This is a genomic window from Shewanella sp. SM68, from assembly GCF_025653925.1.
GTDB lineage: Bacteria > Pseudomonadota > Gammaproteobacteria > Enterobacterales > Shewanellaceae > Shewanella > Shewanella oncorhynchi.
Map to the genome: position 1 here is coordinate 1 of NZ_JAKKRU010000004.1, position 115,343 is coordinate 115,343.

Below are 115,343 nucleotides of genomic sequence, written 5' to 3' on the forward strand. Positions count from 1 at the left end.
CCTAGGTTCATCCAATCGCGGAAGGCCCGAAGGTCCCCTCCTTTCCCCCGTAGGGCGTATGCGGTATTAGCAGTCGTTTCCAACTGTTATCCCCCTCGACTGGGCAGATCCCTAGGCATTACTCACCCGTCCGCCGCTCGCCGCCTCAGGAGTAAACTCCCTTGCGCTGCCGCTCGACTTGCATGTGTTAGGCCTGCCGCCAGCGTTCAATCTGAGCCATGATCAAACTCTTCAATTAAAGTTTTGTTGCTTCCGTCTTGCGACKTCAGCGGCTCAATGAATTCTGATTTTTTGTTTCTCGCTAAAAGAAACAAACTGTACATATTRCTATGAACACTCATTGTTACATTGATTTAAATTTTTGACTGCCAACCCGAAGGTTAAGCAGTTTCGATTAACTCAACACCTGTGAGTGTCCACACAGATTTCTTGTTTTATCTTGTTAAAGAGCAACTCAACCTCATAAGAGAAGGTGAGTACCACACTGAGCGTCGAACGCTTCCAGTTGGCTAGGGCTGCGTATTCTACGCATTTCCCGTTTCGCGTCAAGGAGTTTTTGCAAACTTTCTCAACACTCATCAATCAGTAAACTCATCAATGAACTGTCACACCAGGCTGCTTAACGCTGTCTGCCGTGTCAGTGGATGCGCATTATAGGCAGCAGAGGATTTTGTGCAAGGGCTTTTTTAAAAATCTCCGCCAAGCGAATAAATAACCATCAAACTGCAGAAATATACTGCAACACTAAGCAATATCGCTGTTTGGGTTGATAAGTCTGGCAGAAAAAATCGCCTATTGATGGAGTTTTAATAGATTGAATGGGCATAAACAGAAGTTGATAGCTATTTTTCGTAATATCTATCAGCAAACCTCTAAAAGCGTTATGCCAGTGTGATGTCTTACTCTTGTTTGCACCTAGCTAATGATAAGCACTGATCAAAAGCACGAGCCCTAAGATTTATACTCTTCTTGTTTCTCTTTTTCGATATTTGTAGCGCTTTGTGTTTGTGCTGCAGCTTGGGTTGAGTGATTGATCTCGACATTCGTCACCGTATCATCACCGACAATATGCGCGACTTTGAGTTTCCTTACCGTTCTGATAGTAATGATCGGGCCTGAAATCGCATATAAGTAGAAGCCGACACATAAGATCAATGCAGGTTGAACTGACACCACCACAAATACACCGACGACCAGTAAGATCACGATAAAGTTAACCTTGCCACGCCAGTCAATTTCTTTAAAGGAGTGATAGCGGAAATTGCTGACCATCAGTAAACCGGTTGCCGCAGTAACAAGGGCCGCAATCCAACTGATGTTTCTTCCATCGAGACTATATTGATTACCAAGCCAAATACTGCCGGCAATAACAGCTGCGGCTGCCGGGCTGGCGAGACCTTGAAAGTAACGCTTATCGGCGACGCCAACTTGCGTATTAAATCGAGCGAGCCTGAGTGCCGCACCTGCACAATAAATAAATGCCGCCAACCAACCAATTTTACCTAAGTCGGCTAATGCCCAATTGTAGGCGAGTAGTGCTGGTGCCATTCCGAAGGACACCATATCCGCCATACTGTCGTATTCGGCACCAAAATCACTTTGAGTATTAGTCAGTCTTGCCACTCGACCATCGAGACCATCACAGATCATGGCTATAAAAATGGCTATTGCAGCAGCTTCAAAGTTAGCATTCATGGAAGCTATCACAGCATAAAAGCCAGAAAACAATCCTGCTGTCGTAAAAAGATTAGGCAGTAAATAGATACCTTTATTCTTTACTGTTTGATTTGAAGAATTTTGCATACACTTATTACGCTAGTTCAGTGAAGAGAAGTTAGCTTTCAAGATAACATATTTTATTATCATGTCGATGAGAGACCAGTTAGGGATAATTTCGATGTTAAAAGTGAACATGTTCAGAACAATACTGTATCGATGGCTCTGGCTCAGCCTTTTCATTGGCCCCGTTTCTGCGGGCGTTATCTATACTTGGGTCGATGAAAATGGGGTGACGCATTACAGCCAACAAGCCCCGCAACAAGAAAACATCAAAGCAGAAAAGCTCTACAGTGAAGATTTAGAGCAGGCGAAAGTGGGTTTTATCGCACCGGTAAAGAAAGTTGAGCCAACTTCTAAAGCCAATGAATTAGAAAAGTCAGCGGCGCTGATTAAAGAAAAAGACGCCAAACAGGCTAACTCCATTTGTGAGAGTGCAAAACACAATTTAGAAATACTCACAACGCATACTAAGCTTATCCGCCAAACTTCCGATTCGGGTGAATCTGTCGCTATGACTGAAGAAGATCGCCAAGCCTCGATTGCCCAGCAGCAGGAAAGAATCAAACTCTTCTGTGATAAGAAGTAGCCAAATTCACTATGCCACTACATTAATGAAGAACGATTAAGCTGATGCAATAAAAAAGGAGCCGAGTTAAAAACTCGGCTCCTTTCGTTTTAGTGCTTGAAGCGGGAGCGATACTGACTAAAACAGCGCTATCTCTTATTGCAAGATAGTTTATTTCAAGCTCGTTCATTCAAGAACGCTTATTTCAGTTCGCCTATGTCAACATATTCTACTTCAAGCTTGCGATTAACGTATCGCATTCAAACAACACACTAAGTTACTAGCTACGGGTTATTGCTCGAACACTAACTCGCCACCCGCACAGCTGACCTTGATCGGTTTACCCGGTAACAAGTCACCACGCAGTAATTTCTGCGCCAGCGGGTTTTCGACTTCTTGCTGCAATGCCCGTTTCAACGGTCTTGCACCATACACAGGATCGAAACCAATTTCCGCAATCAGTGATAATGCGTCGTCGGTGATCTCCAATGTATAGTCCTTTTCAGCCAAACGTTGGCGTAAGGAAGCAATTTGTATCGAAGCAATACGTTTGATATTGGCAGCATCCAATGGATGGAACACCACAGATTCATCGATACGGTTTAAGAACTCGGGTCTGAAACTGTGAGTGACCACATTCATTACCGCCGCTTTCATCTCTGCATAGGTCACTTGACCAAATCCTTCTTGGATAATGTCGGAGCCTAAGTTCGAGGTCATGATGATCACTGTATTTCTAAAATCGACAGTACGACCTTGACCATCGGTTAAGCGTCCATCATCAAGCACTTGCAGTAAAATGTTAAACACATCGGGATGCGCTTTCTCGACTTCGTCGAGCAATATCACCGAATAAGGTTTACGACGAACGGCTTCCGTTAAGTAACCGCCCTCTTCATAACCTACGTATCCTGGAGGCGCACCCACTAAACGCGATACTGAGTGTTTCTCCATAAACTCAGACATATCAATGCGCACTAAAGCCGATTCGGTATCAAATAAGAACCTCGCCAGTGATTTACACAGCTCAGTTTTACCTACACCCGTTGGGCCTAAGAACAGGAACGAACCAATCGGGCGATTTGGATCCGCCAGACCCGCGCGGCTACGACGAATCGCATTCGCGACCGCATCAACGGCTTCGTTTTGGCCGATCACTCGTTCATGCAGCGCCACTTCCATTTGCAGTAATTTTTCGCGCTCGCCTTCAAGCATTTTCGATACGGGTATTCCCGTCGCTTTCGACAATACTTCGGCGATTTCGAACTCAGTTACCTTGTTACGCAATAACGTCATGTCCTGCATTTCGGCTTGCGATGCCAAATCGAGCTGTTTTTCAAGTTCAGGAATACGACCGTATTGCAGCTCAGACATCCGAGTTAAATCACCCGCACGACGCGCCACTTCTAAGTCCATTCGAGCCTGTTCGAGATCGGCTTTTATGTGCTGAGTGCCCGCTAATGCGGCTTTTTCTGTACGCCAGATTTCGTTCAACTCTGAAGCTTTCGCTTCAACGTCACGTAATTCCTCTTGCAGATGGTCAAGCCTGCGACGACTCGCCTCATCATTTTCTTTGGCTAACGCCTGCTCCTCCAGTTTGAGCTGGATAGCACGACGTTCGAGCCTGTCGAGTGACTCAGGTTTTGAGTCCATTTGCATGCGGATGCTCGATGCCGCTTCATCGATCAAATCGATCGCTTTATCGGGTAACTTACGGTCCGACACATAACGGTGCGACATGGTCGCTGCCGCCACAATCGCCGGATCGGTAATTTCCACATGGTGATGCAGCTCGTAACGTTCTTTCAGTCCACGCAAAATAGCAATGGTGTCTTCAACGCTTGGTTCATCCACCAACACTTTTTGGAAACGTCGTTCAAGCGCCGCATCTTTTTCAATATACTGACGATACTCATCGAGCGTTGTCGCACCCACACAGTGCAAGTCACCACGCGCTAACGCAGGTTTGAGCATGTTACCCGCATCCATTGCGCCTTCACCTTTACCGGCGCCGACCATAGTATGCAGCTCGTCGATGAAGAGGATCACTTGACCTTCTTCCTGTGACAACTCATTAAGTACCGCTTTTAAACGTTCTTCGAACTCACCGCGATATTTAGCGCCCGCAATCAATGAGCCCATATCGAGGGATAAAACGCGCTTATTTTTAATGCCCTCGGGGACTTCACCATTAACGATACGCTGGGCAAGTCCTTCAACAATCGCCGTTTTACCCACACCCGGTTCACCGATAAGGACGGGGTTATTTTTACTGCGACGTTGTAACACTTGGATCGTACGGCGAATTTCATCGTCACGGCCGATCACAGGATCTAACTTGCCTTGTTCGGCTCGCTCGGTCAGATCGATAGTAAACTTCTTCAACGCTTGGCGTTGATCTTCAGCGTTCGGATCATCCACTTTTTGGCCGCCGCGCATTTGTTCAATGGTTTGCTCCATCAACTCTTTGGTCGCGCCGGCTTTTTTCAGCGCTTGCGCAAGGGCATCGGCACCTTCTAACGCAGCTAATACAAATAATTCGCTAGAGATATATTTGTCTTTACGCTTTTGTGCCAATTTATCGCACAGATTTAATAAACGGATTAAACCTTGGGATAATTGTACATCGCCGCCAGTCCCTTCAACTTGAGGTAAGCGTTCCAGCTCTTGACTCAAGAGCGATCGCAGCGCACTCACTCGAATGCCCGCTTGGGTCAATAAGGGATGGATTGAACCTGAATCTTGGTTCAACAATGCCATCATCAAATGCAGCGGTTCAATAAACTGATGATCACGCCCAAGTGCGAGTGACTGGGCATCAGAGATGGCAAGCTGAAATTTATTGGTCATACGATCGAGTCGCATACAGCCTCCTAACACTCATATAGTAGAGATATGCCAATCCACAGGACATCTTGCCAATTTAGTGGCTTTAAAATCAGTACCGCTAATGGAGAGATCTAAATAGGATTGGTATTACATTTCGTTAGTTAAAAGATGGGGGCTATTTAGCCAAATTCAAGCGAATATCGCGCAAATAAATACAAACTGTAGGGGAATTAGCTTAAGACTTAAGCCAGATCAATGAAGCCATGCGTCCCGTCACCTTATCGCGACGATAAGAGAAGTAATCCGTGTCGCTGACTGTGCAGATATCTGCGCTATAAATATGGTTTATACCGAGTAAACTCAAGCGTAATTTAGCCAAGCCAATAATATCGGCAAGATACTTGTTACCACTTGGAATAAAACACGCTGCCGACTGCGGATGTAAAGTACAAAAGGCTTGCTGTACTTCAACACCGACTTCAAATTTTTGTGGACCAATAGCCGGGCCGAGGTAGGCAATCAACTCATCCATAGGTGAACTAAACTGCGCCGCGGTGGCCTCAATCACGCCATCACATAAACCACGCCAACCGGCATGGGCTGCAGCCACTTCGGTTCCCGCTTGATTACACAACAACACAGGTAAACAATCGGCAGTCATTATAGCGCAAACTAGGCTCGCGGTTCGGCTGTAACAGGCATCGGCAATCGGTGTATCCACAGCAGGAGCTAAGCTCAGCGCATCTAAATTAAGCACATGAGTACCATGCACTTGCTCGAGCCAGACAGGCTCAGCGGTTAACGCTAATTGTTTGCAGAGTAATTCACGATTAGCCATCACCAACTCTGGCGCATCACCGACATGCAGTCCAAGATTCAGACTGTCATAAGGATGCACGCTCACACCGCCATGACGATTTGTCATAGCGATGCTGACATTAGCGGGAACAGGCCAATCGTGATAAAACACTTACAAATACTCGATCGGATGCTCGACTGTGTCTTGACGCAGTGCTTTCGTCAAAATCACCATGTCTTCAGGAATTGGCGCGTGCCAGCTCATGATTTCACAACTCACAGGATGCGCTAATTCAAGACGCACTGCGTGCAGCGCTTGGCGCTTGAAGTTTTTCAGAATATCAAAAAACTCTGGGCTGGCCCATTTCGGCGGTTTTGGACGACCACCATACACAGGATCGCCCACTAATACGTGGCCAATGTATTCCATGTGCACACGAATTTGGTGAGTACGGCCAGATTCAAGGCGCAATCTTAGACGAGTGTGGTTACGGAATTTTTCCGCCACACGATAATGCGTCACAGCTGGTTTACCTGAGTGATGCACCGCCATATGAGTACGTTTCGTTGGATGACGACCAATCGGCTCATCAACAGTACCGCCACCTGTCATAGTCCCCATCACAATCGCTTCGTATTCACGAGTGATTTCACGGGCCTGCAAGGCGGCAACTAAATGGGTTTGCGCTTCAACGGTTTTGGCTACAACCATTAAACCTGTAGTATCCTTGTCCAGACGGTGCACAATACCAGCACGTGGTACATGCTCAATATCAGGACAATGGTGCAACAGTGCATTCATCAAAGTGCCATCGGCATTGCCAGCACCAGGGTGAACCACGAGTCCTGCTTGCTTGTTGATCACAATAATGTCGTCATCTTCATAGACGATATCCAGATCAATGGCCTGTGCCGCTGCGTGAACTTCTTCTTCAAGAGTAGCATCTATGAGTATCTGTTGCAGCTCATAAACTTTCTCTCGGGGCTTATTAACGACAACGCCGTCAACATGAACTGCATCAGATAGGATCCATTCCTTGATGCGCGTGCGCGAGTAATCTGGGAACAACTCTGCTAGGGCCTGATCTAATCTCAGTCCAGTTTGTGTTGCCGAAATCTCGCTTTTTAGATTAATCTCTTGTGTCATAGGAACCGTATCCCCATTTAGGGGTCAAAAAATGTGTGCTATCTGTTACAATCGGATGTTTTCTATTTTATAGTGAAATGGAAAAATTCTTAACTACAACTTAAAAAGAATTGAATTCAAGTATGTATAAATTTTCCAAAGGCGTTACCTTAGTCCTATTTTCACTAGCGTTATCAGCCTGTAGCAGCAGCCCTGATGATAACGATATTGCCGCCAAAACGTCACCTGATGTACTTTATACTCAGGCAAGAACCTCTATGGAGCTTGGCAATTACTCTAAAGCTGTCCGTTCTTTGGAAGCGTTAGACTCACGCTTCCCCTTCGGACCTCACAAAACTCAAGTCCAGTTAGACCTGATATATGCTTACTATAAAATGGACGATGTCGCTTCTGGTATTGCGAACATAGACAGATTTATCCGTCTTAATCCAACTCATCCAGATGTAGACTATGTGTTCTATATGCGCGGTTTAGTGAACATGCAAGCCGACAATTACATGTTCCACGACATGCTTAATATCGACCGAACCGATCGTGACCCTAAAAATGCTCAAGATGCTTTCAAAGATTTTGATCGTCTTATCAAAACCTACCCTAACAGCAAATATGCCGCCGATGCGCAAAAACGCATGTTAGCGTTGAAGAATCGCTTAGCAAAATATTCAATTCAAGTTGCCGAGTATTATCTCAAGATGAATGCATGGAGCGCCGCAGCAATCCGAGCACAATCTGTAATGGAAACATACCCTGGCACCCCTTCAAATGAACGGGCATTAGAGATAATGATAGAAGCTTATGGCGAATTAGGTCAGAGCAAGCTGAAGCAAAACGTGCTCATGGTAATGCAAGCTAACTTCCCAAACAATGAAATCTTATCAAACTAACCGAGAATGCCCCTTTAATAGGGGCATTTTTTTGCTTGGTGACCTTAGATAAGCCATAAATAGATAACGCTAAGTTCTCAATGTGGATAGTGGTTTGGCTATTTTTATATCCTCAATACCAACACAAATGACACTTTCGTGTAAATCTTATCCAACTGAGTCACTTTTTCCGTTATTTAGTAAAAATCTATTGACTCAAAACCCGAAAAGCCTTTAAATTGCGCCCGTCGCCCGAATAGCTCAGTCGGTAGAGCAGAGGATTGAAAATCCTCGTGTCCCTGGTTCGATTCCGGGTTCGGGCACCATCTTTAAATGGGTTGCGATAGCGACTTATGTTAGAGAACTGCGATAGGTACAGTGCAGGTGTGGTGGAATTGGTAGACACGCCAGCTTCAGGTGCTGGTGCTCGCAAGGGCGTGGAGGTTCAAGTCCTCTCACCTGTACCAAATTGCAGTTCAAAAGTTAAGATTCACAGTGTTAAGATTGTCAATTCGATGAAATATCGAATAGCCATGCAGATGTGGTGGAATTGGTAGACACGCCAGCTTCAGGTGCTGGTGCTCGCAAGGGCGTGGAGGTTCAAGTCCTCTCATCTGTACCAACATTTAAACCTCGCCAAGCGAGGTTTTTTTGTATCTGAAGCAAAATAAATTTTCTGTAACTCTCCCCTCTTTCCTCAGATTTGCTATACCTATTGTTACAGACTCATCATAGGGATAGATAGAGTTCTGCCTAAAGGACTCTTTAGTTCACTGAGGCTATCCATATGAACGGTTTACAAATAAAACAAAAAATGTTTATCGGCATTCTGGTTCCCCTTGTAATGCTAATGACGATTGGTTTTCTCGCCATTAATATGATGGGTAAAATTGAATCGGGTGTTGAACGTATCTATGGCGATAGAGTTGTGCCACTAGACGATTTAAAAGTGATTGCTGATAAGTACGCGGTCGATGTTATCGATGCGGTCAATAAGGCGAACGCGGGTGGTTTCACCGCCTCCCAAGCAGCTGAAGCGCTAGACAGTGCCAAATCTACCATTACCCAGCATTGGCAAAAATACTTAGCCACTGAACTTACCTCAGAAGAATCCCGACTCGTAAAACAAGCCGAAGTGCTGTTCTCACCCGCGAATCAACAGATTGACACTCTGGTCTCACGCTTAAGAGGATTAAATGGTGATGTATCAAGCCAATTATCGGCCAATATCCTGCCGCTTTACCAAGTAATAGACCCTATCAGTAACCAAATATCTGAACTGATTGCACTGCAAATTCGCGTGGCAGGCGAAGAAAAAGATCGTGTGAATGCCATTTACCAATCTTCAATCACTATTTTTGTAGCATTAGCCTGTGCCGCCATGATTATCAGTATTGTGATTGGGCTCTGGGTCAATCGCAGCGTGATGAACCCTATTAATGACATTCTCAGTAAACTTAAGCTGATCCATCAAGACTCAGATCTTACCGTCAAATTCACTACTTTTAATCACGATGAGCTAGGACAAATATCCACTAGCCTCACCCAAGTTATTGAACACTTGCGGGGCATTCTTCATTCGATTGCCGAAGCGGCAAATACCGTTAATAGTTCAGCAAATGAGTTAAGTAGCTTCACGCAGGCAACCAATAAACGTATGCAACAGCAGCAAGCCGAAACGGAGCAAACTGCAACGGCCATGAATGAGATGACGGCAACGGTCGCAGAAGTCGCCCAAAGCGCATCTGCGGCGGCAGATTCAGCCAAAGATGCCGATACCTATGCCGCCAATGGCAATAATATTGTAATGCAATCGATTAGCAGTATGTCGCAATTATCTGATCAAATTCAAAAAACGGCACAAGTCATTGGATTTCTGTCTAATGAGAGCCAAAATATCGGCCGCGTACTCGATGTGATAAAAAGCATTGCCGAGCAAACCAATCTATTGGCATTAAATGCCGCCATTGAAGCGGCCCGCGCGGGGGAACAAGGCCGCGGCTTTGCAGTCGTTGCGGATGAAGTGCGGACCCTTGCGCAGCGCACCCAAAAGTCTACCCAAGAAATTGAGGCCATGATTGCCACACTACAACAAGGCGTTAAAGAAGCAGTTAACGCTATGGAAATAGGTATAAATCAAGTAGATGATGCTAATGATAAAGCTAATCAAGCAGGCCAAGCACTGAAAGAAATCGTCTCCTCAGTAGATAGCATCACAGAACTTAATACTCATATTGCGACCGCTGCCGAAGAACAAAGTAGCGTTGCCGAAAGCATTAATCGCAGTATTATTGCCATCAGCGATATTGCCGAACATTCCACCGCATCGGCGGCTGAATTAAGTGAATCTGTGGTTAATTTAACTAAACTCGCCAACAGTATGCGCAATCAAGTGAGTGCATTTAAACTATAAGTCAAAAAACCACACTATGACTGCAATAAGCTTTGCTGTTGCAGTTAACCTCCCTTAAACCATCTGTAATGTATTGAAATAATAAATTTATTTATCATTCCCCGATCTCATACCCGCTTTGATAAAGCACTTCAAATGACCTTAATCACGCTTATCGGTAGCACGAATTGCGATAATCACTATTGATCCAAATCAAATAGATCTTTAAACTTATTTAACATTCATAATATTTGCACGTTAAGGATTTTCTATGTTGGACAGCCGTACAATCCAAGTTATCAAGAGCACTATCCCCTTACTCGAATCCGCAGGCCCTGCGCTGACGACCCATTTTTATGAACGTATGTTCAAACATAATCCTGAATTAAAAGATGTATTTAACTTGGCACACCAGCATTCTGGTGGCCAGCCTGTTGCCCTGTTCAACGCCGTCGCGGCTTATGCTAAAAATATTGAAAACTTAGCGGTGCTAAGTTCGACTGTCGAGCGCATTGCCCAAAAACATACAGGATTTCTGATCAAGCCTGAGCAATATGCGATCGTCGGCAGCCACTTATTGGCCACCCTTAAAGAGTTAGGCGGTGATGCAGTAACAGAAGAAGTATTAGAAGCTTGGGCGCAGGCCTATGGATTTTTAGCAGATATCTTTATTCAACGAGAAGCTCAAATTTATCAGGCACATGCAGAACAAGATGGCGGTTGGTTGGGTGAGCGTCAGTTTATCATTAGCGCGAAAAAGACTGAGTCCACAGTCATTACCTCCTTCATATTGACGCCCGAAGATGGTAAACCAGTTAAAGATTTCATTCCCGGTCAGTACTTAAGTTTGAAGCTAAAACATCCCAATTTAGCATATGAAGAAATCCGCCAATATTCCCTATCCGATGCACCGAATGGCAACAGCTACCGCATCAGTGTGAAACGTGAATTAGGTGGCCAAGTGTCTAATCTGCTACACGATACCATGCATATCGGTGACAAAATTGCAGTTATGCCGCCGGCGGGAGATTTTATCTTAGAAGTTGGGGCGGACATCCCCGTCGTGCTCATTTCGGCAGGTGTGGGTCAAACACCGATGAAAAGCATGTTGAATCAATTGCTCAAGTTGCAACATCCAAGTGCTATTACTTGGCTACATGCCTGTGAGCAAGGTGATGTACATGGTTTCAAACAGGCTATTCACACCAAGCGTCAGCAACATCATAATCTGAAGAGCCATGTTTGGTATCGCAAGCCGAGTTTAACCGATGTGGTAGGTACAGATTATGATTTCGAAGGACAAATGGAATTAAGCAAAGTCGCAGATCAACTGCTTCCCCATGCACGTTACTATTTCTGCGGACCTATTGGATTCATGTCAGCCATCAAGCAACAATTACTCGTTCTGGGTGTCTCAGCTGAAAACATGCACTATGAAGTATTCGGCCCCCACGCCGATCTCTAATCCCATGTCACGGGCTTGGGACACCTGACTCTCAAGTCCATTTTTATATTTAGAATACGCAGAATAATGGCTGATAAATTGAATTGCTCTATGTCTCTAAGCTACCGGTTTACAGCGGATGCAAGCCACTTCTGCGGCAGTCAGCACACGACTTTCGCCCGACGCCAGAGCTTCATCCAACACAATATCACCTATTGATAATCTATGTAGACCAACAACTGGGTTTCGAAAGCGGCCAAACATCCGCTTAATTTGATGGTACTTACCTTCCTTTAAAGTCACTTCAGCAACATGGTCAGCAAGGATCACCAATTTAGCGGGCTGAGTCATTACTTCTTCAAAGCTGAAATACATGCCTTCGGCAAATGCGGCTATATATTCTTCAGTTAATGGATTAGCTAAGGTGACGCGATACACTTTATCGACCTTATGCGTCGGTGACATTAGTGCATCAGACCAGCGGCTGTCATTGGTCAGTAATAACAAACCCGAAGAATTTAAATCTAGCCTACCCGCGATATGTAACTCATCACGGGCTTCGCAATCGAGCAAATCAATCACGGTTTTATGCTGAGTATCTTTAGTCGCGCTCACCACGCCAATCGGCTTATGCAACATCAAGTAAACTGGCGTGTTGGCCTGTAATATTTGCCCATCGAGTTGGATGTGAGAAAACTCATCCACTTGCCTATCCATGTCCTTCACTATCAATCCATCGACACGAACTCGGCCCAAGAGTAACAGTTCACGCACCACTTTACGGTGAGTGTGTAACTGGGTACAAAGATAACGATCGAGTCGGCCGCGCTTAGACTGCATAACACCACAAATGACGAAATATGAATGGGATAGCCATTCTAGCAGGATGCGAGTTCAGGTCATAGCGAGCCAATACAGTAAGCATCACAGAGGTTATTTAGAGCAAAATTAGATCAAACTAGGCAAAATTTGTTAAGCTAGGCGTTCAATTCATCTTATTGTGAGTGGTTACCGCATCAAAAACTTATCTGCAAGTCCCGTTATGATACGTTCGAACCTGCTATTTTTAGCCTTGTTTTTAGTGATACTCGCGAGCTCATTCTTCACTCAAGCGAGCGATGCAGTAAATCCCCCTGAAGCGCCTCAACCTTTCGCCATCCATGATAAACCGCTGATAGAGCGCTACGTCTTCGATGAACTCAAATCCCTCAGATACGATCAACAGGATCTTGAGCGGCGCCTCACCATAGATATCACAGATCGCGAACTGGCCGTTGCCGACAAGTCGATGAATTACGCCAATGTCACTGTCACTTACTTCTTTTATATGATCGCCGGCGTCGCCTCTTTAGTTGCCTTTATCGGCTGGCAATCCCTACGGGAAATCAAGACACATACCGCCAAACTGGCCGCGAATCAGCTGCAGAGTATTGCCGAACAATACGAAGAAAAGTTCAAATTACTCGAGCAAGAACTCAAGCATAAGAGTCGTACTATCACGGATAATAATCGTGAAATAGAAGTGATTAATGAAATTCATAATCTGTGGCTACGCGCCCAAAGTGCCCAAACACCCGAACAAAAAATTGAAGTCTACGATGAAATCCTCACGATTCGACCTGGAGACTTGGAAGCGCTGACCTACAAGGCCGATGCCGCAATGGAAATGCGCGAATTTAATTGGGCACAAAGCCTATGTAATCGTGTTTTAGAGGTTGACCCAACGAACGCCCATGCTTTTTATCAAAGAGCCTGCGCCTTTGCGTGTTTAGGTGTTGAAGATAGGGCAATTTCTGATTTGGAACGCGCCATCCATAACAGCGCATCCTTCAAAGAGCTAGCGTTGGATGAAGCTGATTTCTCACAACTTAAAGGGCATCCTCGTTTCGAAACCTTATTGGCCTATCACGAACCTGATAAGCCCTAAGCTCCTAAGTTTAAGCCCAGAACGAATGCTTAATATGTAGCGTTAGCTTTCAGTGACGTTTTATCCCACAGATAAAACGCCTCAAGCAAACAACTTAAGTGCACTACTAGGCTATCGACGCAACTTTAATTGCCGCAATTTTATATGCACAGCGGCGAGCACCTTCGATGATATGTTCTTCGCGGCTCACCACGGCAATATCAGCGAATAACTGCTGGAAAAGTTGCAACTCAGAGCGGCAAAAGTTCAAACATTTAGTCGCTGCGGCGCAGATTGGACAATGATTTTCGAGTAAAAAATACACGCCATCGATGTGTTCCATGGTCGCCATATAACCTTCGTTCGAGCGTAATTTCGCAAGTATGGCCAAACGTGTCGGAATATCCGTAGCACCTTCCATTGCCGCACGATATTGGACTAACGCACTTTGCTCCCTGTGATCGATAAGCTTATCCAAGCCTTGGTCGCCAAAAATCATTTTTACCGAGTCAATCAACTGTACCGTCAATTCCTCATGGCGATCGGCAAAGTGAGTACGGCTTTGTTCAGTCAATCCCCAGTAACGTGTTGGGCGACCGCGGCCTTCAACTCGATCCTCAATATCCACATCACCCATATCTTCCAAAGCTTGCAGATGTTGACGCACCCCCATAGTCGTTAACGCCAATTCCTCCGCTAAGGTTTTAGCGGTAAGCGGGCCATGCAACTTGAGTAATTGAATAATCTTATCAGTAGTTTTCATTGAGTCTCCCCGATTTCAGCCGAAGCATTATCTCCCAATCTCCGCAGCTTTAACAGATTAAATAAACTTTTTTATTTACTTTATCCTTTACAAGATTAAATAAAGCAATTACCTTACAAATAATTTATAAACAAATAGGTTTACTTAATGAAATTACTCATCATCAGCACCAGCCAAAGACCCGATTCACAAAGTGCTAAAGTCGGTCGTTATATCGCGGAAAGCAGTTTCTCATCTCCCCACACCATGGGTTACGACACGATACATCACTTAGAACTATGCCTGTTTAATCTGCCCTTTTGGGACGGAGAAGAAAACAACAAAGGTGAACACTGGCCCGAAATAGAGCACAGAGTCGATGAAGCCGATGCGCTAGTGCTGATCACCCCGGAATGGGGCGGCATGGCATCACCATTACTGAAGAACTTTTTATTGATGTGTACTCGCGAAGAAACCGCCCATAAACCCGCCTTATTAGTTTCAATATCGGATGGTATTAGCGGTACCTATCCTATCGTTGAAGTGAAGATGAATGCCCTTAAAAACAATAAATTAGTGCCCATACCCGATCACTTAATCATCCGCAATGTCAGCCATGTACTCAATGCAATCCCTGAGAGTGCCCGCGATATCGCGCTTAGGGAAAGAGTGCAATACAGCTTATATATGCTGCATCAATACGCCCAAGCATTAGTCCCCATTCGTGAACAACATGCCAATCAAGCGTACCCAAAGCAGCAGGAATACTGTTACGGTATGTAAGCGGCTTGAGATTTTAACCACCAGCAACAGACTAAAATCATTACAAGGAACGCATTATGATTCATTTAGAGCATATCAATTTAGTGGTAGACGACATCCCCGCAGCACTGCGCTTTTATCAAGCGGCTTTCCCCCATTGGCGTGTTCGCGGTGGCGATAAAGGCACTTGGTACGGCAAACCCCGTAATTGGATTCATTTTGGCGATGATTATCAATACATTGCTTTTAGTGACAATGGTGAAGGTGAAAACCGCGATTTGGCTGGTCATCAAATTGGACTGGCGCATTTTGCCTTTGTGACCGACAACTTAGATGCTGTGATAGCAAGACTGACCCAGGCAGGTTTCCCTATTGCCAAAGATGGTATGGAAGATCCCTATCGACGCAATATTTACTTCTTCGATGCCCATGGCTTTGAAGTGGAATTTGTGGAGTATTTAACTGATATTCCAACGGAACGAAATCGCTATTAGTGCCATTTGCTATTAGCGTAAATCGGTTATTAGCGAGAAGTTGCCAGCAGCTGCTAACCGCGCGAATTGGACTGAGTGTTAGGTGCTAGGTGCTAGACACTATTCGCTTCGCTCGGATTGTTGCTGCGCCACTATGGCCGAATCCTTATGGGCATAAAAGTGGAGTCTAAACTGAGTATCTTCGGTCAGTAGCTCCACTTTATGCCAATATTCAGGATGTGATATGGCGGTTTCACCTGCGCGAATAATAACTTCTTTATCTAATTCGCCCCTGCTACCCGTATAGCCATAAAACTTTAAGCTGCCCGTTAACACTTGGATCTGCCCATACACGCCAGCCTTAGTATTGTGCATGTGCAGCAACATTTTAGGAACGTTGTCATGGTTGAAAACCGGCGTTGATTTGTAATTTACAAAATCTTTGGGGACTAAGGCCATGATGTTTTGCACTCCTTGTGTCAAATCACGAAAATCGAGTAATGCTTACGGCAAGACTAATATAGCCGTTGCCGTATTTCTGTCCAACTCATATCTTGACCTGTATTAACGAGCGGGTTTGAACGTCGAATTTGAAAACACCAAAGTGCTCATTCATGCTTGCAATAGCAAGGTTAGTTACTTTCATCACTGTAATCGCTACACTAGCCCGCATTAAGTGCCACCTCAATTAGATGACATGATGCCAACGCCCTATTCATATTCCACAACGTATATTTTAGATAAAGCCCATTTCGATGAATGCTATACGCAATCAGTGGTACCAGATCCCACGCTCAAACCTTACTACAAAGCCATTGGATTAACCCTGATAGGTATCGCGCTTATTTTCACCGATATTAGCCTTTATTTAGCCTACTTTTTTGTTGGGTTAGGTGTTATCGAAGCGCTCAATGTGAAGTATCACAAAGCATGGTGGTTGATGCGTCAGATGATGAGTAAAGCGGCCAGCAATGAGGTCACACTCACTATTGATGAGCAAGGGATTCATACTCAATCTATGTCTGTGACCAGCCAAATTTTATGGACCGAGATTTACCGGATTAAAGAAACTGAAAAAGGCTTCTTGATTACCCACAAAGCAGGCACGAGTTATGTTTCTCTCCGTAGCTTAGATGAAGCAGCTGTGGCCTATATTAAAACTAAAATCTAGTACAGCTAACACCCATAAAAAAGGCTGATCTTCATCAGCCTTTTTTACAACTCTGCATTGCTGAATCGTTACTTTTTCAATTCACCAACCGGTAAAATCGTACGGCCATACTCATTATTAAGCACCTGCGCCATCGCAAAATAAATCGCACTCGCACCGCAAAGTATCCCTTCAAAGCCCGCAATAGTGCCAATCAAGGCGCTACCCGTAAAATCACGCGCCGCCAGCAGAAAAAATAAGATAGTTAAAGAAGCAAACACAAACTGTTTGGCTCTTGGATAACGCAAAGAACCCACAAACATAAATGCCGTGAATATGCCCCAAAGCGTTAAATACCAGCCCATAAAATACGTTGGACTCGCCGCAATGCCAGCATTAGGCATTAAAATGAGGCCCACTAGCGTTAACCAAAACAAACCGTATGAGGTAAATGCCGTCGTACCGAAAGTATCGCCGCGCATGAAACACATAATCCCCACAATCACTTGACCAATGCCACCGTAAAAAATCCCCATGGCTAAGATCATAGAATCAATAGGGAAATATCCCGCATTATGAATGTTTAACAAAATTGTTGTCATACCAAAGCCCATTAAACCTAATGGCGCTGGATTAGCCAGTTTTGTAGACACAGAGTTCCCCTAGAGAAAAATCAACAATTCAATAAAAATCAATAGCATTTGCCATTAATCTTATGCACGCGCACCTGCGAGAGCGGCGCATTCTAGAGGATAGCTATAATCTTAGCAATGTAATCATCAAAAACAAACGAACACATAAAAATAAATAATAAAAACATAAAGTTAAAATAATAAACTGTAAAATAAAATTTAAACTAAAAAACACATAAAAATTAATTCTTTTTAATTCAATATTCTAGAAAAAATGGTCTACAACATGCGTCATATCTCATTTTATATGACTTCTTATAACTACCGCATAATTCAGTTAACAGCGGCGATTAAACCTTCATTAAAAATCGACCATAAACAGTGATAATAATGCACTTTATCGCAAATAAGTCCTTAAAGTGATGTTAGCAACATTTTTGAAAGAAATCCAAGTTCTACTGTACGCACAATTAAGCACACAATTAAGCGCATAAGTTAAGCACATAAGTTTATGTGCAGGTTTCAGCAATTAATTTCAAACACAAGTTTAGAAGAGACAACTTAGCACGCATGAGTTCAGAGGGAGGGTTGTGAACCTAACTCAAGCAGCAAAAGATGCTGAGAATGAATCAAACTAGAGCAAATAAAGTACACTTAGCCAGCCCATTTACTTGAAGCGAATCAAGGGAAAATAAGGTAAAAAACCTTAATCAAAAAAGGTAAAAATTATTTATATCTAAAACAGAATAGCAGTGATAAATTGCTGATGTTGGCACAGTGGAATTAAGAGAATGCATCTTAATCTGTGGTTAACAATACATAACTAAAGGAAATAAAATGAATAAGTTATCAGCTGTTTTTACTCTATTGGCATTAGTAAGTTTCACTTCCTTTGCTGACGACTCCTCTTTACCGCCTGCACCAGCAGCCGATCTCGCTCAGCTGAAAGAAGTGTGCCAGCAGATGGCCTCTGAAGATCAAGTCGAAAATGCTGAGCTAAAACAATATGTGCTTGATTGTGTAAACGATCAATTGACAGAAATGGGCTACAAGTCAGTTACTGAGGTCAATTAATCTTCATTCTAATCTCTGTGTTATTACCGCAAAGTAGGTTATTCGGCTTCAGTCTGTGCCATTCACACTTGCGAATGGCATTATTATTTCCAAGCAACACAGCTTTTACATCATAATTAACATCATTTCAGTTACACTCGAAACTTATAAAACACAAAATTTAACATCCACAATTAACCGTACGAAAGCTGCCAAGATAAGCTTTTAGCATGACTATCAACATATTGTGCAATCCATAAATTTATTATTTAATTGATAGCTGTATCATTTTGCATCTCCGTGAATGAAACCACTGTTGAATTGAGCATAAAATGCTAATCTGTTTTCCTGTATTGTTAACCTCAGCCCTTAATCGTTAAATCATGTATCGTATTCTTTTTGTCCTCATTACAAGTTTAAGTATTTTGCCTGCAATCGGAATGGCGAAAGAAGCCTGTGCACCAGAAAATCAATGTATTGAGATGAACAACTGGGATCTAGGCATCGCCATAGGCTGGGGACAAAAAAGCAATCCACTCAGGGATTTTGACGATATTCCATTGTTCTTTATTCCAACAGTGGCCTATTACGGCGAACACTGGTTCTTCGACAATGGTAATTTAGGTTATACCTTAGCCGAGCAAGAAAGCTTTACAATTAACTTAGTAACAAGTTATAGCTTAGATAGAGCCTACTTCTATCAATGGGACCCATCAAATATCTTTTTGAATCGTGGCACTCAAGTTGAAGCCAAAGCCATAAATAGTATGTATTTATCGACTGAGCCCGAGCCTGAGTTTAATTCCTTAGAGACTCGGAACTTCACCTTACTTGGCGGTGCCGAAGCATTCATCTATACGCGGCTCGGTATTATTAGATTGGCGTACACCCATGATATGTTTAATGTGCATCAAGGTTCGGAAGCACAAATAAAATGGACCTATGGCTGGGATTACGACCGTTTCATTTTTGAGTTTGCGTTGGTATTTGATTGGAAAAGCCAAGATGTAGTGGATTATTATTACAGCGTTAGACCCAGTGAAAACGCCTATTGGAGCGAAAGATATCAAGCAAAATCAGGTTGGGATAAAGGTGCGGAAATGACGGCCCGTTACATATTAACTGACAATTGGGATCTACTGTTGGCAGTTCGTTACACTCTAATTGCCGATGAGATTGCCGCCAGTCCCTTGTTAGACCAAGACTATAGCAGCACCTACTTTATCGGCGCTGCCTATAGGTTCTAACGTTAGTGACACTGCCTCAGTTAAGCTTGCTTTGCTTTATAGGTCTAAGCCTCGGCTTGATGGGCCAAAGTTCAGCACAAGCCAAAACTCGCGACTCGGCACTCAAACTCACACCCGAAATTTGCATCACAAGTTCAGAAACTGAGGCCTGTGACGTCTATATAGAACTACAGTGGGAACTCGCTAAAGATGAGCTTATCTGTATCTTGTCCGACAACGCCGCCTATCCCAAATGGTGCAGTGATTCAGTTTCAACCCATACGTTAAGCATGAAAATCCACACTATGACGGATATTCAATTTGTCATGGTGAGTAAAGACAGTAACCAAACTTTGGCTGGTGCCAAACTTAAAATCACTTCTGCATCACAACCTCAGGTTCGCAGACGTTACCGCAACCCTTGGAGTTTATTTTAATGACAAGCCCACAATCGAACCACAGAGTATTATTGGTTGAAGACGACGTTCGCCTAGCAAACTTGATTGTAGATTACCTAAAATCCCATGGTATGCATGTTGAAGTTGAACGCCGTGGCGATACAGTGCTAACACGATTAATCAATTACAAGCCAGATATCATACTGTTAGACATTATGCTACCGGGCATGGATGGTCTCACCCTGTGTGAGAAACTGCCCGATTATTTCGCAGGTCCAATCCTATTAATGAGCGCACTTGGCTCAAGCGAAGATCAAATCAAAGGACTAGAACTCGGTGCCGATGACTACGTGGTCAAGCCCGTCGATCCTGCTCTGTTAGTTGCGCGGATCAACAACTTACTTCGCCGTCAGAATCAGCCACCACAGGCAGAATCACATTGTCTAACCTTCGGTAAATTGAGTATCGACCCGCATACCCATGCGATTCGTCTTAATGAAACTGAAATCGATCTCACCAGCCATGAATTCGAATTGCTGTGGTTACTGGCCTCGCAAGCGGGCCAAGTGCTCAGCCGTCAGTATATTTATCAGTTGTTACTCAATATTGATTTCGATGGTAAAGATCGAAAAATTGACGTGCGGATCTCTAGATTACGTAAAAAACTCAACGATAATATTGAGACACCTTTCAGAATTAAAACCGTTTGGGGACAAGGTTATCTCTTTGCTCCTGAAGCTTGGAATAACTAAGCACAAATACAGTGAAACGTCTCTTTATCAGTTTATATCTGCTACTCAGTCTCAGCGTGCTTGGGATTGGCTGGACACTCGACAGCCTGTGGCAGAAGAATGTTGATGACAATAATGCCCTCGATGCGCCGTTAGTGGCATTAGCGCAATTATTAGCGGAATTACCTCCCGATGCCCGCCAACGGTATCTGGAGGCGATCCCTGCGAACCCTGTGATGCCACTGCAATTACTCAATGCAGATCAAGTCGCACTGGCAGATAATCAAGCGTTAAGCACAAGCAAGGTGTTCACCACCACGGCCAATGATGATAGCTTGCTGCAATTTATTCGAGTAGACGATCAAGTCTTAATGGCAGGGCCGCTGGACATAGATCCCAGAGCCAACCTTCGCAGCCTGTTCACCCTGTTCTTTTATTTATCGCTCGCCCTCGTTGCGCTAATTTGGGTCGGCCCGCTTTCACGGGATTTGAGCATACTGCGTAAGGCCACCAAAGAATTTGGCGAAGCCAAATGGGACACGCGGATTACCCTGTCAAATCGCTCCCAAGTTAAGCCCTTAGCCAATACGTTTAACGAAATGGCGCGACATATCAGCGCCTTGATTGAGAACCAGAAACACTTATCTAATGCGGTATCCCATGAGATCCGCACGCCACTGGCGAGGCTCAAATTTGCTCTTGCACTTATGCCTATGTATTGTCAGCCAGATTCGGACGAACAGAAGCGACAAGACTTTCTCGATGAAATGCAGCTCGACATCAAAGAAATGGAAGACTTACTTCAAGAACTGCTGACCTACGCCAGCTTAGAGTCACAGCGAGAAGGTATCCAGTTGGATGAGTACGATTTAATTAATCTCATCAATCAAAGTATTAAGCGCCTAGAAACCTTAAGTCCAACGCCTATAACGCTCAAGGCCGAAGTCGAAAAACTGCCCTTATTCGGAGAACCCGCATTAATCGAACGGGCACTACAGAATTTACTGACCAATGCACAACGCTTTGCCCGCACTGAAATCATCATTGAAGTTAAGCAGACCCAGCACAGGGTCAATTTAAGTGTGAGTAACGACGGCGAACCTATCCCTGCGGTGGATTTACCGAAAGTGTTCGAGCCATTTTATCGCAGCCAATCGGTACAGAATGGCAATAAAGGACATGGTTTAGGCCTTGCGATCATCAAACGGATTATGCAACGACATCAAGGGAATGTGAGTGTTACAAGTGATGCACAACATACTCGATTTAGTTTAATCTGGCCGAAAAAACGTAAGCTGTAATAGGAATCGAGATGAGACTATTACAAGTCAGTCATGAATCCCACTCGCGAATACAAAAAAAGAGTTAAACAAGTCAATTCAACCTATTAGTCTAGCTCGAAGCCACCAAAATCCAGATCGGCTTCGGGCTCAGGCTCAAAATTCAACTGTGGGTTTAACGCTGCCCTTTCTTGCTCTATTTGTGCTTGCCTTGCTTTCATCATCGCTAACTGGCGACGACGTTTACGTTGAGTACACAGGCGAATGACATCATACTTTTGCGCATCTGAAAACGTTAACCAATTGAATCTTTCGTCACGGCTTCGCAGGCAACCATTACAGTAACCGCGCGCATCGGTAACACACACACCGATACAAGGACTCGGGATATCAAAAAAGGCTAACTGTTCCATAACCCGCCGCTATTCCTATCTAAAAATAAACCATACTCAAAACGACCCGCGCTAAAAAAGATACCGTTGGATTGCATTCAAAGCGATTCAAATACAACACACTTATCTAAAGTACTTGCAGAAACAACCTTAATCAAGGCACATTGAACAGAGTTTGTACAACTTGGAGCACTATCATGGGATACCGTCACTTTGCCAGTCTGCTCGTCGCTGTTGCCTTATTAAGCGCTTGCAGCAGTAAACCGAAAAACGATTATGATCTCAATTACGACTTCACCGCACTACGCAGCTTTACCCAGTTAACACCACAGCCGACGGATGACCCGTTAAGCGCCCAGCGTATTCAAGTAGAAATTAACAACCAATTGACTCAAAAAGGGTTTGTAGAAAATACAGCGTCGCCGGACTTTAACGTCGCCTACGCCTTACTCACCCAAGATAAGCCCAAAGATTCAGGGCTATCCATTGGATTAGGCACAGGCACATTCGGAAATTCGGGCGGGATTGGCATAGGCACCAGTGTTGGCGTGCCGCTGGGGAGTGATACCGCTAAAATTCAAACCATTCAGATAGATATTGTCGATCCTAAGACCAAAGCTCTTATTTGGCGTGGCAGCGACAGCTATGATTTCGATACAGGCGGTAACGAGAAAGCCCAAGATACCGCCAAAGCCGTCAACCGAATTTTGGCGCAATTCCCACCGAAAAAATGATCACGTTTTAAAGGGTAAAAATGGGCGTATCTCGCCCATTTTCACCCATCAAACATTCATATCGCTCAATATGCTTAAAGTAAAAATCTAGGACTCAGGAAAAAAGCCCTGACGAAAGGTAACGATCGCCCCTATCACAGACAATCGCCACGACCACAGAACCCGGATATTGTTTAGCAATCTCCAGCGCAGCAAACACGGCACCGCCCGAACTGACTCCTGCACAAATCCCTTCCTCTCGCGCTAAAGTTCTCGCCATGGCTTTTGCATCTTGCTCTTCAATATCCATAACTAAATCAACCCAAGAAGCATCAAAAATCCCAGGCAAATATGCCTGCGGCCAACGCCGAATCCCTGGAATAGCACTGCCATCGGCGGGTTGAAGGCCGACGATAGTGATGTCGGGATTACAACTTTTAAGGTATTTTGACACACCCATTATGGTACCTGTCGTCCCCATACTTGACACAAAGTGGGTAATTTTGCCTAGACTCTGTTGCCAGATCTCAGGGCCTGTCGTGAGGAAATGGGCATTAGCGTTATCTTGGTTATTAAATTGATCCAGCACCTTACCTTTGCCTTCGCTTTGTAACTGCAGCGCCAAATCCCGCGCAGTCTCCATGTTATCCACTAGCATGAGCTCTGCGCCATAGGCTTGCATTGCATCCTTACGCTCCTGAGTCGAATTATTCGGCATAATCAGGATCATCTTGTATCCTTTGATTGCCGCCGCCATCGCCAGCGCAATCCCAGTATTGCCACTCGTTGCCTCAATAAGCGTATCACCAGGGCTTATTTCTTGGCGAAGTTCGGCCTGAATAATCATATTGAGTGCAGGACGATCTTTTACTGAACCCGCGGGGTTATTGCCTTCCAATTTTAATAGTACAGTGGAAGTACCACAGTTAAGCCGCTGCAAGCGAACCAGCGGAGTTTGCCCGATGCAGGCTTCAATTGTCGGAAAGTCAGACACTAGGATTATCCTTTACTTGATAAAAACAACTAAGCGATAGCCTATTCTAAGTCGGTTACCACTGACAAACACGGTGAATACTGCTTATAACATAAAATAAATCGCTCATAGTTATTCAAAAAAGTTCTATTCAACTGGCTTTTTATAAACAATTAATTCTATTACTCTAGGTGCCATAACGCTGACAAAATTGCCAGATTAAGGAGTTAAAAATGTCCGTAAAATTGATAAAGGCCCTGCTAGGAACCCTAATTCTGGGAACCTCACTCAATGTGACTGCCGCAGATCAAACCCTGCTTAATTCCTCTTATGATATCGCACGGGAATTATTCAATGCCTACAACCCCGTTTTTGCCAAACATTGGGAAGAGAAAACAGGTAAAACCGTCGAAATTAAACAATCCCATGCAGGATCATCTGCACAGGCACGCTCTATTCTGCAGGGATTACCCGCAGATGTGGTGACGTTTAACCAAGTAACAGACGTTCAGGTCCTCCATGACCGCGGTAAATTGATCCCTGAAAATTGGCAACAATTACTGCCTAACGCCAGTTCACCTTACTATTCCACCATCGCATTTTTGGTACGCAAAGGTAACCCAAAGCAGATCAGCGACTGGGGCGATTTAGCGAGAGATGACATTAAACTGGTCTTTCCTAACCCAAAAACCTCCGGTAATGCTCGCTACACGTATTTAGCCGCATTAGGTTATGCTCAGAAAAACTATGGTAAGGATAATCAGGCTAAACTGGATCAATTCCTGAAAAAATTCCTCGGAAATGTCGCAGTATTTGATACAGGCGGCCGCGGTGCGACCACCTCCTTTGTTGAACGTGGGATCGGTGATGTATTAATTACCTTTGAATCGGAAGTGAACAATATCCGCCAGCAGTATGGTACGGACGATTACCAAGTGGTTGTACCAAAAACCTCGATTCTGGCAGAGTTCCCCGTCGCTATAGTTGAAAAAAATGCTAAGCGTAACGGTACACAGGAACTCGCAACTGAGTATTTGAATTATCTCTACAGTGAAGAAGCACAACGTCTACTGGCAGGATTCAGCTATCGTGTACACAACGAAAAGGTAAAAGCTGAGTTTGCTAAGCAGTTCCCTACCGTTGACCTGCTGACTGTTGAGCAAATCATCGGTGGTTGGGATAATGCCATGAAAACGCAGTTTGCTAACGGTGCAAAACTCGATGAGCTATTAAAGCGCTGATGTCGTCCTTAATGTAGTAAGATATCAACATTGAACCCGAGCAAAGTCTCGGGTTTATCGCTAATTGGCATTTATCAATCAGTGTTAGCCGTAAAGATTGCATCCAACAAATGGCTTGAGCCAACAACGAGCGAACCGTATAAATAGTATTGGTTTAACACAATTAACCTGATCGGGTGATTATTCTGTGATTTTTAATAACGGGCGTTTACGCCATAAGCGGGTTCTTCCCGGTTTTACCATCAGCTTAGGTGTGTCCCTGCTGTTTGTCAGCCTAATCCTATTATTGCCGACCACAGGACTAATCATGCAGACCAGTTCAATGAGCTGGTCCGAATACTGGGGCGTGATTGCCGATCCCAGAGTGGTTGCCAGTTACCGAGTCACCATACTATCGGCGCTCGCGGCATCATTATTTAACTGCCTTTTCGGATTATTACTCGCATGGGTACTCGTGCGTTATGAATTTCCCGGCAAACGCATTTTAGATGCCTTGGTAGATTTACCCTTTGCCTTGCCGACCGCCGTTGCCGGTATCACCTTAGCCACCCTTTATGCGGAAAACGGCCAAATCGGTAGTCTATTGGCTGAATGGGGCATAAAAGTTGCCTACACCCCGCTAGGCATAGTGGTCGCGATGATTTTCACCAGTATTCCCTTTGTGGTTCGTACAGTACAACCCGTTCTCGAAGAGTTATCCCACGAGGAAGAAGAAGCGGGAATGACGCTTGGCGCCTCGGATCGTTCGGTATTCTGGCGGGTTATTTTGCCCTCCCTTTGGCCAGCATTAATGATTGGAACGGCACTGTCTTTTACCCGCAGTCTGGGTGAGTTTGGTGCAGTGATCTTTATCGCTGGCAATATGCCTTATATCAGTGAAATCACTTCGTTAATGATCTTTGTCCGCCTACAAGAATTTGATTTTGCAGGTGCCAGCGCCATTGCCTCTGTGGTTCTGATGACCTCGTTACTGCTATTACTGCTGATAAACCTGTGGCAGGCGCGTTATCTGCGCCGCATTCATGGACGATAAGGAGCAAATATGAACTCATTTAAACCCTTAAGAGTCGGTGAAGCGCCCCTGATCAAATGGAGCCTTATTACCCTCGCCGTGCTCTTGGGCTTGCTATTGTTGCTATTGCCGTTGGTGAGTATTTTTCAGCAGGCGTTTGTCGGAGGTTGGGAGCGTTATATTGGGCACCTAACTCAACCGGATTCGCTGCATGCGATTGGTTTAACACTGATGGTGGCAGCACTCACAGTACCAATCAATTTAGTGTTCGGAATCATGCTGGCCTGGAGCGTGACTCGCTTTGAATTCCCCGGTCGCAAGTTACTGATCACGCTGATTGATATTCCATTTGCGGTCTCCCCTGTCGTCGCAGGTTTGCTCTATTTGCTGCTCTATGGCAACAGTGGTTGGCTTGGCGAATGGCTATATGAGCACGATCTGCAGATCATGTTTGCTTGGCCAGGAATACTATTAGTGACCATTTTTGTCACTTGCCCCTTTGTGGCCAGAGAACTGATCCCATTGATGCAACAACAGGGCGCATCGGAAGAAGAAGCTGCAGTGATCCTTGGAGCGTCATGGTGGCAACTCTTTCGCCGCGTGACCCTACCCAACATCAAATGGGCACTGATTTACGGTGTGATCCTCACCAATGCCAGAGCCGTAGGAGAATTTGGTGCCGTTGCTGTCGTATCTGGCAACATTCGCGGCGAAACCAATACCTTACCTTTACATGTGCAATTATTGTATGAAGATTATCAGGCCGAAGCCGCCTTCGCGAGCGCGTCATTACTGGCCCTGATCGCCCTATTTACCCTAATGTTAAAAGCCGTAGTGGAATGGCGGCAACAACGCAGTTTAACCGCCAATGACAATAAAGAGCAGAGCCAACTATGAGTATTCGTCTTACTAATATTTCCAAGAAATTTGGCCAATTTCAGGCGCTTTCCCCACTTAATCTCGATATTCAAGAAGGGGAAATGATTGGTCTGCTGGGACCATCAGGTTCAGGCAAAACCACACTGCTGCGGATTATTGCCGGTCTTGAAGGAGCCGATAGCGGCCAAATTCAATTCGGCAACCGAGATGTCACTCAAGTGCATGTGCGTGAAAGACGCGTAGGTTTTGTGTTTCAAAACTACGCGCTGTTTCGCCATATGACGGTCGCCGATAACGTCGCCTTTGGACTCGAAGTCATGCCGAAAAAACAAAGGCCTTCGGCGGCAGAAATTCATAAGCGAGTGACACAACTGCTAGAAACAGTACAACTAGGCCATCTCGCACAGCGCTATCCTGAACAACTCTCGGGTGGACAAAAACAGCGCATTGCGTTGGCCCGTGCACTCGCAACCCAACCAGAAGTCTTGCTACTGGATGAACCCTTTGGCGCCTTAGATGCTAAAGTGCGTAAAGAACTACGCCGCTGGCTACGCAGCCTGCATGATGAATTGAAATTCACCAGCGTGTTTGTGACCCACGATCAGGATGAGGCGCTTGAGCTTTCAGATAGAGTGGTAGTGATGAGCAATGGTCATATAGAGCAGATTAATACACCTGCTGAGCTATACTCGCACCCCAATAGTCGCTTTGTGTTTGATTTTCTTGGTAACGTCAATGTCTTTGAAGCCAGTTGGCAACAAAAACGTTGGGAAAACGGTCAAGCATTTTTAACACCTCCAGAACAGCAAACACTGCAGCAAGATGGTGTTCTCTATGTACGCAGTCACGAATTAGCGCTGTCAAATAAGCCCAATAGTCAGGCCAATTTGCCGTTCAATATTGTCGCCATGACCCCCATCGGCGCCGAAGTAAGACTGGAATTAGCCCCACATGGCTGGCATAGCGAAGAGCAGTGGGAAGCCAAATTCACCCACCATAATCTGCAGGAACTCGGGTTGCAAAAAGGCAGTGTAGTTTACGCTACCCCAAGAACAGCTTACTTCTTTGGTGCGCAGGGTGAGAGTTCACCGACGCGTCTAAGTTGGCCATTCCTGACTCCGGGCAGTCTCGCCTTTGATATCTAATGTCATCATGATAGGAATAAGCAGCATTAGCGGTACCACAGGGAGTGGATATCGCTAAGATTCAAACCATTTAGAGAGATATTGTCACGCCAAACACTAAAGCACTCATTAGGCATTGCCGCGACAACTTTTGGTGATAGCGACAGCTTTGATTTTTGATGCAAGCGGTAACGAGAAAGCCCAAGATACTGCCAAAAACGTCAGCTAGATCTTGGTGCTGTCCCCTCCGAAGAAGTGATTAATTATAGATGGCATATACAGCCCATCCATGTTGAATCAATAGAGCTGATAAGCAGATTTACATCTAACAATCAATACATTAGATATTTATAACAAATAATTGTTGCAGAAGTACTCATAAAATCAGCGGGTAAACGAATTAACTAACCGAGGTTAATAATTCCAATTTCAGCCTATACATTTCATCAACTGACACCACTTTCACGCTGCTTATTTCAATAGAACCTTCTTTCGCCCATAAAAATGGATAAAAGCTCAGGCATTTATCTGTAGCTATCTGTGAATAGTTTTTTTGAAAGCGATCTTTACCTAAACTCGCATAAAACTCATTGATTCTCTTTGTAGCTGACCATTGAAAAAAATCTGTGAATCCGATTTCTAATCCTTCCCAATGAATTGAGTCTGGCGACCAATAGTATATATTCCCAACATCTGCACCTAAACCGCCGCCGTTGATAGCAAAAAATCCACCAACTACGTCATTCGCCACTAAAAGATAATGTGCACTTCTATTCCAATCAGTAAGGTTTCTAGACAATCTTTCATGTCCAGAGCCGAAAAATCGAATCCATCCATTGTCGATCAAAATCCCACCGGTTTCGTAGGCAATAGCCCCTAATACCGAACGAGTCGATACCTGAAGGGATTCAAGTACTTCAACCCGATCCTTTGACGGCGGTAGTATCTCTACACAATGCTCAGCACCAGCAACCATTTCATTGACTACTTTTATGCCAGAGTCTTCGATATCAATCAGTTCATATATACTTTTCAATCTCTTATCCTTGTATCACTAATATCCAGTAAAACGACTCATCATTCATAACGGTACCTTGGGAATGTCGAAAATAACTAAGCTAATGTAACGTTTAAAAATGCTAGTTAGCACTCATGGTACCAAGCAAAAATCTTACTCATGGGCATTCACGGTTCGGCCTGCTGCCCATTGTCGTAGCGCATTGATTTTATCGCTCATGACCACAGATAAAGGCCGTGTCTTACTAAGTTCTTCAAGTAATAGCACTTGGTCGACACTGCACTCGACACTTCTTGCGGTATACATGGCAGCAATAACGGCTTGCTCGATTTCGGCGCCGGAAAATCCTTGGCTACGCGCCGATAACTGGGCGAGATCTAAGCTCGCCACATCGATTCCACGGCGCTTACAGTGGATTAAGAAGATGGCTTTGCGTATAGCTTCGTCGGGTAAATCGACAAAAAAGATTTCATCCATCCTGCCCTTTCGCATCAACTCTGGCGGCAGAACTTGAATATCATTAGCGGTAGCCACCACAAACACTTCAGATTTACGCTCCGCCATCCAGGTAAGTAAGGTGCCGAGGATCCGCGTCGAGGTGCCCTCATCGCTGCAACTCCCGCTTAAGCCTTTTTCAATTTCATCTATCCAAAGCACACAGGGCGACATCATGTCAGCCAGATCCAGTGCATTACGCAGGTTCTTCTCGGTTTCGCCTATGTATTTGTTATATAAGGCTGCCATATCGAGCCTGAGCAAAGGTCGTTGCCAGACGCCCGCAACGGCCTTAGCCGCGAGGCTCTTACCACTGCCCTGAACGCCCAGCAGTAAAATCCCCTTGGGCGCATCGAGCGCTTTGACGTGCTGAACTGGAGTCGGCTGGCCGCCTTGGTCAATGGCGCTGACAGCCACTATGGGCGAGCGCTGCTTGAGCCATTTTTTAAGATTATGTAGTCCTGCGACCTGTGAAAAATCACTGGTGTCGTATTCAAATTGCAGCACACCATTAAGATCGAGTAGCTGAAACTTGGCTTTATTGATAGCGTCGATATCTGACAAGGTAATAGCACCGTCATTGACTATGGCTTTGCGTACGAGACGACGGGCATCGTCTAAAGTCACGCCCCGCAGATTATCGGCTAATTTGACCACTGCAGCATCATCGACCTGTAGCGGCGTACCTTGGTGACGAATTTTATCAACTTCAAGATAAATCAGATTTTGCAATTGCACTGTACTTGGCAAAGTTAAGTGAAAATATGCGCAATAACGTTTGATTTCAGGCGGGATTTCAAAGGCGTGACTCACCAGCACTAAGGTGTGCTGCAGCGTCTCATACTCAAGGGCTATCTCTTTGAGTAAGCGTACGTTCTTTGGCGCGTCAACCACAAAGGGATGAAAATCGCACAGCACATAAATTCCCTGCTGCGAGGTTGATTTAATTTGCCCGAGCAGATCTGTAGGTTCGCTATTAAACTTTTGCGCCGCCAAGGGCTTATCGACCCTTGCTAGGCCTTGGGTGATGCTCCATGTAAACACAGGTTGATAGAGCACACTTGCGACCCGCTTAAGCAGCTCAACCACGCGATATTCTTCATAGGTTTCAATCACTACAATTGGCGTATTGGAGCGCAGCACTGAGGTTAAATCGTGAATATCTTGCATGCTTTCAAATTCCTTTTTATTCACCCAAAAATGTGTCACAAAAAAGTCCAGCGAACTGGACTTGATACAACAGACAAAAGTTAACCGATTAAGGGTTAATGTCCATCAAAAAACAAGTAATTCAGCCAACCTTGCATCCTCAGCAATACTTTACGCATCACAGCGACATGATGGAAATGTTCAGTATAAATTGCAACCTGCCCAGAAACACCCGCAGGAAATTGCGTACGGATAGCATCATCTTCGATATCAATCAGCACAATAACGCGACCATTTTGAAATAAACGAGCCGATGACTGCAGCGCGCCGCCCATTTGAACTTCACCTTCAGCCATAGCGGGTAATATTTTCGCCACTTTTCCCTTAAAGATTTGTCCTGGAGCGGCATCCAATATCACTTCAGCTTCATCACCTTCCTGCAAACGCATTAACGAGTTTTGCCAGAATGCCCCCGCAAAGTAGCGTTGCTCGTCGGGAATAAAGCTCATTACGGGACGTAATGGTAAAGGCACTGCCATCGCTCCCGCACGAAGTACCATTTGCGTCACCACACCATCTGCAGGTGCCCGCACGACTGTCTGTTCTAAATCGTAGAGTGCACTGGCTAAATCAGCTTGCAAGCCAGCCACTTTGGTATTAACACCATCAATATTAGATTCATAGGCCAGCCTGACACGCAGTTCTTCAGCATTCGCGACGGTCAGTTGTGCCTCTGAGGCTAAGTACAATTGACGCCTATTATCGAGTTCCAGTTCAGTAAAAGGCGAATTCGCGCCCCCTTTCTTGCGGCCTAACTCATAACGCTCGAAGGCAGATTTATTACGGTCTTTATCGGCCCTAGCGCGCTCTACATTAGCCTTAGCCGACTCCCACGCCGCGGCGAGTTGTGGCACTTGGAGCTCTGCTTCCATCAAAGCAGCGCGTTTACGTTTAACAACGGCCTCGAAGGGAATAGGATCGAGACGAAATAACACATCCCCTTGTTTAACTGGCATATTAGGCTGCACTTCCACCGAAGTCACTAAGCCTTTTACTGCGGGTGTGATAGGGATAGTGACAAAATATTCACGGGCAAAACGAGAATAAGGATGGTTGTAATTCATCACGAGCAATAAGGTACCAATAATGAACACCCCGCCCAGCACTGCGGTGGGAACAGTCCATTTATTCATCGGAATTTTAAAGACTTTAAAGATAGTAATACACACGGCCGCATAGGTGAGTATGAGTAATAAATCCATGTTATACCTCAACTTTGTCTGTTTTTATCGCATCCACAGCAGGCGCTATATTCATGGGAGTTATTTGCTCTAACTGTTCAAGCCGAGTCTGAAGCCCTCTGACCGTCTCGCGCAATGAATTCACATCCTCCTCTAAAACTAATTCTCGCTTCATTACAGTATTGAACCCCCAACCGCGATCTTCACGGTATAAAGTCGCCCAGATCCATAAAAATGGCCAAATTGCATGTAGGGTGAATAGACTCACCCACCCAGCGATATGCAATGCATCTTGCTGGGGATGATTACGCTTTTTGGCTATTTCATAGGGGATATCATGAATGGCAATGACACCATAAAACATGATAATGATGACGAAAAACAAAATACCTAACGCAAAGTAATCTAAGAACATCCGCATCTCCTTGTATTAATAATATGTATTCCATCCCAAAGATTAGTGGATGGTCCCCAAACATGCTAGAAACATAAAATTAACATTTGAATTTACTCTCAACCTCAGCTCCAATATTAACCAAAGATATGCTGTTTCGTTTTTGCCCCCAGTGATCCGGGACACACTTGTCGATTTACTCCATGATCCTAAAGCCTGTTCAGGCTAAACTAGCCACATCATTGCGGCATAGAACGCAAGCATAAAACCCATCATCCCTACAATCTCAAAGGTACCCACACATGATAGGCACTCCCTACACTGAGGGCGCACGACGCGCCATGTTGCTCGGCTGCGGTGAACTTGGCAAAGAAGTGGCCATTGAACTGCAACGCTTAAGCGTTGAAGTGATTGGCGTTGACCGTTACGCCAACGCCCCCGCCATGCAAGTCGCGCATCGCTCCCATGTGATCAATATGCTCGATGCCAACGCCCTGCGTGCCGTTATCGAGTTAGAAAAACCGCACTTAGTCATCCCAGAAATTGAAGCCATCGCCACCCAAACCTTAGTGGACATGGAAGCCGAAGGGGTGAATATTATCCCAACAGCTCGGGCAACGAAGCTCACTATGGACAGGGAAGGTATTCGTCGTCTCGCCGCTGAAACCTTAGGTTTACCGACTTCTCCGTATTTTTTCTGTGATACCGAAACCAAATTTAATCAAGCGATTAGTGAAATTGGCGTGCCTTGTGTGGTGAAGCCAGTCATGAGTTCCTCGGGCAAAGGCCAAAGCGTTATTCGCGATATCGCCCTCAGCCATAAAGCGTGGCAATACGCCCAAGAAGGCGGACGCGCTGGCGGCGGTCGCGTGATAATCGAAGGCTTTATTCCCTTCGATTATGAAATCACCCTGTTAACCATCAGCGCAGTCAACGGCATTCATTTTTGTGCTCCCATTGGCCACAGGCAAGAAGATGGCGATTATCGCGAGTCATGGCAGCCACAAGTCATGTCCGATGAAGTGCTAGCAAAATCCCAAGCGATTGCGAGCAAAGTCGTCGAAGCCCTTGGCGGTTATGGACTATTTGGCGTAGAACTGTTTGTTAAAGGTAATGAAGTGTATTTCTCTGAAGTCTCGCCAAGACCCCACGACACAGGCTTAGTCACACTCATCAGCCAAGATTTATCGGAATTTGCCCTGCATGTTAGAGCTATTCTCGGCCTGCCTATTCCCAATATCCATCAGCATGGTCCAAGTGCCTCGGCGGTGATTTTGGCCGAAGGTACCTCAACCAATATCCGCTATCAAGGGATTGGTGCGGCATTAGAAGCGGTCAACACTCAGCTTAGATTATTCGCCAAACCCGATATTGATGGTCGCCGCCGTTTAGGTGTCGCACTTGCCCGTGATATCAATATCGACAGCGCAATCAGCAAAGCACTCGATAGCGCCAGTAAAGTGAACGTCATCTTTTAAGCGGGTTGAACCGTTTAAAATTGGCTTTAAGCACAAGCGACACATCAAAGGGAAATGCGCTTTAATGCCATTTCCCTTTTTCAACACAGAGCCGTATCTAAAATCCGTACCAATAAAAAGTGACAGCCCAAAATCGACAGTCCCAAATCGACAGAGTAAACTAACGCCCTTTCTTGCTTGCCCTCATCCTAAGTAGTGGCTTAACCCAGATAATTAACCCAGATAATTAACTCCGATAATTAACCCAGATAAGTAAAACCAACAGTAGACCCCAATATGCATCTTCAGCCTTCTTGCTTTACCTCTTTCACACAAGCCATTGATGCCTATGCCCTGCCGCAACGTTTTACCTTTCCTTTCTATTACGAACCGCATCCATTATGCGTGATCGCAGCCAACGAATTACAACGCCACCTTGAGACTCAAAACGATTGGCAACATAACTTTGGCCTCACGGGCGAGTTAACGGGTGCCATTGGTAAAATGTTTGGTGTGCTTTTAGTGCAAGATCCGCAGGGAAAAGTGGGCTATTTGTCGGCATTTTCGGGCAAGTTAGCTGAGCAGAACCATTGGCCAGGCTTCGTTCCACCTGTGTTTGATATGCTGGCTAAGGACAATTTTTTCCACGCCGAAAATCTGCAAATCAACCAAATTAACGAGCAGCTACTTGCAGTAGAAAATCACCCCGATATTCCTCGGCTATCGAACGAACTCAACGCTGAGCAAGCTCAAGCACAAGCCAAGCTTGCCGCCCACAGGCAAGTGATGATCGACGGCCGTCAATCCCGCAAGACGCAGCGCAATCAACTCGCAGTGCAATGGGCTGCCAATCCAACTGATGATACTTTACGTGAAAATACTGCAATCGAAGCTAAACTCAGCCAAGAAAGCATTAACGAAAAGAATCAGTTAAGAGATATTAAACGCTATTGGGATGAACGTATCCATGCCATCAGCCAAGCGTTAACTCTGCTCACTGATAAGCGTGACGCGTTAAGACTACAGCGTAAACAGCTCTCGGCGGCGCTGCAGCAAAAGCTGTTTGAGCAGTATCGTTTTTTGAATATTCGCGGCGCAGAAAAAAGCCTTAACGGCATATTTAACGGGACGGTTGAGTTAACACCGCCCGCAGGCTCAGGGGAATGTGCCGCCCCTAAGTTGCTACATTACGCCTTTAAACACTGTCTTAAACCATTGGCGATTGCCGAATTTTGGTGGGGGGCGCCGCCAAAATCAGAAATTCGCCAACATAAGCAGTTTTATCCTGCCTGTCTGCGTAAATGCCAACCTATCTTGGGGCATATGCTCGAAGGACTTGTTGTCGATGATAATCCGCTGCTGACGAACCCCGCCGAAGGCAAAACCTTAAGCATCCTCTACCAAGACGAGGCGATGGCGATTGTGAACAAACCCGCCGAGTTTTTATCAGTGCCCGGCAAAGAGATTGAAGACTCAGTGTATTCGCGCATGCGTCAAACGTTTCCCAATGCCACAGGACCACTTATCGTCCACAGGCTCGATATGTCGACCTCGGGATTAATGGTGATCGCATTGACAAAAGACGCCCATAAACAGCTGCAAAAACAGTTTATCCAGCGCACTGTAACTAAGCGTTATGTGGCACTTTTAGCAGGGATCCCTACAGCAATGGCAGATAAGCCGGCAGCGGGAAAAATCTCTTTACCCCTACGTGGCGATTTAGACGATAGACCGAGACAACTCGTTTGCTATGAATTTGGCAAAGCGGCCCAAACCTATTGGGAATTAAGCCATATCGATGAAATGGCACGTACAGCCCGCGTATATCTATCCCCAAAAACGGGCCGAACCCATCAGCTCAGAGTTCACTGCGCCCACTCAGAAGGGCTAAATACGCACATTGTGGGTGACGATCTGTACGGCACTCGCGCCAATCGCCTGCATCTGCATGCCGATTTATTGATGCTTCAACATCCCGTCACCCGTGAACAGATGCGCTTTCAAGTCGATCCTGATTTTTGAGATCTGAGTTCTGATATTGATTAACAAGGCACCAAAAGGAAAACCAAGCTTAGTGGGCATTATCAGAAGTTTGACCGCGATGTATAAGTGGCATTTTTCGGGCATAGTAATGCCTCACTCAAAACGGAATCGATAGCAGTAGTATGGGCATAGGCAATCTGGTTAAAAACATAAGCCGAAATCAATGGTTCTTATTTGCTTTGTTGAGCGCAGCCGTATTTATGAGCGCCTGCCAGCCAGCATCAAATCCCAACGAAACCACGGCTAGCCCAAATACCAGTGTCGCAGTAAAAGCCGCTACAGAAGCAACAACGCTTCGAGCGCCACTCGCGCAGGAAGTCTATATCTGGCAGCGCCAATGGCGCCCCGCCAATCAAACGGCATTAGTGCAAAGCCAAGGTGCATTCCAAGGATTACGTATTTTAGCACTGCAAGCGCATCCAAAACCCAATGGCGCAGACATTTGGTTTGAAGTTGCGGTCAATCATGCTTGGTTGCAGGCGGATCCTAGGCCAAAAATTGCCGTGATTCGCTTAGATGGTCAGTTCGCGCATTTAAATGATGAACAAGTGATCAATAAAATCAACCAAGTACTAGCAACTTGGCAGGCAAAAGGCACGCACATCGCGGGGGTTGAAATCGACCACGACAGTGCCAACAGTAAACTGCCAGCCTATCGGGATTTTCTTAAAAAGCTTAAAGCGCAGTTACCCGCAGAACTCAAACTCAGCATTACTGCACTGCCCGCTTGGCTCAGTAGTGCCGATTTTCCCGTGTTACTCACCAGTATTGATGAACTGGTGCTACAAATTCACAGCGTAAGCGATCCACGCCTCGGACTATTCGATGCGACTCAAGGTTGGCAGTGGGTGCAGCAACTCTCAAATATCAGCACTGTGCCTTACCTTATTGCGCTCCCCGCCTATGGTTCGGCGGTCATCAGTACAGCTTCAGGTTATCAAGTTGAAAGTGAAACACCGCTGCGCGATCAACTCAAATCAGTCAATGTAGTACAGGAACTGATGGCCGATCCTCTAGTATTACAAGCCTTTGTGCAAAAACTACACACTCAAAAAGATGCCAAACTCAGAGGCATTATCTGGTTTCGGCTGCCGCTGGAAGGGGATAAAAGGGTTTGGCCACTCAACACCTTAATCGCCGTTGCACAGCAAGGTGAACTTGCCGCTAAGATTGAATTAGTGATCTCAAGCGATAACAAGGCCACAACTCAAACGATATTAGCCGCTGAAAATAAGCCAAAAAATCTGGAAATCCACAAGCAACAGCTATTCCAACTGAGCTTAATGAATCACGGTAATATTGCAGGTGAAATTCCTCCTATTTTGTCGCTAGCGGGACAAGCTTGCAGCGGGTATGATGCGCAAAATGGCTATAGCGTAATACAAAAAGATGGGCTGTTAACGTGGCAATGGCGAGCTGAGAATACAGCAGCGTTGACACCAACCAAAACAGTTTCACGCACTGCAATCATGCCTATGCCGCAATCAAACAGAGACATTCAAACACACATGCTCAACCCTGGCGGCCAAAAAGTGATAGGCTGGGCACGTTGTGAGTCATTATATTTACAGGGAATTTATGCGCCATAAGCCAAAACTATCGTTTACCATGGCAACACCCAATCGGGCTTTTATGCTTAAAAAGACCACGCTCATTTGTTTAAGCTTATTTTCCCCTATGCTATTGGCCTGCGGCCCCGATTTTCCTTTGCAACTCACTCAGGATAGGCAGAGCAATCTCAGTTATTTACCGCAAACCTCTTTCAGCCAGCAGCTCACCGCCCTCGCAAAACCTTTGCCTTGGCAGTATCAAGATGCCCCCGCTGCACAGGAATATCTCTGGGATGAAGTGCATAGCCGTTATCTTTCACAAACTCGCGCCTTTGAAAACAGCGAGTTAAGTGACGCCCATTTAGCTTTAGTGAACACTTTGCGGGATGCAACGGGCCCCATTGAAGCCGAGCAAATGGCCGCTAAGTTAGACAAAGATCTACCACAAGCACTAACTTGGTACACCTTAGGTGCCGTAGCGTTTGAAGCAAAAGATTATGAGAGGGCGAGTAACTATTTCAGCAAAATCATTAAATTACCACAAAGTGAACGCGCATCTCGTAACCTGTGGGCACTCTATTCGCTGTCGCGTATTGAGCTTATCTTAAGCAAGACTTCGGCTGATCCTGAACATTTTAATCGTGCCAATGCTTACCTAACACAATTACAAAGCGAAGTCGCACAAGGCGCCGCCGATCCCCTTCGTTTGAGTTTAGCGAGCTTAGGTGAGCAAGCCTATATCCTGCTACACCAAGGCCAGCCGCTCCCACAATTGACCAATCAAGGGGCAGGTGAAACTGAGTCAGAGCTGCAAATGGCTCTCACCCCTGATGCACTGAATAAAGCTATTGAGCTCTATGCCACCCAATCGGTACAGGGCGATAGCGGCGGTTATGATTCCTTATTGATGTTAAGCCGCACTTTGATGGGTAAAGAGATTGCTGAACTTAAGCCGCTACTGCAACAGGCGAGCGTGCAGCAGTTATTGATTGCCTATTGGCAAAGCAGCACTAATGAATTCGCCTATAATGGCCAGCTTTCGGAAATGGGATTAAAGGTTGCTGAGCTCCTTAAAGTATTTCCAACGGATGGCTTACAGCTCAACCATGGCGATAAATTAGCGGCGATTTATTACCAGTTAGGGGATTATGCCAGTGCTGAGCGCCTATTAACGCTAGCGAAACCGAGCGGCCTCACTTGGTGGCTCAACGCAAAATTAATGCTACAAAAGGGCGATCAAGCAGAAGCTGCCAAGGCCTATGCTCAGGCAGCGCGTCACTTCCCAGAGCAACTCAATAAGATCTCGACCACAGTTGACGCTAAAGAAACTCAGCAACAAGCCATTAATGCCGATGAAGATACAGCCACTTACTGCCGTATTCGTGCCGAGCAAGGGGTGTTGTCACTAGAGCGTGGCGAATATGTCGATGCGCTCAATCACTTACTCGCCAGCGGTGATGAGTACTGGCAAGACATCGCCTATGTGGCGGAGCGCGTACTCACCACGGCTGAACTTAAGCTATTTATCGACGAACATGTGCCATTTATCGCCTTTGAATACCCTAAAGACAGCGACTGGTACGATAATATTGAGCCAATTAACAACCGCTTGCGCTACTTGTTAGGTCGCAGGCTATTACGCGAAGGCGCGATAGCTGAAGCGCCGGTTTACTTCCCTAATCCTAAACTGAATGCCAGCGCCCTTGCCTACGGCACAGAGCTGAATGCAGCAAAAAAAACAAAAGGCATTGATAGCGCGAAAGCCTATTGGGCTGTTGCCGAACTTGCTCGCCACCAAGGCATGGAACTCTTAGGATTTGAATTAGCCCCGGATTACACTATTTACCAAGGTGTGTTCGATCTAAGTGATTGGAATGAGCCGAGCAAACTGGCTGAGAAAGAACAACTGCGGATCAGCGCCAGCCAAGCAATTCCCGATAAACGCTTCCATTATCGCTACACGGCAGCAGAACTAGCCAACAAGGCATCGGATCATGTACCCCACAACAGCCAAGCCTATGCAGCGCTACTCTGCCAAGCCACAGGTTGGGTCTTGTATCGAGATCAAGAACTTGCCCTACGTTACTACAAAAAATACGTCGCCAACGGCCCCTTTGTGCCTTGGGCCGAGAACTTTGGTTTGCAGTGTGAAGCGCCCGATTTTGACGGTGCAGTAAAACGAGCGCAGGCGAATGAAATGGCAGAATGGAACGCCCTGTACCACAAGCTGAAAAAGCCCGTCGTATTTGGCGTATTAGCCCTCACAGGCTTATTGGGTGTGTGGTGGATGCGTAGAAGAAAAACTCAATAATAAATAACCATTTACGTCTTTCTCTCTCAACATCGACATGATGAAAAGAGAGAAAGACGCATACCGCTTTACTTGTTCACGCAGTTAATCACTTCACCCTGTAAATAACCGTGCACATTCGCCACTGCGATATTGAGTAGACTTTGTCTTGCTTCCTTCGTCGCCCACGCATTATGCGGGCTGATGCTGATATTAGGCGCATGCAGTAAGGGATTATCTGCAGTGGGCGGCTCGGTCGATAACACATCCACGCCGGCAAATAACTTGCCTTGAGCCAGCGCAGCAGCAAGCGCGGCTTCATCAATTAATCCACCGCGCGCTGTATTAATCAGCAGCGCATTAGGCTTCATCAAGGCGAGGGTTTGTTGATTGATAAATTGCTCAGTTTCTGGTGTTAGCGGGCAATGGAGCGAAATAATATCTGATTCGCTAAGCACAGTATCACGTTGCGCCCACATCACGCCTTGGGGTAAATCCTTGATGATTGAACGAGTATTGACAAGAACTTTCATCCCGAATGCGAGGGCGAGCGTTCCCACCTGCTGACCGATATCGCCATAACCTATTAAGCCTAAAGTCTTGCCTTTTAAAGATTGCAACGGCATTAAAGTAAAACAAAAATCTTGGCAGTTCACCCACTGGCCATCGACCACAGCTTGATGATGGGCGGCCACGGCTTGGGTGTGATGCAGAATATGGGCAAACACCATTTGCGCAACGGCATCAGGCGCATAAGCGGGCACATTAGTGACCACTATACCTTGCGCTTTAGCTGCCGCGATATCGACAACGTTCGTGCCCGTGGCCAATACGCCTATGTATTTGAGACTAGGAAGTTGCGCTAGCGTCTTTGCATTCAAGGGCGTTTTATTGGTGAGAATGACTTCAGCACCTTGGGCTCGCGCGACAATATCAGCGCCACTTGTGCGGGGAAAACACGCAAACTCGCCTAATTCATTTAAGGATTGCCAGCTGAGATCGCCAGGATTTAAGGTTTCACCATCAAGTACGACTATTTTCATGCCACTAAATCTCCTTTTAAGACGATGCGTTAAATCTAAAAACTGACTTTGAGCCCAAGGTTAGCCTGAGCCTGCCACATCACATCCGACGTAATGTGCCATAGGCATTCATCTTCATTGCAAAACAGCGAAGTGTCACTGTTGATAAAAGTCGCATAACCCCGAATATCCGCAAACAGGCCAAAGTGTGGCGTCACTTGATACTCTACCCCGCCACCAATCCCCATGGAGAAACGCGTTTCGCTCGACCAACCGCTAGGCAGCATGCGGGTGATCCCCGCGCTGGCGGTGACATAGGGCTGGATATCGCCACGGGGGAAATATAAAGTGCCACCCAAGTGGATGTAATCTAAATCTAACGAGGTAAGAAAGTCTGGCGTAAACAAGCCGCCACTTTTCAGTTCAGAGGCTTGATGACTATATAAAAGATAAATATTACCGGGATCATTGGTGCCAATACCCACCATCAAACCGTAATGGCTCGACTCCTCGACCTTCACATCGGCCTTATCACCCGTTTGATCTGTGTTGACCTCATATTGATTCACATCAAATTGACCGCCCCCCAGACTATAACCACCAAAAGGAGCGATAAACACCTCGGCCTGTGTAGACATAGCCACAGGTAACAAACTCGCCAACAGCAACAAACGGTAAGTGTTTTTCATAATGAATTCCTTATCTTTTACAAAAACCAATTTTATCAAGGCTAACGCATACCGCGCTCAGACTTGACTCTGTCATAGGCTGCTTGAATATCCTGAGCCTTACGATTAGCGAGCTCCATCATTTCCGGTGGCAACCCTTTCGCCACTAACTTATCGGGATGATGTTCATTCATCAATTTACGGTAAGCCCGTTTAACTTCTTGGTCGCTAGCTTCGTTCGTAATGCCAAGTAAACTGTAGGCATCAGTAATCGATGTTTTATTGCCACTCGATGTTTGATGGAAACGAAACTCCGCCTGCCAGCGTTTAAGTAATTCATCTAACTGCGCTCGACCATAACCTAACTCTTGAGCAATCGTCATCAAGATAGCGTGCTCAGCGGGATCCAATTCACCATCAGACAGTGCTGTTTGGATCTGGATTTCGATGAACATCTGCACTAACTCTTTGCGTCCCATCGTAATAACACGGAAAGCTTGTAAGCTGCTGCGCAGATCAAAATCCGCCGATTTACCCTCACGAAATGCCTGTTGCGCCTCTTTACGGGCTTCCCCCGTTAAACGCATTTGATCCATTAATAAGGTCGCAATGCGAATATCGGTTTCGGTAACATGTCCTGATGCTTTCGCCACATGCCCCATTACTGCAAATGTGGTATTAAAGAAAATGGCTTGGCGATTCTTAGCCTGCCCTAGAATCTGTCGAAAACCCACGCCCGATGCTGCACGCTTATCGTAAAGATGACCGAGCCACAAACCTAGCAGTGCACCAAAAATACGGCCGAACATAAAGCCAATGACAAATCCAAAAAACTTACCCCAAAGCCGCATCTTATTTCCTGATTTCTATTATGTATTTGATGCACTAGCTTAATCCTATGGATATGCCAGCACCGAAATTTACTTGTTACTTTGTAACCTTAGTTCAAGCGCTTGCAATCGTGCAATGGTACCGACATCACACCAAAATCCATTAAACAAGGCACCACTAACTCTGTTTTGAGCCATTTGCGATCTCAACAACGGACCCAGTGCAAAGGCGCCCTGCGGCGTGTCATGAAATAGCGCAGGGTGATAAATGCCCATGCCCGAAAACGTGTACTTAACATCGCCACGCTCCTGCACTTGATGACCATTCAAAGCAAAATCGCCATTTGGATGCTGCTCAGGATTAGGCACTAACCATAAGTGAGCGAGCCTATCCGCTGCCAGTTGCGTGATTGGCGGTAAAGCATCAATAAACACATCACCATTAATCACTAAAAAAGGTTCGTCGCTTCCGTCCTCACACAATAAAAACAAAGCGCGTTTAATACCGCCGCCGGTTTCTAACGCACTCTCTTCAGCGCTATACCGAATGCGCACCCCAAAAGTGCTGCCATCGCCCAGAGCTTCGACTAACTTATGCCCTAGCCAAGCATGGTTGATGACGATATCGACTATGCCTATCGCGGCAAGTTTTTCAATATGATAAACAATCAGTGGCTTACCTAACACTGGCACCATAGGTTTAGGCAAACTGTCCGTTAACGGCCGTAACCTTTCCCCTCGTCCAGCGGCCAAGATCATGGCTTTCATTGCTTAACCTCAGATGAAGACTGACTCACAGTAAACGCAGGTAACACACGACGAGTTAACCAGTGTGCAAATGGCACGAGTTCGGGATACTGCAGCGAGATGTCGACAATATACGTTAATGTCAGTGGAATATCCGCCATATACGCAGGTTTACTATCGCGATAATTTAACCGTGCAAAAATCCCCACAGCCTTAATGTGGCGCTGTAAGCCCATGAGATCAAACCAAGTTTGATATTGCTCAAAAGGAGTCTGTGCGGGAATAAAACTAAGCGCTAATGCTTGCTGATAATGATACCGCATCAAGTCTGCGACTAAAGGCTGCGGCCAACGAATATAACAATCGCGTAGTAGTGATACCGCATCGTAAGTCACGGGACCAACGACAGCATCCTGAAAATCAATCACGCACAGCTTGTCCGCTTGCAGCATAAGATTACGGCTATGGAAATCCCTATGCATTCCCACACTAGGTTGAGATAGCGCATTGCCGACGAGGCGATCAAAAGTATCATTCAGCAATTGCAACTCAGCAGCGTCCAAAGACAAATTAAGATGTGTTCCTAACAGCCACTCAGTAAAGATGTGTAATTCACGGCGCACAAAGGCTTCATCGTAGTTAGGTAATGCCTGAACTAAACCGCTATCAAGATTCTTGCACTCAATCACAGCGGCCACTTGCGGTAATAAATCGAGCGCCTGACGGTAAAACCCTTCCACATTTTGTACCGTCAATACAGATAAGAGTTGGGTATCGCCCAAATCACTCATCAACATAAAACCCAAATCGGCATCGGCGTGGATTACTTTTGGAACTGTCAGTCCCACGGCTGAATAAGCATTCGACAGTGCAATAAAGGGGGCGATAGGCACTAACTGAGGCGGTGAATCGGCGGCGATAAAGGTGGCATCGGGCATCGAAATCCGAAAGTAACGCCTAAAACTTGCGTCTCCGGAAATCAACACAGGCATCACCTCACAGGAAAAATAAGCATTCAGCCACTGATTAAGGGAAAGAAATCTCGGATCGGATAAAGTCATTTCATGGCTCTTAAAGAAAAATTGCTTTATTATAGCTGGCATAGAATTTGGAAACAGCTAAGAAATTGAGAGATTTATTAAGCGATGTTGCGTTTGTCAATTGCAACTTTCCCCATCCATACTTGTCCAGAATAAGAAATCATAATTACTGACCTAAAGATGCAGATCCGATACCTTCTGGCCCTGAGCCTGTTACCACAATTAGTCCTGGCAGACGACTCTCTAACCGCTTCGGCATCCCAATGCTTAATCGAACCGCCAGTACCCCGTATCGTATCTCAAACCCAAGGGATGAGTGCGGCTGAACTCAACAAAATTCGTATTGCGTCTGATAACACCAATGCCGAAATGGGGAAGCAGGCGATTTTCCGTGGCGATGTGGTTTTTAGCCAAGGCGATAGGCACATAGCAGCCGATGAGGCGATTTTAGATCAAGCTACTGAACAGTTTGATGCCAATGGTAATTTAGTCTTTCAAGACAGTAACTTCACCGTTACAGCCGAATCCTTACAAGCTCAAATGCGGACAAACCGTGCCACCCTTAAAGGCGCACAATATTGGATCCATGGCCAACAAGTTCACGGTGATGCCGAAAAACTGCAAATTACTATCAATAACAATTTAATTTTAACGAATACCAACTTCACTACTTGCCCTCCTGACAATGTGTCTTGGCTACTCGAGGCCGAAAAGATCAAGATCAACAGTGAAGAAGAATGGGGCGAAATTTGGAATGCCAAACTAAGAATTGGCGGTGTACCTGTATTCTATATTCCCTACATGACAGTCCCCGTTTCAGACAAACGTAAATCTGGCTTTCTCTACCCTAGTTTTAGCACTAGTACTACTGATGGTGTCGAAATTTCCGCACCCTATTATTGGAATATTGCCCCAGAGTACGATTTAACATTTACACCTAGCTATATGTCAAACCGTGGTTTATTCACTAAAACAGAGTTTGGTTATCTGGCGGGTGAGGCCCAAAATGGCCGAGTCAATTTAGAATATCTAGGCAATGACCAATTGATCGATGGTAGCCCGAATCGCTACTTATATAACTGGCAGCATCAAGGGGCGATCGACAAAAATTGGCGTGTATTAGCGAATTTTACCGATGTATCAGATAACAACTATTTCAATGACTTAAAGTCAGATGTTAACCGTGCAACCGATAACCAGTTATCACGCATAGGTGAAATCAGCTACTTCGAAAGTAACTGGGATCTAAGCACCCGAGTACAAGATATTAAAGTACTGGGTGAGGATGAAAAACCATATCAAGTCATGCCTCAGGTTAACTTTAACTATCGCGCTGCTGATTTTTGGAACAATTTAGATTTTGGTTTCAATTCGGAGCTAACGAATTTTGCCCATCAGGACAACAATGTTAATACGGCGACTCGTTTGTACATGTCACCAAGCGTAACTCTGCCAATACATGGGCCTTCAGGCTCGCTCACCAGTCAAGTTAAGTTGATGCAGACCAATTATTGGCAGCATAACGAAGATCCAGACATAGTTGTTGACGACACAGTGAATCGCACCATCCCGCAGGTACGGATTAATGGTCAAATCAACTTCGAACGTTTTACTGAGCTTTTCGATCAAAACTACCGCCAAACGCTCGAGCCACAATTTCAATATCTTTATGTCGGCTACGAAGATCAACGCAACATAGGCATTTATGATACGGCTCAATTACAGGACGACTACTTTGGTCTATTCCGTGATCGTCGCTTCTCGGGTCTGGATCGAATTTCCGATGCAAATCAAGTCACTCTAGGTGTTACTACACGCCTGTTTGATAGTCACAACCAAGAAGCCACTAAATTCAGTCTAGGACAAATTTTTTATCTGCAAGACAGTAAAGTCGGTTACGAAGACAGTATTTTTGAGTCAAATCAATCAACTTCAGTACTTGCTGCAGAGTTAGATACCCGCTTGTCCCATGATTGGTATATGGGGGCTGCGATTCAGTACGATACCAACACCAGTGACAATAAAAAATCTGAAGTCACCTTAGATTTCAGACCTGAAGCGAATAAATTGCTGCAATTTAGCTATCGCTATGTCCCAGATTTATTGAACTCAAATACCAATGATACAGTGAACATCTCCCAAGCGGGCGTTCGTGGCGCTTGGCCAATCAATGACGACCTCTACTTTGTTGGTAATTGGTATTATGACCTTAACGAAAGCCGCAGTATTGAAACTTACACAGGTATCCAGTACGAATCATGCTGTTACGCAGTAAGACTTAGTTATCATTACCGCATTAAAACCAACTATGACGACAACATAGGTTCTGCCACAATTGATCCTCGTGAGCAGTTTGATAGTGGTATCTACCTGAACTTAATCATTAAGGGACTCGGTGGTTCTGGCCCATTAGGCGTATCCGATATGCTCAATGACGGCCTGTTTAACTACAGAAAACCGCTTTATCTGAGGAATTAGCAAAGAATTGTGATAGATTGCTGAACCTCAACAAGGACTCAGAGTCCAAACAGATTAATGAGTGCTTTACCGTTCACCTTTTGCTAAAGCGAATAAAAGCGGATCTTAAGGTCTAACCTTGCACTCAAATGCGTCGCCAAAAAATTACATTAGGGCAACTCACTGTAATTTCGATATAAATGGTAAAGTTATTTCAATTAAGCCGTCGAACCTGACCTTAGAACGTGCCAAGGATTTTGTGGATGAAACCCAGTAAACATCTGATTTTTGCTTTATTTGCACTCGCGATCAGCCAACCTACATTGGCCGCACCCCAGCCGCTAGACCGCGTTGCAGTCCAAATTAACGACGGCATAGTGCTCGAAAGTGAAATCACTAACATGATTGACACTGTTAAAGCGAATGCCAAAGCAGCAAACCAATCGTTACCTTCTGACAGTGCCCTGCGCACTCAGGTGATTGAGCGTTTAATCTTAACTCGCCTACAATTGCAAATGGCCAGTCGTATAGGGCTGAATATTGGAGACTTACAACTAGACCAAGCGATTGAAAACATCGCACGCGAACAAAAAATGTCTGTCGCACAGATGCAACAAAAAATTGAAAGCGAAGGTTTAAGTTTCAGCCAATACCGAGAACAATTGCGCGAAGAAATCACTCTAGGTGAAATTCAACGTATTCAAGTACAACGCCGCATTCAAGTATCACCACAGGAAATTACTAGCCTAGTCAAACTCATCCAAGAACAAGGGATGAAAGATGTGGAATACCAAATTGGCCATATCCTGATTGACGTGCCTAATAACCCCACCAGTGAACAACTCGAAGCATCAAGCAAACGCGCCAATATCGTATTAGAACGTTTGAAGAGTGGTGAGGATTTCCGTCGTACCGCTATCGCTTCTTCTTCAGGTCCTAAGGCACTCGAAGGCGGTATTTGGGATTATATGAACATCAACGAAATGCCAACTCTGTTCGCCGAAGTGATTAACGGTGCGAAAATGGGTGACATTATCGGCCCGATTAAGAGTGGTGCAGGTTTCCATATTATTAAGATCATGGATGCTCGCGGCCTACAAACCAAAGAAATTGAAGAAGTTAGAGCGCGCCACATTTTGCTCAAGCCATCGCCGATCCTGTCAGAAGACCGCGCTAAAGCCATGCTTGAGCAATTCCTGAAACAAATCCGCTCAGGTGAAGCTAAGTTTGAAGACCTAGCGCGTCAGTACTCAGAAGATCCTGGTTCGGCCACAAAAGGTGGTGAATTAGGTTGGGCAGAACCAAGCATTTACGTACCTGAGTTTGCTCAAACGCTCAATAGTTTGAAAAACGACCAAATTAGTGAGCCATTCCGTACGACTCACGGTTGGCATATCACTCAATTAGAAGAACGCAGAAAAACCGACGCCACAGATCAGTTCAATAGCAACCGTGCGCACCAGTTGATCTTCCGTCGCAAATTTAACGAAGAACTGCAAAACTGGCTAGACGAAATGCGTTCAGACGCATACATTGAAATCTTCCAGCCAGAGACCAATCGAGGTTAATTCTAATTGAGCACTAAACGTATTGCCGTTACCCCAGGCGAACCCGCAGGTATTGGCCCCGATTTAGTCGTACAACTCGCTCAGCAGGCTTGGCCTGCTGAGTTAGTCGTTTGTGCGGATCCAGAATTACTTGCGAGCCGCGCGAAACGACTCGGTTTGCAAGTGACTTTCCGCCCTTACCAGCCAAATCAAGCTCCTAAACCGCAAGAAGCGGGCACATTAACCATAGCGCCCTTTAAGTTAGTGAGCGAATCGATTTGTGGTCAGCTCGATGAGCAAAACAGCACTTATGTAGTTGAAACCTTGCGTTATGCGGGCGAAAAAAACATGAGCGGCGAGTTTGATGCTGTCGTGACAGGCCCCGTGCATAAAGGCATTATCAATCAAGCAGGTATTTCCTTTAGTGGCCATACTGAGTTTTTTGCCCATCAAGCAAATTGCCCCGATGTAGTGATGATGCTGGCAACGCCGGGTTTGCAAGTGGCACTCGTGACCACCCATATTCCTCTGGCCTATGTTGCAAAAGCCATAACACGCCAACGCTTACAGCATATTATCAAGATTCTACATGCCGATCTCATCAGCAAATTTGGCATAGTTTCACCGAAAATTTATGTCTGTGGTCTCAATCCACACGCAGGTGAAGACGGCCATTTAGGGCGTGAAGAAATCGACGTGATTATTCCTGCACTCAACGAGTTGCGAGAAGAGTTCCAGATGAATATTGTCGGCCCATTACCGGCCGATACTCTGTTCCAACCTAAATATTTACAGGACGCCGATGTCGTCTTGGCCATGTACCATGACCAAGGACTTCCCGTTCTCAAGTCACAAGGATTTGGCAAATCGGTAAACATCACCTTAGGTTTACCTTATATTCGTACCTCGGTTGACCACGGTACGGCGCTCGATCTCGCGGGTACAGGCAAGGCCGATATTGGCAGTTTTGTCTGTGCTCTGAATAAAGCCATTGAGTTATCCTCAAAGAACTAAACGATTACATTATTAATGAGCAACAAAGTACATTTAGGCCACACGGCCAGAAAGCGTTTCGGACAAAACTTCCTTACCGACGGCAATGTGATTGACCGCATTGTGGGTGCAATTGCACCCGATAATCACCATGTGATGGTCGAAATCGGCCCTGGCCTTGGTGCCTTAACTGAACCTGTAGCCGATGCTGTGGATAATCTGACTGTCGTCGAACTCGACCGCGATCTGGTTGAACGCTTACATCAACACCCAGTCCTTAAAGATAAACTGACCATCCACCAAGGTGATGCACTGCAGTTTGATTTTGGCCAACTGAGTGTGCCAGGCAAAAAGATGAAAGTGTTCGGTAACTTACCTTACAACATTTCAACGCCGCTGATGTTCCACCTGTTCGAATTTGCCGAACAGATTGAAACGATGCACTTTATGCTACAAAAAGAAGTAGTCCTGCGTCTATCGGCAAGCCCAGGCTGTAAAGCTTATGGCCGTTTAACGGTCATGGCACAATACTTCTGCCAAGTGGTTCCGGTTCTCGAAGTGCCGCCCCACAGCTTTACCCCTGCGCCTAAAGTAGACTCAGCAGTCGTACGCTTATTGCCATACGCCGTAAAGCCGTTCCCTTGTAAAGATGTGACCGTACTACGCCACCTTTGTACTACCGCATTCAACATGCGTCGTAAGACTCTGCGTAATAACTTAAAGCACATGTTATCTGACGATGAGTTCGAGCAGTTAGGGATTGACTCAAGTCAACGCCCAGAACAGATTAGCGTGCAGCAGTATGTTGCTATGGCTAACATGGTTTGCGATAAGAAAGCATAAATATGTCTGGGCACTTAGGTGCCCTTATACCAGAGCCTAGGAACAAGAATGAGCGCATTGGACACCTCCATTCGGGTCGAAGTCAAAACTGAGTATATAGAGCAGCAGTCCTCGCCCGAGGATGAAAAGTACCTCTTCAGTTACACCATCACTATCATCAATTTAGGTGAGCAAGCGGCTAAACTTGAAACTCGTCACTGGATAATCACTGATGCCAATGGCAACACCAGTGAAGTCCAAGGTGCCGGTGTTGTCGGTGAAACGCCAACCATAGCGCCGAATACTGCCTATCAATACACCAGTGGTACTGTGCTCGATACGCCACTTGGCATAATGCACGGCACTTATGGTATGGTCAGCGAATCGGGTGAGCGTTTCCAGGCGACAATCCGTCCCTTCCGTTTAGCGACCCCAGGCTTACTACATTAATATCGTTAGGAAAGGGGTACTGTGGCGCATTATTTTGTTGGTGATATTCAAGGCTGTTTCGCTGAGTTACAAAAATTACTCGCTAAGGTCGATTTTAATCCTTCCCGCGATGAACTCTGGGCTGTAGGTGATCTTGTTGCACGTGGACCTGACTCCTTAGCTACGCTACGTTTTTTTCGCTCCTTAGGTGATTCCGCTAAAACGGTTTTAGGTAACCACGATCTCCATCTAATGGCATTACACGGTAAGCTCAAGCGCGCTAAACCCAGCGATAATCTCACTGAAATTCTAGAATCCCCCGATATCTCAGCCTCAATTGACTGGCTGAGACAACAACCTCTTATGCGTGAATTACCTGAACACCAACTCATTATGAGTCATGCGGGTGTACCACCTCAGTGGTCGCTGGAGGTATTAAGAGAAGAATCCGCACTCGTCAGTCGCGCCCTCAAGCACGATGATTATCTTGAGACATTAATAAGCCAAATGTATTCAGATACCGCAGAGCAATGGGATCCAAGTGCAATTGGCATAGAACGCTTACGTTATTGCATCAATGCATTAACACGCATGCGCTATCTTTATGTCGATGGCCGACTTGATTTTGATTGCAAACAACCTCCTGAAAACTGTACTAATCCACAACTCAAACCTTGGTTTGAGTTTGCTTCGCCGCTGCGCCAGAGTCATACCTTAGTATTTGGCCATTGGGCTGCGTTGATGGGCAAGGTCGACGATACTAAATTAAAGGCTTTAGATACAGGCTGTTGCTGGGGTGAACACTTAACCTTATGGCATCTTGAAAAAGACCAAAAAATTACGCAAAAAAAGTTAAAAAAGAGTTAAACTAAAACAGCTTAAAGTCGATAACAGACTGAGCCGCCTAACCCTGAATATCACCCTGTTTTCATTTGGAAAAATATAATAAAAATCGGAGTATCCTATGAAATTTAATGTAGCCACCAGAGTGATTGGCGGATTTGGTATTGTCACACTTTTACTCGTGTTGCTAGGATTTACATCTTATTTAACCAACAATAGCCTAAAAGCCAGCTCTGCTATGATGCAAGAATTAAGCTTGCCCGCGCTAAAATCGACAAACCACCTTAGTGAAGCATTGAGTGAGCAACAAAGACAAATCCTGATTGCCTATAACACTCCTAGATCGGCAAATATCCCGAATATTCGTAAAGTGTTTGAAGACCACGGGACTCAGTTCAAAAACGAAATTGCCACCCTCACTCAGTTAGTCAAGAGCCAGCAGAATCTATCTTCTTTAATTGCCCAATTAAGCGGCAGCTTTGCTACCTTTGAGCGAGATAGTATTGCCATGATCGCCGAACGTGAGGCCTCATTGAGCAAGCAAGAACAGCTAGTTGAACTAAAGAAAAAGCTCGAAAATGCCGCCGATGATGCCTCATCAGAACTGCTCGATATTGTTGATTTAGAAAGCAGTCAGAATCCCGATGAGCAGAGTCTTGCTGCATCAGCCAGCGCTATTGATACTAGTCTCGGAAATATCATCACTACTATTGCAGATTTAGTAACGAATGACGAAGACAGTAAGCACGAACTGATCTCAAAGGAACTTGACTACATTATCAGCGAAACCAAGAACAAACTTGAATATGTGAATCGTCACGGTCAAGGTATTGTCGAAGCGGATACCTTAAGCTCGGTCACTAAAGATATCGAAAAAGTATTAGCGCTCGTCACCGGTCCGCAATCTATGTTGCTGCTAAAATCGAGTCAGCTCTCCCACTCCAAAGAAGCTGTGATAAAACTAGGCATTATCGAAAATGATGTGAAAGTCATCAATTCCAACATGAATGATGTCAGCGATAACATCGAACTTGTTGCCGCGAACATGAGCAATGACACTATAGCCAAGATTGACTCTGCCAGCATACAAACCATGATTGTCGTGTTAATAGCAATCGTTGTCGCTGTGATTGTGAGTTTTGCTGTGGTGAATCCGTTAAAACGCTCACTCAGCCAAGTGAACAATGCCCTGAACGTCTTAGCCTCAGGCAACCTTACCCATAAACTAGATGACTCTGGACACGATGAATTTGCCGAACTAGCAAAAAACTGTAATCGTCTCGTCGATAGCTTACGCAGTTTAATCATAGGTATTTTAGATAGGTCAAATCAACTTGCCGCGGCAGCCGAACAAACATCAGCAATCACAGCGCAAACCACCTCAGGCATACAAGAACAAAAAAGCCAAGTTGACCAAGTGGCTACTGCGACAACTGAACTTAGCTCTAGTGCTCAGCAGGTGTCTTTAAGTGCCAATCAAGCCCTTGAGCAAATCAAACAGGCTGATCAAGAAACTCAGCATATGCGTGCCATTGCACAAGAGAACAAACTGACTATTTTGGCTTTAGCCGATGAAGTGGCCAAAGCGGGTGTTGTGATTAATAAAGTGCAGTCGGACAGCGCCTCTATTGGCTCAATTTTGGATGTGATCCGTGGTATTGCAGAACAGACTAACCTACTCGCCCTTAACGCCGCTATTGAAGCCGCCCGTGCGGGTGAACAAGGTCGTGGTTTTGCGGTAGTTGCCGATGAAGTGCGTAGTTTAGCCTCACGCACTCAAGTGTCGACCCGAGAGATCCAACAGATGATCGAAGTGTTGCAGCAAGGTGCAGAGCAAGCCGTTGCCGCCATGGATATGGGGCGTGCTCAAGCCAACGCCTGTGTTGAAAAAACGGAGCAAGCCAACATTGCCCTCGAGACCATTAGCCAATCTGTGCATAAGGCCTATGATTCTGGCACCCATATCGCCCATGCTGCGCAGGAACAGAATTTAGTAAGCCAGCAAGTTTCTGAAAAACTAGAGCATATTGCAGCAATTTCAGAAGAAACCGCTATTGGTGCAGATCAAACGGCTCAGTCTAGCCATCAAGTCGCCAAATTAGCCGAAGAGCTCCAAGCTTCGGTCGGTGAATTTAGAGTCTAATGTTTATCACCACTAAAACCTAGGGTCGCTTAGCGGCCCTTTCTTTTGAGACGAATTCACTTGCCTATCTTACTGACGACTCGAACTGTCCGGCCTTTGCACAAATTAAGGCCATAAAAAATGCCAAACTTAAGTTTGGCATTTTTATCTAGCTTAATGCTAGATACTTGATATTAGACGCTTAATATAACGTAGCAGCAAATAGAGCTAAAGTGCCGCTAAGTTCAAATCCGCATTACTCTTCTTCACCGCCCGCAGCAGCGCCAAGACGCTCTTTCACTGCAGCGGTAATTGGGCTAGCACCATGACCGTTTGCTTCAGCCCAAGCTTGGATAGTCATCCCATCAGCTTCAGCAACACTCAATTCAGTCGCCGACAAACGCTTAGCCACAAACTCACCGGTATCGTTCGCACTCGCACCGTAAGCGGTGCGCAATAGACTTGCACCATCGCAACTGATACCACTGTAAATCTGACGTAACTTAACGCGGCTTTCTTTTAACTTTTTACGTAAGCGGTTTTTGTCGTTAGCTTTTACATAATCACAAAGACTCGCTACGAGTGGATCTTCCCCCGCAACAGCAGAGGTTGGTACAGCAATAGAACTAAATCCAATTAACGCAGCCAAGGCCACAGGCATAAGACGCATCCGATACTCCTTAATACTTTCTTATAGTTTTATTATCAATTCTGTATGGGCTGCATCTATTGTCTAAATGATATTGACCTCTTGGCTTTAGCTCTCGTTCGAAATCTAGGATAACGAAATAGGCTATCTCTTTCCGTGAAAACTAAATGTCCGATATGATGCAATACGTTAGATAAACTGACGCCCCATACACACAGGGTACACAACAGAAGCTGCAATTTAACATTTTTTTACCAAATTGATAAAGCGATATTCCAAACCAGCCGCATTTATACTCGCCAAAGATTCAGTTTCCTTCCAAGTCCCATCGTCCCAGTGGGGGAAAAATGTATCGCCTTCCACCTCAAGATTGATTTGCGTCAAATATAAGATATCGGCGCAGGGCAATAACTCGGCATAAAGCTGGCCACCACCTATAACCACTAACTCTTCACATTCACCAGCAGCTTGTTTGGCTGCATCAAATGAGGTCACACAGGTCACGCCCTCAATCACAAGATCCGTTTGGCGTGAAATCACTATGTTATGTCGACCAGGAAGAGGCCTACCGATTGACTCAAAGGTCTTACGCCCCATCACAACAGGCTTGCCTAGGGTCATCGCTTTAAAGTGACGTAGATCTTCTGGAAGATGCCATGGCATTTTATTATCTTTTCCGATGACTCGATTGTTTGCCATCGCGGCTATCATAGCAATGCGCATGCTCACTCCTGTTTTATAGAAATAGAATTATTGAATGACGGGGCGGGTCCTGAAATACAGCAAACTCGGCATGGCCAAACCCACAGCTAACGCCCCTAGAATAAAGACAGTTTTGAGGCCATTACTAATCACTTGCCCCGTCAGTTCAGGACTGACTTGAGATTGAGCGGTCAATTGCACTAAGGCAATCACAGTATTAAATGCATAAGTGCCTGGGATCATAGGAATAATCGCGGCGACAGCATACATTAAAGGTGGCGCTAAATGGCGCTTACCAAACCCTATGGTAATAATCCCTACTAATGCCGCTGCGGCGAAGGTTGCCCACTCGATTGGCAGACCAAACTGTAACATTAAAGTACGGGAACTATGGCCAATAGCTCCCGCTAAAGCGCAGTAAGGAAGAAATCGTTTAGGAACATTAAATACCATAGCAAATCCTACGGCGGGAATTGCTGAGAAAAAAGCATCGTGCAAAAGAGCTATCAATAATTCCATCATAGGAAAATTCCGCCGATCTGCATCGCAATCGTAATGCCAATCACAGAAGAAACGGTCAGCAAAGTAGCATGACCCCAGCGGGATATACCGACATTCATGTGCCCTTTTACCATGTCGGAAATCGCATTAATCATCGGAAAACCCGGCACTAACATCAGCACACTCGCGGCCATAGCAGCCTTAGGAGTTTCACTTAACTCAAACAAATAACCCGTTTGAGCCAGCATACTGGTGACGAAAGCAGTGATGGCAAAATTGACTAATAAATTAAAATGCCGCTTAGCAATTGCTAAACGAACCGACATACCCACTGCCGCGGCAAAAAAAGTAATCACGCATGCAGTGAGATCGCCATTAAATAAATGACAGAAGCTAGCGCACGACAGGCCAATCATGAATACCACTAAGCTAGGAGGATAGGTTTTAGGTTCAATCCGCGCCAAGCGTTTACGCACTTCATTTGGGCCATACAACCCCTTTTCAGCGAGTAAACAGATACGTTGTAATTCACAGACGACTGTCATGTTAATGCCATGCTCACGAATACGACGAGTAGTTGTGATACAGCGACCATGAACCAAACTGGTTAACACGAGGGAATTAGAGGAAATAGAGAGTTCTACGCTGGCAAGACCTAAAGCCTGACCTAGACGCTGGCTGATTTCTTCAACTAAATCAGATTCCGCGCCGTAGGCCAGTAGCAATTGTGCAGCACGCACAACTTGCCGAGTAATATCATTTTGAGTATCAGCGTACACAGAACTCTCAAAACTCAAAGATTACTATTATCTTTGGTAAATAACTTCTACGTCGTAGTCGTCATCATCAAAGTCGTCGTCATCATCTTCATCAACATAGTCTTCATTCAATGAATCAAGGTTTGCTTGATGATAATTATCCCACTTGAACTCAACTTCACTATCTGGGTCGACTTCATTGTCTTCAGGTGGAAGACTCGCAATGTAATCGAGGAGTTTTAATGCCAACTCACTGGTACCGTCGCGGTTATAGGCGGAGATAGTATAGACATCACCTTCCCAACCCATTTCTTTAACGATACGATCAACCTTCTCTTGCAGCTCTTCTTCAAGCAGCAGATCGGTTTTGTTAAAGACTAACCAACGTGGCTTACTCGCCAACTTTGGAGAGTATTTTTCAAGCTCACCTACGATAGCGCGCGCAGACTCAACCGGATCGGTTCCGTCAATCGGCTCAATATCTATGATGTGCAGCAGAATACGACAACGCTCAAGATGCTTTAAGAAGCGAATACCTAAACCCGCACCATCGGCAGCGCCTTCGATGAGACCAGGAATATCCGCAATCACAAAGCTTTGTCCAGGACGTGGATTAACCACACCTAAGTTAGGCACCAGTGTTGTAAACGGATAATCAGCCACTTTCGGCGTTGCACGGGAAACCGCACGAATGAATGTCGACTTACCCGCGTTAGGCATGCCAAGCAAACCAACGTCAGCCAGCAGTAACAACTCTAATTTAAGGCTACGAACTTCACCGGGTGTGCCTAACGTCTTTTGACGTGGGGCACGGTTAGTACTGCTCTTAAAACGAGTGTTACCTAAACCATGGAAACCACCTTTGGCAACCAATAGCTTTTGACCGTGGGTTGTTAAATCCCCAAGGACTTCTTCAGTATCATGATCGACCGCGCGAGTACCAACAGGAACTTTTAAGATCAGATCTTTACCGCTATGACCAGTACAATCACGGCCACGACCATTTTCGCCACGTTCAGCCATGTGAAAACGTTCAAAACGGAACTCGATCAAAGTGTTGAAGTTTTCGTCAGCTTGCAGGAAAACACTGCCACCGTCGCCACCATCACCACCATCAGGACCACCATCAGGTACATACTTTTCGCGCCTAAAGCTAACACAACCGCTACCGCCGTCGCCTGCTTCGACCCTAATTACTGCCTCATCGACAAACTTCATACTTACTCCTGGCACCACTGAATGAAGCAATTATACCGTCTAACTTCATTGGTCGCCAAAAAACTCGAGATACTTTGCTCCCAATCTTACCTGTCAATGCTCATTCTTGGTAATCATTTACCAACTCAAGCATCTACACGGCGTAAATAGAAGCACAAAAAACAGAAAGCCCCACCAATGGCGGGGCTTTAACAGTATAAGCTAGGTTCGAAAGTTAAGCTTCGATGCTAATAAACTTACGGTTATTAGCGCCTTTAACTTCGAATTTAACTTTACCGTCAGTCAGAGCAAACAGAGTATGGTCACGACCAATACCTACGTTTACACCAGCGTGGAATTTAGTACCACGTTGACGAACAATAATGTTACCAGCTAGAACTGATTCACCGCCAAAGCGCTTAACACCTAGACGTTTACTTTCTGAATCGCGGCCGTTACGAGTAGAACCGCCAGCTTTTTTATGTGCCATGAGTTAGACTCCTATTATGCGTTGATAGCAGTAATTTTAACTTCAGTGAACCACTGACGGTGGCCCATTTTCTTGTCGTGGTGCTTACGACGACGGAACTTAACGATAGTAACTTTATCGCCACGACCGTGACTTACAACTTCAGCAACGACTTTACCGCCAGCCACTAAAGGAGCACCAACATGCACTGTTTCGCCATCAGCGATCAAAAGAACTTGATCGAACTCGATAGTTTCGCCAGTTGCAACTTCTAACTTTTCTAAACGTACTGTGTGGCCTTCAGCTACACGGTGTTGTTTACCACCACTTTGAAAAACAGCGTACATAGCTATTTTACTCCAATTCCTAACACGCGGGCTCATTCTTGGATGAGGCAGGGTGCTACAAAAACTTTATTGACAATGGGCGCGGAGTTTACGCGAAGAATCTAACTCTGGCAAGCCCTAATTAGGAAAGAATAAAAAAAGACCGGATTAACTCTCACATTAGTTGAGCTAGTGCTGTCATATGTCAGAATTTTAGGTAAAATTCATTTCATTATAACACGTGAGCCTAAACAGGGGCCGGGTACGTAATGACCCCACAACCAGAGTCTATTATGGATTTAAACGCTATTCGTCAACTGGCTGACACTGATATGCAAGCAGTCAATCAGCTGATATATAAACAGCTTGAATCAGATGTCGCCCTAATTAATCAATTAGGTTTTTACATTATTAATGGTGGTGGTAAACGTCTTCGTCCTCTGCTGTCGGTTTTAGCCGCACGTGCGGTGAGCTACGAAGGCGAAGCACATCTTAAGCTAGCGGCGATTATTGAGTTTATCCATACAGCCTCATTGCTCCATGATGATGTCGTTGATGAATCGACGTTACGCCGCGGACGAGAAACCGCCAATGCACTGTTTGGCAATAGTGCCAGTGTGCTAGTCGGGGATTTCCTTTATACCCGCTCATTCCAGATGATGACCGAACTTGACAACATGAAAGTGCTCAGAGTGTTAGCTGATACGACTAACGTGTTGGCCGAGGGTGAAGTCTTACAGCTGATGAATTGTAATGACCCAGACACCACTGAAGAAAGCTATATGCGGGTCATTTATTGCAAAACAGCCAAGTTATTTGAAGCCGCTACGCTACTTGCGGGCGTGCTAGCAGGTGCAACGCCTGAGCAAGAAACCGCCTTAGGCAACTATGGTAAATATCTCGGCACCGCCTTTCAGCTCACCGACGACTTACTCGACTATACCGCCGACAGTGACGAGCTAGGTAAGAATATTGGCGATGACCTTGCCGAAGGTAAACCGACTCTGCCACTCATCTATGCCATTGCCCATGGCACAGACGAAGAGAAACAGCTCATACGTCAAGCAATTGAGCAAGGTGATGGTACTCAGGCCATAGATAAAATCGTAGCAGCACTGCACCATTGCGGCGCGTTAAACTACACCCAACAAAAAGCAATTGAAGAATCAGAGAAAGCCATCGCGGCATTATCTGCTTTACCCGATAGCGACTATAAGCAAGCCTTAGTAACGCTAGCTAAGATTTCGGTCGACAGAAACCACTGATTGCTAACTAATGTAATTTCGCCCCAAAAAATAAAGGTCTTACTCAGTAAGACCTTTTTTATTGCTTTAACCGCAATCCTAAAATCAAACCTGCCAAAGGATCGGCGTTTCGCCTCGCTCAAGCAATAATTGATTCACTTGAGAGAAATGCCCACAACCAAAAAAACCGCGATAAGCCGATAAAGGTGAAGGATGTGGTCCTGTGAGCACTTGATGTTGCGGTGCGTTAACGACTTGACCCTTTTTAATGGCATGACTGCCCCAAAGCACGAAAATAATCGGCTGAGTCTGCCGATTTAATAATTCCAGCACCGCAGTCGTAAAGACTTCCCACCCGGCTTTGGCATGGGAATGCGCCTTGCCTTGCTCAACTGTCAGCACAGTATTGAGCATCAGTATCCCCTGCTCCGCCCATGCAGATAAATCACCATGGGATGGCACAACAAAACCTTCAATATCCGTCGCTAATTCTTTGTACATATTGGCTAAAGATGGCGGTGGTTTTATCCCGCGTTTAACCGAAAAACATAAACCATGGGCTTGATCTGGGCCGTGATAGGGATCTTGGCCAATCAAAACCACTCTGACTTGTTCAAGGGGCGTCATACTAAAAGCATTGAAAACATCAACTTCGGGGGGATAAACCACTTTCCCAGCCCTGCGTTCATTATCAACAAATGCGCTTAGTTGCTGAAAATAAGGCAAAGCTCTTTGCTCATCGATAAATGTTTGCCATGTCGCCTGAGTCACTATTTTACTTCCTCAATTCTATAGTCAGGTTAGCTTAAAAGTCCTGTAGTGGTATGGCAAGTTTGCAGACCTTACCTGCCGCTAAGTAATACCACTAAACCTGCTAGGTCTCACGTTAAGACTTTCAATTTAAAACATTCGAAATTAAGTGATATAGTGCGCCCATTCTCGCACACTCTGATACGTAATGATGATCCAACATTCTGATAAATCAATTCAAAGACATCAAACGGGTTTCACCTTAATTGAACTTGTGGTGGTCATCATAGTGCTCGGTATTTTAGCCGTAGTGGCCCTGCCAAAATTTATAAATGTGCAACAAGATGCTCAAATTGCAACCGTTAAAGCGGCAGGCGGAGGCTTTAAATCAGCCATCAATCTGGCACGTTCCGTATGGGCTGTAAAAGTGGGCTCAGGTCCAAAAGAGGATTTACCCGTATTTGGTACGGCACAATCCGAACAAATAGATTTCAACGCCTTCGGTTGGCCAGCCCAACACTATATCCATGGCAATGAGACCTCTCCGGCACTCGATAATGTCGAAGACTGTATATCGGTATGGGAAGTATTATTTCAAAATACCCAGCCGAGTGTCTCGCGCTTGAATATTGATGCGACTGAAACCGACTATAAAGCCAGTTATACTGATCCTGGCCAGTGCACATATTTGTATCGAACAAACGATAAACTGTCGATTAATTATGACTCCCATACAGGAGTCGTCATTACCGACACAGATCCCAATAGTTAATGCCTGACGATTCCTTCTTACACCAATTAAGTTAGAATCGAACTTTAATCTGTTACTTTTTTAGAGTGAACGCCATGACCGACACGAGCAGCACCACCATTTACGAACTTGCCGATCAGTTTATTGCCTTAGCCAATCAGCTAAGCCAACAAGAAGCAGATGTAGGTAAAGTTGGCACAGCACTCCGTTTTGCCGCAGCACGTTTTAATGCCTTCGAAGCCGCGATTAAATCAGCGGATCTCGGTGCAGAAAAAGAGAGCGCATTAGAATGGTTTAGCAGTGAATTCAAAGAAATGCTGAGTGACAACTTAGACGACCACATTGCCAATCCACCCATTATCCAAGAAAGTGTGGCAGAAGAAGCTGATAATTCTGTGCAAATGTTTAAAGGCTAATCACGCCTTGATTTAAATGCATAGCCATAAACAAACACGCCATCGATTGATGGCGTGTTTGTTATTTAAAACCAATGATTTTAGATAGATCGCTAAAGCGTGTACACCACACGGATCGCCAGCAATATTAATACTACGCCGGATAACTTATCAATTACCCCCGCTTTCTCTCTCAATTTAGGCAACACACTCGAGTGGGATAGCAATAAGGCTATCAAGGTGTACCAAAGACCATCGACCACTAACGGTGTAAAAACAATTAATGCTTTAGCCGTCATGCTGTCGGCGACCATCACAAATTGGCTGAATAACGCAAGAAAAAATAGCATTATCTTAGGGTTGAATAAAGAAATAGCGATACCATCACGGGCTGCGGTTAAGGTATCTGTCGCCTCCCCTGCAGCCAATTTAGCTTGCATACCTCCATTAGAACGCAGCGCTTGAACTCCCATCCAAGCAAGGTATAAGGCACCGAGAATCGCAATGCCATTAAAGACTAAGGGCGCCTTTTTAAGAACTACGGCTAAGCCCAGTAACGTCACCAGCGCATAGATCCCAATCCCTATCGAGTGTGCCCAAGCACAGACGATCCCCTTTCCCCGCCCACCACCTAAAGTATGACGTACTACCATAGTCAAACTTGGGCCCGGCGACATAGCCCCCAAACAACAAATAGCCAATAAACCTAACCAAGTACTCCAACTCATTGATGACACCTTTCGCCGAATAAAAAAGCCCACTGCTGGGCCTTAAACTTGCTTGCCATTCTAGCATCGCGCCATCAAGGCGTTAACGCTAATAAATCCATTTTCAATAAATGAACAGTCATTTAAGAGAACCCCAAACGCGATAATCCCATAAATTCACACTGATTTAAGCCGTTAACCGCTAAGATTAGCGCTAACCTAATCTTTATAGCCAAACCTTAATACCTAAGCCTTCATCGCAATCACCACAAAGGCGATTCTCAATCAGGACATTTTATGAACACTATAACGCTGATCAGTATTTTTATTCTTTGCCTATTAATAGGTGCGATCTTATTACTGCTTTGGCAAAGACAAAAAGGTAAAACCATACCGCTGACGGTGATTTTTGTGCTGGGATTTTTCGCCTTAGGACTCAGTGCTATTATTGGATTTGTGCACAAAAGCGAGGATTACCAAGCCTATCAAAAACTACAATGGCACACCTTAGCCCCAGAGAAAATCGCGCCTCTGGTTGCCCAAGGCTATACCGTCTTTGTCGATATTACCTCTGATTGGTGCACCATCTGCCAAACGAATAAAGCGGAAGTCACCCACAGGGAGCAAATTGTAAATGCCTTGATGGCCGACAATATCATCCTGATGCAAGGTAACTGGAGTGAGGCGAATAAAACGATTGAAACCTATATGCGCCATGAAGGAGTGCCCGGCACGCCCTACAATAAAATTTATGGTCCAAGCGCCCCTAATGGGATTCTCTTGCCGTCAAAACTCAGTATGAGTGATGTGTTAAATGGTTTAGTTGCCGCGCAAACGAATCGTAACTAAGCCCTAAACCATATTTAGGACGAGTCAAATACGAATAAAAAAGGCTGCATTGCAGCCTTTTTGCTTACTTCACTTCTATTTATAAAAGCCAAATTTCTTGAAAGGTGGGTTAGAAATCGCTTCTATAAATTGGCTTACTCATTAAAAACGGTAATTCACTCGACCATAGTAGAAACCGCCGTTGTAATCGAATGGCCCACTTTCATAATAAACGCCACCGAGTTCACCCAAGGTCCCTTCTTTCAGCTTTTGCGCTTCTTGATCAAATAGATTATTAGCCCCCACCGCCAGGGTTAAGCCATCAAGTAATTGATAGCTCATTTCAAGATCGACGGTCACTGCAGCATCAGCCATTTCAGAGCCCCAGTCAGAGGTATCATCAGCGTGAGTCGCATAGTACTCACCAAAATAGTTACCACGTAGTGACAGGGTTACCTTGTCCCATGACTGTGCCCAAGTTAAGGTGGCACGGTGCGCTGGGATACCATCTTCTAATCGACGAACTTTACCCGCATCGGTCGTTTTAAGATCAAACTTATCAACGCTGGTATCGGTCCAACCATAGGCAAGACTGAATTTAGCATTACCCGACAGGATTTCTGCATCATAGGAGGCGACGATGTCGATACCTTGAGTCGTAGTATCAAAGTCATTGGTGTAATAGCTCACACCTTGGATTAACTCAGGGAACTCAACCCCAGCGGCACGTAAGGCATCATAATCTTTAGCCTCAACATCAATCTTACTCGACTGTGCAATACGGCCCTCTACGCCAATGTTGTAGTAATCGACCGTTAAGAAGAAGCTTTCGTACTCATATACAGCCCCAATCGCATAACTAATCGACTCTTCTGGCTTTAACACTTCACCACCATAAAATGCCGCAAGCGGATCGGTTGGGGGGGCAATAAAGGTCTGGATCAATTCACCATCGATGATCGATGTCTGCGTGTTGACGACGTTTTCTTGGCCAACCGTTGGAGCACGAAAGCCGGTGCTGTGTGAGGCGCGGAACGACAATTCATCCGTTGCAGAATACTGCAACGTCAATTTGTAATTTAACGTATCACCAAAGGTTGAAAAGTCTTCGTAGCGCAGTGCTAAACCGAGTAACCAGTCATCACTTAAATAAGCTTCTAAATCAGTATAAATACCTATGTTATGACGTGAGTTTTTACCCGCAGATTCTGGGCCAAAGCCTTTAAAACCGTGCGCACCAATGTTGAAACCTTGGCTAGCATAAGGGCCTGCAATCCACGAGGCTTCATCACCTTGAGAAATCTCAAACGACTCATTTCGCCATTCAAAACCAGAAGCAAAACTAATGTCTTCAATGCCTCCTAAGGTTATGAAGCGCGAGAAATCGAGGTTAACGGTAGTTTCAACTTGCTCATAAGCCCCCGTATCGAAATCCGTCGGGGTATCTAATCCCAGTGATGGATTCAACGAATTTTTAAGACCAAAACTGGCTTTGTTACTGCCCGTACCGGCGCTGAAATCGTAATTCCACTCGCCGATATCGCCTTTTACACCAGCGAAGAAGGACATATCTTCAATGGTGCCGGTGAACTGCGGTGTATAACCCCCAGGGAAAATTTGGTTCATGGCAAAGCAATTTGGGTCGGCAACCATCGCCTTGTATGCATCAGTGTCGAGTACGTTGCCGTCACTTCCATCAGCATTTTTAGGGATAGGTACGAGTCCACATGTTGATGGATCACCATTTACTGCGCCCACAAGTAAATTCTGGCCACCATCATTGGAATACACATTGCTACGATTTTGTGGGTAACGATAATAGAAGCCCCCCACGGCATCGCGGGAAGACAGATTACCAAAGGCATAGGCGTGCATGTTGGCATTAATGTCTAAGCCTGAGTTAATGAACACTGAATAGTCATCATTAATTTCAGGATTACCCCACACTTGAGCGGGGTCATTGATCGCGGTATTACCCTGCTCGGCTAAGTTAGCCGCATCAGGACGCTGCACACTACGGTTAGTGGAGTCAGCATTTTTATACTGGAAGCTCAAATTGACGAAGCCATTTTCAGTCACAGGTAAACCGACATCACCTTCGACCGTAGTCGTAGCACCATCACCCTTGTAATATTCTCCTTGGGTCACAGTGATGGAACCACCCTCGGAATTATCTTTTAAAACAAAGTTCATGACTCCTGCAATCGCATCCGATCCATACTGCGCAGCAGCACCGTCGCGCAACACTTCAACTTGCTTTAATGCAGAACCAGGAATAACTGAGATATCAGGACCTTGAGCGCCATCGTTAATACCACCACCTTGGAACGCAATCACAGATGCACGGTGACGACGCTTACCGTTGACTAGCACTAGCGTACTGTCTGATGGCAAACCCCGTAAATTAACGGGACGAACTAAGGTTGCTGCATCACTGATCGGTTGAGCGCGTGAGTTAAACGATGGCACCGAAGTCACTAACATATCAATCATGTCAGTCGAACCATTCTTTTTAAGGTCGTCACTACTAATAATATCAATAGGAACGGGGGAATCGCCGATTGAGCGTGGCGCAGCACGGGACCCTACAACTGCAATTTTTTCAACGTTCTCATTTTTAACAGCCGTCTCATCTTCTTCTGCTATTGCCTGCGGACTGATTAAACTACCAGACAAGGCTAGAGTAATCGCCAAACTCACTGCACTTAATCCAAACTTCTGCTTCTTTGAGGTCATCATATTCATCCCAACTGCTTATTATTTTTAGAATACCTGACCTGCTTTGTGCGATTCTCGTCCCTAAACCTTGCTACCACGGCCAACACAAATTACATTGCACAAACATTTTTATAACATAAATTAAACAATATCCAATGTTAAATCAGACTTTTGAATGAATATTAGTCATTTATCTTTTATATCAATTTCTTAGATGAAAATATTTTTTAGAGTATGGAACCAAGTAAAATGTACTCGAACGGCAAAAAGTGTGAGCAGAAAAATCACCAAAGAAAAAATGCTTAAAGGGCATAATCAAAAACACGATATATCGCGTCACAGTACTTAAGGTATACTCAGAAAATACCGCCAAAACCAGAGTAAGACAGATGACCAATAAGATTTCAGTCAATAATGAAAAATCGATAGATAAGCATTTCTTACCGGAAAACCAGTTACTGCTCAACGCTGTCGGCGAAGGTATTTATGGATTTGATTTAAGCGGTAATGCGGTGTTTATCAATCCGGCAGCCGAACGCATGACGGGTTGGAAGAATGAAGAGCTACTCGGTAAAAACATCCATAACTGTCATCATCACAGCCATGCAGATGGCAGTCATTATCCCCAAGAGGATTGTCCAATTTACAACACCTTAAAGGATGGGATCACCCGAGAAATCACTCACGATGTATTTTGGCGTAAAGATGGCAGTAGCTTCCCCGTTCATTACAGTTCCACCCCTGTTTACCGTGACAATCAACTGATTGGCGTAGTCGCGATATTTCGCGATATTAGTATTCAAAAACAAACAGAGCAGTCATTACGCCAAGCCCTAGCCCAAGTACAAGCGCTCTCGGAGCGACTCGCCTCTGAAAATCATTATCTACAGGCAGAGTTGGCAGACAAAACGGGTGATGTGGATATTTCGGGTGCCAGTACAGTGATCCGCCATATGATCCAGCAATTGCACATGGTGGCCAATACCGACAGTACTGTGCTCATTTGTGGTGAAAATGGCACAGGAAAAGAACTCGTTGCCCGTAACTTACATCAGCTCAGTCGCCGCAAAGATAAACCCATGATCAGTGTCAACTGTGCCGCGTTTTCGGCATCTTTACTAGAAAGTGAACTCTTTGGTCACGAGAAGGGGGCATTTACTGGCGCCACAAGCCGCCGTAAAGGTCGCTTCGAACTTGCTCATCAAGGCACACTGTTCCTCGACGAAGTCGCTGAACTCAGTTTAGAAGCCCAATCAAAACTACTGCGAGTCATCCAAGAACAATCCTTTGAACGTCTCGGTGGCAGCGAAACCATTCAAGTGGATATTCGCTTAGTCGCCGCCAGTCACCACGATTTACTCAAGCGAGTCGAACAGGGATTATTTAGGATGGATCTCTATTACCGTTTGAATGTATTCCCTATTCAAGTACCACCACTGCGCGCAAGAATCGAAGATATTCCCGAACTCGTCAGCCATATTCTGCACAACTTGAATCGTAAGCTAGGTAAAAAAATCCGTGGAGTGAGCCAAAAAGGGCTACAAAAACTCATGGCTTATACTTGGCCGGGCAATGTGCGCGAACTGCAAAATATCCTCGAACGCGAAGCCATTCTATCCCAAGGAGATATTCTGCAGATCCACGCTATGCCGAGCAATAATCCCTTAGCTCAAACCCAAGGGCAAACCTTAGCGGAAGCGGAAGCGCTGCATATAGAACAAACCCTTAAGCGCTTAAACTGGCGCATATCTGGCCCACTCGGCGCAGCGAATGTCCTCGGTGTGCCCGCAAGTACACTGAGATCGCGAATGAAAAAATTGGGGATCCAGCGTCAATCGAGTGAAATCTAATTCAAAACGAGCACACTAAAAACGCGATATATCGCCAATGTGTGATATATCGTGATCCGCATTTAGTTCCAATCACAAAATAATCATAAATATCATGATGTTGAGCCAATTAAAACTTGGCCTAGCGCTTGCTATAGGGAGGCGAATCTTATTTAAGCCGTTAGGACCCTTTATGCCCAAGAGCGAAGTTACCCCAAATTCTCCAAGTGTAAATAAGAGTGTGGGCGCGAAACCTGCCTCAGTAGAGCTACACATTCCGGTTAAAAACCTCTCTACTGAAACCGCAGCAAAGAGTCGTCTCCCCTCTGGCAATATCCATTTCCGTGAGCAAAAAGGTGATTTTCAGCGCCTGCGAACCATGATGAATAGCCTATTGATCGTGATGTTTTTCGCCCTGCCGTTTATCTCTATTGATGGCCGCCAAGCAATACTGTTAGATATCAGCCAACAACAGTTTTTCTTCTTTGGTATCACGCTCTGGCCACAGGACTTTACCTTGCTGGCATGGATTTTTATCGCCGCCGCCTTCGGTCTGTTTTTCATTACCGTATTTTGGGGCCGTGTTTGGTGCGGTTACCTTTGCCCACAAACGGCGTGGACCTTTATCTATGTGTGGATAGAAACGCGCATCGAAGGCAGCAGTAATAAACGTAAGCAGCTCGACAAAGCCCCTTGGACTAGCAGTAAAATCGGTAAAAGAAGTGCAAAGCACTTACTTTGGGGTCTAACAGCTCTGCTCACTGGCTGTGGTTTTATCGGTTATTTTATTCCCGCCCGCGAACTTTATGTGGACATCTTGACGGGTAATGCCAGCTTCTGGGTGACAAGCTGGGTGTGGTTTTTCGCCATTTGTACTTATCTCAATGCGGGCTGGATGCGCGAGCAAATGTGCTTACATTGCTGCCCCTATTCACGTTTCCAAGCTGTGATGTTCGATGCCAACACTAAAACTGTGACCTATGATGCACAGCGCGGTGAAGCCCGTGGCCCTCGCAAACGTAAACAAGAGAACAATCAAGATAACCATACTTTAGGTGACTGTGTTGACTGTAATTTGTGTGTCGAAGTTTGCCCGACAGGGATAGATATTCGTAACGGCTTGCAATATGAGTGCATCAACTGCGGCGCCTGTGTCGATGCCTGTAATGAGACTATGTTGAAGTTCGATTACAAGCAGAATCTTATCGGCTATATGAGTGAAAATGATCTTAAGGGAGTGAATTACTCCTATTGGCGCTCGCCGCGTTTCTTAGGCTACGGTGCAGCGGTCATTATCATGTTTATCGTCATAGGGTTAGACTTAAATAGCCGCAGCGAGATCCAGCTTAACGTGATCCGTGATCGCCAAAGCTTGTACCGTGAAACCTCGGATAATAAAGTTGAAAATACCTATCAGCTGAAGATCCGCAACAAGACACAAGATACTAAGCAGTATCAACTCGCCGTCGACAGTGAAATGCCCTTTAGCTTGATTGCCGATCCTATTATTACCTTGGCAGCGGGTGAACAAGTGGACTATCCCGTCACAGTATTAGCCGATAAGGATGCCATTCCCTCGGGGCGCAAAATGATCCAATTCTCGGTGACGGATGTTAAACAACCAACACAACAAGTGAGCCAAGAAACCGGATTCTTCAGTCCTTAGCACTGGGCTTTTAGCGCTTAATATGAGTTACCGTAACATTGGTCATCATCAAATTAACTACCCAATCGGCGCTTGAGGAATCAACCCAAGCGCCGGTTAAAGGCAGAAATTCATCCCCAAAGACAACCTGATCTTTAACGTCTCATACATCGGAATCAAACCTCAAACACCTACAAAGCTGAAAATTTCCCCGTTAAACGGCGCATAGACAAAGCAAATTGAGCACATTCAATCTTAATCCTTAGAAACATAACGGTTACAAATTTTAAATTATCTTTCCTTCAACTCTTATTTAGGTTTTGTGGTTCATTAGATAACTAAGCTTCTAAGATAACTAAGCTATAGTTAAGCACTCAGCTTTAGAGTAAAAATACTATTTGTTACATAAAGATACCGTTATTGGCATAAAGATGTTTTTCGCGATAAGCATTGACCTCTAGTGCTAACACCCTCTAATCTAAACACCTGTTTAACTCCAAAATAATAACAACTAATAAACATCATCTTTGAGGTAGTTCAGCATGGCATACGATCAAGACTCTCAACTCAAACTAAACTACTCATCACTGGTCGATCTGATCGAGAAAACCAGCCTGCGTTACGGTGATAAACCCGCCTATGCCTGTCTCGGTAAAACCAGCAGTTTTAACGAGATAGAACGCGATTCTCGTTACTTTGCCGCCTATTTACAAAATAAGACCACACTCAAACCGGGCGATCGCATCGCCATTCAATTGCCTAATATCACCCAATTTGTCATCGCGGCCTACGGCGCAATCAGGGCTGGGCTTATCTTAGTTAACACTAATCCCCTATATACCGAGCGTGAGCTCATCCATCAGTTCAATGATTCTGGTGCCAAAGCGATCGTGGTGTTATCCGATCTATTACCGACCTTAGCCAAAGTCATCGACAGCACCAAAATAGAATACGTCATTTCAACCCACCCTTTAGATTTGATCGATCCGCACGTACAGCCTAAGACAGGCCTGAAGAATGTGGAGTTTTGCCAAATTTTAAAACAAGGCGCAGAACTCCCCTTTAGCCGATTTATCTCAAATCTCGACGACCTCTCGGCGTTGCAATATACGGGCGGCACCACTGGATTATCTAAAGGTGCCATGTTGACCCACGGCAATATGCTCGCTAATGCGGCGCAGGTAAAATCCCGCATCGCGAGCGTGATCACCGAAGGGGAAGATATCTTCGTTGCACCGCTACCGATTTACCATATTTATGCGTTTATGGTGAACTTAGTGCTGTATTTCGAGTGTGGCGGCTGCTCGGTATTAATTCCAAATCCACGGGATATTAGCGGCTTAATTAAGACACTTGCCAAATATCCCTTCACTGGATTTGCAGGACTCAATACTCTGTTTGTCGCCCTATGCCATCAACCCGAGTTTAAAGCACTCGACTTTAGCCATTTAAAAATCACCATCTCGGGCGGCACAGCACTGACGGCAGCGGCGGCCAACATTTGGCAACAGACGACAGGCAATATGATCAGCGAAGGTTATGGGCTATCTGAAACTTCGCCGGTGATTTCACTCAATGCACCCGGTTATCAAAAACTAGGCACTATTGGTAAACCTGTGATTGGCACTGAGGTTAAACTCTTAGATGAAAACGACATTGAAGTGCCCTTAGGTACGGCCGGAGAATTAGCCGCACGCGGCCCACAAGTCATGCGGGGATATTGGAATAATCCGCAGGAAACCGCCCATGCTATGACTCAAGATGGCTTCTTCAAAACTGGGGATATTGCCATAGCAACAGCGGAAGGTTTCCACCAAATAGTTGATCGTAAAAAAGATATGATCATAGTTTCAGGTTTTAATGTCTATCCCAACGAAGTGGAAAACGTCCTAGCGAGCCACCCTAATGTGATCGAATGCGCCGTGGTGGGAGTAAAAGATGAGCACTCGGGCGAAGCGGTTAAAGCCTTTATCGTGCTAAAGGATGATAGCCAAGATCATCAACAGGCTAAAGAGGCCATTCTAACCTATTGCCGCGAGCAGTTAACCGCCTATAAATTGCCAAAAGTGATTGAATTTATGGCGCAATTACCTAAAAGTACCGTCGGCAAAATTCTGCGCCGCGAGCTAAAAGATAAAGCTTAAAAACCGCATTTAAAGGCAAAGCTAAGAAACAAAAACACAATAAAAGACCCAGTGAGCTAGACTGAACGTTTCAGCTAGCAACTGGGGTTTATTTTACCTAAATGGTCTCATTCAAGGCGCTGGCATTGGCCTCTTCGGTTAACAATTGCAGACTGGCAAATTCACGATATAACGCATTAGATTGCATCAACTCTTGGTGGCGACCGCTGGCGACAATCTCGCCCTTATCAAACACAAAAATCCTATCGGCATTGATTACTGTCGATAAGCGATGGGCAATTATCAAAGTCGTTTTACCCGCCATCAATACGTCCAGCGCTTGCTTCACTTTCTGCTCGCTCACCGCATCTAAAGCGCTGGTCGCTTCATCGAGTAACAATATCGGTCTGTCGGCTAAAATCGCCCGCGCAATGGCAATACGTTGTTTTTGTCCACCAGAAAGCCGCACACCACGCTCGCCTAAATAGGTTTGATAACCTTCAGTAAACTCGCTAATAAACTCGTGGGCACGTGCTGCAATACAGGCATCTATCACTTCTTGCTCGGTGGCATCGACTCGACCATAACGCACGTTTTCAAGTACGCTAGTCGCAAAAATCACCGAGTCCTGCGGCACTAGAGCAAACTGCGACCGCAACTCCTGTGGCAAAAGATTGGCAATATCAATACCTTCCAGTCGAATACTGCCAGCGCTAGGCACATAAAAGCGTTGCAACAACTGGAACAAGGTACTTTTACCTGCGCCACTTGGCCCCACTAAGGCGACCCGCTCACCCGCAGCAATGCTCATATTGAGCTGTTTTAGCACTAAGGCATCATGCTCTGGATAGGCAAAATTGAGTCCTTCAATCATTAACTCGCCACTGACCTTGGCGGGCAAAGTCACAGGATGAGTTGCAACGGGAATATCCACTTGTGTTTCAGCCAGTTCGATTAAACGTTCGGCGGCGCCAGAAGCCCGCTGAATTTCGCCTATCACTTCGCTAATCGTCGCCACTGCGCCCGCGACCATCACAGCGTAAAACATAAAGGCAGATAACTCACCGCCCGTCATCTTACCCACCATCACATCGTGGGCACCAACCCAAGTCACCATAGCAATCGCGGCGATACTTAAAAACATCACAGTTGAGATCAGCAAGGCACGGTAACGGATCCGGCCACTGGCCGCAGACATGACATCTTCGACGCGGCGATTGAACAAGCTACGGTCTTTATCTTCATGCCCATAGGCTTGCACCGTATGGATTTCATGAAGCGTTTCATCAACATAAGCGCCGAGATCGGCAACCCTATCTTGGCTTTCTCGCGCCAGCGTACGGACTTTACGGCCGAAAAAGATCACCGGCCCTAACACTAAGGGCACAGCCAACAACACCAGCAATGTCATCTTAACGCTAGTGATACCCATCATGACTAAACCACCAAGCACAGTTACGCTAGAGCGCAGCGCCATGGACAGACTCGAACCCACCACAGTTTGTAGCAAAGTAGAATCGGCGGTAAAACGGGAGATCACTTCACCAGTGCGCACCTTAGCGTAAAAGGCGGGAGAGAGTTTAAGCAGTTGATTGTAAACCGTTAGACGAATATCGGCGCTGACCCGCTCGCCAAGCCAAGTCATCAAGTAGAAGCGGCAAAACACAGCTGTGCCACTGACGGCGGTAATTCCGAGCACTAACAGTATGATTTCATTCAGCCGCTGCGCATTATCCCTTACAAAGCCTTCATCGACCATCAAGCGCACACCTTGGCCCAATGATAACCAAGCGAGCGACCCTATCATCAAGCAGATAATCGCCGCGACAACTTTCAGTTTGTAGGGTTTAAGAAAACCCATAATCCAAGGCAATACCGATCTTTGCTGCGCCGAGGTCCATTTAGCCTTTGATGTATCAGCGCTTGTTGTAGACGTGACTGGAATTAACTTTTCGGGCAATGGCTCAGCCCCCGCTTTAATGGGTTCGGAAGATTTGGCGAGTTCAGCTGTAGGCTCGGTCACGGGTGGCATCCTTGAGGTAGGTAAGGCAATTCAAATATAACATCAGCATGAATGGGATCATCTGCAGCCGTTAACCGCGCAGCATTACTTAAAGCATATAAGTGAGATGCTACCTCTTGCAGTGGAATTCAAGGGCTGTGTGGTTTTACTCAAAAGAAAAGCATAAAACAAACCCGCAGCTAGTGCGGGTTTGTTTTATTACAATAGCTTGACGCGGCTTAAGCGACTTGCTTGTTTTCCGGCGTTTTTGGCGTGCCGTGGTGGCCATCGCGCTTCCAATCCACATCTAACAACTCTGCGCCGCTCAGGCTAAATGCTTGGCCAAAACCTTTGACGTAAAGACCCTGATGAGGCGCGAGCTTATATAAGTTAAAATCGGTTAACGCCGCAAGGTTATCGGACATTTCGCCAAAACGTGCCGATAACACACCAACACCTTTGCTGAAGTCGGGCGTATCGCGGGGCACTGCCTCGGCAATCGCATCGAAGGTTAAACGCTTGCGGGCAAAAACCGATTTGGCCGCAGTTTCGTCTTCAACTAACATCACAGAGACCTTAGATGAGTGCTTTAAATTATGACCGTGACGGGCTAAGTCACTCACCAAAATATAAAAACCATCATCTGCCAGTGCGAAGGGCGCATAGCTCGCATTCGGCTGGCCATCTGTACCAATGGTGGCTAGTTGCAAGGTCTCGCGCTGCTGTTTAAAGGCTTCGATTTCGGGTAAGAGTTTGTCTCTTAAACGCTGTTCTTGTTCGGTAATTTCAGGCTTCATTTACTGTTTTCCTTAATACTTTTGTTAATGCTGCAATTCAGAGGTGTGATTGCACCGAGGCAAAGGCTGTCGCGAGCGCTTTAAATTGGCGAACTTGCTCAGGAAACAGTGCTCTTTGTTTATCACGGCCTAAATACACTTTGAACACCACCTCACCTTCACTGCCGAAAAAGTTAATCGAATGGCTCTCGCTGCCTCTAAAAGGTCTGCTGATCAAAGCGATACCACTCATGGCATCTAATTTGAGATGACCATGCAAACCGTCCCCCTTGCTGTAGAGGTTGTAATAACCGTGGGCGTATTTTCCCTCGGGGAAATCTCCTTTAAATTCAAATACGCTGCCAGATAACATCACAATAGTGGTTAACTTTCCCCATTTGGGTAAGGCTTGCAGTAATGTATCGAGCTGAGTTAACGGAACAAACACCACTTGTTCGGGCGGCAGCGCTGCAACCACTTCGAACTCGGCAATGCCTAATTCACTGGCGAGCTGCGCTGGCATTAAATCAGCTTGTTGTTCAAATCGTTGTCGCAATTGCGCCTGTTGCTCACTTAGCTGACGTTGCTCAGAGTTTAAATCTGGCGCGACATTGAGCTCGGTATCGAGTGTCATCTTCATTTTACTGTCTCCAGCGGTAGTGACTATTGAGTGGCTTAGAACATATAGCGCGCCGATAACTTCATATTACGACCCGGTTGATACAAGGTTTGCCACGCTTGTTGATACTTCTCATCACCGATATTTTCGATTGCGAAATCCACTCTCACACCCGCCATCGCGCCCATAGTCGGCTCCCACGCTACATACACATCCCATAGGGTGTAATCGTCGTATTTCGCCACTTTAAAGCCGTCAGGCGTATTCGACTGAGTCGCCACATAAGTGACGCGAGTACCGAGTTTCATGTCGCCTTCCATAATGCCTTGGGATAAATCGACATTGAACTTATTGGCGGGTATATTTTCTATATCATCGCCCGTTTGACGATCTTCGCCATGGGTTTGGCCGTAATTCATCGCTAAACGAGTTTGGCCAATACGGTAACGACCGCTAATTTCAAAACCTGTTAAACGTGCATCTTCAACGTTATTCCATGAGGTCGTTTGCTCGAATCCAGGAATGCCACGCCAAGGATTAGACACTTGCTGCACGATAAAATCGTCCACATCGTTACGGAAAACGTTAAACGTTAGCGCCAGTTCATCATCACCCGCTAACTCACTGAAACGTAAGTCCGCTTTGATTTCTTTATTGCGCGCAGTCTCTGCTTTTAGATCCGAATTCACCGCGAAGGTGTTACATAAACCTTGGGGTAAAAATCCGGGGATTGGCGGGATACAATAATGGGTGCCGCTGGAGAACATTTCCTCTACCGTAGGTGCGCGGAAGGCTTGATCGTAACGTGCGCTTAAGGTCAACCAAGGCTGAGTCTGCCACACCAAGCCAAGCGATGGTGATAACTCATTGTCATCTGAGGATAAGTTGAGATTATGGCTGTCATTTTTAAAGCTGTCATAACGCAGACCCGCATCAAGATTTAACGTCTTAGTCAACTCAATATCTGCCCGCGTAAAAGCGCCCCATACTGTGGTTTCGCCATCGATATTATCTGGACGCTGGCCCACTTGGCCCGAATCATCACGCGTCGTTTCTATGGTATCGCGAAAACCATCGACCCCGTAGGTCAACAGAGTATTGCCTAAACGCGAACTGTTATTAAGGTTAATCCCCACAGTGCGGAACTCAGTACTGTCTTGCTGACCTTTCGTAATACGGTCTTCATCGTAGTCGGTACTGTTCCAATACACTTGCATCTTAGTATCCAGATACGGGTTATTAGCAGGATTGAGACTGTAGTTTAGGGTGAGGTTTTTATCGTCAGTCTTGCGGCGCACCAAAGGCACTGAACTACTCACAGCAGCAGAAGGATTGCTCGGTACTAATTCATTGTTTTTGCTGGCTCTTGCAGATAACTCTAACCGTGATGCCTCGTCGGCTTGCCAACCGAATTTAGCTAAACCACTGCTGCCTTGGGATGCACTGTTGTTTAGAGTTTCGTCATTACCAGTTTTTATATTGTTTGAATCGTAATAGGAACCATTGAGTAACCAATCGATGCTGTCTTGTTGACCATAGATAGCGCCACTGGTTTTAGTGCGGGAGCCATTGGTCTCATAACCTTGTTTGAAATAGCCACCAAAGGTCTCATCTGGCGCTAAAAAATCTTGTGCCGACTTAGTATTCTGCGCTACGACACCACCGAGGGCACCACTGCCCCACAAGCTACTGGCAGGGCCGCGCAGCACTTCGATGGATTTGAGCAACTCAGGGTCCATAAAGTAGGTACCTCTGTGACCAGAGCTGGTATTTTGTCTTGCGCCGTCAATTGTTTGCAACACACGATCGCCACTTAAACCACGGATTTCAACCCCTTGAGATGAAGCTCTTGGGCCATTGGTCAACGTAATATTCGCCTCATTTTTAAGGGCATTGGCAACTGATGATGCTTGGGCGACCGTAAGTTGCTCTTCATCCACCACTGCCACGCTACGGCTGGTTTCGGAGGCTTTTTCACTGATGCGTGTTGCACTCACTAATACTTCATCAAACTCTGTTGTGACCAGTTTTTTATCCGCATCCTGTTGAACAACAGGCTTAACACTTTCCTCTGCCGCTAACGTAAAACTTAGGGCCGTACCACTCAGTGCTATCGCCATGGCGATCACTAACGGCTTTTTTTTCATCTCTTCATCCTCAAGTGATATTCAGCTGTTTCCGTACAATTTATTACTGAGCCTAGACTCTCTTTCCAGACGCCAATCCTTTCGAGATTAAGTCTGTTCCAGATTTGGCTCTTTCGAGATTGAGCCTCTTCCAGATCGAGCCCAAGGCAATCAGTACCCATAAAGTAGGATAAATCGTCGGTTTAGCTGCTTTTTAAAGCGCTCATTCGAGCTATTGCAGGCACTCTACCTGAGACAACAAAATAGATCAAATGCAAATCATTATCATTTGCGATCTTGTTTATATTGAGATATCTTAATTAGGAAAATGGCTTTCATTGGAAAAAGAGGTTGCTGTGACACCAAAACGATATCTTGCCTTTGGCGCGTTAACGGTTGCCATCCAGACGGGTGTTATCGCCTCCCAACCCGCTATGACTATGCAGCCAAGCGCCCAATCATCGAGCGTAAACCAAGCATCGCTCACTCCCAGCGCGAATACTGTCACCCTTAATTTTTCTACCGCGACTAGCGCTGCAAGCAACACGAGTGCAGAGCCCATCAAGCAAACAGACGCCAAAGTAGCCACTGTGAACAGTACAGTGCAAAAAAACAGTACAGCGCAAAAAGTATCAACAGCAGAATCTGTCAATAAGGCGGTTATCCCGAAAACTAAAGCTGATCAACGAATTGACAGCCAACTCGCCAAAAAATCTTCAGCAACAAAACCCACGGCTAACAATCATCCGAATACGGACCCTTTAGCGACGAACGCTTTAGAACCAAGTGCTTTAAATCCAAGCGTTTTAGCACATAAGCGACTCGAACAAATTGAACATCAAACAGAACCCAAAACTGCACAAATGGATTTAATCACTAACGCAGCCGAAGTTGATGCAAAAGCGACCCCAAATGTGGCCAGTGAAACAGCTGACAGTGCCCAAACTAACATAGTGGAATTAGCCAAACCGCTGTTCGCTGCAGCGCCACCGCAACCGACTTATCCAAAGATAGCGCGTAAAAAAGGGCTAGAAGGCACCGCAACCATAGAAGTGATGTTTAACGAACTTGGTGAGCAACTTGCACTGACGTTAGTAAAAAGCTCAGGGTTCAGTCTGTTAGATCAAGCCGCGTTAGATGCAGTTGAAAACTGGCAATTTGCGGCGCCAGCGCAAAGGCTAGCGAGTCATTATAAGGTCAGAGTGCCTATTCGCTTCGCGCTCAACTAACAGGCCCAATGTTGCCACTGAAAAGTTAGCCCGTGGAGAGTTAGCTCGTAGGGAATTAGCCACCGCACAACTAGCCTGATTTTTGTTTTACTAACTTACATATAAAACTACTTTTTTCAATAGATTGGAGAGGCTTAATGCCCGTAACTGATTTTTCAACCCTACAGACTCAGCTTGGCGTGCTGACTTGGCCCTTGTTGTTATGTGCTTTTTTAGCTTTGATGATCTGCCTTGAACGTAGCGCCTTGTTTTTGCATCAAACTTTGCTATCAATCTGGCCCAAAAAACAGGCCTGGGTAAAAGCATTGCGTCAATCAAGCTCAGCGGCAACCACTGAAAACGTCAGCGCGCTGCTAGCGCAAACCAGCGCACAGCAAGATTTACTCGCCCGTGGCGCGACCTTGCTACTCAAACAAGTCCACCAGCCAAAAGTGCTAAGGGAAGAATTACTCAGTCTGTGGCTCAATAAGCAACAACGCGACTTGCAAGCCGGACTCAAGGTTTTACAAGTGATTGGCATCATTAGTCCACTACTCGGTTTGCTCGGCACAGTATTGGGACTCATCGAAATGTTTGCCCAACTCGAGCAATCACAAGGCCCCGTCACTCCAGCACAACTCAGTGCTGGACTGGGCCTTGCGATGAACACCACAGCTGCCGGACTCATGATCGCCGTGCCCGCCATTACCGCCGCCCATCTTTTTGGGATCTGGGCTCAAGGCCAATGCCTGCGTGCTGGGCATGTGCTCAATCAACTCAATCTCTGGTTAGCGGGTATCGAAGATATTTCAATTGATGCCAATCATTACCATGCATTCACCCGAGTCAGTAAAACCAGAGTCGAGCAAAAATTGGCATCCAAGCCCCATTCTCAAATTGAGCCACAGACATGATAAGTGCAGATAAACCATTCTTATCGCAGGCTGGCATTGCTTCGCCTGAGCAACTTCCGAGCCTAGATTTAACCGCGTTAATCGACATTATTTTTATCGTGCTGGTGTTTTTACTGCTGACGGCAAATAGCCAATTATTAAGTTTGCCGGTAGATGTGCCACAAAGCCCAAGCTCGGCCATCACGGCAATCGACAACAAACAAACAATTGCCATCAATATCATGGCAACAGCGCCTTATTGGGCTATTGATGGCAAAGAGTTTGATGACTTAGCCACTTTTACCACTGAATTTACTGCACATTTTCAGACTATGCCGAAGGCGACGGTTGTCATTGCCGCCGACAAAGCCGCGCCAGTGGAACCTTTGATGCAACTGCTTGCACTGTTGCAGACGCAGTCCATCAGTCAGACCCAAATTTTGATGGAGCATTAGCGTATCCGAACCAGCCATTTAAACGAGAAAGCAAAAGTCTGACATCAAAAAACGGCATCTAAGCCTGTCGCGAACAAGTTGTATTAGGAGTTTAACCATGTTGTTTCAAGCAACTAAAATACCAGTAAACAAAGGTTCCATTGCTCAACGTTATCAACATAGACGCACATATAAAGCATTGAAAAAATTTATTTTTTTCACATCAGCACTTACGGCCTTACTATCCTCAAGCGTTTTTAGCGCTGAACTGAGTGCCGAGCCAGAGATAAGACTCGTGAGTGCGGGTACAGGAGTCACAGAGCTCATACTCGCCCTCGACGCAGGCAATGAGCTAGTCGCCATCGACTCCACCAGCTATGTGCCTGAAAGTTTGAGCCATGTGGCTAAGCTTGGTTATCACAGAATGCTCTCCGCCGAAGGCATTATTGCCCTCTCCCCAACGCTGGTTGTCGGTTCAGATGTGATGGGACCAGAAACCACACTAAAGGTATTAAAACAGGCGAATATCCAAGTTGTGCAATTACCCGCAACAAATGATGAACCACAACTGATGAACAATGTGGATACCTTAGGTCACTTACTCAATCGCCAAGAACATGCGGTTAAATTAAAACAAGATTTACATCAACAACTGCAAAGCTTAGCGGGTAAAAAACAACAAGTGCGCGATGCTGGCTCTCAGCCCAAAATTCTCTTCATGCTGTTACAAGAAGGCCGCGGTGCACGTGTTGGCGGTAAAGGCACAGCCGCAGATACTATTATTGAGCTGTCTGGGGCACAAAATATCGCCGAGTTTGATGGCTACAAAAGCATGTCTCAAGAAGGGATTCTATCCTTACAGCCCGACATTATTTTGCTGTCAAAGCGTAGCGATAAACCCACAGATCAAACTAATGCACAAATTGCCCAAGAACTGTTGAAAGAGATGCCACTACTCGCCCATACCCCAGCAGGGGAAAACGGCCATATTCAAACACTAGCACCGCAAGCCCTTCTCGGTGGTTTAGGCATCAGTGCCATAAGCGCCGCGGATACGCTCGCCAGCACATTGCTCAAGCAAAACCATTAACAAACACAGCGATGAGTACAGTTAGCACTAATTAACCCCAGATAAAAATAGAAAGGATATTTGAGATGTTCCTCAACCGCTGGCTCTGGCCGAGTCTAGTCACACTGTTAGCCCTAAGCGGCTTACTCTCGGTCAGCACTGGCCCCGTTAGCATCAGCTTTATCGACGCCCTAAATGCAGTGTTCAATTGGGCTACCCAGCAAAATATCGGCAATATTGCGCCCCACGAGCAACTGGTAATCAACAATGTGCGCTTACCGCGGACATTACTGGCGTTAGCAGTAGGCGCTACGCTCGCACAGTGCGGCGCGGTAATGCAGGGGCTTTTTCGCAATCCCTTAGCGGATCCCGGTATTATCGGAGTGTCATCCGGCGCAGCACTTGGCGCAGCCATCTGTATCGTGCTGCTACCCAACGCGAATCCATTGATGATCCCCATCAGTGCGTTTGCATCGGGATTAGTGACCACCCTTATCGTCTACCGACTCGCCAGCAGCCCAACAGGTACATCGGTCGTATTATTACTTTTATCGGGTGTTGCCATAGCTGCGCTGGCAGGCGCAGGAATAGGTGTTCTCACATATCTTGCCAACGACATGGCGCTACGTGACTTAACCCTATGGCAAATGGGATCGATTGCAGGTGCGCAGTGGCTATATGTCAGTCTGTGTCTTGTGACCTTAGCGCTACTGAGTTGGCGATTTCACCAAGATGCGGCGGCACTCAATGCCTTGCTGCTTGGCGAATCCGAAGCACGCCACTTAGGGATAGATGTCGATAGGCTCAAACTTAGGCTTATTTTGCTTTGCGCCTTAGGGGTTGGCGTAAGTGTAGCTGCAACAGGAATTATCGGCTTTATCGGCCTCGTCGTGCCGCATTTAGTGCGCATGATGTTAGGGCCAGATCATCGCCAACTGCTGCCCATCAGCGCACTTTTAGGTGCAGCCCTATTGGCATTGGCCGATATCGGCGCGCGCGCTTTTTTACCGCCTGCCGAGTTACCCGTTGGACTCGTCACCGCGCTCATCGGTGCGCCTTTCTTCATCTTTTTACTACTGCAACAACGCAGTAAGCTAATCTAAGCGAGTTTTTATGGCTGCAACATCCTTTGCAAATCAACCAACACAATCGACAACTTATTCAGCCAAGGCGCAATTTGATCGCACCCAGCTCAGCATTTGTCAGCTCGATGTCAGCATCGGTCCAAAAACCGTGCTCAGTGATATTAATGTACAGTTTCAATCGGGTGCGGTAACCGCCCTACTCGGCCCAAATGGTGCGGGTAAATCCACCCTGCTTAAAGCCCTTTGCCAAGAAATCAGCACACCAAGGCAAAGTATACGACTAGGCCATAGCCAGCTGGCGGATTGGCCTAGGAGCGAGCTGGCAAAATCCTTAGCTGTACTGCCGCAACACGCCAGCCTCACCTTTCCTTTCACTGTGTCAGAAGTCGTAGCAATGGGCTTATATCCCTTAACCATCAGTAAGATAGAAGGTGATGCGTTAGTTACCGAGCAACTGGCGCAAGTGGGCTTAACCCATCTGGCTAAGCGCAGCTATCCAACCCTCTCTGGCGGCGAGAAACAGCGAGTCCAACTCGCCAGAGTCTTAACTCAACTCAGGCAATCGCCGTTTCCGCCCGTACTATTACTGGATGAACCAACATCGGCGTTAGATCTTGCCCAGCAGCACAGAGTACTTGAATTAGCCCAAAACTTAGCTCACCAACAAGGCTACACTGTAATAGTGGTACTGCATGACTTAAACCAAGCCGCGCGCTATAGCGATCAATTAATTGTGTTAAAACAAGGGCGAATCGTCAGTGAAGGCACGCCATCCGATGCTTTGTCGGTTGATACCATTAGGGAAGTATGGGACTACGAGCCTGTATATATCCCCGCCCCACAGGGTGGACATCCACTGATTTTTTAATGGAAAGAAGATATTCATCTTACGTTTTTGAGGTCTAATGTGGGTATAATCGCTGCGTTTATACTTTAGCTATCACCTTTTAGCCACAGCCGCATTAATTTAGGCAGAGCCCAGATGAAACCCACTATCTCGACAGAAACTCAACAAGAAGCACTGGTCGCAGCCAAAGCCACCCAAAAGCCGGGCCAAACCAAAGAGCAAACTAAACTCATTGCCCAAGGGATAGAAAAAGGCATAGCTGAATATAAAAAGCTGCAAAAAGCCAAAGCTCGCGAACGGGATAAAGCACGTAAACAACAGTTGAGAGCAAAATCTCGCACAGTTAATGACACTGATGAACTAGAGGATTCAGACGCATTATTCGAATCTCAACGTCAGTTCACCACCGCGACTTGGATTGCCATAACGCTTTTACTATTAAGTTGGGTAGGGTTTGCCGCATATATCTTTGCAGATTAAAGGCTATGATTTATATATAAAAATTAAAAAATCCATATATCACTTGTTAGGCAATATCCTCTAATACCTTACACACATCATTAATTGAAAAAATATTACCGTTAAGGCTTGCTCGGTCTTTTGATATATTCAGAACGAGCCTAAATACATTGTTCGCATCAGGATAACGGGCAAGCTTTAAAATGATGTCATCACCACTTTCTTCTGCAGACCGAAAATCCCAGCCCTTCCCTGATAAATCAAAAAGCACTTCCGCCGTTTCAGTATTGATTAACACTGGCGCATAAACCCAATGCGACATTCGCATCTCACTGGGGTTGATATCCAGTGTTAACTTACCATTTTGAAAAAACAACTTAGTGTCCATAAACAGTCCCTGAGTAACAAGTATCACAAGCGATAGGCCGATAGCTTGTATATTGAACCCCATATCCATTTATTGTCCATACCACATCACTTCTAACACGAACCGTTTACGCTCATTACATCAGGCAAAACCGTTAAATACTTAAGCGAAAAAAAGACAAAAAAAAGCCTGCTCAATGAGCAGGCAAAGACATATTTCAAGCGTCCCTTTCGGGGAAGTACATTACCGCGCTAGCGGGAAAAACCTAGCATATCCATGCAAAAACATCAATATGCTACTTGAGTCTAAACACGCCAAAAAAGGCGATACAAAGGTTGATGGATGATGGAAACTAAAACTTTAAGGAGGGTTAGGCCTTAAAGCTCATGGCGAATAAACCGCCACGCAAAACATCAGTGTTAAACCAAGTGTTTTGCCAATAAATATGGTTGTTGCCTGTATAAGACATAGTCAATACTCCTAAATTAGTTGTGATTAAGTACTCTAGTGAAGCTTGGCTCGGTTCCTTGGAACTAGAGATTCTCATATCCGTTGAGACGACTTGTCACTCAGGTCCTTGGAGAAAAATATCCATCCTGGATAGACTAGAGAGGAAAGGCGTAGTGCCTAATCCACGAAAGTAATTATATGGATTTGTAGTTTTATTACAACCTTTATTTGTATTTTTTTTGATTAAGGCTTTTTAATGTAATTAAATTACACAATTATAGTGAGGTTAATGGCGATCTGTTTCACAGAAAAACAGAAATAACCCTGTAAATATCTAATAAATAAGATATTACAGAATTATTTCTATTTGTTACCACAAATCGTTAGCGATTGATCAGATATTGATACAAGCCCACCAGCGGACTCGCTGTGGGTTTGCCGTAGAGCGGATCACCTTCTGTTGCACTTCCTGCAATATCTAAGTGTGTGTAAGCCAAGGGAATAGGGGCATTAACCCCATGATCAAATAGTCCAGAGGCTTTCAGTAAAAACGCCGCGGGATATTGATGTCCACGGGCGGTAATCGATGATGGTGCATTATTGGAAGATAATATTTCAGCAGCGCCTGACACATCGCGGATCTTAGCGAAGTCTTCAGGGCGTAATGTAGACACTTCAAAGGGTTCACCCCATTGAGTCGCCTGCTGTTGTAAAGTGACAGCGCATTGCTGTGAACTCGCCACTGAGTTTTCAACCGCCGCAGGATAACTGCCATAACAACGTACGACATGACCTGTGAGTGTTGCTACCGAAAACATCTCAGGCTTCACCGCCGACACGGCTTTGATACGTAAATGGCTCAGTAAATCCGCCAGCACTAAGCGCCCTTCAGCATCCGTATTACCAATTCGTACCCGCACACCCGCATGGCTCGTAATAATTTCATCGGTCACGAAGGCTTCGCTGCCTATGCTGTTACGCACTAAACCTAACTCGGCAATGACTCGAATACCTTTAGGCTTTAGCATTGACAGAGTTTTAAATAAACCCGCCACGGCAGAAGCGCCGCCTTTATCACGACTCATACCCGCCATAGCGCCGCCGACTTTCAGATCGGCGCCGCCGGTATCGTAAATCACGCCCTTACCCGCAAACAGGAAAGTGCGAGTCACTTGACCCTCCGGCAGATACTCTAGTTTCACCACGCGAGGCTGATGACGACCGACGGCAAAAGAAGAACGCGCCACAGCACTGAGTAGCGGATAATCACGCTCTAAAATATCTCTGTCTTCTACCACTGCGGTTTTGATCACGCTGCCCGCTAAGGATTGCAGACAATAATCGGCAAAGGCTTTAGCCGACATGCGCTCAGGTTCAGTACCACACAAATCCCGCGCTAATACGCGGCCCGCTTCTAAGGCATTGAGCAAATTGCTGTTATGGGTTGATGAAGATAATAACCCTATGGCCTCAAATGCAGGTGTTAAGCCTGTCGCTTCACGCAGCTCTAAGGTTTGCCACAGTTCTTGACCGCAGGCTAATGCTGCAACTTCAGAGGCAAAACTAAAACGTGAGTCCTTCGATGGCACTACATATAACAACGGACGTTTTGCGCCTGCGTCTTTTGCAATGGCAATCGCCGCCCTTGCAGCATTGGCATAGACTCGCACGTCCACATACTCGTCATTCACTTGGGTGACAGGGGCAATGATCAAACGCCCTCCCGCAAGCCCTGGGGCAAACAGTAATGTCGGGCTCTTACCCACGCGCTTATCCACGTGGGCACCGTGCTGAGCCAATAAACCTATCTCATCAAAACCGATAGAATCCAGATCGGGCGTCACCACCACAACCGCATCCCAGCCTTCACCATCAAAAATGGCATTTTCTGCTTTTACATCAACGAAGTTAACTTGAAACATGACCCATCCTTTTTCATTATTGTGCCTGCATTATTCCCGCTCTATCGCTTAATTACCAATCTAAAAGTGCTACCGACACTCCCAGAAAAAATCGAATTGGAAACTTTGGCTGCCAGCTCACCAAAAGCCTGTGATGCTGAGATTATTTGGCTGCACAGAATGTGGTAGAATGGCCGCAAATTTGCCCTATACCCACAAGACCTTATGAGGGACACTCAAGTGACAGCCTTAAGTCAGTTATACCCGCAGCCATTATGGCAATGGTTCGAACAAATTTGCGCGATTCCCCATCCATCTAAGCATGAGCAAGCATTAAGCCAGCACATTCAAGCGTGGGCTAAAAGCAAACAACTTGCCGTCGTTGAGGATGCCGTTGGCAACTTGATCATCCGTAAACCTGCGACGCCGGGTATGGAAGATCGTAAAATCGTGGTTATTCAAGCCCATATCGATATGGTGCCACAAAAAAATGCCGATAAAGTGCATGATTTTACTAAAGATCCTATCGAAGCTTATGTCGATGGCGATTGGGTTAAAGCCAAGGGTACAACCTTAGGTTCAGATAACGGTATTGGCATGGCATCGGCTTTAGCCATTTTAGGCTCTGATGATATCAAGCACGGCCCATTAGAAGTGCTGCTGACGATAGATGAAGAAGCGGGCATGACAGGCGCCTTCGGTTTACAGGCTGGCATGTTAGACGCAGACATTCTGATCAATACCGACTCAGAGCAAGAAGGTGAAATCTACATGGGCTGCGCCGGTGGTGTCGATGCTCAAATCACCCTGCCTATGGTGTGGCAAGCGTCTGAGCAAAGTTACTCAGCCTTTAGCCTGCACTTATCAGGCTTAAAAGGGGGTCACTCTGGGGTGAATATTCACTTAGGTCGTGGTAATGCCAACAAGCTATTAGCGCGTTTCCTCTTTGAAAACGCAGATGATTTAGCATTGGAGTTGACCCAATTTAGCGGCGGTTCACTGCGTAATGCGATCCCACGGGAAGCCAACATCAGCTTTATGTTGCCAGAAGAAAACGTCAGCGCCTTAAACGAAAAAGTCGCTGAGTTTGAAGCGCTTATCCGCACCGAACTCGCCATTGCCGATCCCGATATGCGTTTAGTGTTAAACACTATCCCAACGCCAAAACGTGTGATGAGCGAAAACAGCCAAAATACCCTGATCGATTTGCTGCATGTGTGCCCGAACGGCGTGATCCGCATGAGTGATGAAGTCGAAGGTGTGACTGAAACCTCGCTCAACGTTGGCGTTATCAGCACTAACGATGAAGAAGTCACTATCCTGTGCCTTATCCGCTCGCTGATCGATTCTGGCCGTACTCAAGTCGAAGGCATGTTAACTGCGCTGACCAACTTAGCCGGAGCCGATATCGATTTAAGCGGTGCTTACCCAGGCTGGAAGCCAGATAACAGCTCACCTGTAATGGCAATAGTGCGCGAAACCTATCAAGACATTTACCACAAAGAGCCAGTGATCATGGTGATCCATGCGGGTCTCGAGTGCGGCCTATTCAAGAAACCCTATCCAGACATGGACATGGTCTCGATTGGTCCCACCATTCGCTATCCACACGGTCCAGACGAAATGGTAAACATCACCACAGTCGGCCAATATTGGACATTATTATTAGCCGTACTCGAGCGCATTCCAGTCAAGGCTTAATGTTCTAACCTTACCCAAGCTCACTCAATTCAAGGCCACATCTGCTCAAGTCAGATGTGGCCTTATTTTTTACCGCGGATTCTATTTGTGTAGAAATGCCATCGATAAAATTTTTATGAAAGAACTGAATAACTTGAATTTTCTACTATAGTTGTTCTGTCTGACCCTAACGTATTTTTGCTTATCGCGCTTTTAGAGATAACCGCTTTCCCCTTCAATACTGTGACCTTAAGGAATAGAGATCATGAAATTTGGTAAAATCTTGTCAGCCGCCGCACTACTGCTCAGCAGTAACCTCAGTTTCGCCGAAGAAGTCCCCAAAGCCGTTATCGACCTAGCCGATTCACTGATGCCATTAGGCAGAGAAGTGGTACTGGTGAATGCCGTTAAAGCGCAAAACGCCCAAGGCAAAAGCTTAGATTCAATCAAAACATTAGATGAAAAATGGATTGCCACCGCAGGTATTGATGACTTTATGTCATCCCTGATGAACAACGAAGCGGCCAAGTATCTCACGACCTTCGAAGCCAGCAAACCTTACTACCAAGAAATTTTCCTCATGGACAATCAAGGCGCGAACGTCGCCATGATCAGTAAAACTTCAGATTATTGGCAGGGTGATGAAGATAAATGGCAAAAATCCTTCGCCAATGGCAAAGGTGATAAACACATAGGTCCGGTCAAATTTGACGAGAGCTCCCAAGCCTATCTAGTACAAATTTCTATTCCAGTGATGGATGGCGATGCTGCAATTGGTGCTATCACGATTGGGATCAACCTAGATCAATTTGGACTCTAATTACCAGAGAACGCCAGTGATGGGCTGCACTCTTACCACAGAGGTTATTGCGGCTCTCACCTTTTCAGTGTATCAATCAAGGAGGGCGTGACTATGGAATGGTATAAAGATCTATCCGTTAATCAGAAACTGACTTATCCAAGTCTGCTACTCGCTGGCGTAGTCATCTTCGCCTCTTCAACTGGCATTTTAGGACTCAAAGCCTTAAATCACAGCGCGAATACACTCGCGCTTGAATACTTACCTAGCCAATCTGAACTACTACAAGCCGATAAAGAGCTTTATCAAGCTCAAGTGGCCGAGCGCAGCCTGATGTTTGTTAACGTGGGCACAGACTCTTACAACGACCTTTTAAAGCAGCACACTAATAGTATCTCTCTCGTTAAAGAACATATTGATAAGTTTGCCGATGTGACCACAAGTCCCCTCGCTAAAGATAAGCTCAATGAATTGAATCACAGTTTCGATATTTGGCGAGCGACAACCACAGAAATCAGTAATCAACGCACCCAAAATGGCCGTAACGGTAGAACAACGGCGATTGATCTTAGTTTCGGTCAAGCAGCAACGCAATTCGAGCAACTACACCAGAACATTAATCATTTAATCAATGATTTAAACAGTAATACTACCGCAGCGATAGCCCAAGTAGATGATGATGCCAATCATGGACAACAGATGCAGTTAATTGCCTTAGCCATCAGTCTCTTGATCTGCATACTCTTTATCGTTGCACTGCCTAAACTCATCAGCAAACCGCTGGCGGTTTTACTCGCAAAAATCCACGACATTACCGATGGTGATGGCGATTTGACCGAACGAGTCCACTTAACCTCTAAAGACGAGCTTGGTGATCTCGCCAAGGCATTCAATCATTTTCTCGATAACTTACACGGTATTATCTCGCAATTTAAACAGTCTACATCAGAGCTCAACACCGCTGCCGAAGGTCTAGCCAAAACCAGCGCATCAGCAAAACATAACTTGATGGATCAACAAGCTGCCACCCACAGAATCGCCGATGCCAGCGATCATATTGCCGCCTCAGTACAAGAAGTATCAGTCAGTGCCAGTCATGCCGCCGATGCCGCTAAACAAGCCGACGTATTTACCGCCGACGGTCAGGCAAGAGTGAAAAAAACCATCAATGTGATTCGTGAACTTGCGGGAGATGTAGGCACGGCAGAAATGCAGATCAATAAACTCGAACAGGAAGGCCAACATATTGGCCGCGTGCTTGAGGTGATTCAAGCCATTGCCGAACAGACGAATCTATTAGCCCTTAATGCTGCAATTGAAGCGGCGCGCGCGGGCGAACAAGGACGCGGCTTTGCAGTGGTTGCCGATGAAGTGCGATCCCTTGCCTCTAAGACTCACCAATCCACCGAAGAAATTAAATTAATGATCGCCAATGTGCAAAATGGCACTCAAAGCGCTGTGGCGGCGATTAATATCGGTAATGAAAAGGCTATCTCAAGCGTAGAAGCCGCCAGTAATGCCGGTGAAGCCTTAGCGCATATTGCAGAAATGGTCAGCCAAATTAGTGAGATGAATAATCAAATCGCCCTAGCAGCTAAAGCGCAAACCACTATGGCCAACGAGAGTCATCAAAATATTCAACACATTGCCGAACAGTCGGAGGAGAGTCTACGAACCACTGATGAAATCTACGCAGCAAGCGTACAACTCTCGTCAATGGCGAGTAATCTCACTGCGCTGGTCAGCCGCTTTAAACTGTAATTTGTTGAGGGTGAAAGCTTTTATATAAGTTACCTTTTGTAAATCAGTGATGTTTGAAAAGTCCCCTCTAACGAATAAGGGAGCATAAACCTGTCGCAGTGATTATCTGAATTCAGGTGCTCCCTTATATTTAAACAGCAAAGCTAGCACTGATTAGCAGCGCTTAACCACTAAGCCTCTTGCCGCGCGCAGGTTGACTAACATAGGTAACATCAACGCAAGGATCACTATCAGCATCCCTACCAACTGAATTTCCGTCACCGCCTGCCCCATGGCTAACGCCGTTAATGCTGCAAAAACGGGCACGAGATTAAAAAAGATCGATGCCTTAGCGGGGCCAAGCGCTTTAACGCCGTTAATCCAAAACAGATAACCGAGCACAGTGGCGAACAAACCTATGTAGAGCACGCTAGAAAAAGCCGTTGCCGACACTTCCATCAACTCCAGCCAAGGGTGAAACTCACCTCGGCCAAGCCCAACCACGGACATAGACACACTGGCAGCTATCATACTCAGCAAGGTAAATGGCAACACAGGCAACCAATGGCCGACCCGTTGCGAACAAATGGTATAACCACTCCACGCCAACATGCCGGCGGCAATCATCACATCACCTTGGTTAAAACTAAAGTTGAGCAACTGCTGCACACTACCGTTGGTGATCACTAGCAGTACGCCCGCCAAACCGCCCACTAAGCTGAACACTTGTTGTCTGCTGAGCCATTCACGCTGTAATAGCGCATTGACGATTGAAGTCACCAGCGGGCTGAGCGCCATAATCAAGGCACCATTGGCAGCAGAGGTATGCTGCAGGCCATTAAATAACGCCAGATTTAAGCCGCCTACACCAATCACACCCACTAACGCTATGACAATATATTGCACCAAACTCAATTTGGGCCAAGCCTGACGAGTAAAAACGATATATAACGCTAGAGTCACAGCCGCAATGGTAAAACGCCAGAAGACGAGGGACTCTCCTGACATCTCCTCCAGCACTCGCTTAGCAATCGGAAACACACTGCCCCAGCTAAAAACGCAAATCAGTAGACAAACGAATGTCATGTAAGGTGTATGGGATTTCATATCGGCCTCTAGGGAGGTAATTGGGATTGAGCTTAGTTTATAAGTTTCATATATTATTAAAACCAACAAGATTGAGAGCTTAAATTCCAAATATGAAACTTAATTATTCCTTAGACGATATGCGCTTATTTTGGGTGGTGGCACAGCAAGGGAGTTTTAAGCTCGCGGCGCAGCACTTAGGCATTCCACCTTCAACCTTAAGCCGTCGAATCAATCTGTTAGAACAATCCTTAGGTCTGCGTTTACTGCACAGAGACGCCCATAGAGTCAACCTTACCGCCACAGGTCAGCGGTATCTCGAACGCTGCGGCCCGCTATTTATCGAGTTAAACCAGGTATCTGGTGAGTTGCATGCGGATAAACATCAAGCGGTTGGCAAATTGCGGATCTCGGCGCCCATCAATACAACCTATCGCTGGCTGGGTGAATCACTCAACGCCTTCCAACGGCATTATCCCAATATTGATATCGATTTAAGTCTGTCGAACATGAATATCGATGTCAGTGAAAACGCCATCGATATCGCCTTTCGAGTGGGCGAACCTAAAGATCCCGATTGGATTGCAAGGCCACTTACCACAATTAGCTTTGTACTTTGCGCCAGCACATCGGCAACGCAGTGGCATGCGCTGCAATCCATTGAAGCGCTGGATCAGCATCCGGTTATCATCGCCAAGCCCACAAAAACGTGGCGTTTACAGCACAATAGCACAGGGCAAAATGTCGAGTTTGAACCAAGGGGGAATATCAAACTAGCCGTCGATGATATGGCGATTGCCTGTCAGGCCGTGGTGGCGGGGCTTGGGATTGGACTCATACCCATCAGCATGGCGAGTGAACAGATACGAAGTGGCAAACTCATTCAAATACTGCCCGAGTGGCAAGGTATTCCGCGCACCGCCTACTTGATGTATCGCGATCGGGACAACCTGCCCTTACGGGTCAGACTGTTAATTGATTTTATGCTGGCAAATCCACCCGAGGCTTATTGAGCCAATATAGGCTATTGTGCTCCACCCACTAGAGAGCTAAATCCAGCTGAGTCTGGCCGTTTAAGCTTGTGGCGACGACAAGAGTAGAATCGGCGAGGCCGACCGAAATACCCAATAGACGAATGCCACGGCCTTCTTGCCTTTCCATAGCCTGTGCGAGTAGCTCATAGAACATTACAATCGAGACTTCATCGCTGCGGTGCTCAATTGTAGTCTGCTTGAAATCGTTAAACTTAAGTTTGACCACCTGTTTATGTATTTTGCGTTCCTTAGCACTGCGACTTAAACGCAACGACAGTTCTTGGATCAAACTCGGCATCACCTGCTGGCACTGCTCTAAGCTATAAATATCCTTTGCTAACGTGGTTTCAACACCCACTGATTTGCGCTCTCTGTCGGCAGAAATACCCCGTTCATCTATGCCTTGGGAACGCTCAATCAACACGCCACCAAACTTACCGAATCGCGCTAAGAGCTCAGGTTTAGAATAAGCTTGCACATCACCACAGGTATTGAGCCCGAGCGAAGAGAGCTTTTCTGCGGTGACTTTACCAACACCGGGAATTTTACGCAGCGATAAGGTCTTAACAAACTCAGAAAGCGTCTCTGGCGTAATGATATATTGGCCGTTTGGCTTGTTCAGATCCGAGGCGATCTTAGCTAAAAATTTTACTGGCGCGATACCCGCCGATGCGGTTAAACCCGTTTCGGCTAAGATATCGCGACGAATCGCTTGGGCAATCAAGGTCGCTGAGCCCTTATATTGCTGGCACTCACTCACATCCAAATAAGCTTCATCTAAGGAAAGCGGCTCAATTAATTGGGTATAGCGAGAAAATATTTCACGAATTTGTAGCGACACTTCTTTGTAAACCTGCATCCGGCCTGGTACTAAAATCAGCTCAGGGCACAACTTAAAGGCATAAGCCGTTGCCATTGCTGAACGTACACCGAATTTACGTGCCTCGTAACTGCAAGTACTGATAACACCGCGACGGTCGCTACTCCCCCCCACGGCTAAAGGCTTGCCACGGTACTCAGGAAAGTCGCGCATTTCCACTGCAGCAAAATAGCAGTCCATATCGATATGAATAATTTTTCGCACGTTGAATTCCTCCAATGCCAAAATACTGTATATAAAAACAGTAATCAAGTATTCCTGATAGATTTGGGCCAATAAGATGTGGCCTAGCGCTGGAAAAGAGAACAAGACAAGTGTGAGGAACAACAGACATGCTTAATAACTGAGTTTCCTAGGCCATTACACTCAGTGGCCTAGGTATTTACTCAACCTAACAATCTAAGGCTCACATCTTAGTTTGCAGGTAGTTTTGCAATCCAACACGGTCAATAAGCCCAAGTTGTTTTTCGAGCCAATACATATGGTCAGACTCTGTATCGTCGAGTAATACTTCGAGGATTTCGCGGGTCTGGTAATCTTGCTTCTGCTCACACAGTGCAATCACTTTGCGCAAATCGTCCGCGACCTTGTATTCATAGGCAAGATCATTACGTAGCATCTCTTCTACATCTTTACCTATGTTCAATGCCTCACGGATTGGGTGTACCTTCGAGGAATAAAATGCGCTGCACTAATTTGGCTGCATGGGCTTTCTCATCATCTGACTCATGGGCGATACGCTCATAGAGTTCATTCAGGCCCCAATCTTCATACATATGGGCATGGACAAAATACTGATCCATTGCCGAGAGTTCTCCCGTTAGGAGTCGATTTAACGCATCGATGACGTCTTTATCGCCTTTCATATCTTGCTCCTATTGGTCGCTAATTTGCGATTGTAGATAATTTTGAATACCGGTTAGCGTAATGAGCTCTTGCTGCGACTCAAGCCAATCTAAGTGCTCTTCTTCGTCTTCGAGAATATCTTCCAGCAGATCGCGGCTCACATAGTCCTGTTCAGCTTCACACAAGCTGATCGCATCACGCAGCAATGTAAGCTGCTCTTGCACCATGGCCAGATCGCAATCGAGCATCTCTTGGCTATGTTCACCAATGCGAAGTTTTTCGAGTTGTTGCAGATTAGGCAGACCTTCCAAAAACAGCACTCGCTCGATGAGCTTATCGGCGTGCTTCATATCTTGGATGGATTTTTTGTATTCGACGTGGTTTAACTTCTCTAAGCCCCAATGTTTAAACATGCGGGCATGGAGGAAATATTGATTGATGGCGGTCAACTCACAGGTAAGCACCCGATTCAGTTGCCCAACCACTTTAGGATGACCTTTCATAAGTTACTATCCTTGGTAAGCGTGAAAAGATTGATCTAAATCAAGCTTCTAGCCTAGTACAATTTATCGACCAACTCAAATTATCTTTATATTTCACTCACTTAATGATGAAAAGCATTCTCATTCCTGCTTAGATTAACTTGCTATCCCACTCTAATCCCAAGGATAAATCTCAAATGATTAACCCGTGTAAGAAAATACGAGGCAAAAAAATAGCCCCCTAAATCGGAGGCTATGATCGAATCAAGACTATTTAGATAATGCGGTCTTTCGTTAACTTTTCACGACGCGCTTCTTCAGCGGCCATACGACGTTTACGTTTGTCACAAGGGTCATCACAATCACACGCTTTCTCAATCCCTAGAACACCTAAACCGCCACAACTTCCTTCAACGGCTTTGCGCTTGATGAGATAACCAATCGACATGAGCAAAAAGAAGACTAACAAGATCACAAATGCCGCAATAAAAGAGGTCATGGTTTACTCCAAAAACTAAATAAGGAAAGGCTTGAAGGCGTCGCTGTAATAGACCTTAAATCCGTCGCCTTGCTTTTCGATTAGCATTATCGCCAAGTGTTCCTTCTTGGCAAGCTCCAATGATGCTTCTGTGCCCAAAACCATCATGGCCGTCGCAAAACCGTCGGCCGTCATACAATTTTGATGCAATACCGTCACGGATGCTAACTTATGATTTATCGGCAAACCAGTACGCGGATCGATTATATGCGTAAAACGTTGGCCGTCTTCTTCATAATAATTACGATAGTCACCAGAAGTCGCCATCGCCATAGTACCAGGTGCAATAACCTGCTGTACGGCTTCAGAGCCATCATTGGTCGGTTGCTCTATAGCAACACGCCAAGAGCTTCCATCACCTTTGGCACCTTTGATACTCAGTTCGCCACCAATTTCAACTAAATACCCAGTCGCATGGTATTTATCAAGAATAGAAGCGATCTTATCAACCCCAAATCCCTTCGCGATTGATGATAAATCTACATATAAATGGGTGTTGTGCTTACTTAGACGATTGCCTTCAATGGAAAGTTCACTAATCCCTGTTTTGGCTTTAGCCGCATCAATATCAGCCTGTGTCGGAACTTTCGTTGGACGCTTATCAGGTCCAAAACCCCACAGATTAACTAAAGGACCTAAGGTAATATCAAGTGCCTTATCCGTCACTTGATATAAACGTATTCCCTCTTGCACCACTTTTATGGTATCCGGTGAGACTTCAACGCTTTGCTCCAATGGCAATTGGTTGAAACGGGATAATTCTGAATTAGGCCGATAGGTCGACATCTGGTCATTGACTAGCTCAAGGGCTAAATCAATTTCCGCTTGAAGTAACTGCGCCGTTGGCATCTGCTCATTCGGGACGACTTTAATGTGATAAGTCGTGCCCATAGTGCTACCGGCCAACGAAATGACTTCGTTTTGCTTAGAACAGGCTGAAACAAAAAAGGCCAGTCCCACGAGGACTAGCCAGTTAAATGAATACTTTAACGCTGAGGTATTGATCTTTAAGGTCTGAAACATAGTGACCTACTACTCTTATTTGGGCCCTTAAATGCAAAAGTTGCAGATGAAAGGTTAACCTCAACATCTGCAACTTTTCTATCTAGGACTAATGAACATTAGCCGCCGAAGTCATCCAACAGGATGTTTTCGTCTTCGACACCAAGATTTTTCAACATACCAATGACGGCAGCGTTCATCATTGGAGGTCCACACATGTAGAACTCACAATCTTCTGGAGCATCATGGTTTTTCAGATAGTTTTCATACAATACGTTATGAATAAAACCTGTGTAACCATCCCAGTTATCCTCTGGTTGAGGATCTGAAAGTGCCACATGCCATACGAAGTTATCATTCTCAGCCGCTAGGCCGTCGAAATCTTCTACGTAGAACATTTCACGCTTAGAACGTGCACCGTACCAGAAGCTCATCTTACGTTTAGACTGAAGACGCTTCAGTTGGTCGAAGATATGTGAACGCATTGGCGCCATACCCGCACCACCGCCGATAAACACCATTTCTGCATCGGTATCTTTCGCGAAGAATTCACCGAATGGGCCAGAAATTGTCACTTTATCGCCAGCTTTTAAGCTCCAAATGTAAGATGACATCTTACCGCAAGGCAGTGTCAAGTTACGTGGTGGAGGCGTAGCAATACGCACGTTCAGCATAATAATGCCGAACTCTTCTGGGTAGTTAGCCATTGAGTATGCACGGATAGTTTCTTCATCAACCTTAGATTCAAGATTGAAGAAACCGAAGTGTTCCCAGTCGCCACGGTATTGTGCAGGTACATCAAAATCTGCATATTTAATATGATGAGCTGGTGCTTCGATTTGAATATAACCGCCAGCACGGAATGGTACAGACTCGCCATCAGGAATTTGCAGCTTCAGTTCTTTAATGAAAGTGGCTTTGTTATCGTTAGAGATAACTTCACATTCCCATTTCTTGATACCAAAGATTTCTTCGTCAAGCTCGATTTCCATATCGTTCTTAACGTTAACCTGACAAGAAAGACGACAACCTTTACGGGCATCACCTTTGCTGATGTGGTCAAGTTCCGTTGGCAGAATATCGCCGCCGCCAGACTTAATCACCACGCGACATTGGCCACATGAGCCACCGCCACCACACGCACTTGATACGAAGATACCGCTGTTAGCCAAAACGCCTAACAACTTACCGCCCGCACCGGTTGTAATCGCTTTTTCAGGATCGTCATTAATGCCGATCGTGATGTCACCACTAGCCACTAACTTAGACTTAGCGAATAAAATCACTAATACTAAGATGAGGACGATAGCAGTAAACATACTCACACCGAGGTAAACCTCGAGCGGAGTAGATTTAAAAATACCAAGAATATCCATTAACTTATCCTTAGAAGGTCCAATTCAAGAAGCCGTTATGTGTCTCTTACAGAGACACACCTGAAAACGACATGAAACCTAAGGCCATCAAACCAGCGGTGATAAAGGTAATCCCTAAACCACGTAGGCCGTTAGGCACGTCGGCATACTTCAGCTTCTCACGGATACCGGCCATCAATACGATAGCTAATGCCCAACCCACTCCTGAGCCGAAACCAAACACCACACTCTCGCCTAGCTTGTAGTCACGCTCAACCATGAATGATACCGCACCGAAAATCGCGCAGTTCACTGTGATCAAAGGTAAGAAAATACCTAATGCGTTGTACAAAGGTGGAAAGTACTTGTCCAGTGCCATTTCCAGAATTTGAACCAAAGCCGCAATCACACCGATAAAGGTAATGAATTTCAAGAAGCTTAAGTCAGCTTCAGGTGCGCCAGCCCAAGCAAGTGCACCAGGAGCTAGCAGCCCTTGATAGATAACTTGGTTTGCTGGGACAGAGATAGTTAACACTACAACTACCGCAATCCCTAGGCCCATGGCTGTAGTGACTTTCTTAGACACAGCCAAGAAAGTACACATACCAAGGAAGAAGGCCAGTGCCATGTTTTCAATGAAAACAGAGCGAATTAACAGGCTAATATAATGTTCCATCGCACTTACCCTTTTGCTTCAACTTGCTCTGGCTTATAGGTACGAATAATCCAAATCAAAACACCGATCAGGAAGAACGCACTCGGAGGCAGTAGTAGCAGACCGTTTGGTTGGTACCAGCCGCCATCAGAGATCTTGTGCAGGATTTCAACACCGAACAGAGAACCGTTACCAAACAGTTCACGTACGAAGCCAACAGCTAACAGAATCGCACCGTAACCTAAACCGTTACCGATACCATCCATAAAGCTCATCATTGGCGGTGTTTTCATCGCGTAAGCTTCGGCACGACCCATTACGATACAGTTCGTAATAATCAGACCGACGAATACCGACAGCTGCTTAGAGATCTGATAAGCATAAGCCTGCAGCAATTGGTCAACCACGATTACCAAAGAGGCAATAATGGTCATCTGTACGATAATACGCACACTGCTTGGAATATGATTACGGATCATTGAGATAAACAGGTTCGAGAACGCAGTTACCGCAGTTAACGCCAACGCCATTACCAGTGCAGTTTCGAGCTTGCTCGTTACCGCTAATGCACTACATACACCAAGTACTTGTAAAGCAATCGGGTTGTTGTTGACTATAGGTCCGGTCAGAACCTGTTTCAGTTCTTTAGCGTCAGACATTAGTTGAGACCTCCATTGCGTGCTTTTTCAATGAAACTCGCAAAACCTTCTTTACCCAACCAGAATGTCAGTGAATGTTGTACACCGTTACTCGTTAAGGTTGCGCCAGATAATGCATCTACACCGTACTCAGTGCTAGCAACAGTTGGGTTTTTCGTTACGCTGATAGCGAGTTTACCTTGCTCATCAAATAACTTTTTGCCATGCCATTTCGCTTTCCACTGAGCATTTTGCACTTCGCCACCTAAGCCCGGCGTTTCGCCGTGCTCGTAGTAGACTAAGCTTTGCACTGTGTTTAGATCAGCATCCATAGCAAGGAAGGCATACATAGTAGACCATAGGCCATAACCATGGATTGGCAGAATGACACTGGTTAATTTACCTTGGCCGTCACGAACGAGGTAAACCACAGCCTTATCAGCAACACGTTTCACTGAAGCGATGTCATTCTCAGGTACAAATGAGGTTTTCACATCACGAGACGCTTTACGTTGATCATAAGTGTCAGCATCAACACCCTCAACCCAAGCACCCGTTTTTAAATCGACCAGTTTAGCTTCGATGTGTTTGCCGTATGTATCCAGAATTTGCGCTTTGGTCACTTTGCCAGCTTTAGTATCGATAAGACCAGCGGCTTCCAGAATGTACTTTTGCTTATCAAGCAGTTTATTTTCTGCTTGAGTCGGTCTCAGTAACACTGCTGCAGTAGACACAAATATCGCACAAATTAGACACAGGCCAACGACGATAAATAAGGTTCTGCCGAACGAATCTTTATTACTAGCCACGGGCAATCCTCCGCTTGATATTTGCCTGAACCACGAAGTGGTCGAACAATGGCGCGAACAAGTTAGCAAACAAAATTGCCAACATCATGCCTTCAGGGAATGCAGGGTTAATCACGCGGATAAACACAGCCATTGCACCGATCAAGATACCGTATGCCCATTTAGCTTGGTTAGTAAATGACGCTGACACTGGGTCTGTCGCCATAAACATCATGCCAAACGCAAAACCACCTAACACTAAGTGCCAGTACCAAGGCATTGCAAACATTGGATTAGTGTCGCTACCGACAACGTTAAGCAGCGTAGAAATGGCAATCATGCCCACCATTACACCGCCAACGATGCGCCATGAAGCGATACGCGTGTAGATGATGACCAAACCACCTAACAGAATCGCTAATGTAGACACTTCACCCACTGAACCTGGAATGAAACCGAAGAACGCATCCCACCAGTTTTGGTTAATTGCGTAATCTAAAGTGCCAGACGCCGCTTGGCTCAGTGCAGTTGCACCTGAGTAACCGTCAGCCACAACCCATGAGGTATCACCTGACATGTTCAACGGATAAGCGAAGAACAAGAAGGCACGACCCGCTAGTGCTGGGTTTAAGAAGTTACGCCCTGTACCACCGAACACTTCTTTCGCCACGACCACACCGAAGGTGATACCCAGCGCCACCATCCATAATGGGATAGTTGCTGGCAGCGTTAAAGCGAACAGGATAGAGGTAACGAAGAAACCTTCGTTGACTTCATGACCACGGATAGAGGCAAACAGCACTTCCCAGATACCACCGACGGCAAAGGTCACCGCGTAGATAGGTAGGAAGAAACAGGCGCCATACCACATCAGCGCAGGCCAGCCAGAGTTTGCCGTCAGTTCGGTACCGAACATGCTGAACAAACTCACTTGCCATACGTCAGGGGTAGCAAAACCAGCAACTAAAGCTAATTGAGCTTGTAAACCTACGTTGTACATACCCACGAACATCGCAGGGAAAGCACAAGCCCAAACCGTAATCATCATACGTTTTAGGTCGAGGTTATCGCGAACGTGGGTTTTGCCCTTGTTCACTTTACCTGGGGTATAAAAAATCGTGTATGCCGCTTCGAATAGGGCATAAAACTTTTCGTATTTACCGCCTTTTTCAAAGTCGGGTTCAATACGTTCGAAAAAATCTTTCAAGCTCATTAGCCTTCCCTCTCGATCGTATCTAGACAGTCACGCAGATATGAACCGTAGTCATACTTGCCTGGACATACGAACGTACACAGTGCGAGATCTTCTTCATCTAACTCTAACGCGCCTAACGTAGCAGCACCGTCAAAGTCACCTGAAATCAAGTCACGCAACAACATAGTAGGAAGAATGTCCAATGGCATTACACGCTCATAGTTACCAATTGGCACCATAGCGCGGTCTGAACCACCTGTACTGGTCGTCATGCTGAACAGACGAGAAGGAGCAAGATGTCCTAAGAATGCACGAGTGATAGAATATTTGTCTGAGCCTGGTAATACCCAGCCTAAAAATTCTTTCTCTGTACCTTCTTCTAACAGACTTACTTGAACATGGTAACGACCTAAATACCCTTGTGGGCCAACGGCTGTACGACCATTCAGAACAGAGCCTGAAATCAGACGAACATTGCCATCTAAGGCTTCACCTGCGGTTAATTCAGTCATGCTCGCGCCCACAACAGTGCGTACGAGTCTTGGCTTAGCCGCTTTAGGGCCTGCGATCGCAATAACACGTTCGGTATTGAGTTCACCCGTCGTAAATAGCTGACCAATTGCTATTACATCTTGGTAACCAATATGCCAAACGGTACGTTTTGCAGAGGCAGACAATAAGAAGTGAATGTGAGTACCGACTAATCCTGCAGGGTGCACACCGGCAAATTCTTCAACTTGGGCGTTTGCGGCAGGAATATCAGCGCCAGGCGCTTTACAAAGGTAAACTTTACCGTCAGTAAGTCTTGCTAAGACCTTAAGACCATTAGCAAAATCTTCTTTATGCTCACGGATCACCACAACGGGATCAGCGGCAAGAGGTTGAGTATCTATTGCGGTTACAAAAATACCAGCAGCAGAAGAGTCTACAGCAGGAACTTTGCTAAAAGGACGAGTACGCAAAGCAGTCCATAAACCTGATTCAATCAGATTGTCACGGACTAACTGCGAGTCGAGCGTATCAAGTGCAGTGGCATCATATTTAGCAAAGGCAACGCTGTCGTTTCCTTCCACTTCAATGACAACAGACTGCAGAACACGCTGGGCGCCCCGGTTAATGTCTAATATAGTACCACTGGCTAAAGCCGTATATTTAACGCCTAAATTCTTCTTATCTTCAAAAAGAACTTGGCCTTTTTGTACTTTATCGCCCACTTTGATCTTCATCGTTGGACGTAAGCCAATATACTCTTCACCCAAAGTAGCTACATGTTTAATGGCTGGGCCATTATGGATAACTTGCTCTGGTCCGCCTGCTATAGGCAGTTCCAATCCTTTCTTAATTGTAATCATATCCACAAGCACTACGTTTGAAGGAAAGACAATGCGCCGCGTTCCTGCTAAATACTTAGGTTTTAAACAAAACCTACTGCATTGAGCTAGCGCAGATTTATCACAGAAATGCGATCGCAATCACGCTGGTCGCGCGCATTTTACCCCAATTGACTTGGCATCGCCACGAAAATTATAGGTGATTTCAAACCTAAAATACGGATTGAAAAGAATTATGCGCTACGGCGTTCACCTTCCGACCTAGTGACTGATCAGAAAGAGAGAATATTACGGCCACTGGGTACTATAGCATTAATAATTAAAGATTTAATTTAGCAAAAAGTCGAAACGTCCACTAAACGCAGCCGAAATCGATCTTATTTGTTTCAATTGATTTAAATTCAAACAAAATAAAACTCAATTTAAAAGCGCCATTGATAACCTAAATAGCTAATACGTCCATTTTCCGATCGAATTCCGCTATTTGATGCTGTCGTAACTAATGACTCATCTAAGAGATTTTCTACCCTGAAATAAATCTCATGTTGGCGATCAAAATGATAATTCGCCGCTAAATCTACCCGCCATTGTACTGCGATAGGCTGTAATTCAGCGCCAAATTGGCCCATTTCCCGCTCGGATTGATAAAAGACATTTGCATTCAATTCATATTCGGCATATTTCATTCCAGCACTAAAATGCAATTGCTGCTCAGGTAACCAAGCCACTCTATCACCAGCCACAACGCAACCTTGGATTTCGTTACAGCTATTGGTTTGATATTCCGAATTCGAATATTGATAATTTAAGACTAATGGTAACTGTACACTACCGATATCCCACTGGTAGCCAAGATTCAGCTCAACTCCTTTGGTCAGCACATCCACGACATTGCCTTGAACCCACAAACGACTGTCGGCACATTGCGTATACCCATCACAATTCACATGAAGATTATCAAAATCTTGGACATAAGTTTTGATGCCTCCAGTAAAACGCTCACTGGCATATTGGGCACTGACTTGATATTGCAATGATACTTGCGCCTCTTTCTCAAGATTCCCCGCACTTGCGGCGGTCCATGAGCGGCGAATATCCGTACTAAAGCGCCAATCTCCAGCATCATATAAAACACCGAGTTGTGGCATCCAATCGCTGTCGGAGAAATCAGCCGCATCCAGTCCTACATAAGCTAAATCGACCTTGCGATTGACGCTCACTTGTTCATAGGCAAGCGCGAGCTTTATCTGTAATTCGTCCCAATTAAACAAAGAATCGATTGCCGAAGTAAATGCTGTTGCATCGTCGGTATAGGCCAATAATGCATTTTGTGCATCACTCACTAAACTCAAGTCCTGCTGCCATAGACTCTGTTGATCGCCAAGGCGCATCTCGGCTTTATCCGTATGATAACGGGCGCTATAGATAATTTGATGGGCACCATACTGATTCACTGATTCAGTTTGTGCCCCAAAGGAGCTGAAATCATTGTCTTGTTGTAAAGAAGCCAGTGAGACGCCATCGACTGTCGGCTGACGTTCAAATGCGGCCAACGCAGCAAGACTCTGGGCATCGAGCATCTGCGCATCAAATTGATTGAGTTGGTTTAATTGCTGCGAATAAGACTGGTAGTAAAAGTCTGTGGTGACCTTATGCCCACCATTGAGCGTAACTTGGTGAGACAGTTGGTACTTATGATGTCGCCCCTGATGTTTATCCGCCGCAGTGGCCGAATACAAACTCATAGGATCTTGTTGCCAATCGGCCTGTGTTAACCCAAGCTGAGAGCGATAACTATCATCATCGAGGAACTGGTAAGTAAACTCAGTCACCTGTGGACTTCTGGCGCCGAGTAAACTCGCGGCGTTGATTTTAAATAAGATGTCTGTCGTTTGATGGTCTGTGTCTTGACCATTGAGCAAGTGATCGGCGCCGCTATTATCTGCATAATTAACCGCGAGTATCATGCCATACTCTTTTTGCTTCACCCCCCAATTCATATCGACACTGTATTCTGAATCGGTATTGCCCTCGAGAGTCGCCTTACTATTCTCGGTCTGCTCAGCAACAGGTAAGGTTTGATAACTCACCACCCCAAACGCACCTTGCCCACCGACAGCCATATTTGCCATCGGGGTGGCAGTAACACTCTGTTGTTGTAGCAGATTAGGTAAGAGTTGTAATTGCGGTGCCGAATACGGCGCAGGAGAGAAATACACTCTATCTTGTAATACTGCAATACCTTGAGTCGCGCTGCGCATACTGATGCTCGCGGGATTTCCACTCAGATCCGCAGGCAAAACCGTCAAAGCCGTCAATTGACCTAACGCTAAACTATTAGACGTTGAATGAAATGTGTCATTGAGCTTGTTCAATTCAAGCATTTGACTGTGAAGATCATCGGCGAACGTTGTGCTAGAACAGGCAAGAGATACAGAAATTGCACAAAGTGATACAGTGAAGTAACGACTAGGCATACCAAGCTCCCAAAAACTTTGTTAGCGTACGGTGTTTTTGTTATTAACTTGTAAAATAGCTGAATTTGAATGAAAAAAAAAGCGACTCTCGTCGCTTTCTCTTATTAACTTCAGGAAACTGAATTTACTAAAGAAGCACTCTCATACTATAAGAGTGCGAACAATTACAGGTTACCTAGAATTTCATCGCTTAATTTTAGATCGTCATTACGATTAACACTTACGCCTGCCGCAATAATATTACGGGCGATATCTTGTGCTTGCTCTAATGAATGCATCTCATACGTACCACATTGGTATTCATTCAGCTCAGGGATTTCAGACTGCTCAACCACTTTAAGCACATCTTCCATCGCGGCTAACCACGCATCGGCCACTTGGCGCTCTGTGGGTTCACCAATCAAACTCATATAAAAACCGGTACGACATCCCATTGGCGAAATATCAATGATCTCAACATCGCTGCCATTTAAATGGTCACGCATAAAACCCGCGAACAAATGCTCTAGAGTATGAATACCACGCTCACTGAGGATCTCTTTATTCGGTGCGCAAAAACGTAAATCAAATACAGTAATGGCATCGCCCTTTGGCGTGCTCATATGCTTAGCGATACGAACCGCAGGGGCATTCATCCGAGTATGGTCGACGGTAAAGCTATCAAGTAATGGCATAGGGATCTCCAAATTCTCAGGGCGACATCAACGCCACTGTAACTGTCTATTTATGGCTTGCAAGCATAACACCAAATGAATTACGCCGATAACAAGATAATCTAAGATGAAATCATCTCATATAAATCAGATGCTAATGTGACAGTTTGCAGTAAAGAAACCATCATTTAGTGTTGACGCTGTTGACTGTAAGCATCCTCAGATATTTTATGGTACTGGCGCACACCTTGCTCATACGCGTGATAGGCATCGTACACCTTTCGCATTAAGGGATCTTGATTCGCTTGATCTTCAATCACTTGTTTGGAGATTTTCTCAAGCTCCAACAACACGTTCGGTGGAAACGCTTTAAGCTCCACACCTTCGTCCTTCACTAACGTTTCAAGGGCGGTCACGTTACGGGTCGTGTATTCATCGAGCATATCTTGGTTAATGGCTCTAGCAGCAACTCTGACTATGGCCTGTAAATCCTCAGGTAAACTCTCAAAGGCAGCGGTATTAATCAAGAATTCCATATTTGAACCTGGCTCATGCCAACCAGGGTAATAGTAATACTTAGCCACTTTATGTAAACCGAAGGCAAGATCATTCACTGGCCCTACCCACTCTGCGGCATCAATCGCCCCCGTTTGCAGTGCACCATAAAGTTCACGCCCCGCCATGTTTACAGGTACAGCACCAACGCGTTTCAACACTTCACCACCTAAGCCCGGCATGCGGACCTTCAATCCCTTAAAATCCGCAATGGTATTGATGGGTTTATTAAACCAGCCACCCATTTGCATCCCAGTATTGCCACCCGCGAGGGGAATAATACCAAAGGGTTGATACACTTCAGTCCACAGCTCCATACCACCACCATAGTGAAGCCAGCCATTTATTTCCTGCGCGGTCATACCAAAGGGGATCGATGAAAAAAACTGCGCTGCGGGCGCTTTTCCTCTCCAGTAGAAAGAAGCGGAGTGGGCCATTTGAATTTTACCCTGACTCACACCATCAAATACGGCAAAAGCGGGCATCAACTCACCCGCACCATAAACGCTAATCTTTAACCGACCGTTAGACATTTCATCGACTAAATGCGCAAAACGCTCAGGAGCCATGCCTAAACCGGGGAAGTTTTTCGGCCAAGAGGTTGCAAGACGCCATTCAATAGCAGGTAAAGCGTGGGGAACATCAGTTGCGGCATGGGAGGCAGCTACGCTTTGCGCATCACTGGAGACGGGGTTACAACCGCTCAGTCCCATCAGCAGCACTGAGATAAACAAACTCCCTAACTTACGCATTTTTAATAGTCTCCCTGATGTCAAACGAGCACATGGATCCAACTGACATGGAAATACACTCAGGATGGGTATCGACAATCACATCGCCCAACCTCTTAAAATAAAACATATTGTTAACACAGAAACGAAGGTAGGGAAACTCAAAAATAGTCTTAAGTTGGTCTAAAACAAAAAGCCACTCTATGAAGAGTGGCCTTGAAATCTAAGCTAAACAGTATTGCTGAGCGATTAATTAACCGCGACAATTTGGCGTATTAGGTACTTGTGCATTCGCATCCCACTCATTTTGAGTGAAAGTATGAATAGACAAAGCATGCACGCCATTGGCTAACTCATAGGCTAAGTGAGTGTTGACCAATCGATGACGGGCTAATAAACGTAAGCCATCAAACTGCTCGCTTACCAGCACAACTTTAAAGTGGGTTTCTGAATTCGGTGGTACATGGTGACGATTACTTTCGTTAATCACTTCTAAATGGGTCGGCGAGAAGCATTCGGTTAATTTCTGCGAAATAGTGTTAGCCACAGTGCCCTGCACATGAGTATTGGACATATTCGAGTCTCAGAATGGGAAAATCCAGTTGCCGCAGAGTACTGCTTCAAATTGAAAAGATCAAATTCACGCTTTCAATTTGTTGATGACCCACCACTTTATATCAGCCATATTTCGCAGTGCTTCACCATAGACAGTTAGCGGGAGGCAATTAACCATGGAAATTAACGATGAGTTGTCTAAAGGTATAGTTCCAACGCGGCTCTTTTACTTTCAAACGTTTAGGTAAACTGTGTAACCAATCACTTTGCATAGGCCAGTGCATGATCAGTAGATCGCCACTGTGCAGATTTATGCTGTACTTGGTTTGACTGCGCTTATGCTTAAGCACAAAATCCCGCGTGGCGCCTAAGGTAATAGAAGCAATATGACTCCCTTGAGCTATTTCAGGTTCATCATCACTGTGGGCGCCCATACAATCTTTACCATCGGCGTAGCGATTCACTAATACCCCATTGCTCTCCAAACCATAATCCCGCGCTAACTTATCCCTCAACTTGTGAGCATATTTAGGCCAAGGTAAGGCGCGGATAAACAGTCCTGAATATAAATAGTCGCAGCCCAAATCGCCAAACCACACTTGCTGGCGAGGAATCGCGTGAAGCTGACCAAAGACTTGGATTTCAGGGCGACTTAAGGGATAGGTCAGCGCTTCTTTCATTAGCGCCGCTTGCTGCTCAGCATTAAGATAACCCCGCACTAAGGTGATGGGCGGTTTAATTTGAGCCTCACCCTCTGTATCAAACCCTAACTTACCTTGCTGCATTGACGTCCTCCATGCGAGCCGTCGCACTGCGCCATGAAATCTGCGATAATCTGCGCCTTAAATTTATTGGCGCAGTGTGGCACATGACAACACAATTTTCAGTAGCGGGTGTTGAACTCGAACTCTTACGGTATCCAGCTCAGCAGGAATCTAATCTTCAAGCTTGGGATGCCGCCGATGAACACTTACTCAAAAGCCTTATTGAGTCAGAGCAAGCCGCCGTGCCAACCGCCATTATCAACGACAGTTTCGGCGCTTTAAGCTGCGGTTTATCTAAATTGAATCCATGTTGGCCACTGCGTGTTGAAACCGATGCCAGAACCAGCTTTTTAGGCACAGAACAAAACCATGGCCGCAATCAGTTGCCAATGGATAATCTGCAGTGGTTTACCAGCCGCGATACCTTGCCGGAAAACTTAGCCTTAGTATTGATGAAGTTGCCTAAGAACTTAAGCTACTTTGCCCACCAGCTAACGCGCTTGTCGCAAGTGTTACCCGCAGGCACTCGTGTATTAGTAGCCGCCAAATCCAAATCGATTAATGGCGCCTTACTCGACATCTTTGCTAAGCATTTAGGCCCCGCAAGCGCCAGTTTAGCGTGGAAAAACACGCGAGTGATCACCTGTGTCAGTGATGGCAAACCAAGACCATTAGCCAAAGAAGTGACTTGGGACGTACCCGAATATCAACTTGAGATCAGCAATTTAAGTAATGTGTTTGCCGCCAACAAACTCGATATTGGCGCACGCATCATGCTAGAGAATCTGCCCAAAGGGGATTTTAAGTCGATTGTTGATCTCGGCTGTGGCAATGGCGTGCTGGGGTTACGCACCGCCCAGTTATTCCCAGAGGCTGACATTCACTTTATCGACGATTCTGAAATGGCGGTCGCATCAGCCAAGGCAAACTGGGCTCGTAATCAATTACCGACAGATAAAGGCCACTTCTATTGGGACGACTGCATGACGCATCTGCCCGATGATGTTCAACCGGATCTGGTGCTGTGTAATCCGCCGTTTCATCAAGGTGAAGCCATAACCGATCATATCGCTTGGCAGATGTTTTTAGACGCTCGCCGCCGCTTAAAAGAGGGGGGGATCTTACATATCGTCGGCAACCGTCATCTGGCTTACCATGTAAAATTACAGCGCTTATTTAAGAACTGCACCACAGTCGCCTCCAACGGTAAATTTGTGATCCTGCAGGCACAGAAAAAATAACCTCATCGAAATTGACACGTTAAATGAGAGCCAGCAATGTTTGGCTCTTTTTTATACAGGGCTCTTTTTATGCTGAGCAATGACATGTTGGAAAAGCAGCAGTCGGAGATTTCCTAAAAATCAACAACAACTAGCCGAAAAATACACATACAAGTACACTTCTTGCCGACAAAGGTTTATGAGTTAAGCACTTAAACACTTAGGAATGAGATATGCCGTTAAAGGATGACGTTGCCCAACTAAAAGCTGAGCTGGCACAGTTACAATCGCTGCATTTATCGCAGCAATCTTCGCTCAGTCGTCAATTAGCAGAATTCTCCACTAAGCTCGATACGTTAAGTCAGCAAATTGCGGCTGAAGACACGCTCCCATTAACCTATGCGGCACAAACACCAACCCTTGAGCCAGCTTCCGTAGAACCAGCCCCAGCAGAACCCAACCCATGGCAGCAAGGCCCTATACCAAGTGAACCTCGGCAAGAAGACCCTTGGCAAAGAAAAACGAAAAATACCTCGACGGAACAAGCCGCTAAAACCGAACACCTTATTCAAGCACAAAATCAACAGCTGAGTGATGAAGTCAAATTACAGGCAAGCGTGCAAGCGGCGAGTCAATTTGATGAGTTGTTATCCCAAGGACTCGCGGCCGTCATGGCACCCTTTGCGGCAGTCAACGAGCAAGTCAAATCTTTCTACCATCATTATCAGGCTAAGGGATTAGGACCTGTCTTTTTGATGACTGTCGCAGGCATTATTACCCTGACCTTAGGCTTTGGTTATTTACTGCAATATTCAATCAACCATTGGTTTTCAGAACTTGGCAAAGCACTACTCGGGTTTGCCAGCGCGAACACTATCATAGTGGGCGGGATTTTTATTCGCCAAAAACGCGCGGGCATGGCGGATTTTGGCTCAGGTATTGTCGGACTCGGACTCATACTGAATTATCTCTGCGCGTACTTTATTGGGCCGTATTTTGAGTTAATACCTAATAGCGCGAGTTTTATCTTACTGTTATTGATCACTTTGGCAGGTTATGGCCTGTCGATGCGCTTAGATGCCAAAGTGATCGCCGTGATCGCCTTAGTCGGTGGTTCGACCGCACCTATGATGCTGTTATCCCAAAGCTATGCGCCGCTATTGTATCTGCCTTATTTACTGCTTATTGGTGCCGGCGCCCTTGCCCAGAGTCGCAAACTTAAGTGGCCGCTGCTACTGGAAATCACCGCCCTGTTGCACATAGGCTGCATCGAAGCTTTTAGCCATTTCATTGATTTGCCACTCAGCGACGTTGGCGGCGTCAGTCTGCTCGCGCTTATCAGTATTAATGTGTTCTTTTATCTCTACGGCATCACAGGCCTACTATTTACCAAGCAGTTTACCCATCAGGATGAAAAACATAATGCACTAAGCCATCGCATACTCGCCCTACCGATAGCATTGCTCGCCTTTGTGTTATTAGAGTTGACGCAATTTACTGAGTTCGCAGGGGAAATCTTTGCGGCCAACGCACTGATTTGCGCAGCCCTCTATTGGAAGCGCACAGGCAACCTAGAAAAAGCCTGCAACGGCTTATTGTTAGTCTTTGCAGGGAGTTTTGCGGGATTTGCCGCACTGTATTTACTCAGCCACGATTTCCTTGGATTAGTATTACTGCTCGAAGCCTTATTACTGTTGTGGATTGGTACCAAAGAAGAACTAATTTCCGTTCGCGCCGAAGCCTATGTATTGCTGCTGATGGGATTAGGGCTCAATGCGTCTAGTGTACTGACGGGCATGAGCCTTTTAGAATCAAGCTTTATCGATGGGGCGCCAATTTCTCCCTTGTCAGCTTTTGGCTTTCCACTGTTAGCACAGGCCTTAAGTTGCGCCGCCTTAGTCTTAGTGATTCGGCTATTAACACTCCATCATGCATTGCTTTCGACCCTAGAAAGTCAGCTAAACAGAGTGTTAAAAGAGCTATTAAGCGGTTTTTATGTGGCGACAATTATCCTCGCGGCTTACCTTTTGAGCAGCGATTACTACCTCGCCATCTTGCCACTCGTCAGCCTATTACTGCTGTATTTGAGCGCAAAGGACAGACTCGTTATCAGCGAGTTTGCTGCTTGGCTCTTACTATTGCCGCTGCTGTTTAAGGTTGTTGAAGGCATAACGCTCACAGGCAGTTTTAGCTTTAGTGCCCAACCGCTTATGGCAAAACTGGCACGGTTTGAGTTATTTACCGCCCTACTCTTGGCCCATTATTGGTATCGTCGCCACTATAAAGATGCCTTATTTGCCAAAGCCGCTTATACGATGCAAATCTTCTGCTATTTGCTGCTGCCGCTTATTCTGCTGCCCAAAGTCATCCGCAACCATTGGGAATATACCACTATTGCACTCTGGCTGAGCACCTTTATGAGCCTAGGTTTAGCCTACTTTGTTAAACATAAGAGTTTGAATATAGAAGCCAAAATTCTCACTTGGCTAGCGGTTCTGATGACAGCCTCGCTATGCCTTATTCACGCTTGGCAAGGACTCGCGGCGCTAGCCGTTGGCGCCCTCTTTATGGGCTTCACACTGCTCCGCTATCGCCAATTACCCGAGCATTGGCGCCCCTTGCTGCAACTACAATGGCAATTGAGCCCTTATTACTTTGCACTGGTATTGGCCGTGATCGTTTATGGTTTTAATCATTCTGAGCTAGTAGGAATAGCCATGACAGCATTAGCCTTAAGTGGTTATTTTGCATTGCTAATCCAAAGAGGTTTAAGCCTGAGAGGTGTAAGTCAGGCATCTGTAGGCCAAACCTCATATAGCGCAAAATTCCCCCTCGCAGCCGAAATCCAAGCCGCAATAAAGGAAAGCTATCATCTCGCCTATGGCCTAACGTTAGGCTTAGCCCTGCTGCCCATCATGTTGCATTTTGAGCTAACACTCGGGCTTAATCGTGATAATGCCTCGTTTGTGTTAATCGAGTTTTTATCACTGGCACTCCTAGCAAGGCTTATCTTGCAGCACGGTGCAGCAATACGCTTGCATAGACGCATCTTACCTTTACAAGGACTTAAGTGGGGTTGGCATCTGTTACTCGCCTTAAGTTACTTCATGTGGAGTTATAGCTTCGATAACATGATTGCCGCACCGCTCAGCGCGATTTTATTGGTTATCCATGGCAGTGTGTTGATGTTTATCAGCTTAAAACCACAAAATGCCAATATGATCCGCCTCGCTGCTGGGCTATTTACCTTATCGACGCTCAAGGTGCTATTACTGGATATGGCGTCCTTCGAGCTAGTGCAAAAGGTGATTGCCTTTATGCTGATCGGGGTCATTTTGCTGACTGTTTCTTACTTCTATCAGAAGGCGAGAAATCGACTGCAGTAAGATTAACATCGTTTTTAAAGCACTAAAAAAGCCGCTATCGAATTGAATCGATGGCGGCTTTTTACTGTTAACGATTTAATAAAGCGATGAGGTATCGGCTATTTAATATGGACTATTCGATACGAGCTATTTGCTCACCAGTGCCTTATCGAGCGCCTGCGCCACATCGTTAATGATGTCGTCGATATGCTCAATCCCAACCGAGATACGGATAAGATCCTCAGACACGCCCGCCCTTGCCAGTTCATCGGCATCGAGCTGTCTGTGCGTAGTGCTCGCAGGGTGGCAGGCCAAGGATTTCGCATCCCCAATGTTCACTAAACGCAGGATCATCTGCAGTGCATCGATAAAACGTCCGCCAGCAAGCTTACCTTCTTCTGCTGTGGCCGCTTTAATCCCAAAGCTGATGATCCCAGAAGCTTTTCCGCCAGTGATCTTGTGGCAATTATCCTGATAAGGACTGCTCGGCAAGGCGCCGTAGTTCACCCAACCGACCGCCGGATGCAACACCAGATATTCAGCTAATGCCAAGGCATTCGAGCAATGGCGCTCCATTCTAAGGCTTAAGGTTTCAAGGCCTTGCAACAGTAAAAATGCACTGTGCGGTGACAGTGCAGCGCCGGTATTACGCAGCGGTACCACACGGCAACGACCAATAAATGCAGCAGGACCAAAGGCTTCTGTGTAAACCACGCCGTGGTAGGAAGGATCGGCTTGATTGAGTAAGGCAAATCTTTCCTTATTCGCCACCCAATCGAACTTGCCTGAATCGATAATCACGCCGCCAATCGTCGTGCCATGGCCACCAATGTATTTAGTTAAAGAATGAATAACAATATCGGCGCCATGCTCAAAGGGGCGACATAACACTGGAGTCGCGACCGTATTATCGACAATTAAAGGCACGCCATGCTTATGGGCAATCTCGGCTAAACGTTGTAAATCGACAATATTGCCCGCTGGATTACCAATCGATTCGCAGAACAAGGCCTTAGTTTTATCATCGATCAGCTCATCGAGGCCTTCAAAATCATCGAAGGCCGCCATGCGCACTTCAACGCCTTGGCGCGGCAGCGTATGGGCAAACAGATTGTAAGTGCCGCCATAGAGCTGACTGGTGCTGACGATGTTATCGCCAACTTGAGTCAGGGCTTGGATCGCATAGGTAATCGCCGCCATACCCGATGCCACGGCCAGCGCACCTATGCCACCTTCAATGGCCGCCAGACGTTGCTCTAGCACGCTAGTAGTAGGATTCATTATCCGAGTATAAATATTGCCAGCGACTTTTAAGTCAAATAAATCAGCACCATGCTGGGTATCATCGAAGGTATAAGAGGTCGTTTGATAGATAGGTACTGCGGCCGCCTTCGTGGTCGCTTCTGACTCATAACCGTGGTGTAATGCCAGTGACTCTAATTTCATTTTCCCTTCCTTATCCGTAGCAGCCCAGTATTCAATCGACATTGAGAATTGCACAAGATTTGTGCATGTTCAACAAGCTAACAGATAGACATCTAGAAGTCTAAAATTTTTTAGCCACAGCCTTTAACTTCGGCGCAAATTGTTGCGGATAAGTTCGGCCAGCACCGCGACCGCTGAGACTATCTCTGGCGAGCACTCGTATGAGGCATTCAAACGCATAAAATGGCGGAATTCGACCTGATTACTAAACAGGTTTCCGGGTGCAATACTGATCCCACGCTCAATCGCCTGATAATAAATTTGTGTAGCGTCCATGTGTAATGGCAGCGCTAACCAGAGAAAATAGCCGCCCTGCGCGAAGTTGACCCCCACAGATTCGGGCAGATGCGCGCACAATAATTGATACATGGCCAATTTACGGCTGGCTAACTTTTTACGTAACTGTTTCAAATGCCGTTCATATTGCGCCGACTGAATAAAATCGGCGATGGCGAGCTGCATCGGCGCACTGGTCGATAACGTCGACATGACTTGTAAGCGTTGTAACTGCGGTGCATGGCATCCCGCCGCAACCCAGCCGACACGATAACCAGCAATCAAAGACTTAGAAAATGAGCCGCAGTGCAACACCCGTCCTTCGGTATCGAAGGCTTTTACTGGCCTTGGCGCGCTGGAATCAACATAGAGTTCTTGATAAACATCATCCTCAATCAGACTGACCTTATGCTCGTTTAGTAACTGATAAAGCGCCTGTTTTTTAGCATCCGATAAGCTGCAACCTAAGGGATTTTGATGTTGGCTCATCAACCAGCAGGCTTTCACTGGATAGGTATTTAACACTTCAGCCAGCGCCTCAAGATCAATCCCCTGTTGTGGATCGGTCGCGACCGCAATGGCCTTAAGCTTAAGCCGCTCAATCGCTTGCATCGCACCATAAAAAGTCGGTGATTCAATGACAACCCAATCTCCCACTTGAGTCAGGGTCGCTAAACTCAAGTTGAGCGCCTCCATGGCACCCGAGGTAATGATGATTTCGTCGGGCGAAATGCTCATGCCTAATTTGGCATAACGTTGGGAGATCGCCTTACGCAGTCCCGCATTTCCTGGCGGTAAATTATCGGCGGCAAAAGAAGGTGACATGTGCCGAGTGACCTTAACTAAAGATCGCGCCAGTGCTTGTTGCGGGAATAAACTAGGATCGGGAAATCCTGAGCCAAAGGGTACTATGTCCGCCTGCTTTGAAGCCTGCAGCACATTGAATACAAACTCATTAATATCCACACTATCGGAAAGATAAATCGGCTTTTGTCGCTCGGGATAACGAAAGGCTTCTCCCTGCCGCGCGATTAATTCCGGCTTTGGCGCCACTAAATAGCCAGACTTAGCCTGCGCCGAGATCACGCCTTGGCTTTCCAATAACTGATAGGCATTGAGCACTGTCATCAGACTCAAGCCCGAATCGGCCACAGTTTGGCGCAGCGACGGCAACTTGTCCCCCGCCTGCCAGACACCTTGGGCTATTCGTGTCTTTAATTCCTGCGCTAACTGCTCGTACTTCGTCATCTGTTATAGCCAAGTCAAGATATTCTGTGTCTGTTATAGCCAGCATATCCCATGGTCTAATAGCACACAAGCTTTCACCGTCAAGCCAATTTAGGGTTCAGTGAACGCGACTAGAACAATGCCTTTGTAACGAGAAATGCCTATCGCTCGAGGAAATTATGTTTGATTTTGATGCCACAGTACTCGCTAGGATCCAATTTGCTTTTACCATCTCTTTTCACATTATTTTCCCTGCCATCACTATCGGCCTCGCCACCTATCTAGCAGTATTAGAAGGTTTATGGCTGAAAACAGCGAATGAGGTTTACCAACAACTCTATCAATTTTGGTCGAAGATTTTTGCCATAAACTTTGGCATGGGCGTGGTCTCAGGCATAGTGATGGCCTATCAATTTGGTACCCATTGGAGTGCTTTTTCCGCCTTCGCGGGCAGCGTAACAGGGCCGCTACTCACCTATGAAGTCCTCACCGCCTTC

Annotated in this window: 103 protein-coding genes, 3 tRNA genes, 1 rRNA gene and 1 pseudogene (1 of these 108 running past the window's edge); 53 read left to right on the top strand and 55 right to left on the bottom strand. The window is 45.7% G+C overall.

Annotation, left to right across the window (positions count from 1 at the left end):
• Together L5M40_RS07985 and pssA are read right to left on the bottom strand one after the other, a co-directional pair.
• A 16S ribosomal RNA gene (locus L5M40_RS07985) occupies positions 1-238 on the bottom strand; the annotation flags it as partial.
• Positions 239-951: 713 nt separating this feature from the next.
• Positions 952-1,803, bottom strand: coding sequence for a CDP-diacylglycerol--serine O-phosphatidyltransferase (gene pssA, locus L5M40_RS07990; RefSeq protein ID WP_263175710.1), 852 nt, complete (start codon positions 1,801-1,803; stop codon positions 952-954).
• A gap of 94 nt (positions 1,804-1,897) precedes the next feature.
• Between pssA and L5M40_RS07995 the strand changes: the two genes are divergently transcribed.
• Positions 1,898-2,365 (top strand): DUF4124 domain-containing protein, encoded by a 468-nt coding sequence (locus L5M40_RS07995; protein WP_263175711.1) that lies wholly within the window; start codon positions 1,898-1,900, stop codon positions 2,363-2,365.
• 270 nt (positions 2,366-2,635) lie between these two features.
• On the opposite strand, the gene clpB is transcribed toward L5M40_RS07995, so the two are convergent.
• The 3 genes from clpB to rluD form a co-directional block, all read right to left on the bottom strand.
• Positions 2,636-5,209, bottom strand: coding sequence for an ATP-dependent chaperone ClpB (gene clpB / locus L5M40_RS08000; RefSeq protein WP_105249964.1), 2,574 nt, complete (start codon positions 5,207-5,209; stop codon positions 2,636-2,638).
• Between the two features lie 199 nt (positions 5,210-5,408).
• Positions 5,409-6,143: a peptidoglycan editing factor PgeF gene (gene pgeF, locus L5M40_RS08005; RefSeq protein ID WP_263256502.1), complete on the bottom strand. Its 735-nt coding sequence runs from the start codon at positions 6,141-6,143 to the stop codon at positions 5,409-5,411.
• A complete protein-coding gene (gene rluD, locus L5M40_RS08010; RefSeq protein ID WP_212601714.1) occupies positions 6,144-7,118 on the bottom strand; it encodes a 23S rRNA pseudouridine(1911/1915/1917) synthase RluD in 975 nt (324 codons plus the stop codon).
• Between the two features lie 122 nt (positions 7,119-7,240).
• Between rluD and L5M40_RS08015 the strand changes: the two genes are divergently transcribed.
• From L5M40_RS08015 to hmpA, 6 genes are all read left to right on the top strand, one after another.
• Positions 7,241-8,002, top strand: a complete 762-nt coding sequence (locus L5M40_RS08015) for an outer membrane protein assembly factor BamD (protein WP_105249967.1) — start codon at positions 7,241-7,243, stop codon at positions 8,000-8,002.
• 229 nt (positions 8,003-8,231) lie between these two features.
• Positions 8,232-8,307, top strand: a tRNA-Phe gene (locus L5M40_RS08020).
• Positions 8,308-8,361: 54 nt separating this feature from the next.
• Positions 8,362-8,448, top strand: a tRNA-Leu gene (locus L5M40_RS08025).
• A 68-nt stretch (positions 8,449-8,516) separates the two neighbouring features.
• Positions 8,517-8,603: transfer RNA gene (locus L5M40_RS08030), tRNA-Leu, on the top strand.
• A gap of 165 nt (positions 8,604-8,768) precedes the next feature.
• A complete protein-coding gene (locus L5M40_RS08035) occupies positions 8,769-10,394 on the top strand; it encodes a methyl-accepting chemotaxis protein (protein WP_173496965.1) in 1,626 nt (541 codons plus the stop codon).
• A 250-nt stretch (positions 10,395-10,644) separates the two neighbouring features.
• Positions 10,645-11,838 (top strand): NO-inducible flavohemoprotein, encoded by a 1,194-nt coding sequence (hmpA, locus tag L5M40_RS08040; protein WP_263175714.1) that lies wholly within the window; start codon positions 10,645-10,647, stop codon positions 11,836-11,838.
• A 96-nt stretch (positions 11,839-11,934) separates the two neighbouring features.
• Here the strand turns inward: hmpA and L5M40_RS08045 are convergent, their stop codons facing one another.
• Positions 11,935-12,657: a pseudouridine synthase gene (locus L5M40_RS08045; protein WP_263175715.1), complete on the bottom strand. Its 723-nt coding sequence runs from the start codon at positions 12,655-12,657 to the stop codon at positions 11,935-11,937.
• A 160-nt stretch (positions 12,658-12,817) separates the two neighbouring features.
• Between L5M40_RS08045 and L5M40_RS08050 the strand changes: the two genes are divergently transcribed.
• Entirely contained in the window at positions 12,818-13,744 is a 927-nt protein-coding gene (locus L5M40_RS08050; RefSeq protein WP_212601711.1) for a TPR end-of-group domain-containing protein, read from the top strand.
• A gap of 106 nt (positions 13,745-13,850) precedes the next feature.
• On the opposite strand, the gene L5M40_RS08055 is transcribed toward L5M40_RS08050, so the two are convergent.
• The gene (locus tag L5M40_RS08055; RefSeq protein ID WP_263175716.1) at positions 13,851-14,486 is read right to left on the bottom strand and encodes a helix-turn-helix transcriptional regulator; all 636 of its coding nucleotides are present in this window, start codon (positions 14,484-14,486) and stop codon (positions 13,851-13,853) included.
• Positions 14,487-14,633: 147 nt separating this feature from the next.
• Between L5M40_RS08055 and L5M40_RS08060 the strand changes: the two genes are divergently transcribed.
• Both L5M40_RS08060 and L5M40_RS08065 read left to right on the top strand, forming a co-directional pair.
• A complete protein-coding gene (locus L5M40_RS08060; RefSeq protein ID WP_263175717.1) occupies positions 14,634-15,248 on the top strand; it encodes an NADPH-dependent FMN reductase in 615 nt (204 codons plus the stop codon).
• A gap of 56 nt (positions 15,249-15,304) precedes the next feature.
• Positions 15,305-15,721: a VOC family protein gene (locus tag L5M40_RS08065; protein WP_028759264.1), complete on the top strand. Its 417-nt coding sequence runs from the start codon at positions 15,305-15,307 to the stop codon at positions 15,719-15,721.
• Between the two features lie 99 nt (positions 15,722-15,820).
• Here L5M40_RS08065 and L5M40_RS08070 read toward each other — a convergent pair whose 3' ends face one another.
• Positions 15,821-16,159, bottom strand: coding sequence for a DUF1971 domain-containing protein (locus L5M40_RS08070; RefSeq protein WP_028759263.1), 339 nt, complete (start codon positions 16,157-16,159; stop codon positions 15,821-15,823).
• Positions 16,160-16,400: 241 nt separating this feature from the next.
• Between L5M40_RS08070 and L5M40_RS08075 the strand changes: the two genes are divergently transcribed.
• Positions 16,401-16,871: a YcxB family protein gene (locus L5M40_RS08075; protein ID WP_173497907.1), complete on the top strand. Its 471-nt coding sequence runs from the start codon at positions 16,401-16,403 to the stop codon at positions 16,869-16,871.
• Between the two features lie 68 nt (positions 16,872-16,939).
• Here L5M40_RS08075 and L5M40_RS08080 read toward each other — a convergent pair whose 3' ends face one another.
• Positions 16,940-17,503 (bottom strand): acetate uptake transporter, encoded by a 564-nt coding sequence (locus tag L5M40_RS08080; protein WP_113939919.1) that lies wholly within the window; start codon positions 17,501-17,503, stop codon positions 16,940-16,942.
• A gap of 816 nt (positions 17,504-18,319) precedes the next feature.
• Between L5M40_RS08080 and L5M40_RS08085 the strand changes: the two genes are divergently transcribed.
• The 5 genes from L5M40_RS08085 to L5M40_RS08105 all read left to right on the top strand — a co-directional run bounded on the left by L5M40_RS08085 (position 18,320) and on the right by L5M40_RS08105 (position 22,191).
• Positions 18,320-18,556 (top strand): hypothetical protein, encoded by a 237-nt coding sequence (locus tag L5M40_RS08085; protein WP_028759260.1) that lies wholly within the window; start codon positions 18,320-18,322, stop codon positions 18,554-18,556.
• Positions 18,557-18,918: 362 nt separating this feature from the next.
• Positions 18,919-19,782, top strand: a complete 864-nt coding sequence (locus L5M40_RS08090; RefSeq protein ID WP_113939918.1) for a MipA/OmpV family protein — start codon at positions 18,919-18,921, stop codon at positions 19,780-19,782.
• Positions 19,783-19,787: 5 nt separating this feature from the next.
• On the top strand, positions 19,788-20,198 hold the full coding sequence (locus L5M40_RS08095; protein WP_028759258.1) for a DUF3019 domain-containing protein: 411 nt from the start codon (positions 19,788-19,790) through the stop codon (positions 20,196-20,198).
• Positions 20,198-20,911: a response regulator gene (locus L5M40_RS08100; RefSeq protein WP_006080570.1), complete on the top strand. Its 714-nt coding sequence runs from the start codon at positions 20,198-20,200 to the stop codon at positions 20,909-20,911. Before L5M40_RS08095 ends, L5M40_RS08100 begins: the two co-directional genes overlap by 1 nt.
• Before the next feature lie 11 nt (positions 20,912-20,922).
• Positions 20,923-22,191 (top strand): ATP-binding protein, encoded by a 1,269-nt coding sequence (locus L5M40_RS08105; protein WP_168825043.1) that lies wholly within the window; start codon positions 20,923-20,925, stop codon positions 22,189-22,191.
• A gap of 86 nt (positions 22,192-22,277) precedes the next feature.
• Here the strand turns inward: L5M40_RS08105 and L5M40_RS08110 are convergent, their stop codons facing one another.
• Positions 22,278-22,583, bottom strand: a complete 306-nt coding sequence (locus tag L5M40_RS08110; protein WP_028759256.1) for a DUF1289 domain-containing protein — start codon at positions 22,581-22,583, stop codon at positions 22,278-22,280.
• Between the two features lie 176 nt (positions 22,584-22,759).
• Here L5M40_RS08110 and L5M40_RS08115 point away from each other — a divergent pair, with 176 nt between their 5' ends.
• The gene (locus tag L5M40_RS08115) at positions 22,760-23,296 is read left to right on the top strand and encodes a DUF4136 domain-containing protein (RefSeq protein WP_168825041.1); all 537 of its coding nucleotides are present in this window, start codon (positions 22,760-22,762) and stop codon (positions 23,294-23,296) included.
• 94 nt (positions 23,297-23,390) lie between these two features.
• Here L5M40_RS08115 and cysM read toward each other — a convergent pair whose 3' ends face one another.
• Positions 23,391-24,269: a cysteine synthase CysM gene (gene cysM / locus L5M40_RS08120; RefSeq protein ID WP_105249981.1), complete on the bottom strand. Its 879-nt coding sequence runs from the start codon at positions 24,267-24,269 to the stop codon at positions 23,391-23,393.
• Between the two features lie 212 nt (positions 24,270-24,481).
• On the opposite strand from cysM, the gene cysP reads away from it, so the two are divergent.
• From cysP to L5M40_RS08140, 4 genes are all read left to right on the top strand, one after another.
• Complete coding sequence (cysP, locus tag L5M40_RS08125) at positions 24,482-25,489, top strand: thiosulfate ABC transporter substrate-binding protein CysP (protein ID WP_263175718.1); 1,008 nt, start codon at positions 24,482-24,484, stop codon at positions 25,487-25,489.
• 187 nt (positions 25,490-25,676) lie between these two features.
• Complete coding sequence (gene cysT, locus L5M40_RS08130) at positions 25,677-26,522, top strand: sulfate/thiosulfate ABC transporter permease CysT (RefSeq protein WP_105249982.1); 846 nt, start codon at positions 25,677-25,679, stop codon at positions 26,520-26,522.
• A 9-nt stretch (positions 26,523-26,531) separates the two neighbouring features.
• Entirely contained in the window at positions 26,532-27,398 is an 867-nt protein-coding gene (gene cysW, locus L5M40_RS08135) for a sulfate ABC transporter permease subunit CysW (RefSeq protein ID WP_028759251.1), read from the top strand.
• Positions 27,395-28,525, top strand: a complete 1,131-nt coding sequence (locus L5M40_RS08140) for a sulfate/molybdate ABC transporter ATP-binding protein (RefSeq protein WP_263175719.1) — start codon at positions 27,395-27,397, stop codon at positions 28,523-28,525. Before cysW ends, L5M40_RS08140 begins: the two co-directional genes overlap by 4 nt.
• A gap of 379 nt (positions 28,526-28,904) precedes the next feature.
• Here L5M40_RS08140 and L5M40_RS08145 read toward each other — a convergent pair whose 3' ends face one another.
• The 4 genes from L5M40_RS08145 to L5M40_RS08160 all read right to left on the bottom strand — a co-directional run bounded on the left by L5M40_RS08145 (position 28,905) and on the right by L5M40_RS08160 (position 32,822).
• A complete protein-coding gene (locus tag L5M40_RS08145; RefSeq protein WP_263175720.1) occupies positions 28,905-29,540 on the bottom strand; it encodes a DUF2625 domain-containing protein in 636 nt (211 codons plus the stop codon).
• A gap of 135 nt (positions 29,541-29,675) precedes the next feature.
• Entirely contained in the window at positions 29,676-31,187 is a 1,512-nt protein-coding gene (locus tag L5M40_RS08150) for an AAA family ATPase (RefSeq protein ID WP_263175721.1), read from the bottom strand.
• Positions 31,188-31,282: 95 nt separating this feature from the next.
• Positions 31,283-32,428 (bottom strand): HlyD family secretion protein, encoded by a 1,146-nt coding sequence (locus tag L5M40_RS08155; protein WP_263175723.1) that lies wholly within the window; start codon positions 32,426-32,428, stop codon positions 31,283-31,285.
• Between the two features lies 1 nt (position 32,429).
• Positions 32,430-32,822 carry a DUF3302 domain-containing protein gene (locus L5M40_RS08160; protein ID WP_028759246.1) on the bottom strand — a complete coding sequence of 131 codons (393 nt, stop codon included), beginning with the start codon at positions 32,820-32,822 and terminating at the stop codon, positions 32,430-32,432.
• 281 nt (positions 32,823-33,103) lie between these two features.
• On the opposite strand from L5M40_RS08160, the gene purT reads away from it, so the two are divergent.
• From purT to L5M40_RS08180, 4 genes are all read left to right on the top strand, one after another.
• A complete protein-coding gene (purT, locus tag L5M40_RS08165; protein WP_263175725.1) occupies positions 33,104-34,279 on the top strand; it encodes a formate-dependent phosphoribosylglycinamide formyltransferase in 1,176 nt (391 codons plus the stop codon).
• A 276-nt stretch (positions 34,280-34,555) separates the two neighbouring features.
• The gene (locus L5M40_RS08170) at positions 34,556-36,280 is read left to right on the top strand and encodes an RluA family pseudouridine synthase (RefSeq protein ID WP_263256504.1); all 1,725 of its coding nucleotides are present in this window, start codon (positions 34,556-34,558) and stop codon (positions 36,278-36,280) included.
• A 143-nt stretch (positions 36,281-36,423) separates the two neighbouring features.
• Positions 36,424-37,890, top strand: coding sequence for a DUF3142 domain-containing protein (locus tag L5M40_RS08175; RefSeq protein WP_263175727.1), 1,467 nt, complete (start codon positions 36,424-36,426; stop codon positions 37,888-37,890).
• Positions 37,880-40,162, top strand: coding sequence for a hypothetical protein (locus tag L5M40_RS08180; RefSeq protein ID WP_263175728.1), 2,283 nt, complete (start codon positions 37,880-37,882; stop codon positions 40,160-40,162). The genes L5M40_RS08175 and L5M40_RS08180 overlap by 11 nt, the downstream gene beginning before the upstream one ends.
• A 68-nt stretch (positions 40,163-40,230) precedes the next feature.
• On the opposite strand, the gene L5M40_RS08185 is transcribed toward L5M40_RS08180, so the two are convergent.
• The 5 genes from L5M40_RS08185 to L5M40_RS08205 all read right to left on the bottom strand — a co-directional run bounded on the left by L5M40_RS08185 (position 40,231) and on the right by L5M40_RS08205 (position 44,469).
• Positions 40,231-41,184 (bottom strand): D-2-hydroxyacid dehydrogenase, encoded by a 954-nt coding sequence (locus tag L5M40_RS08185; RefSeq protein WP_263148333.1) that lies wholly within the window; start codon positions 41,182-41,184, stop codon positions 40,231-40,233.
• A 35-nt stretch (positions 41,185-41,219) separates the two neighbouring features.
• On the bottom strand, positions 41,220-41,852 hold the full coding sequence (locus tag L5M40_RS08190; RefSeq protein ID WP_028761520.1) for an outer membrane beta-barrel protein: 633 nt from the start codon (positions 41,850-41,852) through the stop codon (positions 41,220-41,222).
• A 41-nt stretch (positions 41,853-41,893) separates the two neighbouring features.
• Positions 41,894-42,682, bottom strand: a complete 789-nt coding sequence (gene djlA, locus L5M40_RS08195) for a co-chaperone DjlA (RefSeq protein WP_113939902.1) — start codon at positions 42,680-42,682, stop codon at positions 41,894-41,896.
• A gap of 69 nt (positions 42,683-42,751) precedes the next feature.
• Entirely contained in the window at positions 42,752-43,429 is a 678-nt protein-coding gene (murU, locus tag L5M40_RS08200) for an N-acetylmuramate alpha-1-phosphate uridylyltransferase MurU (RefSeq protein ID WP_263148335.1), read from the bottom strand.
• On the bottom strand, positions 43,426-44,469 hold the full coding sequence (locus L5M40_RS08205) for an aminoglycoside phosphotransferase family protein (RefSeq protein WP_263148336.1): 1,044 nt from the start codon (positions 44,467-44,469) through the stop codon (positions 43,426-43,428). Before L5M40_RS08205 ends, murU begins: the two co-directional genes overlap by 4 nt.
• 159 nt (positions 44,470-44,628) lie before the next feature.
• On the opposite strand from L5M40_RS08205, the gene lptD reads away from it, so the two are divergent.
• From lptD to L5M40_RS08240, 7 genes are all read left to right on the top strand, one after another.
• A complete protein-coding gene (lptD, locus tag L5M40_RS08210) occupies positions 44,629-46,926 on the top strand; it encodes an LPS assembly protein LptD (protein WP_263172401.1) in 2,298 nt (765 codons plus the stop codon).
• Between the two features lie 242 nt (positions 46,927-47,168).
• Positions 47,169-48,473 (top strand): peptidylprolyl isomerase SurA, encoded by a 1,305-nt coding sequence (gene surA / locus L5M40_RS08215; protein ID WP_105249993.1) that lies wholly within the window; start codon positions 47,169-47,171, stop codon positions 48,471-48,473.
• Between the two features lie 6 nt (positions 48,474-48,479).
• Positions 48,480-49,466 (top strand): 4-hydroxythreonine-4-phosphate dehydrogenase PdxA, encoded by a 987-nt coding sequence (gene pdxA / locus L5M40_RS08220; RefSeq protein WP_105249994.1) that lies wholly within the window; start codon positions 48,480-48,482, stop codon positions 49,464-49,466.
• Positions 49,467-49,481: 15 nt separating this feature from the next.
• Positions 49,482-50,288, top strand: coding sequence for a 16S rRNA (adenine(1518)-N(6)/adenine(1519)-N(6))-dimethyltransferase RsmA (gene rsmA / locus L5M40_RS08225; RefSeq protein WP_212600376.1), 807 nt, complete (start codon positions 49,482-49,484; stop codon positions 50,286-50,288).
• A gap of 48 nt (positions 50,289-50,336) precedes the next feature.
• The gene (gene apaG, locus L5M40_RS08230) at positions 50,337-50,717 is read left to right on the top strand and encodes a Co2+/Mg2+ efflux protein ApaG (protein WP_028761528.1); all 381 of its coding nucleotides are present in this window, start codon (positions 50,337-50,339) and stop codon (positions 50,715-50,717) included.
• 21 nt (positions 50,718-50,738) lie between these two features.
• A complete protein-coding gene (locus L5M40_RS08235; RefSeq protein WP_113939897.1) occupies positions 50,739-51,563 on the top strand; it encodes a symmetrical bis(5'-nucleosyl)-tetraphosphatase in 825 nt (274 codons plus the stop codon).
• A gap of 97 nt (positions 51,564-51,660) precedes the next feature.
• Entirely contained in the window at positions 51,661-53,682 is a 2,022-nt protein-coding gene (locus tag L5M40_RS08240) for a methyl-accepting chemotaxis protein (RefSeq protein WP_198572988.1), read from the top strand.
• 235 nt (positions 53,683-53,917) lie between these two features.
• Here L5M40_RS08240 and L5M40_RS08245 read toward each other — a convergent pair whose 3' ends face one another.
• From L5M40_RS08245 to rplU, 7 genes are all read right to left on the bottom strand, one after another.
• Positions 53,918-54,331, bottom strand: coding sequence for a DUF3718 domain-containing protein (locus L5M40_RS08245; RefSeq protein ID WP_105249997.1), 414 nt, complete (start codon positions 54,329-54,331; stop codon positions 53,918-53,920).
• 219 nt (positions 54,332-54,550) lie between these two features.
• Positions 54,551-55,033, bottom strand: a complete 483-nt coding sequence (folA, locus tag L5M40_RS08250) for a type 3 dihydrofolate reductase (RefSeq protein WP_028761532.1) — start codon at positions 55,031-55,033, stop codon at positions 54,551-54,553.
• Positions 55,034-55,060: 27 nt separating this feature from the next.
• Positions 55,061-55,534, bottom strand: a complete 474-nt coding sequence (locus L5M40_RS08255; RefSeq protein WP_028761533.1) for a threonine/serine exporter family protein — start codon at positions 55,532-55,534, stop codon at positions 55,061-55,063.
• On the bottom strand, positions 55,531-56,292 hold the full coding sequence (locus L5M40_RS08260; protein WP_113939893.1) for a threonine/serine exporter family protein: 762 nt from the start codon (positions 56,290-56,292) through the stop codon (positions 55,531-55,533). Before L5M40_RS08260 ends, L5M40_RS08255 begins: the two co-directional genes overlap by 4 nt.
• A 27-nt stretch (positions 56,293-56,319) precedes the next feature.
• Positions 56,320-57,489: an Obg family GTPase CgtA gene (gene cgtA / locus L5M40_RS08265; protein ID WP_105250000.1), complete on the bottom strand. Its 1,170-nt coding sequence runs from the start codon at positions 57,487-57,489 to the stop codon at positions 56,320-56,322.
• Between the two features lie 214 nt (positions 57,490-57,703).
• Positions 57,704-57,958, bottom strand: a complete 255-nt coding sequence (rpmA, locus tag L5M40_RS08270; RefSeq protein ID WP_006080527.1) for a 50S ribosomal protein L27 — start codon at positions 57,956-57,958, stop codon at positions 57,704-57,706.
• A 14-nt stretch (positions 57,959-57,972) separates the two neighbouring features.
• Positions 57,973-58,284 carry a 50S ribosomal protein L21 gene (gene rplU / locus L5M40_RS08275; RefSeq protein WP_006080526.1) on the bottom strand — a complete coding sequence of 104 codons (312 nt, stop codon included), beginning with the start codon at positions 58,282-58,284 and terminating at the stop codon, positions 57,973-57,975.
• A 272-nt stretch (positions 58,285-58,556) separates the two neighbouring features.
• Between rplU and ispB the strand changes: the two genes are divergently transcribed.
• A complete protein-coding gene (ispB, locus tag L5M40_RS08280) occupies positions 58,557-59,528 on the top strand; it encodes an octaprenyl diphosphate synthase (protein WP_049821790.1) in 972 nt (323 codons plus the stop codon).
• Between the two features lie 84 nt (positions 59,529-59,612).
• Here the strand turns inward: ispB and ung are convergent, their stop codons facing one another.
• Positions 59,613-60,278, bottom strand: a complete 666-nt coding sequence (gene ung / locus L5M40_RS08285; protein ID WP_168825006.1) for a uracil-DNA glycosylase — start codon at positions 60,276-60,278, stop codon at positions 59,613-59,615.
• 187 nt (positions 60,279-60,465) lie between these two features.
• Here ung and L5M40_RS08290 point away from each other — a divergent pair, with 187 nt between their 5' ends.
• Positions 60,466-61,029: a Tfp pilus assembly protein FimT/FimU gene (locus L5M40_RS08290; protein WP_263175733.1), complete on the top strand. Its 564-nt coding sequence runs from the start codon at positions 60,466-60,468 to the stop codon at positions 61,027-61,029.
• Positions 61,030-61,103: 74 nt separating this feature from the next.
• Positions 61,104-61,424 (top strand): DUF3144 domain-containing protein, encoded by a 321-nt coding sequence (locus L5M40_RS08295; RefSeq protein WP_105250001.1) that lies wholly within the window; start codon positions 61,104-61,106, stop codon positions 61,422-61,424.
• A 92-nt stretch (positions 61,425-61,516) separates the two neighbouring features.
• Here the strand turns inward: L5M40_RS08295 and L5M40_RS08300 are convergent, their stop codons facing one another.
• Positions 61,517-62,131, bottom strand: coding sequence for a LysE family translocator (locus tag L5M40_RS08300; protein ID WP_168825002.1), 615 nt, complete (start codon positions 62,129-62,131; stop codon positions 61,517-61,519).
• A gap of 276 nt (positions 62,132-62,407) precedes the next feature.
• Between L5M40_RS08300 and L5M40_RS08305 the strand changes: the two genes are divergently transcribed.
• Positions 62,408-62,959, top strand: coding sequence for a thioredoxin family protein (locus L5M40_RS08305; protein ID WP_113939891.1), 552 nt, complete (start codon positions 62,408-62,410; stop codon positions 62,957-62,959).
• Positions 62,960-63,100: 141 nt separating this feature from the next.
• Here L5M40_RS08305 and L5M40_RS08310 read toward each other — a convergent pair whose 3' ends face one another.
• Positions 63,101-65,677, bottom strand: a complete 2,577-nt coding sequence (locus tag L5M40_RS08310; RefSeq protein ID WP_263175767.1) for a TonB-dependent receptor plug domain-containing protein — start codon at positions 65,675-65,677, stop codon at positions 63,101-63,103.
• Between the two features lie 368 nt (positions 65,678-66,045).
• Between L5M40_RS08310 and L5M40_RS08315 the strand changes: the two genes are divergently transcribed.
• The 3 genes from L5M40_RS08315 to L5M40_RS08325 all read left to right on the top strand — a co-directional run bounded on the left by L5M40_RS08315 (position 66,046) and on the right by L5M40_RS08325 (position 71,274).
• On the top strand, positions 66,046-67,506 hold the full coding sequence (locus L5M40_RS08315; RefSeq protein ID WP_105250005.1) for a sigma-54 interaction domain-containing protein: 1,461 nt from the start codon (positions 66,046-66,048) through the stop codon (positions 67,504-67,506).
• Positions 67,507-67,678: 172 nt separating this feature from the next.
• Entirely contained in the window at positions 67,679-69,151 is a 1,473-nt protein-coding gene (ccoG, locus tag L5M40_RS08320; protein WP_263175735.1) for a cytochrome c oxidase accessory protein CcoG, read from the top strand.
• A gap of 521 nt (positions 69,152-69,672) precedes the next feature.
• Positions 69,673-71,274, top strand: a complete 1,602-nt coding sequence (locus L5M40_RS08325) for an AMP-binding protein (RefSeq protein WP_263175736.1) — start codon at positions 69,673-69,675, stop codon at positions 71,272-71,274.
• Between the two features lie 97 nt (positions 71,275-71,371).
• Here L5M40_RS08325 and L5M40_RS08330 read toward each other — a convergent pair whose 3' ends face one another.
• From L5M40_RS08330 to L5M40_RS08345, 4 genes are all read right to left on the bottom strand, one after another.
• Positions 71,372-73,276, bottom strand: coding sequence for an ABC transporter transmembrane domain-containing protein (locus tag L5M40_RS08330; protein ID WP_263175737.1), 1,905 nt, complete (start codon positions 73,274-73,276; stop codon positions 71,372-71,374).
• A gap of 218 nt (positions 73,277-73,494) precedes the next feature.
• Positions 73,495-74,052 (bottom strand): heme utilization protein HutZ, encoded by a 558-nt coding sequence (hutZ, locus tag L5M40_RS08335; protein ID WP_173246400.1) that lies wholly within the window; start codon positions 74,050-74,052, stop codon positions 73,495-73,497.
• Positions 74,053-74,089: 37 nt separating this feature from the next.
• Positions 74,090-74,671, bottom strand: a complete 582-nt coding sequence (gene hutX / locus L5M40_RS08340; RefSeq protein ID WP_411569001.1) for a heme utilization cystosolic carrier protein HutX — start codon at positions 74,669-74,671, stop codon at positions 74,090-74,092.
• A gap of 35 nt (positions 74,672-74,706) precedes the next feature.
• Complete coding sequence (locus L5M40_RS08345) at positions 74,707-76,797, bottom strand: TonB-dependent hemoglobin/transferrin/lactoferrin family receptor (protein ID WP_173246402.1); 2,091 nt, start codon at positions 76,795-76,797, stop codon at positions 74,707-74,709.
• Positions 76,798-77,132: 335 nt separating this feature from the next.
• Here L5M40_RS08345 and L5M40_RS08350 point away from each other — a divergent pair, with 335 nt between their 5' ends.
• The 7 genes from L5M40_RS08350 to L5M40_RS08380 all read left to right on the top strand — a co-directional run bounded on the left by L5M40_RS08350 (position 77,133) and on the right by L5M40_RS08380 (position 82,792).
• Positions 77,133-78,005, top strand: coding sequence for an energy transducer TonB (locus L5M40_RS08350; RefSeq protein WP_173246405.1), 873 nt, complete (start codon positions 77,133-77,135; stop codon positions 78,003-78,005).
• 137 nt (positions 78,006-78,142) lie between these two features.
• A complete protein-coding gene (locus L5M40_RS08355) occupies positions 78,143-78,898 on the top strand; it encodes a MotA/TolQ/ExbB proton channel family protein (protein ID WP_263175739.1) in 756 nt (251 codons plus the stop codon).
• Positions 78,895-79,332, top strand: coding sequence for an ExbD/TolR family protein (locus tag L5M40_RS08360; protein ID WP_028761550.1), 438 nt, complete (start codon positions 78,895-78,897; stop codon positions 79,330-79,332). Before L5M40_RS08355 ends, L5M40_RS08360 begins: the two co-directional genes overlap by 4 nt.
• 97 nt (positions 79,333-79,429) lie before the next feature.
• The gene (locus tag L5M40_RS08365; protein WP_173246411.1) at positions 79,430-80,401 is read left to right on the top strand and encodes a hemin ABC transporter substrate-binding protein; all 972 of its coding nucleotides are present in this window, start codon (positions 79,430-79,432) and stop codon (positions 80,399-80,401) included.
• A gap of 65 nt (positions 80,402-80,466) precedes the next feature.
• On the top strand, positions 80,467-81,483 hold the full coding sequence (locus L5M40_RS08370; RefSeq protein ID WP_219235177.1) for a FecCD family ABC transporter permease: 1,017 nt from the start codon (positions 80,467-80,469) through the stop codon (positions 81,481-81,483).
• A 10-nt stretch (positions 81,484-81,493) separates the two neighbouring features.
• On the top strand, positions 81,494-82,333 hold the full coding sequence (locus tag L5M40_RS08375) for a heme ABC transporter ATP-binding protein (protein ID WP_173496938.1): 840 nt from the start codon (positions 81,494-81,496) through the stop codon (positions 82,331-82,333).
• 114 nt (positions 82,334-82,447) lie between these two features.
• The gene (locus L5M40_RS08380; protein WP_173246420.1) at positions 82,448-82,792 is read left to right on the top strand and encodes a DUF2956 domain-containing protein; all 345 of its coding nucleotides are present in this window, start codon (positions 82,448-82,450) and stop codon (positions 82,790-82,792) included.
• 46 nt (positions 82,793-82,838) lie between these two features.
• Here the strand turns inward: L5M40_RS08380 and L5M40_RS08385 are convergent, their stop codons facing one another.
• Both L5M40_RS08385 and L5M40_RS08390 read right to left on the bottom strand, forming a co-directional pair.
• Entirely contained in the window at positions 82,839-83,228 is a 390-nt protein-coding gene (locus L5M40_RS08385; protein WP_251071146.1) for a hypothetical protein, read from the bottom strand.
• A gap of 743 nt (positions 83,229-83,971) precedes the next feature.
• A complete protein-coding gene (locus L5M40_RS08390; protein WP_173496937.1) occupies positions 83,972-85,510 on the bottom strand; it encodes a leucyl aminopeptidase family protein in 1,539 nt (512 codons plus the stop codon).
• A gap of 219 nt (positions 85,511-85,729) precedes the next feature.
• Between L5M40_RS08390 and L5M40_RS08395 the strand changes: the two genes are divergently transcribed.
• The 3 genes from L5M40_RS08395 to L5M40_RS08405 all read left to right on the top strand — a co-directional run bounded on the left by L5M40_RS08395 (position 85,730) and on the right by L5M40_RS08405 (position 89,729).
• Entirely contained in the window at positions 85,730-87,190 is a 1,461-nt protein-coding gene (locus L5M40_RS08395; RefSeq protein ID WP_028761557.1) for an aminoacyl-histidine dipeptidase, read from the top strand.
• A gap of 244 nt (positions 87,191-87,434) precedes the next feature.
• Positions 87,435-87,989 (top strand): cache domain-containing protein, encoded by a 555-nt coding sequence (locus tag L5M40_RS08400; RefSeq protein ID WP_106651425.1) that lies wholly within the window; start codon positions 87,435-87,437, stop codon positions 87,987-87,989.
• Positions 87,990-88,082: 93 nt separating this feature from the next.
• Complete coding sequence (locus L5M40_RS08405) at positions 88,083-89,729, top strand: methyl-accepting chemotaxis protein (protein ID WP_173246426.1); 1,647 nt, start codon at positions 88,083-88,085, stop codon at positions 89,727-89,729.
• 153 nt (positions 89,730-89,882) lie between these two features.
• On the opposite strand, the gene L5M40_RS08410 is transcribed toward L5M40_RS08405, so the two are convergent.
• The gene (locus L5M40_RS08410; protein ID WP_263175741.1) at positions 89,883-90,815 is read right to left on the bottom strand and encodes a DMT family transporter; all 933 of its coding nucleotides are present in this window, start codon (positions 90,813-90,815) and stop codon (positions 89,883-89,885) included.
• 92 nt (positions 90,816-90,907) lie between these two features.
• On the opposite strand from L5M40_RS08410, the gene L5M40_RS08415 reads away from it, so the two are divergent.
• Positions 90,908-91,807 carry a LysR family transcriptional regulator gene (locus tag L5M40_RS08415; protein ID WP_263164234.1) on the top strand — a complete coding sequence of 300 codons (900 nt, stop codon included), beginning with the start codon at positions 90,908-90,910 and terminating at the stop codon, positions 91,805-91,807.
• A 28-nt stretch (positions 91,808-91,835) separates the two neighbouring features.
• Here the strand turns inward: L5M40_RS08415 and dinB are convergent, their stop codons facing one another.
• The 16 genes and pseudogenes from dinB to L5M40_RS08495 form a co-directional block, all read right to left on the bottom strand.
• Positions 91,836-92,912 carry a DNA polymerase IV gene (gene dinB / locus L5M40_RS08420; protein WP_263175742.1) on the bottom strand — a complete coding sequence of 359 codons (1,077 nt, stop codon included), beginning with the start codon at positions 92,910-92,912 and terminating at the stop codon, positions 91,836-91,838.
• Positions 92,913-93,114: 202 nt separating this feature from the next.
• Positions 93,115-93,574: pseudogene (gene bfr / locus L5M40_RS08425) on the bottom strand (bacterioferritin).
• Between the two features lie 9 nt (positions 93,575-93,583).
• Complete coding sequence (gene bfr / locus L5M40_RS08430; RefSeq protein WP_006080475.1) at positions 93,584-94,057, bottom strand: bacterioferritin; 474 nt, start codon at positions 94,055-94,057, stop codon at positions 93,584-93,586.
• 253 nt (positions 94,058-94,310) lie between these two features.
• Entirely contained in the window at positions 94,311-94,535 is a 225-nt protein-coding gene (gene nqrM / locus L5M40_RS08435) for a (Na+)-NQR maturation NqrM (RefSeq protein ID WP_105250019.1), read from the bottom strand.
• Between the two features lie 15 nt (positions 94,536-94,550).
• A complete protein-coding gene (locus L5M40_RS08440) occupies positions 94,551-95,597 on the bottom strand; it encodes an FAD:protein FMN transferase (protein ID WP_105250020.1) in 1,047 nt (348 codons plus the stop codon).
• Between the two features lie 98 nt (positions 95,598-95,695).
• Entirely contained in the window at positions 95,696-96,952 is a 1,257-nt protein-coding gene (nqrF, locus tag L5M40_RS08445; RefSeq protein ID WP_028761565.1) for an NADH:ubiquinone reductase (Na(+)-transporting) subunit F, read from the bottom strand.
• Positions 96,953-96,998: 46 nt separating this feature from the next.
• The gene (gene nqrE, locus L5M40_RS08450) at positions 96,999-97,607 is read right to left on the bottom strand and encodes an NADH:ubiquinone reductase (Na(+)-transporting) subunit E (protein WP_006080469.1); all 609 of its coding nucleotides are present in this window, start codon (positions 97,605-97,607) and stop codon (positions 96,999-97,001) included.
• A gap of 5 nt (positions 97,608-97,612) precedes the next feature.
• On the bottom strand, positions 97,613-98,245 hold the full coding sequence (locus tag L5M40_RS08455) for an NADH:ubiquinone reductase (Na(+)-transporting) subunit D (RefSeq protein ID WP_006080467.1): 633 nt from the start codon (positions 98,243-98,245) through the stop codon (positions 97,613-97,615).
• Positions 98,245-99,033: a Na(+)-translocating NADH-quinone reductase subunit C gene (locus L5M40_RS08460; protein ID WP_028761566.1), complete on the bottom strand. Its 789-nt coding sequence runs from the start codon at positions 99,031-99,033 to the stop codon at positions 98,245-98,247. The genes L5M40_RS08455 and L5M40_RS08460 overlap by 1 nt, the downstream gene beginning before the upstream one ends.
• Positions 99,026-100,225: an NADH:ubiquinone reductase (Na(+)-transporting) subunit B gene (locus L5M40_RS08465; protein ID WP_105250021.1), complete on the bottom strand. Its 1,200-nt coding sequence runs from the start codon at positions 100,223-100,225 to the stop codon at positions 99,026-99,028. Before L5M40_RS08465 ends, L5M40_RS08460 begins: the two co-directional genes overlap by 8 nt.
• Positions 100,225-101,559, bottom strand: a complete 1,335-nt coding sequence (locus tag L5M40_RS08470; RefSeq protein WP_028761568.1) for a Na(+)-translocating NADH-quinone reductase subunit A — start codon at positions 101,557-101,559, stop codon at positions 100,225-100,227. Before L5M40_RS08470 ends, L5M40_RS08465 begins: the two co-directional genes overlap by 1 nt.
• Positions 101,560-101,960: 401 nt before the next feature.
• Positions 101,961-104,015 (bottom strand): TonB-dependent receptor, encoded by a 2,055-nt coding sequence (locus L5M40_RS08475; protein WP_263175743.1) that lies wholly within the window; start codon positions 104,013-104,015, stop codon positions 101,961-101,963.
• 164 nt (positions 104,016-104,179) lie between these two features.
• Positions 104,180-104,689 carry an S-ribosylhomocysteine lyase gene (gene luxS, locus L5M40_RS08480; protein ID WP_028761570.1) on the bottom strand — a complete coding sequence of 170 codons (510 nt, stop codon included), beginning with the start codon at positions 104,687-104,689 and terminating at the stop codon, positions 104,180-104,182.
• Between the two features lie 167 nt (positions 104,690-104,856).
• On the bottom strand, positions 104,857-105,975 hold the full coding sequence (locus L5M40_RS08485) for a TRAP transporter substrate-binding protein (RefSeq protein WP_113939872.1): 1,119 nt from the start codon (positions 105,973-105,975) through the stop codon (positions 104,857-104,859).
• A 232-nt stretch (positions 105,976-106,207) separates the two neighbouring features.
• A complete protein-coding gene (locus L5M40_RS08490; protein ID WP_173246445.1) occupies positions 106,208-106,528 on the bottom strand; it encodes a BolA family protein in 321 nt (106 codons plus the stop codon).
• Positions 106,529-106,679: 151 nt separating this feature from the next.
• Entirely contained in the window at positions 106,680-107,294 is a 615-nt protein-coding gene (locus tag L5M40_RS08495; RefSeq protein ID WP_263175744.1) for an alpha-ketoglutarate-dependent dioxygenase AlkB family protein, read from the bottom strand.
• An 83-nt stretch (positions 107,295-107,377) separates the two neighbouring features.
• Between L5M40_RS08495 and L5M40_RS08500 the strand changes: the two genes are divergently transcribed.
• Together L5M40_RS08500 and L5M40_RS08505 are read left to right on the top strand one after the other, a co-directional pair.
• Positions 107,378-108,514, top strand: coding sequence for a methyltransferase (locus L5M40_RS08500; protein WP_263175769.1), 1,137 nt, complete (start codon positions 107,378-107,380; stop codon positions 108,512-108,514).
• A 212-nt stretch (positions 108,515-108,726) separates the two neighbouring features.
• Positions 108,727-111,879: a DUF2339 domain-containing protein gene (locus L5M40_RS08505; RefSeq protein ID WP_263256507.1), complete on the top strand. Its 3,153-nt coding sequence runs from the start codon at positions 108,727-108,729 to the stop codon at positions 111,877-111,879.
• A gap of 126 nt (positions 111,880-112,005) precedes the next feature.
• Here the strand turns inward: L5M40_RS08505 and L5M40_RS08510 are convergent, their stop codons facing one another.
• Both L5M40_RS08510 and L5M40_RS08515 read right to left on the bottom strand, forming a co-directional pair.
• Positions 112,006-113,304: an O-acetylhomoserine aminocarboxypropyltransferase/cysteine synthase family protein gene (locus tag L5M40_RS08510; RefSeq protein WP_263175746.1), complete on the bottom strand. Its 1,299-nt coding sequence runs from the start codon at positions 113,302-113,304 to the stop codon at positions 112,006-112,008.
• 123 nt (positions 113,305-113,427) lie between these two features.
• Positions 113,428-114,867, bottom strand: coding sequence for a PLP-dependent aminotransferase family protein (locus L5M40_RS08515; RefSeq protein WP_263175747.1), 1,440 nt, complete (start codon positions 114,865-114,867; stop codon positions 113,428-113,430).
• 158 nt (positions 114,868-115,025) lie between these two features.
• Between L5M40_RS08515 and L5M40_RS08520 the strand changes: the two genes are divergently transcribed.
• On the top strand, positions 115,026-115,343 hold the 5' end (the start) of the coding sequence (locus tag L5M40_RS08520; RefSeq protein WP_263175748.1) for a cytochrome ubiquinol oxidase subunit I. 1,017 nt of this gene lie beyond the right edge of the window; 318 of the gene's 1,335 nt are visible here — the first part of the coding sequence; it begins with the start codon at positions 115,026-115,028; its stop codon lies off the right edge, out of view.

What these genes read in the sequence shown, in the direction of transcription:
- pssA (WP_263175710.1), bottom strand. Translation starts at nt 1,803, where the DNA reads ATGCAAAATTCTTCAAATCAAACAGTAAAGAATAAAGGTATCTATTTA.
- L5M40_RS07995 (WP_263175711.1), top strand. Translation starts at nt 1,898, where the DNA reads ATGTTAAAAGTGAACATGTTCAGAACAATACTGTATCGATGGCTCTGG.
- clpB (WP_105249964.1), bottom strand. Translation starts at nt 5,209, where the DNA reads ATGCGACTCGATCGTATGACCAATAAATTTCAGCTTGCCATCTCTGAT.
- rluD (WP_212601714.1), bottom strand. Translation starts at nt 7,118, where the DNA reads ATGACACAAGAGATTAATCTAAAAAGCGAGATTTCGGCAACACAAACT.
- L5M40_RS08015 (WP_105249967.1), top strand. Translation starts at nt 7,241, where the DNA reads ATGTATAAATTTTCCAAAGGCGTTACCTTAGTCCTATTTTCACTAGCG.
- L5M40_RS08035 (WP_173496965.1), top strand. Translation starts at nt 8,769, where the DNA reads ATGAACGGTTTACAAATAAAACAAAAAATGTTTATCGGCATTCTGGTT.
- hmpA (WP_263175714.1), top strand. Translation starts at nt 10,645, where the DNA reads ATGTTGGACAGCCGTACAATCCAAGTTATCAAGAGCACTATCCCCTTA.
- L5M40_RS08045 (WP_263175715.1), bottom strand. Translation starts at nt 12,657, where the DNA reads ATGCAGTCTAAGCGCGGCCGACTCGATCGTTATCTTTGTACCCAGTTA.
- L5M40_RS08055 (WP_263175716.1), bottom strand. Translation starts at nt 14,486, where the DNA reads ATGAAAACTACTGATAAGATTATTCAATTACTCAAGTTGCATGGCCCG.
- L5M40_RS08060 (WP_263175717.1), top strand. Translation starts at nt 14,634, where the DNA reads ATGAAATTACTCATCATCAGCACCAGCCAAAGACCCGATTCACAAAGT.
- L5M40_RS08065 (WP_028759264.1), top strand. Translation starts at nt 15,305, where the DNA reads ATGATTCATTTAGAGCATATCAATTTAGTGGTAGACGACATCCCCGCA.
- L5M40_RS08070 (WP_028759263.1), bottom strand. Translation starts at nt 16,159, where the DNA reads ATGGCCTTAGTCCCCAAAGATTTTGTAAATTACAAATCAACGCCGGTT.
- L5M40_RS08075 (WP_173497907.1), top strand. Translation starts at nt 16,401, where the DNA reads ATGCCAACGCCCTATTCATATTCCACAACGTATATTTTAGATAAAGCC.
- L5M40_RS08085 (WP_028759260.1), top strand. Translation starts at nt 18,320, where the DNA reads ATGAATAAGTTATCAGCTGTTTTTACTCTATTGGCATTAGTAAGTTTC.
- L5M40_RS08090 (WP_113939918.1), top strand. Translation starts at nt 18,919, where the DNA reads ATGTATCGTATTCTTTTTGTCCTCATTACAAGTTTAAGTATTTTGCCT.
- L5M40_RS08100 (WP_006080570.1), top strand. Translation starts at nt 20,198, where the DNA reads ATGACAAGCCCACAATCGAACCACAGAGTATTATTGGTTGAAGACGAC.
- L5M40_RS08110 (WP_028759256.1), bottom strand. Translation starts at nt 22,583, where the DNA reads ATGGAACAGTTAGCCTTTTTTGATATCCCGAGTCCTTGTATCGGTGTG.
- L5M40_RS08115 (WP_168825041.1), top strand. Translation starts at nt 22,760, where the DNA reads ATGGGATACCGTCACTTTGCCAGTCTGCTCGTCGCTGTTGCCTTATTA.
- cysP (WP_263175718.1), top strand. Translation starts at nt 24,482, where the DNA reads ATGTCCGTAAAATTGATAAAGGCCCTGCTAGGAACCCTAATTCTGGGA.
- cysW (WP_028759251.1), top strand. Translation starts at nt 26,532, where the DNA reads ATGAACTCATTTAAACCCTTAAGAGTCGGTGAAGCGCCCCTGATCAAA.
- L5M40_RS08140 (WP_263175719.1), top strand. Translation starts at nt 27,395, where the DNA reads ATGAGTATTCGTCTTACTAATATTTCCAAGAAATTTGGCCAATTTCAG.
- L5M40_RS08150 (WP_263175721.1), bottom strand. Translation starts at nt 31,187, where the DNA reads ATGCAAGATATTCACGATTTAACCTCAGTGCTGCGCTCCAATACGCCA.
- L5M40_RS08155 (WP_263175723.1), bottom strand. Translation starts at nt 32,428, where the DNA reads ATGGATTTATTACTCATACTCACCTATGCGGCCGTGTGTATTACTATC.
- L5M40_RS08160 (WP_028759246.1), bottom strand. Translation starts at nt 32,822, where the DNA reads ATGTTCTTAGATTACTTTGCGTTAGGTATTTTGTTTTTCGTCATCATT.
- purT (WP_263175725.1), top strand. Translation starts at nt 33,104, where the DNA reads ATGATAGGCACTCCCTACACTGAGGGCGCACGACGCGCCATGTTGCTC.
- L5M40_RS08170 (WP_263256504.1), top strand. Translation starts at nt 34,556, where the DNA reads ATGCATCTTCAGCCTTCTTGCTTTACCTCTTTCACACAAGCCATTGAT.
- L5M40_RS08175 (WP_263175727.1), top strand. Translation starts at nt 36,424, where the DNA reads ATGGGCATAGGCAATCTGGTTAAAAACATAAGCCGAAATCAATGGTTC.
- L5M40_RS08180 (WP_263175728.1), top strand. Translation starts at nt 37,880, where the DNA reads ATGCGCCATAAGCCAAAACTATCGTTTACCATGGCAACACCCAATCGG.
- L5M40_RS08185 (WP_263148333.1), bottom strand. Translation starts at nt 41,184, where the DNA reads ATGAAAATAGTCGTACTTGATGGTGAAACCTTAAATCCTGGCGATCTC.
- L5M40_RS08190 (WP_028761520.1), bottom strand. Translation starts at nt 41,852, where the DNA reads ATGAAAAACACTTACCGTTTGTTGCTGTTGGCGAGTTTGTTACCTGTG.
- djlA (WP_113939902.1), bottom strand. Translation starts at nt 42,682, where the DNA reads ATGCGGCTTTGGGGTAAGTTTTTTGGATTTGTCATTGGCTTTATGTTC.
- murU (WP_263148335.1), bottom strand. Translation starts at nt 43,429, where the DNA reads ATGAAAGCCATGATCTTGGCCGCTGGACGAGGGGAAAGGTTACGGCCG.
- L5M40_RS08205 (WP_263148336.1), bottom strand. Translation starts at nt 44,469, where the DNA reads ATGACTTTATCCGATCCGAGATTTCTTTCCCTTAATCAGTGGCTGAAT.
- lptD (WP_263172401.1), top strand. Translation starts at nt 44,629, where the DNA reads ATGCAGATCCGATACCTTCTGGCCCTGAGCCTGTTACCACAATTAGTC.
- surA (WP_105249993.1), top strand. Translation starts at nt 47,169, where the DNA reads ATGAAACCCAGTAAACATCTGATTTTTGCTTTATTTGCACTCGCGATC.
- rsmA (WP_212600376.1), top strand. Translation starts at nt 49,482, where the DNA reads ATGAGCAACAAAGTACATTTAGGCCACACGGCCAGAAAGCGTTTCGGA.
- apaG (WP_028761528.1), top strand. Translation starts at nt 50,337, where the DNA reads ATGAGCGCATTGGACACCTCCATTCGGGTCGAAGTCAAAACTGAGTAT.
- L5M40_RS08240 (WP_198572988.1), top strand. Translation starts at nt 51,661, where the DNA reads ATGAAATTTAATGTAGCCACCAGAGTGATTGGCGGATTTGGTATTGTC.
- L5M40_RS08245 (WP_105249997.1), bottom strand. Translation starts at nt 54,331, where the DNA reads ATGCGTCTTATGCCTGTGGCCTTGGCTGCGTTAATTGGATTTAGTTCT.
- folA (WP_028761532.1), bottom strand. Translation starts at nt 55,033, where the DNA reads ATGCGCATTGCTATGATAGCCGCGATGGCAAACAATCGAGTCATCGGA.
- L5M40_RS08255 (WP_028761533.1), bottom strand. Translation starts at nt 55,534, where the DNA reads ATGATGGAATTATTGATAGCTCTTTTGCACGATGCTTTTTTCTCAGCA.
- cgtA (WP_105250000.1), bottom strand. Translation starts at nt 57,489, where the DNA reads ATGAAGTTTGTCGATGAGGCAGTAATTAGGGTCGAAGCAGGCGACGGC.
- rpmA (WP_006080527.1), bottom strand. Translation starts at nt 57,958, where the DNA reads ATGGCACATAAAAAAGCTGGCGGTTCTACTCGTAACGGCCGCGATTCA.
- rplU (WP_006080526.1), bottom strand. Translation starts at nt 58,284, where the DNA reads ATGTACGCTGTTTTTCAAAGTGGTGGTAAACAACACCGTGTAGCTGAA.
- ispB (WP_049821790.1), top strand. Translation starts at nt 58,557, where the DNA reads ATGGATTTAAACGCTATTCGTCAACTGGCTGACACTGATATGCAAGCA.
- L5M40_RS08290 (WP_263175733.1), top strand. Translation starts at nt 60,466, where the DNA reads ATGATGATCCAACATTCTGATAAATCAATTCAAAGACATCAAACGGGT.
- L5M40_RS08295 (WP_105250001.1), top strand. Translation starts at nt 61,104, where the DNA reads ATGACCGACACGAGCAGCACCACCATTTACGAACTTGCCGATCAGTTT.
- L5M40_RS08300 (WP_168825002.1), bottom strand. Translation starts at nt 62,131, where the DNA reads ATGAGTTGGAGTACTTGGTTAGGTTTATTGGCTATTTGTTGTTTGGGG.
- L5M40_RS08305 (WP_113939891.1), top strand. Translation starts at nt 62,408, where the DNA reads ATGAACACTATAACGCTGATCAGTATTTTTATTCTTTGCCTATTAATA.
- L5M40_RS08310 (WP_263175767.1), bottom strand. Translation starts at nt 65,677, where the DNA reads ATGATGACCTCAAAGAAGCAGAAGTTTGGATTAAGTGCAGTGAGTTTG.
- L5M40_RS08315 (WP_105250005.1), top strand. Translation starts at nt 66,046, where the DNA reads ATGACCAATAAGATTTCAGTCAATAATGAAAAATCGATAGATAAGCAT.
- ccoG (WP_263175735.1), top strand. Translation starts at nt 67,679, where the DNA reads ATGCCCAAGAGCGAAGTTACCCCAAATTCTCCAAGTGTAAATAAGAGT.
- L5M40_RS08325 (WP_263175736.1), top strand. Translation starts at nt 69,673, where the DNA reads ATGGCATACGATCAAGACTCTCAACTCAAACTAAACTACTCATCACTG.
- hutZ (WP_173246400.1), bottom strand. Translation starts at nt 74,052, where the DNA reads ATGAAGCCTGAAATTACCGAACAAGAACAGCGTTTAAGAGACAAACTC.
- hutX (WP_411569001.1), bottom strand. Translation starts at nt 74,671, where the DNA reads ATGAAGATGACACTCGATACCGAGCTCAATGTCGCGCCAGATTTAAAC.
- L5M40_RS08345 (WP_173246402.1), bottom strand. Translation starts at nt 76,797, where the DNA reads ATGAAAAAAAAGCCGTTAGTGATCGCCATGGCGATAGCACTGAGTGGT.
- L5M40_RS08355 (WP_263175739.1), top strand. Translation starts at nt 78,143, where the DNA reads ATGCCCGTAACTGATTTTTCAACCCTACAGACTCAGCTTGGCGTGCTG.
- L5M40_RS08360 (WP_028761550.1), top strand. Translation starts at nt 78,895, where the DNA reads ATGATAAGTGCAGATAAACCATTCTTATCGCAGGCTGGCATTGCTTCG.
- L5M40_RS08365 (WP_173246411.1), top strand. Translation starts at nt 79,430, where the DNA reads ATGTTGTTTCAAGCAACTAAAATACCAGTAAACAAAGGTTCCATTGCT.
- L5M40_RS08370 (WP_219235177.1), top strand. Translation starts at nt 80,467, where the DNA reads ATGTTCCTCAACCGCTGGCTCTGGCCGAGTCTAGTCACACTGTTAGCC.
- L5M40_RS08375 (WP_173496938.1), top strand. Translation starts at nt 81,494, where the DNA reads ATGGCTGCAACATCCTTTGCAAATCAACCAACACAATCGACAACTTAT.
- L5M40_RS08380 (WP_173246420.1), top strand. Translation starts at nt 82,448, where the DNA reads ATGAAACCCACTATCTCGACAGAAACTCAACAAGAAGCACTGGTCGCA.
- L5M40_RS08385 (WP_251071146.1), bottom strand. Translation starts at nt 83,228, where the DNA reads ATGGATATGGGGTTCAATATACAAGCTATCGGCCTATCGCTTGTGATA.
- L5M40_RS08390 (WP_173496937.1), bottom strand. Translation starts at nt 85,510, where the DNA reads ATGTTTCAAGTTAACTTCGTTGATGTAAAAGCAGAAAATGCCATTTTT.
- L5M40_RS08400 (WP_106651425.1), top strand. Translation starts at nt 87,435, where the DNA reads ATGAAATTTGGTAAAATCTTGTCAGCCGCCGCACTACTGCTCAGCAGT.
- L5M40_RS08405 (WP_173246426.1), top strand. Translation starts at nt 88,083, where the DNA reads ATGGAATGGTATAAAGATCTATCCGTTAATCAGAAACTGACTTATCCA.
- L5M40_RS08410 (WP_263175741.1), bottom strand. Translation starts at nt 90,815, where the DNA reads ATGAAATCCCATACACCTTACATGACATTCGTTTGTCTACTGATTTGC.
- L5M40_RS08415 (WP_263164234.1), top strand. Translation starts at nt 90,908, where the DNA reads ATGAAACTTAATTATTCCTTAGACGATATGCGCTTATTTTGGGTGGTG.
- bfr (WP_006080475.1), bottom strand. Translation starts at nt 94,057, where the DNA reads ATGAAAGGTCATCCTAAAGTGGTTGGGCAACTGAATCGGGTGCTTACC.
- nqrM (WP_105250019.1), bottom strand. Translation starts at nt 94,535, where the DNA reads ATGACCTCTTTTATTGCGGCATTTGTGATCTTGTTAGTCTTCTTTTTG.
- L5M40_RS08440 (WP_105250020.1), bottom strand. Translation starts at nt 95,597, where the DNA reads ATGTTTCAGACCTTAAAGATCAATACCTCAGCGTTAAAGTATTCATTT.
- nqrF (WP_028761565.1), bottom strand. Translation starts at nt 96,952, where the DNA reads ATGGATATTCTTGGTATTTTTAAATCTACTCCGCTCGAGGTTTACCTC.
- nqrE (WP_006080469.1), bottom strand. Translation starts at nt 97,607, where the DNA reads ATGGAACATTATATTAGCCTGTTAATTCGCTCTGTTTTCATTGAAAAC.
- L5M40_RS08455 (WP_006080467.1), bottom strand. Translation starts at nt 98,245, where the DNA reads ATGTCTGACGCTAAAGAACTGAAACAGGTTCTGACCGGACCTATAGTC.
- L5M40_RS08465 (WP_105250021.1), bottom strand. Translation starts at nt 100,225, where the DNA reads ATGAGCTTGAAAGATTTTTTCGAACGTATTGAACCCGACTTTGAAAAA.
- L5M40_RS08470 (WP_028761568.1), bottom strand. Translation starts at nt 101,559, where the DNA reads ATGATTACAATTAAGAAAGGATTGGAACTGCCTATAGCAGGCGGACCA.
- L5M40_RS08475 (WP_263175743.1), bottom strand. Translation starts at nt 104,015, where the DNA reads ATGCCTAGTCGTTACTTCACTGTATCACTTTGTGCAATTTCTGTATCT.
- luxS (WP_028761570.1), bottom strand. Translation starts at nt 104,689, where the DNA reads ATGCCATTACTTGATAGCTTTACCGTCGACCATACTCGGATGAATGCC.
- L5M40_RS08485 (WP_113939872.1), bottom strand. Translation starts at nt 105,975, where the DNA reads ATGCGTAAGTTAGGGAGTTTGTTTATCTCAGTGCTGCTGATGGGACTG.
- L5M40_RS08490 (WP_173246445.1), bottom strand. Translation starts at nt 106,528, where the DNA reads ATGTCCAATACTCATGTGCAGGGCACTGTGGCTAACACTATTTCGCAG.
- L5M40_RS08495 (WP_263175744.1), bottom strand. Translation starts at nt 107,294, where the DNA reads ATGCAGCAAGGTAAGTTAGGGTTTGATACAGAGGGTGAGGCTCAAATT.
- L5M40_RS08500 (WP_263175769.1), top strand. Translation starts at nt 107,378, where the DNA reads ATGACAACACAATTTTCAGTAGCGGGTGTTGAACTCGAACTCTTACGG.
- L5M40_RS08505 (WP_263256507.1), top strand. Translation starts at nt 108,727, where the DNA reads ATGCCGTTAAAGGATGACGTTGCCCAACTAAAAGCTGAGCTGGCACAG.
- L5M40_RS08510 (WP_263175746.1), bottom strand. Translation starts at nt 113,304, where the DNA reads ATGAAATTAGAGTCACTGGCATTACACCACGGTTATGAGTCAGAAGCG.
- L5M40_RS08515 (WP_263175747.1), bottom strand. Translation starts at nt 114,867, where the DNA reads ATGACGAAGTACGAGCAGTTAGCGCAGGAATTAAAGACACGAATAGCC.